Below are 115343 nucleotides of genomic sequence, written 5' to 3'. Positions count from 1 at the left end.
CCCCACCCTGAGCCCCGCCAAGCCATAGGCTTTAGAAAAGGTACGGGTGATGATCAGATTATGGAAGTCCTGTAACCAGGGTACTGAATTTTCTTCCATGTTGAGGTATTCAACATAGGCTTCATCCAGAACAACTAAGACCTTTTCAGGGACTTTTTCTAAAAATAATTTAATTTTCTCTGGTTCTAACCAAGTACCCGTCGGATTATTCGGATTAGCAATAAAAATGATTTTTGTACGCGAGCTAATCGCTTTATGAATGGCATCAAGATCATAACCATAGTCTTTCGCCTGCGTCACAACAGGGCTCGCGCCGATGGCTTGCGTCACTATCCCATACACAGCAAAAGCATGTTCTGAAAAAATAATTTCATCCCCTGCCCCGGCAAAAGCACGTGCTACCATTTCCAGTACATCATTCGAACCATTACCCAGGGTAATCTGCTCAGGTGCTACCTGATGTTTTTCAGCTAATGCCAATTTTAATGCGTAGCCGTTGCCATCCGGGTAGCGTGCCATTTCTTTAGCGGCCATTGCCACTGCGGCCACTGCGGCTTTAGGAGGACCAAGCGGATTTTCATTGGAGGCCAGCTTAATAACATTACGAACACCATACTGACGTTGTAACTCTTCAATGGGTTTACCCGGGACATAAGGTTGCAGGTTAGCAACCCCACTTACAGCAAGATCACAAAAACTCATTTCTGCTCCGTTTTGTTTCTGAAGCTATCGAAAATCAATAGAATGGCACCTATACAAATCGCTGAGTCAGCCACATTAAATGCCGGCCAATGGTAGGTTCCGTAATAGACATCCAGAAAATCGATGACATAACCATGTATGAAGCGATCAATCACATTACCCAATGCCCCACCCAGAATTAATGCTAAAGAGGCTGCTTCGAATTTTGCATCTGGTTTTAGTCGTTTCATCCAAAACAGTAAGATGATACTTACCAGAACGGCTAAACCACTAAAAAACCAACGTTGCCAGCCACTTTCTGCCGCAAGAAAACTAAATGCAGCACCATGGTTATACGCCAGAGTAATATTAAAAAAGGGCAAAACGGCTATAGACTGATAAAGCTCTAATGTACTATTCGCCCACCATTTGCTGAGTTGATCGAACACAATCACCAAAGCAGAGAGATTCAACCATTTCAGCATGTTATTTATTTAAGCGAACTGTCTTAGTTCGCCATCTCCTTCGATATTATCAATACAACGATCACACAACTCAGGGTGATGGCTATTCTGTCCAACAGATTCAACCTGATGCCAGCAGCGGTCACAGCGTGAATATTCAGCCGCTTTAATTGCAACAATTACGCCTGACAAGCTTGTCTGTACAGCTTGTTTAGCTGCATCACTATCCATACTGAAAAGATTGACCTTTGAGGTAATCAAAACAAACTTTAACTCATCGCCCAGCTTGTTCAATGAAGCCAACATTTTTTCATCTACAAACAGACTAATTTCGGCAGTTAATCCACCTTTAATCTGGCCTGCATTTCGTTGATTTTCGAGTTCTTTAGCAACCACCTCTCTGACACTAAAGACCTGATTCCAGAATGCTAGATCAAAGTCGGTGTTTTGAGGCAATGGCGCTAATTCATCACTCCAGAGATTGAGTAATACAGATTCGTTACGTTCACCCGGTAAGTAGCCCCATAATTCATCTGCAGTGAAACTCAGAATAGGCGACATCCAACGCACCATTGCTTCCAGAATATGGTACATCGCTGTTTGTGATGAGCGTCTGCCCAAACTATCTGTCTGCATCGTGTACTGGCGATCTTTAGTGATATCCAGATACAGGCTGCCCATTTCATTTGCACAGAAATTATGTAACTTCTGATAAATCACATGGAACTGATAACTCTCATAGGCTGCCAGAATATCTTGCTGTAAATAGTAAGCGCGATCCAAAGCCCAACGATCCAAAGGTAATAAATCGTCGACAGCAACCCTATTGTTGGCTGGGTCAAAATCATTCAGGTTTGATAATAAATAACGAGCAGTATTACGGATACGACGATAAGAATCGGCAGTGCGTTTGAGAATTTCATCAGACACTGTCATCTCACCACTGTAATCAGTGGAAGCCACCCACAGACGAATAATATCGGCCCCCAGGCTGTTCATCACTTTTTGTGGTGAAACCGTGTTACCCAAGGACTTAGACATTTTTTTGCCATTCGCATCAACAGTGAAGCCGTGAGTTAATGCTGCTTTGTATGGGGCTTCTCCAGTGGTTGCCACAGAGGTCAACAAAGATGACTGGAACCAGCCACGATGTTGATCACTACCTTCCAGATATAAATCTGCAGGACGATTTAAATACGCACGACGAGCCAATACACACGCATGAGACACACCAGAATCAAACCATACGTCCAGGGTATCAGTTACTTTTTCATAGTCGGCCGCTTGTTCGCCTAATAACGATTCTGGCTCTAAATCAAACCATGCATCGATGCCCTCTTGCTCAACCTTCTGGGCGACGGTTTCCATCAACTGTTCAGTGTCAGGATGCAACTCACCTGTTTGTTGGTGAACAAATAACGGAATTGGCACACCCCAGGTACGCTGACGAGAAATACACCAGTCAGGGCGTCCTTCTACCATATTTTCAATACGTTTTTGACCCCAAGCTGGCATCCAGCCTGTATCAGCAATGGCTTTCATCGCAGCACTTCGCAAACCATTTTGATCCATGCTAACGAACCATTGTGGCGTCGCGCGGAAAATAATCGGGCTCTTATGACGCCAGCAATGCGGGTAGCTATGTTGAATATCGATGTGCGCGAGTAATGCGCCTTTTTCTTTTAAAAGCGCGATAACATCCGGATTCGCTTTAAACACAGATTTGCCAGCAAAAATCGGCGTGTCCGGTAAAAACACTCCATTACCACCCACTGGATTATCCACTTTTAAGTCATATTTCAGACCGACAACAAAGTCGTCCTGACCATGTCCAGGAGCCGTATGCACCGCACCAGTACCGGCATCAGCTGTGACGTGGTCACCTAAAATAACAGGCACTTGTCGATCGTAAAATGGATGCTGAAGCAATAAACCTTCCAGTGTTTCGCCTTTAAAGCGTGTCACTACTTCAGCTTCAATGCCATAGCGCTGGAGAGCCGCTTCATATAATGACTCAGCTAAAACCAGTTGCTCATTATCCGCTTGCAATAAAACATAAGTGAATTCAGGATTGACCGAAACAGCCTGATTGGCAGGTAGTGTCCAAGGAGTCGTTGTCCAGATAGGCAAACTCACTACACCTTTACCTGAATGACCTACAGCATTTTCAAAAGCAGTTTTGTCAACGATGCTAAAACGCACATCAATAGCGGGTGACGTTTTATCTTCGTATTCTACTTCGGCTTCTGCTAATGCCGAACCGCAGTCCACACACCAGTGCACAGGTTTCACACCTTTGTGTAAATGACCTTGCTTGGTGATTTGCCCTAAGGTACGGATGATATCGGCTTCAAAGCTGAAATCCATGGTCAGATAAGGGTTATCCCACTCACCCAATACACCCAGACGTTTGAAGTCTTCCCGCTGGCCATCAACCTGTTTGGCAGCATAATCACGGCAAGCCTGACGAAACTCTTTAGCAGTCACTTTTACACCGGGTTTACCCACTTTCTTCTCAACATTCAGTTCGATGGGTAAACCATGGCAATCCCAGCCGGGTACATAAGGCGCATCAAAGCCACTCAAGGTTTTAGACTTGATAATGATATCTTTTAAAATCTTGTTAACGGCGTGACCAATATGGATATCCCCATTTGCATAGGGAGGACCATCATGCAAAATAAACTGTGGTCTACCTTTGGCCTGTTCACGAATTTTTTCGTAAAGATTAATATCTTGCCAATGTTGAAGCGTTTGTGGTTCACGATTAGGTAAACCAGCTTTCATCGGAAATTCTGTTGCAGGTAAATTTAGCGTTTGTTTGTAGTCAGCCACAAGATTCTCGTAGAGTAGGAAAACTAAAAGCGGTGATTATACGGATTTTTATTGCCGACCTAAATCATTGAAAGCACTTTTATTTACACTCTGTGCTTATGCAAACATGATTATTTACAGTAGAATGCCGATTTTAACCCATCACAATTGAGCTGACGCTTTATGTCCATATCGAAAAAGGTGATCATCCGCGGACTGACTTTAGACGGTGGAAAGTTTCGTCCCAGTGACTGGGCTGAACGCTTATGCGGGGCAGTTGCCTCATATGGTCCTGGTCGACGCATTATTTTTCATCCCAGTGTCAGACTTGCGACATTAGAAGGCGTCAAATGCGTGGTGATTGACGCAGACTTAGAACAAAGAGACGAGATGCTTTTCGACTTTCTGTTAGATTTTGCCAAAGACAACAAACTGCAAATCGATCACATCGATAACTTCGATGCTGAACAACATTAAATTTCCTGCTCGGCGTCCGGCCAGTTCTGAATATAATTTTTTAGCAATTTATTCTCAAACTTGGCTTTTTTCAGCAATTCTTCCACGATATCAGTAATAGATAACATACCTTCCAACTTACCTTTATAAACAACAGGTAAGTGACGGATATTATGCTCCACCATTTTATTCATCACTTCCTCAAGCGTATTATCGGGCTCACAGGTATAAGGATTAGGTGTCATGGCATCGTTGACCAGCATTTGATTCCACTGATCTGGATGGGTATCAAGAATTTTCAAAATATCCCGCTCAGATAAAATCCCCACCATCGTCCCATTGGCTTCGGTGATAATTAATGAGCCTATCCGGTGTTCCATCAACATGGCAACCGCTTTATCCAGACTGTCTTTTGGCGATAAGCCAATGACAGGTTTACCTTTATTTTTGGTAATCGATCTGACTTTCATGGTCCTGCCCCTCTTCTCTGAGTGCTGAGGCTTATTCTGCTTGAGTCAGTAAGTGTTTGGCAACAAATAAGAAAAAAGGGCTGCATGATTTATCATGCAACCCTTGGTAGAACTACCAGTTGTAAGTCGCTGAGGCGATGACTCGACGGCCGTCACCGTAATAACAGACCAGATCCGTACATGTGGTGGTGTACTCACGATCAAATAAATTACTGACGTTCAGCGCCAGTCTCACATCATCAAAGTCATAACGGATACTAGCGTCAGTTAATGTGTAACCACCGGTTTCAATATCGACACTCTGATTACCGCTGAGCGCACTCAAATTATCCTTGCCAATATAAGTGCTTTCACCAATATAACGTAAGCCTGCCCCTACGCCTAAACCTTTCAGTACACCGCTTGTTTGTGTGTAATCAAGCCATAAGCTTGCTGTTTGACGGGGTTGGTTAGGAATCAGACTATCTTTTTCCCAGCTATTTGGACTTTCAGTAATACGCGCATCAACATAACTGTAAGCGGCTGTGAGTTTGACTTGTTCGGATATATCTAAACCGGCTTCAATTTCCACACCGGTAGAGTTCACCTCACCCACCTGACGTGATACACCATTAACATTCACGGCATCGTACTCGGTGATGACATAGTCCTCTTTCGTCAAATCAAACACAGCCATACTGATAAAACCATCAATATTTTTCGGTTCATACTTCACACCGACTTCATATTGCTTGGCTTTTTCAGGATCAAATAAATTGCCATTCGTATCGGTTTTTGTGACTAAATTAAATGATTCGCTATAACTCATATAAGGCGAAAGGCCATTATCAAATTTATAGACCAAACCAATACGCCCTGAAAAATCTTCCGCTGATTTATCTGCATCAACATCGCTACTGTTTGTATAATTCACATCAACATCATTTTTAACCCAGTCGTAACGTCCGCCAATCAGTAAACGCCAATTTTCATAAGCGAGTTGGTCCTGCATATACAACCCTGTTTGACGCGAGTAAATATCTCTATCTTGACTAAGCGAGAGATCACCTACTGCTGAACCATACACAGGATTTAAATAATTAATCGCTGTGGCTGTTCCACTAAAAGTCTTTTCTGTAGCATCAGAATAGCGCCAATCCAGACCAATAAGCACATCATGAGTTAGTTTTCCAGCATCAAAATGCGCTAACAACTGATTATCTACAGCAAAAGCATTTAATTCTTCTTTCTTTCTGGAAGCTACTCTACCTTGTATACCTGAAGTTAAATCAGATGCAAATAGATCACCGCTAATACCAAGAGCTTTAAAGTCTAGATCAACTTGATCATATCGGGTGTTTTGTCTGAAAGACCATGTATCATTAAAAGTATGAGAAAACTCATATCCCACTGCTCGATAATCACGCTCAAAGTTATTAAAATCCTCTTCACCATCAAAAAAACCGAATTCTCGATCGTAGACCTTCGCTCCACCTCGAAAAGCACTAAAAGTTTTCAACAATGCTGGTGAGAAATGACTATTAAAACTATAAGTTTGATCATCATGCTGCTCAACAGCTAGTACCGTTAACTGAGTATCATCACTGATATTCCAGGTTAATGAGGGTGCCACCATCTTACGTCTGGAGTCGTTATAATCGACTTCTGAATTACTATCGTTACCCACAAAGGTCAGGCGATATAGTAATTTGCCTTCCTCATCAACTTTGCCACTGAAATCACCGGCTAACTCAAAAAAGTCATTACTGCCAGCTGACAGACGTAATTCATGCAAAGGCTCCTCCGTAGGGCGTTTGCTGACCAAATTCACCAAACCACCGGGTTGAGCTTGCCCATAAGTCACTGAACTCGGACCTCGAATCACTTCTACTCGCTCTAATGCATAACTATCCGCTCTGGGTAGACCATAGGTACTGGTTGGAATCAGCAGACCATCACGATAGACCTGTGTTTTGGCATCAAAGCCACGCAAACTAAACCAGTCATAGCGTGTATCGTACACCATAAGGCACACTCAGACTCGGCGTGTATTGCAATGCCTCTGTGACCGTTTTTGCACCACGAATAGTTAATTGCTGTTGGGTAACCACTGAAATTGACTGCGGTGTATCAAAAATTGAGGCGTTGTTTTTAGTCGCTGATGCACTGCGCTGTGCAGCATAACTATCAATCGGTGTATAAGGCGATAATGATGATTTTTCCCCCGTGACCGTCACCACAGGTAAATCAGCAGACTGTTCGTTACTTTGTGTCAGACGATAACTATTTTCTGATTGTTTAACCACGGACAAAGAGGTGCCTTGCAATAGTTTTTGCAAGCCCATGCTAATGCTGTATTCACCCCTCAGCCCTGCGGTTTTATATGGACTGGCTAATTCAGGCGAATAACTTAATAAAATACCTGCTTGTTGACCAAACTGATTTAATGCGGTGGTTAACTGACCTGCTGCCACATTAAAATTAACTTTTTGTTTTGTGCTACTGATCTCTTGATCTGCTGCTAATACCAGCGTCGGTGATATCAGGACCAAACCTGTGGTGGTCAGTAAAGCAGTTGCGAGCGTCATGGCGCTCAATAACGTTGGCTTGTATAACATGCGATGTCTCACTTCCATTAACAAATAGTGTCTATTTGTTCTGTCACGTGAGAATGAAAAAAAGACCAAAAAAATTAAACGGTCTGTTTTGGTCTGAGCATAATCCAGTAACGCGTTCTATAAACTAACTCAATCTGCAATGTTGCAGATAACGCTCGTAATACTTGCTCAACATCGATTAATGGATAAGTCCCCGAGACTCGGCGGGTGGCTATTGTCGGGTCACAACGTAACCATCCATGGTGATAATTTTCCAATTCTGTTAATACGTCAGCCAGAGCCATGTTATCTGCTATTAACATATGCTGTTGCCATGCCAATGCCTCTTCTCTGGCAGGAACAACCGAAGCCGACTGGTCAGCAGCAAAGCTGATTTGATGACCTGCTTTAATCAGTAACGTCGGAAATCTATCCTGTCTGATGATATTAACAGCACCTTCATACACAGCAAGTAATGCCAGATTTTCACGCTGTTTCACATAAAAACGTGTGCCCAACGGCTGCATATCAGCCCACGGTGTTTTTAATAAAAAGGGTCTATTATCTTTTGCCGTGGTGATGAGTACATCACCCGCCAGCAATGTGAGGTAACGCTGTTGCTCTGAATAATCTACTGATAATGCCGTATTGGCATTCATATAAACTTGGGTGCCATCTACCAGTGTCACCTGTCGAGTCTCAGCAATCCCTGTATGGTAGTCAGCCATTAAGGGTGCAAGAAACGTATCATTCTTTAAAAATGCCCAGGAACCACCACTGATAATGGCTACACCGGCCAATGACTGTAAAAAATGACGACGACTTTTAGCCGCTTTATTTAATGATTGGTGAGTCACCACGCGTGAAAGCGGTGAGCTTAAAGAACTCAGCTCGTTATTGACCTGTTCGATTCTTGACCAGGCGATTTGATGACTGCTGTCAGCCTCAAGCCACTCCTGCCATTGCTGTCTGAGCACATGGTCATCATCACGTTCGCTCAAGCTCAGATACCATTCAATCGCCTCTAAGGCGATCTTTTGTTCTATTTGAATGGCTTCAGTCATTTTTTATTTCACGCTGATCGCAAAATAGCATTGAGCAGCAGCACGACCCAGGTAGCGTTTAACGGTAGAGACCGAAACAGACAATTTCTCAGCAATTTCCTGCTGTTTCATTCCATCCAGTTGCGCATAAAGAAATGCCCGCTTCACATCCAGTGGCAAACCTTGTAATCGCTGATTAATCGCTACTATCGACTCTATAATAATAGCCTGCTCTTCTTCAGAGGGATGTAAATCTTCAGGTATGTCAGAAATCGCTTCTAGATAGGCTTTTTCAACATATTGACGGCGTCAGTGATTAGCCACACTGCGCTTGGCCAGCGTGGTGAGAAATGCACGCGGCTCTTCTAATAAGAGCTGCTCCTCACGCGACAATAAGGTCACAAAAATATCATGAGAAATATCAGCAGCTGATTCCGTTGACTCGACTTTGCTACGAAGCCAGCGAAATAACCAAGAATGGTGCTGTCGGTAAAGACTAGCTATGGTTTGTTGCTCTGACTCCTGATAAACGGACATACATTGCCTGACGAGTTAAATAAATGAGAATCATTATCATATAATACATAACCGCAATCAAGCAATACTCATTCAATCATCAGAGATGTTCGCGTGTTGCCCGGAAATCGATATCAGGCCAGCGTTCCATCGTCAGGTCAAGATTCACTCGGGTAGGAGCGATATAGGTCAGATTACCCGCACCATCCAATGCCAGGTTTTGTGATGCTTTCTTTTTAAACTCTTCCAGTTTCCGCACATCATCACAATAGACCCAGCGTGCGGTATACACCTGAACCGCTTCATAAGCACATTCGACGTTATATTCACCTTTCAAACGATGGATTACTACATCGAACTGAAGCACACCCACCGCACCCAAGATCAAGTCGTTATTATCCAAAGGTCGGAATAACTGAGTTGCACCTTCTTCACTCAATTGCTGTAAGCCTTTTAGTAAGGCTTTATTCTTGAGTGGATCTTTCAGTCTGACCCGACGGAATAACTCAGGCGCAAAATAGGGAATACCGGTGAACTGAAGATCTTCACCTTGAGTGAAGGTATCACCTATCTGAATGGTGCCGTGATTGTGCAGCCCCAGAATATCGCCTGGATAGGCTTCTTCTGCCTGCTCACGTTCAGCCGCCATAAAAGTCACTGCATTTGCGATTGTTACATCCTTGCCAATACGCGCCTGATGCAGCTTCATCCCTTTTGTGTATTTGCCTGAACACACACGTAAAAACGCAATACGGTCACGATGTTTCGGATCCATATTGGCCTGAATCTTAAACACAAAACCACTGAAGGCTTCTTCAGCGGCATCCACTTCACGTGTTTTGGTTTCACGCGGCTGTGGCGGTGGTGCATATTCGACGAAAGAATCCATTAATTCGGTAATACCAAAGTTATTCATCGCTGAACCGAAAAACACTGGCGTCAAACGCCCGGCCAGAAATTCATCCAAATCAAATTCATGACTGGCACCACGAACTAACTCAATTTCTTCACGTAAATCTTCGGCCATACTGCCAAACAGTTCATCCAGTCTTGGATTGTCCAACCCTTCAATAATTTCTCCGGCTTCTTTACTGTGTGGTTCGAATATATGCACACTGTCATTCAGTAAATGGAAAATACCTTTAAAACCTTTCCCCATACCAATTGGCCAGGTAATCGGTGCACATTGAATATTCAGAATCGTTTCGACTTCATCAAGTAGTTCAATCGGTTCACGACCTTCGCGGTCGAGTTTATTAACGAAAGTGAGAATCGGCGTGTCACGCAGGCGACACACTTCCATTAATTTAATGGTCCGTTCTTCAACACCTTTCGCGCTATCAATCACCATCAGGGCCGAGTCAACCGCCGTTAATGTCCGGTACGTATCTTCTGAGAAATCAGCATGGCCCGGTGTGTCCAGTAAGTTGACTATACGGTCACGGTAAGGAAACTGCATCACAGATGAAGTGACCGAGATCCCACGCTCTTTCTCCATTTCCATCCAGTCAGACGTGGCATGACGATCAGTTTTCCGGGATTTGACACTACCGGCCATCTGAATCGCACCACCGAAATAGAGCAGCTTTTCAGTTAATGTCGTTTTACCGGCATCGGGATGCGAGATGATAGCAAAGGTCCTTCGCTTATTGATTTCATTGAGAAAATCTTGGTTTGCCATGTATAAATTCTTTTAGTTTGTACACGGATTTGTACACACTTTTGGAAGTACTCTCTTTTCAGTTCTTCGCTTGTCAAATCCGTCGTGTTAATCGTAATTGGCCGCTATTTTCGCTGATCTTGACTTTATAAACAATCAATGGTTATCTAATCGGTTACCATTTACTCTCAGCGTGCGCCAATGCTCAGTTGTAGCTGTTTGCAATCGTTGCTTCTTCAGCTCATGAACAACTGTGGCTAAACCACAAAATCCTTCGCTACCAGAAATCGATGATAGCTTGTCGTACTACACCGATGATGGTGCAGTTGCCGTTGATCGGTATTGCAGGGTATTGCGGGTTCAAAGGTTTTAGATACTTCTGTTCACCATCAATAACCAACTGCTTAAAGGTTGCTTCTTTCGAATCATCCAAACGCGCAACAACCAATGAACCTGAAGAGTAAGGTAACTCAGGATCAACAACGATCACTGCTCCCTCAGGTATGGATTTTTTTCCGCTTGGATTTTCCATACTGTCGCCTTTTACGCGAAGTGCGAAACAACCCTCATGTGCTTTCCCAGTGACTTCACGCCACTCCTCAGCATCTTCATGGGCAAATCCCTCCGCTATTTCAGTCCAATCACCAGCCTGAACCCAGTTAATGAGAGGAATTCTTCCCTTAATATCAGGCCCGACTTCTACATTACCGACCCCCAAGCCAATCTCGCCATCACCTGTGGCGAGCCAATGAGCATTCACGCGAAGCGCCTCCGCGATCTGCATGGTGTAACGAGACCTAGCCGATTTACCAGAGCAAATCTGGCTGATCGACTGCTGTTTGATACCAATGCGACGAGCCAACTCAGACTGAGTCACCCCAGTAAGCTGCAAGGCATGGTTTAGTCGTTCGGATAAAGTTTTCATAAGCCCGTATTCTACAAATAAAACTGTAGCCTTTCAACAATTTTAACTGTTGACTTAACTACAGTTTAAACTGTAACATTCAATCTTGTAACAGTTTTTATTGTAACAGGAGACGGTATGGAAGTGTTCAACACGACACAAAAACATCTCCGCCGTGCCATTGACTTGGTAGGCGGGCAATCAGCATTAGCACGAGCCATCAACTCAAAACAGCAAAACGTCTGGTTTTGGTTGAATAAATCAGGGCGTGTTCCCGCTGAATTCGTTTTACCCATCGAACAAGCTACGCAAGGACAGGTAACCCGATCCCAGTTAAGACCGGACATCTATCCCGAATGCCCAAGCGAGCTGAAAGCCAGTAACCAGTAGGATTAAGGGCAAATAATGGTCAGCATTTTACGTAAACACAAAAGCGAGTTCCTCCATGCGTGATTATGGCAAGGTCTATACCCGCTTTTGGCTAAAGCAAAACGTTTTGTCCTGGAGTGACTCTGCGAAGTTGCTAGGACTGTATTTGCTTACATGCCCACATTGTAATTTGCTTGGCTGCTTTCGACTGCCGATTGGTTACGTTGCTTCTGACTTGAACTGGGATGAGCAACAGGTTGCCAAGGCGTTAAGTGAGTTAGAACAAGATCAGTTCCTCATTCGTTGCGAGGAATCCGGTTGGACTTTGATTCGAAGCTTTCTGAAGCACAACCCAATCGAAAACCCAAACCAAGGTAAGGCAGCCTTTCGGTTGCTTAAAGATGTACCTGCCGACTTCGTTGGTATGGCATCGCTTTTGAAATCTCTTGCCGCTTTTCAAGCTCGGCTACCAGAAGAATTTTCATCATTGTTTATGCCTGATGGCAACCCGGTAAGGGACTCTCAACGGTCGGATGACTCTGAGAGAAGCAATAAACCAACAGTTAAAACTGTTGACCACATACAGTTTGAAGACTTCTGGGATGTACAAATACGCAAAGAAAAAAAAGCGAAAGCCAAAGAAGAATGGCTACGCATGGGCCTCAATGAAGACCATGAACTCGCCTTGGAAGTGCTAACACGCTGGAAAGAGCAACGAGACAACCGATTGCAGTATCAAGATCGGACTAAGACCCCTATGCCACATAACTGGCTTTTAAACCGGCAATGGGAAGACGAGTACGTTCGCATTGATGAAGTACAGCAATCATCGACGAGCCTAAAGGGCAGCAATCACCAATTGAATATTGAAGAAAGCAATCGTCGCATCGCTGAAAGCTGGGCCGGACCAGGTATTCGGGAGGTTCGTTCAAGTGCAGGAGGTTGATAAACGCGAGTTTGCTGAAGTTTGGGGAGCAGCTTGGGCCATGTATGGCAAAAGCGTATCACCGCAATTGCTATCCATCGCATTTGAAGCCCTTCGTGCTTATAGCATTGAAGAAGTGCGAATCGGTCTGACTCGGCATATTCAATCACCGGATACTGGGCAATTTTTTCCAAAGCCCGCTGACGTCATCAAGCATATCGATGGCAACTCGGGTTCAAGAGCCATGGTTGCTTGGAACAAAGTTGACAAGGCTGTTCGTCAGGTTGGCGCTTGGACATCCGTGATGTTTGACGATGCACTTATCCACCGCGTGATTTCAGACATGGGGGGATGGGTTGAACTCTGCAAGGTTGACGACAGGGAATACCCCTTTAAGCAAAAAGAGTTTTTAACACGCTACCAGGCTTACTTACTGCGGGACGAAGTGGGTGAATACCCAAGGCTATTACAGGGTATTGCAGACCATCAGAACCAGCAAAAAGGATTTGATATGCAAGCGCCGGTTGCCGTGGGCGACTGGTCAAAAGCAGCACAAGTTTATACAAGAGGCATCGCTGACTTTAGCGCAGTGCCTTTGAAAAGAATAAGTCCGAAAGCCATTCAGGCGCTTCTCGGAAATCAATTAGAGGACAAAAATGAAAACGATTAAAGCAAAAACCATTGCCCTAGTGATAGCCATGTCTGCAAGCACTTCAGTCTATGCGTTTCCGGGCTATCAGTGGGAAAAAGCAGCACAAAGCGTTGGTATTGATCCAGTCATGCTCTACGCCGTTGCCTTAGCTGAGTCGGCCTCACATCGTGGTCTTAACATGACCAGTCCATGGCCATACGCAATTCGCAATGGTTCAAATGCAACCTACGCGAAATCTATGACAGAAGCTGAGCAACTGTTAAACCAGGCACTTCAAGAGAGTGAAAAATACCAGCTCGATATTGGGCTAATGCAAATCAATTTGCATTGGCATGGGCATCGGGTGAGCTCAGCGACGGAACTGCTAGACCCCATCACCAACCTTACCGTCGGCTCAAGTATTTTGGCCGAAGCAATCAAGTCTTCACCAAACGATTTAGAGCTTGGCATAGGCCGCTATCACAGTTGGAACGAAGAGCGTGCACGCTGGTATGGGCAAAGAGTACTTTCTATCTATCGCAATATTTTACATGAACTGGAGGTCCGTCAATGACAACCAATCAACAAGACTTCTATCAATTAAATTTGGCGTACCTACACGCAGCACGAGAATTAGCGCGAATTGATCCGCAAGAGGCGGTCTTGCGCTTTGGACTTACACGCGATGTGGTTGATGCTCTGATTAATGCTGGTGTTGACGACCTGCAACGAGTGGCGACCTCATCATTCATGCTGTTTCAACCAAGGGGTAACCAAAGCCAACTGATTGAGATGGTGAAGAGCAAAGGCACAGGTATCCCAAGAATCGCTTATTTATTATCAACCTTAAACAACAAGGGGGATGCATGATTGATAACCTGTCCAAAAGTGAGCTGTTTACCCGAGCCTCGCTGCTTATTAAATACGGATTTCGAACAACCATTATCGCGCTCGATACAGGTTTGCCAATCCACATTATCAGAAGGCTTCACAAAGAAGTGACTGGCAAGTCACCTTGTCCTGGTCAATTGCCAGAATCTGATGCCATCGTTAAAAGCAGAAGAGCATTAGTTGAAGGCTCTCTGCTGATGGCGCTTTATGTCAATATTGGTGGTGATAATGTCTACAAGCAATTAAATATCGATGCTTTGATGAAGGCTTACGATGCGTATTTGGTTGCAAGAGAAGAAGCAGATCTTCCAGCTGAGATCCCCTGGAAAAAACTGACCATCAATGAAGGTTGGGTTCTAGCTCGTGATTTAAGATCACAGCTTGCATCCTTACACCGGTGTCGATGCGGCAGTCTGTATTTGACGGTATCACAACAGCGCATTCAGCTTAAATGCCCTGTGTGTGAGATTATGGCCGAGCAAACCACTAGAGCACTTTTTGAGAACTAACATGCTGATGCATGATTTGATTGTGCACCGCCCGTGCACTTTGAGAGTACGAAGAAGATGACAAACTTACTTAAATCTTTACCAGCACGCTGCTGGTTTATATCACTGGGGCTTTTTCTGGCGACTTTGGCTGCGGCTCATTTCTTTCCATCAGAAATATTAACGGCATCTGCCAAGTTAGCGGCTTTGCCATTTCTGTTCTGCACCGTCGTTTTTTTCAGCTACTTGGGATTCAAAGCAACTGCTAGTCCTATCGGCCTTATAACCATCACCACTATGTTTTTAGCAATCGCATATTGGCAAGCGAGTTGGGCAATTTTATGTGTCGGTTTAGCTTTCTTAGGCTTAAGCGGACTAATCCATTTATTTCAAAGACAACTGAAAGATACCGGGCGAGAACTAAGCCTGAGCGAAAAAAAATATTGGTACTGGGTAAACGAATTTGCAGACGGTCGCTCATCTATCCTCCCCAAAAGGCCAAAAAAATAGCCAGCCCATCACAAGCTGGCTACCTTCTGTTTTTAGTTCCTTCCTGAAGCCTGGTTATAGGCCCTAATATCGATCAAGTTGTTCTGAGCATAATCTCCCGCAAGGGATGCATTTGAGATCACTGCAATCTGCTTATCCACAAATGCTTTATCTTCTTCGGACACACTGTCGGGGATGTAAGCACCGCTCTCATCTTTTTGACGATACTCATTTAGCATTTGCTCCCTTAGACCAAGCATTTCAGGCGACCAACTCGATGAATCTTCAGAGTTGAAAACGCGCCCCGCCAAACCTTCATTGAAAGCTTGAGCGAACACTTGACTTTGAATCGGGGTCAATCCCATTCTCTGCCCTTCGCTGTATGCTTCCTGTTTAAAATCATCGGCATACTGTTCTAAGAACTCACCATATCGATTGTTAACTGCCGCACCGAATGCCCCAGCCAACATGGCTTCAGACTTAGTACCCCAGTTTACTTCGGAGGCATACTGCGAACTCGATCCACTGAATGCATCATTAAACGCCGTCAATGGATTTTCCAAAGAGGTTCCGGCGTCAACGGCTGCTTTTAAGCCATCCCAGGTTGATTTACTGGCCACCGTTGCATTGTGCAAGAAACCTCGTGAGCCAGGATCTTCAAGCGCTTGTTCTTTGTAACTCTCATAGTCTTCGCCAAAGTGATTCAAGGTATGCAGTGCTGCATCAGTATGCTTGCCACTGAAATCACCAATAGCACTGGCGCTGTTGAAGAACATTTCAGCACCAGAAACTCCGCTATCATCAGCCATAATGCGTGCTCGCCACTGAGACCCAGCTTCACTGTTTAGTCCAGATTGATAGGTACTTGTGTCAGAAACTACGGCCTGTTGGGCTTGTTGTTGATGCGCATTTAGTTGTCCATCAACACCAGACAAATTAGTTTGGTAAGCTGATTGAGCTGCGTTGAACTGAGTTTGAACAGTTGCAGCATCCTCGTAGCCGCCCAATACACCCGATTCCACTTGGCTTTGAGTGCCACCAAAAGTAGGTGCAGCTGATGACAAGCCTTCATTAGAGCGCGGTTGAATTGATCGTAAATCGGCTCCGGTAGCCATGGCCATAACAGTCATTGCTGCTTGATAATCATTGTCGCGTTCAGCGGGCGTCGATGAGTTGCTATAGGTTAAAGACTCCATAGCTGCGGCCACATACGCCTGATTATCATCAGGTAGCAAGCGCTGATACATTGGAAGGTTTTCACGTAATCGGTTACCTGCTTCAACATGCTGGTTCATATAGCGACCTAAATAATCCATGACATCAGGATTATCCGCTGCTAATCGAGTTAACGTTGCACCATCCGTGTTCCTTTGTCCTGATAGACTGTAGCTGGCCTGATCAAGCTCACTAAAGCGGTTTGATGCCGTGATAACGTCTTGTGCTGAACTCTGAAGTGACTGATAGTCTTGGTTAGACAACGACATTTCAACGCCAGAACGTCTTGAATCTGAAAGGTCCTTAACCATGGCATCGCGAAACTCAGCACGTCGTGAATCACTCGATGCCAAGCTTTGCATCTCCCCAGTGAGCGTATTTGCGGTCGTAGACCGAGAACTGCCTTCTGACGACTCAACTTGGCCACTAAAGTTACCACCTAGATCCAACCCAGCTCGTACCCTTGATAGTTTTGGTACACGAGATGAATCTGGCTTATCCATTCCTGGTAGGTTGCCTTGTGGGGAGTCATTCCCCCCTGTACCAAGTAATCTTCCCAAGAACCCTTTATCTGCTACTTCTTTATCACCGGTATTTGTAATGGTTCCATCTCCACCGACCCTAAGGCCTCCCGATAACACGCCCGATACCAAGCCACGTACAGCATCTTTTTTATCGTCTCCAAAACCATACCGAGTTTGCAGGTCATCAGTAACCTGATTAACAACGGCGCTAGATGCGGAATTAGAAGAACCGATCTGACGTCCAACCGAAGAAAGGTTGTCGTAACTTAGCTTTTCACCAAAAGTTCGACTCATGGTATTGCCAACTTGACGGCTAAAGGCTTGAGTTGCCTGAGTCATGGATTCTTTTGCAGAACCGACCATTGAACCCACCGCATTTCCGACAGAGAAACTGCTTAGTAGGTTTGACGCGCCGGTCATAGCAGAACCTGTGAGGGCTGAATTTTGGAACATTGACTGTGATTGCATCACCGGGGCATTTTTCGCGACATCTGGACTTGCCATCTTTTCATCAATGGCATCACCGTTTTGAAGACGTCCAGCCAAGTGGGTAGCGGTTATTGCTGAGCCATACACGAGCATGAGCGAAATCGCCGGAACACTCGACGCCAACATGCCGCCAGTAGCTATCCAGGTTTGCAGCACTGAATCCATCTGCATCATCCCAGCAAAAGATGGCACTTCTGTACCTGCAAAGGCATCAAGAGCCGACATTTTCCCAGCAACGGTTAAATGGATATATAGGTTAATGATGGCCATGACAGGCATCCAAAGTTGAATCCAAAGCAGGATTAACAAGTACTTCCCGGCCATTCGCATCCCGATTTGGCCAAGGGCAATCACAAAGGCCATCAATGGGGTGATGGCGTAAATGAAACCCTCAAAAAACGTCATCATCGGACGAACGATACTTTGGAACAGGGTCTGCTCCGCCGCCCATTGTGTATTGCGCTGCTCAATCGCTTGGTTAACCATGACGGCTGCGGTGAAAGCTTGATCATCCATATACTTGCCCGTCACGCTTTGCTCATAAATAGGCAAAAGCACCGACGCGGTCATGTACTCTTGGGTGTTTACTGAAGCCAAACCAAGGTTATTCAGTGCATTTCGGATAACGTCATCAGTATCCGTTGCTGACGAAGTCCCCAATGAGGCTGACAGAACCTGTTTAAGCCTTGGAATGAAGGTTGATTCTGTCATGAGTTTCAGTTGGCTATAGGCATCGGTGCAGTCCAGATCGCTACTGCTACCACTGAGCATGATTCGAGTGCCATAAATGCGCGAATCAAACCTAATCGCAGTCATCGGGTTAGGATCACTCAGCACCTGATCGAGGTTCTTTTGGCCAATGTCGATACCAATCAAGGTGCACTCTTTGATGTAGTTAAACCACGATTGCTCGATGTCCGAACCGGCGACACGATTTGCATCACCCAAACCAGAGCGATCCATCACCTGTTTTCTCACTTTAATCAGTGACTGTAAACTGGATGCAAAGCCGTATTCCGTCATGGCGGGAGTTGAGAACGCCGTTTCAAACAATCGTGTGATTTGAAAGCCAACAGTCGAAATCGTACTGCCTGCGGCAGCAACACCGATGGGCACATTATCAACCACTCGAACTTGTCCCGTGTACGCATCCTCAATGCTCACTCGGGTACTGGGTCCAAACATGGTTGCAAAGACTAGCCATGAGACTAAAACGTGTTGAAAGTTAATCCCACGGCCACCTTGCATTAAGGCCTGAACAGAGACCATCAATACCCCAATGAGCAAGCCAATCCGAACCATTGAAGTAAAGTCGCCTGTACCAGTGATCATCGCGACAGCATTCAGGACCTGCTCTAAAAAAGCCGAATCCCCGATAGAATAGATTTCCCACATTATCTATTCCCCCAGCGCCGTAGATTTAACGGTGTAATAACGCTGTTTGCGAATGGTCTGAATCACCTGATTAAAATGTGCCAGTAATTCTTGCTCTGAACCGTATCTTCGCTGTAACGCGGCGTACTCCTCATTGATTTGGCGACGTGCACGTTCAAGGTCTTCGGTTAACAACTTCGCATAGGCATGATCTTCCACACCAGAGGTGCTTCTAGCTGCGTTGAGCATGTCTTCAACCAATGCCCGGGCCATCTCAACAGCAATAAATGGTGCTGCCCGTGAAGCAAACGACCTAGCGGCACCTTCATTTAATGCAGAAAGTGTTCGAATCATGCCGCCAATGCTCGCGGGAGCCGAGGTCATAAAAGCCTTTTCGGTGGTGCTAGCAGCCCCTGTATTTCGAGCAAACTTAAAAATAATGCCGTTACTAGAACCTGTACCTAGAAGTAAATTTTCTACCTGGGTTGATAACCCGGTTAGGGTCACGTTAGTGATTGTCGGATTCAGACAGCCGTCTTGTGTCACTGTGTCACATCGGTACATAGCGACGTTACCGCCATGAATTAGATGCTCAATAGTCACTTTATTGCCATTCAGTCTGGTCAGTTTTGGGGCTTTACCTTGACCATCAGCCGCATTAGCCAAATCACCAACGATGATCGAACCAGTCACCGACATAACCGCTTCAAGAAAACGATCATCCCCCGATGCAAACCAGCTTGATGCCGAGTGACGTTTCAGTGCTCGCCAGACCAAGTTACCTTTAATTGTTTTGTTCACATCAGATGCCGCGACACTTGAAGCGTTCTCATAAGGGTTCTTACCATTGGACTCACTCCAACTGGTAAAAATGTCTCCAGCCCCTTTAAGTGAGCTCAACATGCTGGCTTCTGTTTGCCCCTTTTTACCAAAAGCAGCCAGGGTATCGTTCACGACTCCCTGAGCCATTTGACAGGAATTGCCAAAATACTCGTTCAACTGCTGGATTTTCTTTTGCAGTGTCTCCATGTGCTGAGAGCATTTCTCACACATAGCACTGAGCGCTAATTGGAATGCGTATCCCTTGGCATTTGCCGCTACAGAGCGAAGTAATTGAACAAACTGATCTGCATTAACAAATGACAAACTTCCAGCGAACATATCAATGCCGCCACAACCTGCTTGGAATGACGGAGGCACCATTGAGACGAGGTTCTCGTTCATGATCCTGTTACGGACAACAACGCTTCCACCAGATATAACGCCACGCCGCTGACTCTCGAATACACCAGGCGCAGTGGTGTTGGTCATTGAACCAAACAACTGATTCATCTCCTGTTGCAAGCTTGCTTGGCTCATAGATGAAAAACCAATCGCACAGGCGATTAGCGATACTCGGAATACTTTTTTCATTGTTATAACCCTCCTTGTGCACGCAGATAGCGAACAAGGAACTCAGGGTCCTGTAATATCTTCTCGTTAAGCTCTTGGGCTGACATCGCGAGTGACACGCCGGGCTGAACAGGTCTGGTGGCATAGTAAGTTTGATCGTCAATCCAACCGGCTTGATGGGCTGCGAGAATGATTCGATTATTGAGCTCATCAAGGCTCATTGCACCTTGGCCAATTGGAGTAATAACATTAGGCGGGTCTACTAAGAACACAGCTGGAACAGTCGTAACGGACAGGGATTGAGCTTGTCCTGAATCGACTTTGTAGTTTGGAAATTCTCCACCAGGTAAAGGCAAGCCATCGACAGCAATAGCAAACACCTCGAAACCGTAGTTCAAAGCCATGGACTCAATAATTGGTGCTTGAGCATGGCAGTAAGGGCAATCCGAACGATAAAAGAAGAACAAGCCTGCTCGCTTTGCTACTTCACCTAAAGCTACATCACGTTGAGCGCCAGCTTCTCGATCCATCCGATTGGCGGCATAAGTCGCCAATGGTCTACGACTGATTTCATCCAAAACAGGATCGCCCATGACCACCTGCTGACTAACATCAGCAAACTGTGAACCCTTATCCATCATGACGCGCTGAAGATACAGATAAGCCCTGACATTCTCATTCGTCGGCTCATCAATTGCCTTGTCCATGAACGACTGCATGTGCTCACGAAACCAGGCAGCACTGAAAGGCGTTAGCCCGCTCTGACTCGACTCTGCCGCACCAGATTCCGGCTTTATAAGCTCTTCATCCTCCGCTGGCTCAGGAATGACCTGATACCAAAACCAGCCTTCCTGACCACGCTGATAGAATTGCCCATCACTAGCATGGGCGGGCAAGATGAATAGAAAGAAAATAATGATTGGGATGGTCACCCATAGGATAAACCAAGGTAACAAAGGCGTTCTCATTGTCAGCTCCAGAAAATTTCATAGAGCTAACATGCTAAAGATCCACGTTAGAGCGATTGAACAGATAGATGAAGGAATTGTGAGTGTTTCTGACTATCCTGTGTGTTCGACAAAAATAGGTAAAACCTTTAAATTACTTTAATTTGAATCATGGATGAAATTGATGATGATTTTTCTGTGAGGAGCAAATTTCGGACGTTTACCTCAAAAAATCGAATGTAGGCATCACCTGAGTACCAACATTCGATTTTAAACATCAGTCTATCAAAATTATACCCTTGCTAAACAACAGAGTTTTCGTAAGTTAAGGTATTGATAGAGTAACTTTTCCTTTTACATGAGTTATCGACAGCTTAGCCCTCATTTCGTCGCCATCGAAGTCATATACAAGAAGTGCAGGCTGATAGAGATCGAAGGCTTGCCCAACGAATACGCAAGCAGCGTTAGACGCGCAGATCAGCAAGTGAACACGCTTAACAGCAAATTGGTCATGAAGTTTTTGTAGTATTGCGTGAAGCTCGCTCTTTAATTCCAACCCGTTTTCCGGATGTGGGATCGCGGCATTACCCATTTGCTTGGCTATGATTTCTATCTCAGGGTAACCGAGAGCTGTTGCAGTGCCTTTCATTGCTCCAGGAAATTGAGTTAATGCAATAGAGATCGTCACCTCTGATGATTGTCCTATTTCGTTCTTCCAGTTTACCTCGTAAGGTCTTTCAGACCGAGAATCCTGAGGCCAAATCCAGCAGTTTCCATCTCGATATCTGAGCATTGGGGTTATTTCAGATTTATTCCCCAGACTCGCTCCTAATCCTACCAAAGCAGGCATTGGCCCAAATGCGAATAGCGCCGCTCGATATCCATAATTTTTTATTTGATTGATTATGGTTTCTGCTTCCTCTGTGACAATTTCATCCATTTCTTTGGCAAACCGTTCAGGTTTGGCTCTGTATCGGCGTTCATTGTCACTAAGATTATTCAATGACCCTCTAATACGAGTTCTCAACCTGGATAAGCTTCCTGCAATGTCTCTTGATTCAGGGGGAGAAACAACCTGACCACCTACCGGCCAAAGAACTGAAAATACAGGTATAGGCAGGAAACTCAGTCCTTCGAGTAATTTCTCAACATTGATTGAAAATTCAGATCGCATGTGAGTAAGTCTGGATGCAGGGTAATCAGCACGCGCAACTCGATCTATTAATCGGTGATGTTTGTCGCACAGAAGCAGGATGTTAGCTGGCTCATTAGAAAGTTCTTCGGATAGATAAGGTATACCTCTTGGGCCACTCTCGGAGGACGCAACATTGTGAGCTAAATATGAATAGTTACCAGATTCCCCCGTCAGATCATCAATATCCAACCTATCACCGCAGCCTTCAAACATACAGTAACCATGACTATCACGAATCACTTGATTAATTGTGGGCTGCGTGAATTCTTTACCACGACCTTTATTAAGTCGCTGTTCGATATTCCTGGAGATATAGTCGGCAACGTCATTGACCGACAAGTTTATAGATTGGCCAATACAGGAGTTCCATATCTCGAGTAGTGACTCTATTGTTCCATATTCATCTTGAGTAAGGTTTCGGCCCTGGAGGTGACGAACTTCAATATTGTCCCCACAACCTATTAACGTTAGAGCATTCTTAATCTCTTCATCAGATAGGTTAAGCCGGAAACTGGCTTGGAACTCCTGTGATGACAGTATATATATCTGATTTTTCACACGCTCGTCGGTAAGTAATCCAACATGCTCCCACGCAAAAGAAGTCTTAATACCAGATAAAAACTCTTTGAGCTTGTCTAATGACTCTATGGGATAAAAACATGCTTGATGGAAATGTAATCGCTCGTCAGTCATCAATTTTTTCCTTAAAAATCCGTTTAAATGACCCGTTAATTTCCCGAAAGATACAGACATCTTTTTGACCAACAATCACAAAGATTAACTGTCTGTCAGGGTTACGTTTTATGCATTTCTTCCAATCAGTAATATCAATATTCGATGGAGTAGGTGTTGGTTCGGGATGTGTGTGCCATGTGCCCAAGTAGCCTAGCTTGCCATGCGAACTTTCATAATAAGAATCAACTGATTTTTGGTGGTGAGGGGCACGCATATTAAAGTTAACTCTGGTAGCTGAATCTTCTTTCTGTGGGGTAGTACAGTGTTCCAGCCAAAACTCGTTAGCATCAGCGGACTGAGAGCCAATTAGTGCTCCAAAAGCTTCACTTCTATCACGCGACACCTGTCTGTATGAATACCAAAGAGCAATTAGCTGTTCTGAAAGGTAAATTTTCGTATCTTTGATGCCAGTGTCTTGTTCAATGAGTGCAGACATCGCAGTCCTCATCAACTAAAGGTAAGTATTCAAGCGAACTGCTGAAATTGTAGTAGCGATGAGTCAGCCTGATGCCCTCTGCCATTGCATCTTCATCTAAACCTTTCCAACTGACTTTGCAGGATTTAGTTTGTTTGCCTTCCAAATACCGAATGGCCAAATTTGCTGCCATGACACCAGTTTGAGCCGAACTTGCTGCGCCATATGAAATAAATTGTTCTCCACAGCCAGCAACGCTTTTCATGGTTACCTGGTCAGGTTCGATAAAATTCATATTCGACACCAGACCTCTGCAACCTGTTTCCTGGCAAACGTAAGAGCACAATAGGCAACCCTTAGCATTGGAAATATCCAATGTTGCATGGCCACCGACACCATAACCTTCCAACCAACTGTTAATTACTGCAACTTTTGAGTTGGTATCCAAAAGGTATTGTTTAAACAATCGTTCCTGGGTCGGATTGCCTATAGCAATAACGATCAGGTCAAAATCATTCATACGGCTACTTCGAGCAAACTCCATCAGTTTATCTAGTTTCCATTGTGCACAAGACCAGGGAAATTGTCGTTGAAGAGCTACACTTAAGGCTACGGTTTTAGGTGCTCCCACCCAATGCTGTTCTAAAATATGGCGATATAGATTATTGATTTCATATAAGTCAGGATCTACTAATGTTAAATGCCTAATACCGGCAGCAGACAACTTATGCGCAATTTCACTGCCTACTGAACCAACACCTATCACAGCTACCTTTTTGCCTGCTAACGTCAGAATACCACCACCACGTTCCACAGTATTTTCTTGATTGAAGAGCCGTATAGGTAAAGCTTCTAATTTCCAGTTTTTTAGCTTTTCATCTGATAGTGGTAGCGCTTTTTTGGCTTTACCGCTAAGTTTCAGTGCGAACCAAGTACGTTCATCATTAACAGTCTTGGCGGTAAATACGACCCAATAAGCAGTTTCACGCCATTGACCGTATTTTTGTTGTAATTCAGTTCTAACCTTTATCGGTAGCGAAGATATTGTATGTAAATACCATTCATCGAGAGCATCTGAATATTTAGGTGCAGGAGTAAGTGTCTCGATTGGAATCACAACCGCTTTTCCTGCTATGCGTCGATTATCTTTCTGTATAGACAGCTGAATATCACTGATACCCGAAAGCGAATCATCAGCCGGGTGAACCATATAGTGGCTTTCGATGCCAAATTGTTTGCCATTTACCGGGCTATATACCGATAACGTTTGTAGGACTGGTCTTGCGATATTTGCCAACAAGGGTTTAAAGCTATCTGGATCACAGATTCGCAACCAGTCACTGTAGAACTCACGAAGCAATTCACTATGGTTCCAATCTGGATTCGTTATGCACTTCTCTAACAATGAGATATGTCTGCGAAGCGATTCCTCTACAACTAATAGTGGTTGTTCGAAATTGACTGATAGGGACTCTGGTGCATTAACACAAACAGCGCCAATCTGAATCCCCGCATATTCATGAACAGATACATGAGCCAGCCTGCCTAAGAAATCAGGGTTAATTAAGAAAAATCCGGGTAGGCTATAGTAAGGAGGATCTTCTACCATCATCAATTGTATGGAGTGATTAAGGATCGTTGTTTCCACTACGATCCTCTCTCCTGCACCTGCTTCAATGGTTGTGCAGTTAAAGCCCTGCTTGATAAGGTGCTGTTTTATTTCGCTTAGCAAATTATGCTCCCTGTGACGTTCCAACTACCCCAGCACTGCTATATGCCACTTTCTTGGCATTACTGTCTTGCTCCTTATCTGGCACTTCAAAATCGCCACCGAAAAGCCCCTGCAAAATTTCACATTGTTTACGCAAAGAGTCCTCGTTCAATGCCTGATCAAGTTTAGTCAGCATCGCATTCAGCTTATTATAGAGCTGTGTTCCAGTGTCAATGCTACTGTTTTCAAACACATTTCTGTATGGTTGAACCGGTAACCGCACATTGACTTTGTACTTAGCATCTTCAACCCACTGGAAATAATTGGCATTCAAAATTGCTGAAACAGTGTCGCGCAGCGATTGCAAGTCACTGACTTTGCCGTCATCGCTGATAGATGGACAAAACTTGTCTTTCAGCATTAGTGTAAGTCCAATTGAAAACACTTTTTTGCCAACATTTTGGCCGAACTTTTCGTCGCGCCAGCGTTTTACGTATCTGACCAAGCGTTTAACCTGTCTGATTTTCAGGTCTGCTGATCCAATGTACTGGCTGCTGTCATTAACATGTTGTATCAGTTTTTTTGGCTCGGAAGGAGACCACACGCGGTTTTCTGCATTTGAGTTTAATTTACCCACTGCCAGTTCATACCGCTCATCTCGTTTCCGGTATATGACAATGTCGATATGCAGGTTTAAATTCATGTAGTCAGCAGTGACACAAGGCTTTTTGATTTTTGCATTTTTAAAGCCGCGCTTTTCCAAAACTTTTAGCACAAGCTTTTTAACTTCAACTGGATCATCAGGAGCACTGTCTGCATCAATAACCACTGCTCTATCGATATCAAAGTCAGCTTCAGGGTGCTTTATGCCTGTATACATGCTTAAAGAACCCTGAATAAATGTTTCTATTATTGGATAACCCGCGTTTTTAAATTCGGTTTTGAGTTCGTCCAAGATACTATTATCCTTGGCTCTGGCTTCCCGATAGGCTTCATCCTCTCTGCCGAGTTTTATCTTATCATGAAATTTTATGAACTTGTTTTGCACAGACATACTTAGATATCTCCAGTTGAAACATTCTAAAGCTTGCCGAAAACTGGCAGACTTCTCGGTGTCGTAGCATCTAGCATCAGGTGGCTTAAATATCCCACAGCAGCGCATAGTGCTAACAGACGGATAGCTTTTTCAGTTCGGTCTTCCGGCTTCCAGTCATATACTTTCTTCAGGCCATACCCAACTAAACCCACAAAGGCCAGACTATGAAAGAACTGCCTGTGATTTGGATTTTTAAATGCAGGCTCGACAATGTCTGGCAGTTTCCCGAACAACGAACCAGCCACCGGGGCGGCCAAAAGTAGTTCGGGCTTATCTTTTATCGCTTCTTTTTCCAATAGCGCGATTGCTAATCCAGATGTAGCGCCTGTTAATGCATGTGCAAAACCATTCAATTTACTTCTCCTTTCTTACACCTTTGAACGGGCGCTTATCAGATGTTTTAACATCCATAAATTGGCCGGTGTCAGCGTCTCGTTTTACCCAATGGCCACTATGGGTTTGAGTTTGCGAGCGACTTTTCACCGCACCTATGCGACGGCCATCACCAACAGGGGCATTTTTTGCCATTAGACACCTCATTAACTCTGGTTTAGATTTCAACAACTGTTAATATGCTACATCTTATAGCGAAACAGATCAACAGCTGTTAATATATAAATCAACGGAGGGATATTTTATGGCTGACAAAATTCAACAAGCCGCACTTATCAGTAAAAACATAAAACACATGCGAGAGTTACTTGGTTGGACACAGTCAAGGCTGGCTAGCGAGGCTGGGATAACAGCAGCAGCACTGAGCAAAATAGAAAAAGACGAAGGCCGAATGCCAACTATTGTTGTGCTAAGAAAGATCGCTTCGGCACTAGGTGTAAAACCCTATGAAATAACCGGAGAAGATGCTCCGGAAGATTCAGGAGATAAAACCACTGAATTCTATCGAAAGTGGGGAGAACTTGATAAGCTGCCAGAACAGGATCAGCGTATATTACGAGAAATGATGGAACGCTTCACCAAGAAGTAAGGAGTTGGTATGGAAGAACAAAAAGGAGCAAAGGAGGCCGAATCTTTACTTGAAGATCTGGGTTTTGATCATTTACCTATAAATGTAAATCAATTTATTAATGCTATTTCGGACGAAAGCTTCCCTGTTAGCATAGAATTCTTTGCTTTTGAATCTGATCAGTTTTTAGGTAAGGCTGTAGGCAATGAAAATGGGGCAGGCATTATTATCAATAGTAATATTCCTGATTCTCGACGACTAAACTTCACTGCGGCACATGAAATAGGACATGTCTGCATGCACATCATGCAAGGCTCTTCTCAGAATTTTGCGTGTGGCAACTCTGAGATGGGTGATTACTTTAAAGATCCACTCGAACGCCAAGCGAATGGCTTTGCATCTGGATTATTAATGCCTAGGCGGTTAGTTAAGCCTTTGACTGATGGCGAAGTAAATTGGCATAACATCAAGCAAATATCTGATTTCTGCAACACATCTTTGGAAGCTGTATTTAGAAGACTAGCATGGCTTGAGAAAGCGCCAGTAGCAATGGTAATCCACCAAAACAAGCAGTTTAAGCGTTTTGTTCCTACTGCGCATTTTGATTTTTATATTCAAAAGACCATCCTATCTACCGATCAATTAGTTTCTTGTGTAGATGTAAATTACCAAGCTTATCCAAATGAATATGATGTTGTAGATCCTATAGATTGGGTCGTACCTAAGCGTAATGGAATTCTATTAACCGAGTTATACGCCAGCTCAATTCTGTTGAAGGATGGGTTTATTTATACTTTATTAAGCTACGATGATGACTGCTTGGAAGAAGTTGAAGATTTAGATAATCTGGAAATGGAGCACTCTCAACATTTTGGTCGAAAATGAATGAAATAGATCTTTTTAAGTTTTTGGCATATAGAGAACATTTTCTATCTGCTAGTTCCAAATATTCTCACTTAGCTACGAAGACAGTAACCAACGTTTTTATTAAACCATTTGGCACAACAACGAAGTGCATATTGCTACCAACATGCTGCCAGAACTCGGCCTCTTGTGCATATTTTTTTGATTTTTGGATAGCGACGCGTCCTGGTAACTGTGCTTTAGTTAGCCCTGAGCATAGCAGCTTTGTGCACAAAGCCTTCCAAGGATGCTTAGGTACACCGTCTGAAAGCCTTTCCACGAATCTTTCTAGCGCGTGACGAGTCACCACGACAGGTCCAATGTTCGGAACGTTGATGACCTCATCGATTTCTCTCACTGAAACATTATCGACGCTGTATTCTTCGAAGGAATGTGAGAGCCAATCTTCCCGTTTTTCTACCGAGATCTGTGCTTCTTGGTAACGGGTGAGCAAAAACCTAGTCAGGCTGTAAAGTGAATGCTGAGTTGAGCGTTGTTTCTGTAACTTTTTGATGGCTCCTTTACTGACTCGGATTTGAAGCCCATTGCCGCTTCGGTTAATGCCCATCACCTCTTTCACTGACAGTAGGTGGTGAATTGCATAGAGCTCAGCGGCAATTGGCTTTTGCTGCTCAGGTAGCATGTCGTATTGCTCACCTAAATCGACCTTTAGCTCACCACCTCTTCGAAGGCCGGTCTTCCAGTAAACCGTAAACTCACCATCAGTCTGCTTTGTTAACAGGGTTAATACCATCATGTTTGTTACTCCTATTGGTTATCTATTTTTCATTCTCCATGTTTTTTCAAATATGCAAGGCGCAAAAAAAGGGGCCGAAGCCCCTTGGATCAGATATGAACTTTCGGAAAGCCCATGGCACCGTAAACATTCAGCACATCATTCCAATCCCAACTTTTCACGCCAAGTGACGTTGGTATCGGGGGGATCAACACTTGCGTCAGAATGCCTTTCTGCCAGGCTTTTTTCTTGAGTTCATTCGCTGCATTCAGGCCGCTCTCAGAGAGATCGTGGTCTGCCCAGATGTACAGCATTTTCACATTACTTGGTGGTTCAAACCTAGCCAGTAGGGTTGCATTCACAACCGACCAACATGTTTGCCCCGTTGCTCTGCTTACCGCTAGGGCCGTTTCTATACCTTCAGAAACGCCTAGTACTTCACCAGGCTTACCTATAGGAATGGCACCACCAGTGATTGTTCTGTCACTTGGTATCGGCATCATCTTTTTAGGCTTTTCAACCGGCGCTTTGAATCCATCTTCACTTAGGTAGATCCGATGAAACGTGGCCGAACGCCCTTGTCGAGTAACGATTTTACCTAGCAGCGCTGGGTAGCTATCGATAAACAGACCATCTTCATCATGGTAAGGCAAGTTTGGATGAAACCTCAGCACCGAATCCCATTCAGGACGAAGCCGCGTAACAATGCCACGACGATGCAAGTAGTTCCAAACAGGTTGCGAACGAGTATCTGCAAGGGATAACGTTTCTCCCCAGGTTTGATTCAAGCGATGGATAATCGCTTTGTCCTCTTCCTGCTTTTTAGTCTTCCAGTCAACAGCGTTACTCGGTATTACCCGAGTTGGTACTTGTCCGGGTTGAATACCTAGAACTTGACCGATTGCTTCAACAGACTGAGCAAAGTTCCATCCATTAATCCAGGACAACAGTTCAAAGCCATCATGAAAGATACCGCAGGAGTTACAAACGCCACCTCCGGTATATTCAGCATCTTTGAATAGCCTAAAGCCATCACGACCCCCATGAACAGGACAAGCCACATGACGGCCTTTTCGAGCAATAGCGGCATCAAGTTCTGGCACCAATGCCGCCAAGACTTGAAGCCATTGGCCATTGAGATATGGCCTTACTGTGTCAATTTGTAAAGGTAACGCCATATATCCTCCTTAAGTAAAATGCCGACTCCTACCACAGGTGGTAAAAGTCAGCTTAGGTCCTGCATTGAGCCGTTTGGTTAATGCAGGAACGTTAGTCAAGCTGGATACCATGTCGTCTTAATAGCCACATGATGGAATCACGAAGCACATCAGGATCGACAACCGCAGCCATTGCGCAAACACGAAAGCAAAATGGCGCAATTTCGTCATTTTGAATCCACGACAACACATCCTTGCGCAACCGAGTGCTGACACGACCGTCCAGCAATACTCGGATCGCATCCAATAGAATGCCTTCGCGTAACTGCCAGATTTCCGTGTCAGACCAAGTGACTGGGGCATCATCAAACTCAAATAGAAATTCGAGCTGTGATGACGTGTGTTGATGGGACTGCTTTTGTGATGTAGGAGAATGGGCAATGCGCCCATTCATTAAAGATAACCGCGTTCGGCAAGCGAAACGCAGCCCTCGGATGCGACCACAACATGGTCAAGCGTTCGAATATCAACAAGTGACAAGGCGTCACGGAGTCGATGAGTAATGCGTTTATCAGCTTCACTGGGTTCAGGATCACCCGATGGATGGTTATGAACCAGTATCACTGCTGCCGCATTAAGCTCTAGCGCACGCTTTGTTACTTCCCTTGGATACACGCTCGCCGCATCTAAAGTGCCTTTGAACAGCTCTTCAAATCGAATGACGCGATGCTTTGTATCAAGAAACAGCACACCAAAAACCTCGTGCTCATACTCGTGCATCAGTGTTTGCAGGTATGAGAACGCCGATGATGGCTGTTCAATTTTGCGACCTTTACTCAATCGACCACGGGCAAGCTTGAGCGCCATATCTAAGATATCTGCTTCAGTCACTTGCTCAGGAACGATGTAAGTACCGGCTTCTTCGCCAGCTAAGAACTTTTTGTTTTTCATAGGAGTCTCCCAAAAAAAGCGGAGACGAACCCATGCCCAGACGGGGACGGAATCGTCCCCGCAGGGTGGTAAAATGGATGTGGTTACTGAATTAACAGTTGTTGTGTTACTTCGAATAACTCACGCTTTAGATCTTTGACGTCGTTAATCACGATGCTTTGTGGAAAGAATTTCTCAACACTGCGTGTTTGAATCCCTATTCCCAGTAGCTCAAAGCCACTTCGTCTGCACCGGTCAACAATGTCATGCGTGGCAGCCCAATCATCTGGGTCACCATCCGTTAGCACTATCATTAGCTTTCGCTTCTGTTTTTGTGCTAACAAACTGTTTGCCGCAAACCACATTGCTTGTGCCATAGGCGTACAACCTCGTGGTTTTTGGTCAAAACAGGCGGCCCGATGTCGAACCGATTGCTTGGGCAATAACGCGATAGAAACTTCCTGATGAATACCAGGAAAATAACTGACCGCAGGTACAACACCCGGTATGTCTTCCAGTGCCATGGCTAAAGCCAATGCGGCTTCATTGGCAACATGAAAGTACTTTCGATTACCCTCGCCAATGGGCTTACCCATTGAGCCCGATATATCGACAAGCAAGTGCACAGCAGCATTGGGCGCAATGCGAGGTTGCCTTTGAATAAACAATCTCGACTCACCTGCTTGTGAAGCGGCAAGACGATGGGTTGCAACTCGAAGACCTTGCCGTTTGGCATGATTCCGATTGTCCTGACTGGACTGAACCATGCCCCTAAGTCGGGCTCGGATTTGAGCCGACTCAGACGCCGATAAGGTCAAGATAGCCTCATCACCCAACATAGCTTGCTCTGCTTGGGGCAAACTGAGAGGTGTGACGCCCTGATGTCCTTCAGCTTGTTCCGACAACACTTCTGCCACTTGGGCAAAGGTATCGGGTTCAAACTGAGCGGCACTGGCCTCTAAGGCTTGTCGCAAATTGTCAGCTTGATCAGAGTTATCTGAATCACCCGTTTCAGCGGCATCCCCCATTGCAGACGATGCTGCTTCTGGGGTTTGACTGTCACTACTGTTATTGCTGTCATTACTCGCATCTTGTTCAATGTCATTACCGCTATCAGCATCCGACTCATCCTGTGGTGGACGAGATTCTTCTTTCAACATGGCAACGATGGCATCGACAAGTTTTAGCACTTCACCTGTAGACGCCAGGCTAGGTACTGCTGTCAGCATGGCGCTTAACCGGCTCATCGCTGCGGCAGGAAAGAGTTGTCTCACTCTTTCATCAACTGCTTGATACAAAGGCGTCATCGCTTTCTGGCCCAGAAAATGGCATCTCAAGCGGAACAACAACCAGGCTTGCAAGTTAGATGCAGGCTCAAGCTGTTCAGGTACACTCATTTGCTGAGTGTCCACCATGTACTCAATCACTTGCGAAATACTGCGCCGGGTTCCGGGGTAATCCTTTGCCAATTCGTTTTCAATGCGAACGTCCTCAATGATATTGAGAAGTGCCTTACGGATCGGCTTGGACGACGCCTTCTGCACCATGTCAAAATTGGTATGCCGAATATGCGCCGCTTCATGAGCCAGATAACCCCAAGCTATCTGTTGATAGTGTGGGTCGTCTGGGTTTGCTGTTGGGATCACAATCCGCTCACCATCGGTAAACGCATCTTGTCCTTGAATAAGCACCTTCACACCAAACTTTTCGCCATAAGCGGCGGCAACGATTGGCAGTGCGTTTTTTAATGGATGATTCATGGGAGTCTCCTAATCATTAGGGGGAATACTCCCTCAGCGGGAGCGTTTCCCCGCTGGGAATGTGGATGTTTAAACCTGTGCTTTTAGCTTATCCAGGTCGTATTTTTGACCTAACCAAGCCACCAATTGAGCTGGACTCTCGTGCTGTTCAAATGACGTTTTAAGCTGGTCTAAACTCAGGATGTCATCCAATGTCAGACCGTACTGGTCTTGTAACTGAGTAGACACCTCGTGTTGATATTGCAGCCAGTCCCGCTCAAAAGCGGCTTGCTGCAATGCCATGTTTGGAACAAATACCATGGCTGATAACCAAACACCTTGTGCGTCCGCATCTGCGATCAGCACAGGGTTCTTAGGGATCACGACACTATGTGTTGAGTACGACCGTTGTACTAACGTTCGACAACACGCCACTTCTGGTATCGATTCACTTTCAACAGCATCAGTCACACCACGAAAATGCGGTTCAAACTGGTTCAGTTGGCTGGGGTTATGGATGGTTGATTGCATAATTTCCTCTTACATAGTTCAGAGGACATGCGCCCTTCAGGGCAACATGCCCTCAAGGACGTTAGAAATAAAATGAGTTTGGTACAGTCGAACCAAGGTTTGGTCTGACGGTTGGTTGTGGTATTGCACGTAAGTTATCTGCCTGAGCAGATACTGGCTGTGCGGGTTTAGGTTCAGGTTTGGGCATCAGTTGTCTGATATCCAATTGACCTTCACCGTGCATTCTCATCTTGTCTGGATCAGACAAAATTAAAATGGTCGCCATCAGTTCGTGATAGAGATTGTCTGTCACAGGGCCGGTCTTCGGCAGACGAACAAATAAATTGTCCATCGCTTCAACCATCGGCTGAACTCGATGATCCAGGAATGACAAACCATCCAACTTGTCTCTTAATCGCTTGAGAGGATTAAGGGCTCGCTGGCTGATTTGATTCTTACCTGCAACGGAACGCTCAAACAGTTCATTGGCATCACGAGCCACCTCCCTAAAGAGGGTGTGTCCCATGCCATTGACCTTGTCATCTAAGCCACCAGCTTGTTCAGCCGGTTGCATTCGATAGATGGCATAATCGAACTGAAGCCGTTGTTCCACGTCTTCGATGGGTGACAGCGCACGCCGGATTGCATCTGCAAATTCCGGGTGTTTTGCAACCCAGTCAAACGTCACCTGATCATAGTTGTCCAAGAACAACTGCTTGCACTGCGCAAACTCCTGACCGATCCGGTCAAGCTCTGGAACAATCTGATCAATTCGGTCTTCAGGGACGGCATAGCCACCTAAAAACCGCACACCGACTTGCTCACACAAGCGTTGCGCTTCTTTCTTAAGCCTTTCAAAGTTCGCCAATGCCTCAGGGTCGCAAATTTTTTTACTCCCTAAGCTGGCAACATCCTTCGGTGGAAGTTGGCTGCCATTGGCTAGTCTGAAATCTTCAGGCCTTAGTTTTTTTCTACCGCTCCAGATGGAACAGTCGATGTGACAAATCAAGAGTTTGTCGAGGGTTTGAATACTCATAGTGCATCCTCATGCGAGATGGGGACGCACCACTCCCAACAGGAGCAATGGCCCCCGTTTGGGTGGTAGTAGTTGACGCGCTAATGGCAACATCACTATCAAAAATAGTAATTTTGCGAATCAGGCGACGATTGGTTGAGATCGATTTTCGCAGGCATTAAGTCCAGTGCTTCAGCAATCGGGCGAACCCGCTCTAAATCACTGCCTAGCAACCGCAATACATCTTTTTCCAACTTCAGTTGGTCGGATACTTCTATCCCTTCAGGACTCGCTACTGTGAGCGAACACAGTGGTGGTAATTGACGCTTAAAGGCCAGTAACAGCAACAATGGCCACGGGCCATCATCAGTGTTAACAATGCCAGCGCCTTCACCTGACACCATGCTGATTTGATTGGTACTAGGTAATTCGCTTTTGCAAAACCCTAATGACCATTCTCCAATCCTGACCTGGTTATCATCAATAACAGCCAAGCCATAGGCTTCAAGCAGCTTTGCCATATCGAACAACGCTTTTTGCGCCAGCGAGACTTGGCCATTGACGTCCTTGCGAGTACGAAACTCCCAACTGACGTTATTGGCGCACGCGACGCTATCTAGCGCATTTGAGAGTTCAAATGGCCTCCCTTGATGATCAATGCCGACTTGTCCAACCAATCGATAACCCTTGTTGATTTTCTCATTGATTCTTCGGTCTGCTTCTGCGTTAGGATCAGTCGAATCAATCAATCGCTGCTGCGACAATTGACCAGCTTTTCCAAACCGAACTTCAATCTCCTGGTTATCTGCTCCAACGTAAATGGCCCATTCTTTGGCTGTCCCATCAGAATGACTGTAACGGTAAAGAGCAAAGCACTTTTCCATCATCAATCCTCCCAATGGTCACCGAATACATCAGCAGCAATACGGTGAATGGCTTCACGTTGCTCCAACTCAGCACGAGCCGTCAAAGACCGAACCAGTGCATACTCCACTGCGTTAGGAGCGCCTTTAAAAGCAAGTGTTAACTTTGCCCAGCGCACCAAGGTCCGAGTGGACATGGTGATACTAAGCTCAGCACCGCCATCCGCGCCCCCAATAAAAAGACGGCGAATGTCACCAGCCACTTTCACCATTTTTTGGCGAAAGACTTCTGGCAAGCCTGGCGCAACGTTCTCCAGAATGGCTTCCTCTACAGAAGGCTCTGCATAGGTCGCTTCGATGATTCTAAAGCGATCAAGAAAAGCCAAATTTTGTTGAAGCACACCTTGATACAAGCCCGTCTGGTCACCGCTGCCCGCACTGTTGCCGGTAGCGATAAAACGAAAATTGTTATGTGGCATGATGATCTCACCGCCATTTTGTGCGATAACCAACGGGGCACCTTCCAAAATGTCATTGAGTCCAGCCAGTTCAGCAGGCTCAGCAAGATCCATTTCATTAATGATCAGCAAATGGCCATGCTTTACAGCCAGCGATAGCGGTCCATACACAAAGGTCATGTTGCCATTAACCAGCGTGTGGTGACCGATAAGATCGGACAACTCCAATCGACCGTGCGCAGTAATTTGCTGAACAGGCCAATTCAATCGAGAAGCAACTTGGCAAATTAGCGAGGTCTTACCGCATCCCGTGGGGCCTGTAATATACAAACCGTCACCGTCTGGGTGAGACAAGAACGCCAATACGTCACGTAAGTCTTCTTTTCTAAAAACATACTCGTCCTTGCGAACGGGAATGTTTGGATGGGTAGTGTCGGCACTAAATCCTTCCAGAACGAAAGCATCAGGAGCCGGGACATTAAACGCTTGATTCACTTGAACCAAAAATGGGGATTGTTCAGTCATGGTAAACCTCATCAGTTTTGACGAGGCCCCATGCCCCAACAGGGAATGAAGTCCCCGTCGGGTGGTGTGTTGATTGTGGTATGGCTGTGTATGTAAGAGTTCAGCTCGCTCTATCATTCGTACCCAGCATTGGCTACGAGTGAAACTGCTTTCTGATGCACTCGATATAAGCGCATGAGAAAGGAGCCGAAATCGGCTCCAAGTGAACGTTAAAAGTAAAATGAGCTCGGCGAGTCACCTGGCAGAACCAAGTTCTCTTGCTCAAGGCTGATTTTGATTGGTGTTTCAACGGGCTGCTCTGGCTTATTGCTGCTGATACGCAACCGTTCTTGTGGCGCTTTTCGGTAAGCGGCTAAAACCTGTTCGTCCAGTTCGCCTAATTTATCGGTGACCAATTGCTTATAGTCCACCGTGCCCGCCATCATGTAGCGGCAGAGTTTGACCCCAGCATAATCCGCATGAGCGTAGTTACCCATCATGGCGACCAATTTTGACTGAGCGTCTCGCATTTCCTCTTTCAAAGATTTAATGTGATTTTCCAGTCGGACCACTTCGGCATGTGCTGAGCAATACTGGCGAGACAGCGATGCCCAGCGGTATTGAGCTTCCCCCTTGGGAACAAAACAATCTTGCTCAGGGCATTTTGACGGTTCTTTTTTAGTTTGAACTAACTTCCAAAAATGAAGCGCCGTTTCTTGCAATTCAGTTAAGAACGCCGCGTCTCGTTGTATTTCAAACTCAATCAGTTGATCCTCAAAATAGAATACCAACCAACCACGCGTACTATTGGCGACCAGTATTTGATGCTGTACTTGTACCCAATACAACTGGTACGCCTCGCTTTGTTCTCGGTGAGCTTGCACATCCTCAAAAACTGACTGGCAAGGACATTTCAGTTCAACGGGTTCGCCCGCATCGTTGATGCCATCAAAGCTGGCTCGAAAGATTGCGTTATGATCGGCTTCTGCACATAACGGCAGAAGAAAGTCATTATGCGCATTCTCAAATGCTCGCCTTGCTTGAGGCTCCAACCGTATACCGCGAAGCACATTTGGATTATTCGACAGGTCTTCCGGTAATACGAATCCCGTTTTTTCTGCCCATAATCGCCAAGGTGTTTTGTAGGGTGAACGCCCCATAATAATTGGGGCTTCAGATGCCGTAACCCCTGCAATGCGCCACTGGTGCCATGCAGGAGTACGTTGTGATAGGTCGATAACCTTCATATTGCCTCCTTTGAAGGGAGACTCCCCCGAAGGAGAGAACTCCCCTTCAGGGTTAAGTGGTTACTTTGCAGCTTGTGCTAACGCTGTTTGGTGCTGAACAACACTTGCTTGAACCGAATCAATTGCCGCTTTACCGGCTTGAATCGAACCTACGACAAGGGCAACAACCAATACCAAGCGAAAAAGTGAGGCTGATTTAGTCATGGAAGATCTCCAAAAAAAGACGAGACCTTCCCCCTGACGGGAGAATAATCCCGCCAGGGTTAGTAAAATGAATGCGTGGCGCTAAGAAGCTAAAGGCTGTGTGAGCGCTTTGGCTGCTTGTTGCTGTGCATTAAAGATTTCTTGTTTCGCAAACGTCAATTCAACACCTTGAAAATGTTCATTGGCATATTCCAATGCACTATTCCAAGCGTTTGAAGCTTCCGCCCGCTCGATAAGCTTGTAAACAAGCCCTCGGGTTCGATCATCAACTTGCTCGGGTGTAATCACCGATGGCTCAACAACGTGTGTTGCTTGGCCTTCGATAATTCGCTCCGCTTCGTCTTGATCGAAAATTCCCACAAAGCCAAACGCAATGCGGGAACACTGGATCATGGATTTATGTCTTAGCATTCGCTTAGTGTGCGTCTGCCATGGACCATCTACCCGGTAAGGGCCATTTTTGCCGTTACCTTCAAAAGGCGGTCGATAGACTTCATCCAGATACTCAGTGATTTTGACTGGGTGCGAACGGTCGCGCCGATAGATGATGCATTCCATCCATTCAGGGCATTCTTTCGCGCCATCCAGTGAGACTTTGTTTTCTGAAGTCTTAAACTCCATGCCATCAAACTGGTCGTGTTGATTGATGATGCGAGACCATCCATCGACACCTACCACTGGAATAATTCCAGCTTGTTTATCAGGGAACGCAAAAATCTCTTTGGTGAAAGGGTTCAAGCCGTACTGATCTGCAACCACCAAGAGCGCCATCATCTGCTCATTGGTCGGTGCACTACCGTCACGTTGCTTGAATGCTGTTGCTTTTAGGGTATCGAACAATTTGTTTGGATCGACACTAAAGCGCTCAGCAAAGCGTTGGATTAGCTTTGGTTTTTCCATTGTGGACTCCGACAATCAAAGTGGGAGTCTGCCCCTGACGGGAAAGTACTCCCGGCTGGGTTAAAGCGTTTTCGCTCGGTTAAAAATCTGGTTCAGGATAAGTTTGTGCCCAATTAGCTTGGGAGCCCGCATCATCCGCCGGTGATGGCTCAGATGCTTTGTTCACACTATCAAGAAGCAGAAACTCGTCCGCGTCCACTTCGGTCAATCGATGCTTAATGCCATCTTTCTCCCATGAGCGCGTGCGCTGAGGCCCTTGAACAAAAAGCTTCGCTCCTTTTTGGATTAAATCTTTTGCCCTTAGCCCTAACTTAAATCCACCACGATCTCGAAAAACGACCCGATGCCATTCCGTATGCTCTTTGAGCTCATTGGATTGACGGTCGCGCCATTTCTCAGAAGTGGCCAGTGAAATACTGGTCACTAAATCACCTGATGGATAGGCTCGCGTCTCTGGCTCAGAGCCAACGTAGCCTATGAGTGTTACTTGGTTTTTCATGATGTTCTCCTCGTCTTAGTTGAATTCTGTGCACACAGTTGCTTCTACCCGGCTTGGCAACGAAGACTGACGGCGCAGATAGGTTGGTATTTCGAGTAAAGCCATGTCGTACTGATGTGGCTCTTTGTAAAACGCAGATGTCAAACGGGGCATACCAGGAGCTTTAGGCACTGCCATTGGACGACGTTTTGGTTTTGGTGTGAGCAATCGCTTGATTTGAGTAAGTACAAATCGAAACGGGCGCACGCTTTGACGAGCAAGCAATCGCAAAAGCGACCAGCTCAGTTTTGCAAGCAACATAATGCCTGCGATTTGGATAATAAATCCGAAGATATATTCCATTGGTGACTCCTTATGTTGGTTTTGAAGGAGTCACCCCCAACTGGGGAAAACTCCCCCAGTTGGGTGGTGAAAAGGCGAACCGTAAGGAACGCATGGTTGAGCATGTAAAAACATGCAGGCTATTTGTTTAAGGAGGCTAGCTACCTCTTAGTACCACTGAGAATACTCAGCGGCGGGCTTCCTTTGAGCTCATGCTCTCAGGCGCAGATATCACTGAAACAGATCAGCAATAATTGATAGTCAGTGTAACCGTCTTATCCAGACAGGGTAGTTAGAAAGATGCTCAATTCTTCCACCTAGCTGAAAGGCCATTACCTCACAGAGGATTAGGCTAGGGACTGATTATTGTCATATCAGGAGCAAACTTATGGCCCAAGCAAAACCCAATTACTCAAAACCCATCTTTGAACAATCATTCACAATTAATAGCTTACAGGCGCAACGTGTCGTTGACCGTGTTTTTAGACGGACGGTCAGTGCGCTCTACGGAATCGATGTCATCCTGCGCATCATTGGCGATGAGAACGAAATTGATGAAGTGGAACAGATCATTAGCCAGTTGATCGAGGATTGCGCTAAGGCGGTAGACAACGAACAAGCTCGTTTGGACAAACTGATGGAGTCCAACGGCATCGATGAAGTACCTGACTACACCGATCCAATTACCTTCAACGCCAAAATAAGCTCGCCCCAAGTTGGCCAGTTTGTCGGCTTAGTTCGCAAACTCGATGCGTTGATGATCTCAATGGACACACTCTGGTTATCAAGCGTGCTAAGCAACAAGCAACGTGTTGATGGCAACTACGCATGGCAACAGCGCATTATCAAACTTGCACGACGCATTATTGATATCGAAATTCGAGCACGAAAATCAGCCCAAGCTAAGGGTAAAGAAGCAGAAGTTGAGCAAGCGGTGCCTTCAACCGATGACGATATCACTGAAGAGGAAACAGATACCCAAGCCAACTAGCCAACTAAGGCTCCCATCAACCAGCCCCTCTTGAAGGGGCTTAGTACCTACCGACACAAAGAATTCAACTTTCTCTGGGATTACTGTTGCACAAATAGCATAACAAATTTGTTATGGAGCGTGTTATGAAGGTACTCTTCCTATGCACTGAAAATTCGGCCAGATCTATAATGGCTGAGGCATTGTTAAAACATCATGGTAAAGGTGACTACGAAGTCTACAGCGCGGGGACTGAGCCACATAGTGTTGATAGTAGAACTCTGTCCGCTATTGAACACTTTGGATTACGTACTGATGGTTTACGTTCAAAACACCTTGATGAAGTTAGCAATATCCATTTCGATTTTGTTATTACTCTGTGTGATAAAGCGGCAAAAGAATGCGATAGCCGAGTTAACGGCACCAATTGCCTTGCTTGGGACTTCCCTGAACCTCGTTCTCGTAGAGATGCAAACCCGTTTGAAAAAACGCTACAAGAGCTAAATGAACGGATCAAAATGTTTTTGCTAATACAAGAAAAGCAAAAACCTGCGCCTATAACACCTACTACTTTTTACAAAGCTCTGGCTGATGATATTCGCTTGAAAACACTTTTAATCATTGCCGTTGAGGGTGAAGCGTGTGTCTGTGAGTTAATGACTGCGCTAGATGAAGAGAGTCAGCCTAAAGTATCCCGTCACTTAGCACAGCTTAGAAAAACTGGGATCTTATCTGACAGAAAGCATCAGCAATGGGTGTTTTATTCAATTAATCCAACACTACCAGAGTGGATGAAGCAAACCATCACTTCAACGGTGGTAAATGAACCTATTTTTATCGAACAAGAGCTAGCCAGATTAAATGCAATGGGTGATCGCCCTACGCGTGTGGCAAGCTGCTGTAATTAAGGAATATGACTATGGGGATTTTTGAACGTTATTTATCTGTTTGGGTTGCGATATCAATTGCTGCTGGTGTGGCACTTGGGGTTGTTTACCCACCTCTTTTTGAAGCTATTGCAAAGCTTGAAGTCGCCCATGTCAATGTTGTTGTTGCAGTTTTCATTTGGGTAATGATCTATCCAATGATGGTGCAAGTGGATTTTTCAACCATTAAAGAAGTAGGGAAGAATCCGCAAGGCTTGGTATTAACTTTAGTGGTCAACTGGCTTATTAAACCATTTTCAATGGCTGCTTGAATCATGCAAATCAGTATTTTAGTAAAACTGTTGCTTTGACCATTTAAATCTACAGCTGCGTTTTTTGCCCAAGCGGAGCTCGACCGCAAACCGAAGAAATAGTCCAGTTCATTGATTCGCACCGAGCGTTGCATGGTGTCGAGCCGATTTGTAGTGTGCTGCAAATCGCGCCATCAACGTATTTCCGGTGCAAGTCACTTGCAGCCCAGCCACAGCTGCGCTGTCAGCGTTATCACCAGGATGAGGCGTTAAAGCCAGAGATTCTGCGCGTATGGCAGGACAATCGGCAATGCTATGGCATCAGGAAGGTCTGGAAGCAACTGAAGCGAGAAGACTTTACAGTAGCCCGCTGTACTGTTGCCAGACTGATGAGCACTCTTGGGATCCAGGGCGTGCGACGAGGACGTCGTTGTGTCACAACGATCCCTGATGAGAGTGCTGCTAAGCCGCTGGATCTGGTTAACCGGGAGTTTACGGCAAGTCGGCCAAACCAGCTTTGGGTGGCAGATATTACCTATGTGGCCACTTGGTCAGGCTTCGTTTACGTCGCCTTCGTCACCGACGTGTTCTCCCGTAAAGTTGTGGGCTGGAGGGTAATGAAGTCGATGCAGACGCAGTTAATTCTGGATGCACTGGAACAGGCTTTATGGGCCAGGGGCAAGCCTAAAGGCGTCATTCATCACAGTGACAGAGGAAGCCAGTATGTCTCGATACAATACTCAGAACGATTATCAGAAGCAGGCTTTACCGCGTCTGTCGGCAGCGTTGGTGACTCGTATGACAATGCATTAGCCGAGACGATAAATGGCCTGTACAAAGCCGAGGTCATTTATAAAGACGGCCCTTGGCGAGGGTTGGAGCAGGTCGAGCTTGCAACGCTGGATTGGGTTGACTGGTTTAACAACAGAAGATTACTGAGCTCGATTGGCGATATCCCGCCAGCTGAATATGAGGAAAACTATTATCGACAATTAAGGCAAGATACGGCAGCATGACTCAAACAAATCCGCCTCCGAATTTACCGGTTCGATTCACAGGTTCACCGTGCTTCTTGAACTCCTCAAGCTCTTTTGAGTCTTTTTTGAACACCCACAGGCGCCCATCTTCAATTTCAGTGACAAATCCGGGTAGGTTGTAGTCGCTGGCAACGCTCAGTGCGCTGCAAGCCATCAAGGTGAGTCCTAAAATCATGCGTTTCACGTTGGTATCTCCGTAGATAATCAGGTCGATTAATTGGAGAGCTCAGGATAAATATACTTTATTTCATATATATTACAAACCACATATATGAAAAATTACATATGCCGCACCTACTAAAAGTAAACACTCATTTGCAGCCTCCTACCCGGCGCCAGGAACAGGGAGGTCGCCGGTTAGAGCAACTGAAGTTGATGTACACGACCACTTCAGCTTCAGGGGCAAGGAACCGTAATTTCCGTAATCGCCACTTTGAGCAATTCACAAAAATAAAACTCTCGACCTTGCCAGGGGATACTTACAGCTTACTGTAGTCACCGCCAATATCCTTCAACAGCAATATTGCCCGGATCTCGCCTCCGGTTCCGTTTAAACCCTCTTCCACACAATTTACTAGTTACATCAGAAATCATCTGCGGATTTCCGCAAAGCATTACCTGGGTATTTTCTGGCTGCAACGTCAGGCCAGAAATCCGCTCGAGCGCCCCTGAATCAATCAGATCAGGAATCCTCCCATATAACAAGCCTGCCTGCTGATCTCTGCTAAGTACAGGTACATAAATTAATTTTTTAGGAAACATTTTTTGAAGCATCTCAATGCGATCTCGGTAAGCCAGCTCCTCTGCTGTTCGAACACCATGCACCAACACGACTTTTTTGAAACGCTGCCAAACGTCTGTCGAACCAAGAATCGATAAGTAAGGTCCTATACCGGTACCTGTTGCCATCATCCATAGTGAATCTGCATCGGACATCTCCCTTAGCGTAAAAAAACCATTCGCTTTACGAGAAACCTGGAAACCATCCCCAACTCGTAAATCAGCCAATAATGGGGAGAGCTGCCCAGCGGCTATTAACACCACATAGATTTCTAATGGGGTTTTATCGGGAGGATTAACGTAAGAGTAAGCACGGGAAATGTAAGTGCCATTTTTATAGATCGCAGCTGTCACAAACTGCCCTGCTTCGAAGACATCCACTGAGGCTTCAAATTGAAGTGAAAACAACGTATTTGTCCAGGCAATTTTACCCGTTACTATAGCGTCTACCCATTCTGTCATTTTCTCCTCCTTGTTCAGGGACAATTGCTAAAAATACACCGCAGTACGGGAGGTGAAACACGAATGTTCATTAAACACTTTCAATACATCTGCAACGACACTGGAGCTATCGTAGTTACTTACCCGCCTGTAATAGGAGAGAAGCTTCCACCTCCTGACCACGCCGCCATAGGCGTAGTGTCACCCGATCTCCAATCCGCAGCGTATCAAGAATCGAAAACAGCTCTTTAACTGTTTCCATTGGCTGGTCATTGATAGCCAAAATGATATCACCAGGAATAATAGCTCCGTTCGATGCGACCCTGGTGGGCTGCAAACCAGCTTTTTCCGCCACTGAGCCTGGATTAATCCCCAGAATGACGACACCACGAATTCCCAGTTGCTCGGTTAGGGTTTCATTCAGCCTGTGATCAACAATAATACCCAGCCCCGGACGAATATACTTTCCACGAGCAATCAATTGCGGCACCACGCGGTTTACGGTATCCACCGGCACCGCAAAACCGATACCAGCATAGGCGCCGGATGGACTATAAATGGCCGTGTTAATTCCAATTAAGCGCCCGGCACTATCCAACAGAGGGCCACCTGAATTCCCAGGATTAATGGCGGCATCAGTTTGTATCAAGTGTTCGATGGTGGCCCCGTTGCCCTCCGACAGAGAACGATCAAGAGCAGAGACCAAACCACTCGTCAGGGTATAATCCAAGCCGAAAGGATTGCCAATTGCAAACACTTTCTGCCCGACTTTCAAATCGTGGCTGCTGCCGATCGGTACGGGCGGCGGGCGATCAAATGCCACGTTGATACGCAGCACTGCCAGATCATGTGCCGGACTGGTACCAACCAACACGGCATTGTAACTACGGCCATCATTCAGACGCACAATCGCTTCGGCAGCCCCTTCTATAACATGATTGTTGGTCACCACGTGACCGAGATCATCCCAGACAAATCCAGAACCGGTTCCCCGCGGAACACTGAAGACATTACGCGTCCAAAAATCGCGCACACGCTGGCGGGTTGTTATAAACACAACCGAAGGACTGGCATGTTCAAACAAGGCGATGGTAGACTTTTCGTCTTCCGCGAGGTCACCACGTGCCGTAACCACTCGAGGCTCGGTAGAAACCCCGATCAATACCCGTTCAAACCAAGGCAGCGCCTGGTACATGAGCAGCAGGATCACCATACCCCAAAGGGTCAGACGAATACGCGCCAACATTGGATCCGACTCATAATTCATCACTTGTTACCAAACCCACTGGTTGATTGAGAGTTAATTTGATACATTACAATGTGCTGTAATCCGATCAACATCGTCTTTTGTTAGCGTTTCTCGCTCTTCCAGCTCCGTTGTTAGCGCATCCAGCACTGGCCGACAACGACTAATAATGTTTTTGGCACGTTCACGCCCTTCTTCCACCAATGCCTTCACTTCGGCGTCGATGGCCTGCGCGGTTGCTTCACTGAAATTGCGCTCTTCAACACTTTGCGAGGAACTCAAATATTGAAGTTGTTGTGTCCGGCCATAGACAACGGGTCCCAGGCTATCGCTCATACCCAACCTAGTCACCATGGTGCGAGCGATTTCAGTGGCGCGCTCCAGATCATTGGATGCTCCCGAAGAGATGCTGCCCAGCACCAAGTCTTCAGCAACTCGGCCACCCAGTAGAATGGCAATCTGGTCTTTCATTTCCTCGGTAGTGGACAAATACTTTTCCTCAACCGGCAATTGCAGCGTAAAGCCTAGCGCGCCCACCGCCCGCGGAATAATCGTTATTCTATGCACCGGCTCGCCCGTTGGAACATTGACCGCCACCAGGGCATGCCCACTTTCGTGTACAGCCACACGTTGTTTTTCATCAGGGCTTAGCGTCTTTTGCTTGGCCTCTGGGCCTGCAATCACGCGATCAATGGCCGCCTCAAAATCAACCATCGCAACTTCGTGTTTGTTTTCACGCAGGGCATGAATGGCGGCTTCATTGCAGATATTTTCGATATCCGCCCCTACAAAACCTGGCGTACGTTGCGCGATAACGTGCAGCTCCACATCGGGCGCCAATTTCATTTTACCGGCGTAAAGCTTCAGAATACCTTCCCGAGCAATCAGATCGGGCTTATCCACTAAAATACGACGATCAAATCGGCCCGCACGCAACAATGCCTGATCAAGTATTTCTGGTCTATTGGTAGCCGCCATAACCACGACGCCGGTAGAAGAATCAAAGCCATCCATTTCAGTTAATAGTTGATTCAGCGTCTGCTCACGCTCATCGTGCCCGCCCATTACCGGCCCACCGCTACGCGACCGACCAATAGCGTCAATTTCATCGATAAAAATAATACAGGGTGATTTCTGTCGTGCCTGGTCAAACATCTCACGCACACGGGCAGCACCAACTCCCACAAACATTTCTATAAATTCCGGCCCACTAATATTGAAAAAGGGCACATTGGCTTCGCCCGCAACTGCACGAGCAAACAGCGTTTTTCCTGTTCCCGGTGGGCCAACGAGCAGAACCCCTTTCGGGCTTCGAGCACCGAGATCTTTAATGCGACTGGGATCCTTTAAAAATTCAACCGTTTCGCGCAGCTCTTGCTTGACATCCTCATAGCCTGCCACATCATCGAAACACACTCCAGGACGCTGATCCGGGTGCACTCGCACGCGATTGCCAATATTAAGAAAGCCTTTGCCCATGCCCCCCATTCTCTTCACCATCCAATGCCAGAACAAAAACAAAAGGCCGAATGGTAAAATCCAGTTAAACAAAAAGTTACCCAACCAGCTTTCCTGTGGGAGGCGGACCGTATAATTAATACCATTATCCGCGAGCTTATCAGCCATTTCCTGATTCCAAAGCGGAACGGTAATAAAACGTTTCGGTTCCCCAGTCGCCATATCTGATTCTTTAAACGTGCCGAGGATTGCCTTATCCGTCACTATTGCCTCAGCGACCCTTTTGTTTTCAACATAATCCAAAAATTGGCTATAAGGGATTTCAAGCTGCTTATTTTCAGCATTTTTCTGCCAAAACTGAAAAGACAGCACTATAAACAACAAGTACAAAAAGAGTGTAAATTGAGGATTTTGCCAAAATGATGGCTTGCTCGTTTTATTAATTTCGATGTCCGGATCGTCCCGCCGCTTATTTCCCTGATAATTGTTTTGACCCATCGCTCTAATACTCTTAAAGTTAAATAGTTAATCTGATAAGCACCTGCAGCAATTGTGACGCGAACACAATAAAGCTAATCTTTCCCTTAAGGCATTTTTTCCTTAGTTGATTGAACTGAGCAAAAAATCCAGTATTGAAAAGGTTTCATTCATGCAAACATCTAATCACATTCTCGTCTTGCTCAATAACATCCCTGCGCCTGAAGTCTGGGTTACAGAAGTACTGAAAAATAGTGGATTCCCATTCACCATAGAGTCGGATCTATCCGACCCGATAGACATCAACAACTATGGAAGTATCGTTTCTTTAAGCTCCGCCAGCGCACCTTCTAACAACCTTCTTGACCTTAATTTAAACCTCGCATCTTACGAGAGCGCCGAATTTTATTTAGGCGAAAACGACGAGCTATTTTGCGAGTGGATTCTCACTGATCATGCATCTATAGAACTTGAGGTATATATCCGTTCACTCTGGTCACTACTGTACATCGCCTGATTGCAATTTATGATTCCTTAAAAATCAACAATTAACTCACCCCAAACACACTCAAGATCTAACTTAACGCGCTTACATGAGCAACCTCAGGCACATAATGGCTACCCCTGAATCGGTTCAGCCGCACTTCTCGGCTAATAGTGCTGTGGCTTACTCCTAACCGTTGTGCGATTTAGCGGTAACTGAAACCCTCGCGCAGATAGGCGTCAATCTAATATCGTTGGCCTTCGGTCAACTGCTTGTAACTCATGGTAATACTCTATTAGTTTGGCGACTTTAGAACACCACCTACAGGCAGTTGATCGTCTGTCACCTATTAACCATGAGTGGTGCACTTATTATCTGAATTTGCGGAAAGCACAACATATAAATTTATATAATTTCGCTATTTTTCATAACCATTTTATTTATATCTAGCTTACCATAACCTAAATCCTGAACGCTGTCCGAACCCAACATATCCTCACGCAGGCGTACTGATAAAGACGCAAGTGCTTGATGGAATTCATAAGCATCACCTAGAAAACTATGATCATCACAAAGAGTTTTTATACGTTTTAAAAAATCATTGTACTCTTCTAATACTGGACCTGATGCTATTACCGTTAATTTGTGAGTAATGAATCTAAGCCTAACAATATCGGAGTCATTCACCCTATCTGCCATCATCATATCTTCGAGTAAGTCAAATAAATTGTGAAAAGTGTTTGATTTAAGCTCAAATAAACGAATGCTTTGCTCTTTTTCAATCTCTACTGCTGTCTGCCTATTCAACAACAATGAAGTGATAAATATTGTTGCTATTGTGCCTAAAATAATAAGAACTATCTCTTGAGTAAAAGGAAAACTGTCTGTAGCACTGAAAGCTATACGAACAAATCCATATCCTACAACTAAAACAATTAGTGTCAGCAAACTATAAGTTAAGTTTCGTTTTTCAATAACCGAGCTAAACATGGGACCTCCCTACATTATCTTTGAACATCAACTGGACATCACCAATAAGCAATCAATCATGAAAAATATGAAAAGGTGGTGCACTGCCATCTTTAAGCTGACCTGCATACAACGTCAAATGAGGGTATGGTATTTCGATAGCAGACTTGTCAAACGCATATTTGAGCTGCCGCAAATATGCGCGACGCACACCCCACTGTTTTCCTGCCTTCACTTTTACTCGCCCCCTCAAGACAACACTCGAATCGGCCCAATCATTGACCCCCATAATCTCCATATCATCCAGGATAACCTCCTTGAAATCTGGGTCTGACTGCATTGCTTGCGACGTCTCCCTCATAATTCGTAACACTTCATCGACATCCTCCCTATATGCGATACCAACATCAATTAAAGCAAACGAAAATTGGAGGGATTTATTTGTTACATTTGTAATATTGCCATTCGGTACAAATATGACATCGCCACTTAGATTGCGCAGACGCACATACCGTAGCGTCATTTCCTCCACCTCGCCGATCGCCCCACCCAGCTCAACAATGTCCCCAACACGTATCTGACCTTCGAGCAAAATAATAAAACCGGAAAAGTAATCTTTAACCAGATTTTGCGTTGCAAGCCCAATAGCGATACCTGACACACCTGCTGTGGTTAAGATGGGAGCAATCGAAAACCCCAAGGACGCCAGCGCTATCGTGCCCGCGACAAGCCAAATAAAGATGGAAATGGCAGATTGGCAAACTCGTGTCAGTGTATCGACACGCTTAACCTTTTCGGAGCCTTTCTGGCGAGACTTGTACCGTTCGGCAGATGTGCTAATAACCCGCCTCACTGACATATTTAAGACCATTGCTGTTACTGTGATCAAAAGTACTTTATACACCGGAGGTAACGTAGCAATATGCAAAGACTCAAAAGTTGTCATCGCTTCAGATAACCATTCATTCATAAAAATATCAACCTGAGTTTCGAGAGCACTTAACGTAAGCGGGAATTTAATTGATCAATCAGCTCCGCCCAATCTGCATCAAGCGCAATCTGCTGCTTAAGAAACTCCTTCTGCGAGCCATTCCAAAACGAGGCCTCATGCAAAGGTATTTCTTTCGCCAATGGCCGATGCTTCTCTATAAAATGCTCAACTTCCTCAGCAGCTTTTGGCAAGCCAAGCTGACTGAACAACTCGCTTAACGTATGAATAGGGGGTTCCATAACTTATCCTTTAAAATGAGTGAGAACAGGGAGGCGTGGCTAATTAAACTTCCCATCCGCGCTGTATCTGCTGAACCATTTGTCTGAGTTCAGATTCTTCTGAGTCCTTTAATAATTGCAGTATTTCCAGCTCTTCTGGAATCGATGCTCGACCGATAAGATATTCGAGAACTGCGAGAATGCTATTATGCGTATCGACAACGAACTTAGATAGTTGATCGCACGCCGTGAGACCATTACCAATTTTCGTATTAATGCCATGAAGCAAACGGTCATCGAAGTCATAAACCATAGTCTCAAGCGCTTTAGGGTCAGATTGACTTTCGATTTTTCCTACAATTTTTTCCAAACGCTTTTCATGTTGATAGAGATAGGAATAAAGCCCTTGAATACGTGGGTCGGAGGCCGCTTTCATACCTTTACGGCAATCATTAGCTAAAGTTTTATGACAGCTTTTTATCTCGTCGATAAAGGACTGAATGGTTTTTATTTTCATAGTTGGCTCCGTCTGGGTATCACTCTGCTTTTTATCAATACCAAAGCCCACTTATGTGCCAGCGAGGAGGTTCTTTCAATTCGGGTTTTGTCATGGCGCTGTCAACCAGTACAGAAGGTAAAAAAGTGACTTTAGAAGAAAACGCATGTTTTAAACTTTTCAACTTATCGATTCTCTCATTTACAGGGGGATGAGTCCTAAGCAAAGAGGGTTCAGGAATACCCTTACCAGGAAAAAAAACACGCTCAAACCATCTTCCTTGAATATATTCTATTTTAGCAAGCGCCCGGGCTAGTGCTTCTGGGTTTCCGGTTAAACGCACTGCATTAAGATCAGCATCAAACTCTCGAGTCCGCGACAGGGCAAGTTGTGTTAGCGCACTAATACTCGGTGCAAACACTAATAACGCTATCACCCACCAATTTATGGTGGCAGCCTGATAAACCAATAAAGGAATATTAATGAGCAATAACACTTGCCCCAATAGCGATAACACTCGGGTAACCCGGCTAAACAAATCTGCAATACCCATTACCCCAATGTCATTGCTGCGAATATGGCTTACTTCATGGGCCAGCACCCCGGTTAACTCATCCTGATCCAGTGTTTTTAATAACCCATCAGTAACACCAATAGCAGAATGAGCCTGCGAACCAACAGCAAAAGCATTCAACATGCGGCTTGGTATGTAATACAAATCAGGTTTGTTTTCCAAGCCCGCACGTTTGGCAAGAATGTTAATTCTATCATGCAAGCCAGGGGCTTGATGAGGCAATAATTTAACCGCCCGATACAGACGCATCGTTAAACCAGGAGAAACAGACGGGGTAAGGCTTAATGCCAACGCGGTAAAAACCAAAATGGCAAAAAAACCGTGCCCGCCCAATATTAAAAGCCCCAATAAGCCTGCATAAATAAACAATAGCCCCAGTAACATGAGAGACTGCAAACGGTTTCTCCACGCATGTATCTGCCATATTTCCTGATCGATAGGCGTATTCACAATCGACTAAACTCTCAACTTGACTCATAGCGACGTAGACGCTGCCGAAGCTCTTGCATCTCATCCAACAGGTCAAGCGCCAGTGCAACGCCTGCCGTATTCAGACCCAGATCGCGCTGCAGACGCGATGCACGCATCACTCGCTTTAGACTGACACCTGTAAAACGCCAAGCACTGAGCTTCAGGCCCTCGGGTTCGAGAATGCCATAATCGACCCACTCTATTATCTGGTCAGCAGGCAAATTACATGCCCGGCATAAATCGGCAAGTGTGATCTGTTGAATATCGTCCAGGATATCGCCTTCAGATAGGGTAATCAGTGATCTCGCCATTGTTATACTCCCATAGATGCGCGTGGGTTAAAGTCGCAGGCTTTTTGAAAAGCTTCATAGGCTTCTCTGGACTTTTCGGTATCCGCTTTAGGTAATGCGACTTTTACGATCACATAGAGGTCGCCGGGGGCTTTGGCCGGAATGCCACGCCCCTTTAGTCGCAGTTTCTTACCACTGTCAGATCCCGGTGGAATTTTCAGATTGACTGAGCCCGCAGGGGTCGGGGCGCTCACCGTTGCTCCTAAAGCAGCTTCCCATGGAGCAACCGGTAAATCCACATAGATATCCTTGCCTTCAACCCTGTAATAAGGATGCGGTTTGAACTGCACTTCAAGGTAAAGATCCCCGGCCTTACCGTCGCCAACGCCTGGCTCACCTTGTCCTGACAAGCGAATACTCTGCCCCTGACGAACCCCCTTGGGGATTTTTACATTTAAGGTTCGTTCTTTTACATAGGGGCGACCATCGGGGCCAAGCTCAGAATGTTTAAGCGTCAAGCTGCGAGAGGCACCATGAAAGGCATCTTCTAAATCAATTAGGATTTTTGCGTGGGTATCATTACCATGGGCGTGAAAGCCCCCTCGGCGTCCCCCAAACCCTCTCGAAAAACCACCTTGCCCAAACAAGTTTTCAAAAAAATCACTAAACTCTGCGGCATCGGCATTGGTAAAGCCTCCACCATGAAACTCGAAGCCCTGATCCCAATCTGGCGGTGGCCGAAAATCCTGCCCCGCCTTCCAGTTGGCACCCAACTGATCATAAGCCGCGCGTTTTTCAGGATCTTTTAACACTTCATGGGCTTCATTAATCTCTTTGAAACGTTCTTCAGCATCCGGCTCTTTGCTTACATCCGGATGATATTTGCGGGCCATTTTTCGATAGGCCCGCTTTATATCATCCAGAGAAGCGTCACGCTTAACGCCCAGCACTTCATAATAATCTTTAAATTCCATAACAACTCATTCTACATACGGTCAGGAAATCAAATAGGCGCAATCAGCGGATTACGCCTCCTCAACAACACCAGCCTAGACAATAACATGAAACTCCACATCATCACCCTGACGAGTGACCCTGACGGTATCACCCGGCTTACACTGTCCAGCCAATATCTGTTTTGCCAAAGCCCGTTCCAGACGGCTCTTGATAACGCGCTTTAAGGGCCTCGCACCAAAGACTGGATCAAATCCTGCCTCCGCTATTAAATCGAGTACGTTATCATCCACCTCAAGTGTTAAATCGTTTTCAGCCATACGCTGCCGCAGATAATCCACCTGTATCCGTGTGATATCGCGGATCTGATCCTGCTTAAGCGGGTGAAACACAACCGTTTCATCCAGGCGATTGATGAATTCCGGGCGAAAATGTTGGCCGACCACCTCCATGACCTGGTCTTTCATGGCATCATAGTTTTCGTCGCCCGCTAACTCCTGAATTAACTGACTACCCAAATTGGACGTCATAACAATAACGGTGTTGCGGAAATCAACCGTTCTTCCCTGCCCGTCGGTAAGGCGACCATCATCCATTACCTGTAACAGGATATTAAACACATCAGGATGTGCTTTCTCCACCTCATCCAGAAGAACAACCGCGTAGGGTCGGCGGCGAACGGCTTCTGTCAAATAGCCGCCTTCTTCGTAGCCCACATAACCAGGAGGAGCACCAATTAAACGTGCAACGGAATGCTTTTCCATAAACTCTGACATATCGATACGCACCATGGACTCTTCAGTATCAAATAAAAACTCAGCTAACGCTTTGGTTAACTCAGTTTTACCCACACCGGTAGGCCCCAAAAACAAAAAGCAACCATTGGGCCGTTTTGGATCGGACAAGCCAGCACGGGCACTCCGAATGGCGTCGGCCACTGCTTCGATGGCCTCTTCCTGGCCGATAACACGTTTGCGTAGAGCCTCCTCCATATGCAGTAGCTTTTCACGCTCCCCTTCTAACATCTTGGAAACCGGAATACCCGTCCACCGGGAAACCACTTCGGCGATTTCTTCTTCAGTGACATTATTCCGTAAGAGTGTCATTTCCTGAGTTTCGGCTTGTTGTGCGGCTGCAAGCTGCTTTTCAAGCTCGGGAATACGACCATACTGAAGCTCTGACATGCGACTGAGATCACCGGCACGCCGTGCCGCGTCGAGGTCGATTCTCGCTCGATCCAACTCCTCCTTAATACCGGTTGTCCCCTGCAATGCAGCTTTTTCAGCCTTCCAGATTTCCTGAAGATCAGAAAAGGCTTTCTCCAGTTTTTCAATGTCATCTTCCAGAATCTCCAGCCGTTTTTTCGAAGCCTGATCGGTTTCTTTTTTCAGGGCTTCTCTTTCCATTTTGAGCTGAATCAAGCGTCGATCCAGCTTATCCATTTCTTCAGGCATGGAGTCAATTTCCATCCGAATGCGCGAAGCCGCTTCATCAATAAGGTCAATCGCCTTGTCAGGTAATTGTCGATCCGTAATGTAGCGGGTGGACAAATTGACCGCCGCAACGATCGCTGAATCGGTAATGTCGACACCATGATGAAGCTCATATTTCTCTTTCAGACCACGCAAAATAGCAATGGTATCTTCCTGAGAGGGTTCATCCACCAACACCTTTTGGAACCGCCGCTCCAGGGCGGCATCTTTTTCGATGTATTGCCGATATTCATCCAGGGTCGTGGCCCCAACACAGTGCAATTCACCACGCGCCAGCGCGGGTTTCAACATATTGCCTGCATCCATCGCACCATCTGTTTTTCCGGCGCCAACCATGGTATGGATTTCATCAATAAAGAGGATGATAGAGCCCTCCTGTTTAGCCACGTCATGGAGCACCGCCTTTAAACGCTCTTCAAACTCACCCCGGTACTTAGCACCGGCGATAAGTGCGGCCATATCCAGAGACAGAAGTCGCTTTTTCTTTAAGCCCTCGGGTACTTCGCCATTAACAATCCGTTGCGCCAGACCCTCCACAAGTGCAGTCTTACCAACGCCTGGCTCACCAATCAGCACCGGATTGTTTTTTGTGCGTCGTTGCAAAACCTGAATCACGCGGCGTATTTCATCATCGCGGCCAATGACCGGGTCCAGCTTGCCTTGTTCTGCTCGCTCGGTGAGATCAAGGGTATATTTCTCTAATGCCTGGCGCTGCTCTTCTGCATTAGGATCATCCACCGTTTGTCCGCCTCGCACTTCTTCAATGGCCTTTTCAATCGCTGCCTTGGTGGCCCCGACTTCTCTGAGAAGCTCACCAGTCGTACCCTTATCCTCAACGGCAGCCAATAGAAACAGTTCGCTGGAGATATACTGATCTTTACGTTTTTGCGCCAATTTATCCGTTTGGTTCAGCAAACGAGTAAGATCATTCGACACATGCACATCGCCAGCATCACCGCTGACTTTGGGCAAGCGCTCTATGGCGGCACTAAGCTTAGAGCGCAACTGATCGGTATTGGCACCTACCTTCGCAAGCAAAGGCCTGATAGCACCGCCGTCCTGATTCAAAAGTGCCAGTAGCAGATGAAGTGGCTCGATATATTGATTGTCATGGCCAAGTGCTAGGCTTTGCGCATCAGCCAGGGCCAGTTGGAACTTACTGGTTAATTTATCCATTCTCATTGAATGCTACTCCACGGTATTAAATTAATCGAAATCTCATCAGTTAAATCTTGGCTGATGGTGCAATCTTTCATTGCACACATTCGCCACAACATTTCATACCCCTTACCAACTCAGCGCGACGAAGCGTGACATTTCACCGCTTTTAATCAACAGCAATACTCTCTTTTCCTTCTCGCTGGATTTAACAGCCTGTTTAAACTCAGCTACGCTGTTTACCGGTTTACGGTTGACTTGGGAAATCACTTGTCCTGATTTTATGCCAGCACGTGCCGCAACCGAACCAGGCTTAACTTCTGAGATCAGCACTCCCTCTCCTGGGCTAACATTAAACTGATCAGCAAGTTCTTTTGTTAGACTCTGTACAGTAATACCAATCTCACCTGCACTCTTTGTCTCACCCGTGGCCAACAATTTGTCTTCAGTCAAGTGGCCGATGGTAACTTTAATGACTTTTTGTTTACCATCTCTCAGTATCCTTAAACTAGCTTCCGTATCGGGGCCTGTTAATGCAACGCGATTACGAAAATCTCCGACATCAGACACCTCTTTTCCTTGAAAATGGGTAATGATATCACCTTCTTTTAAACCGGCTTTTTCAGCGGGAGAGTCTTCGCTAACCTGAGCAATCAAAATGCCTTTCCCATGCTCGATATCAAAAGCCTCAGCCAGATCGGCGGTCAATGCTTGAATCACCACGCCTAAATAGCCACGGGTTACTTCACCATGCTCTATTAATTGCTCCGCCACGTTAATTGCAAGATTGCTGGGAATGGCAAAACCGATGCCCATATAGCCACCGCTGCGGGTAAAAATAGCGGTATTGATTCCCACTACCTCCCCTTCAAGATTAACCAGCGGGCCACCGGAGTTGCCAGGATTTATAGCAGCATCCGTCTGAATAAAGTCTTCGTAGTCATTAATACCAACACTAGTACGCCCCTTGGCACTGACCACACCAACGGTCAAGGTGTGACTGAGACCAAATGGATTACCGATAGCAACCACCCATTCTCCCACCTCGACTTGGGAAGAGTCTGCAATTCTAAGCGGTGGCAAATCACTGGCTTTGATCTCGATCACTGCTATATCTGATTGCGGGTCACGCCCAGTAATCTTCCCCTTATATTCTTGTCCATTATTAAAGGTAACTTTGATATCATCAGCGTTTTCCACTACGTGATTATTGGTGAGTATGTAGGTTTTATCTGTCAACAAGCCCTTATCTGTCTTAAAGACGAACCCTGATCCCTGTCCCATAACTTTTCGCTCACTCTCCGGCTGCCCATGACGGGGTTGCATTTGAAAGCCAGGAAAATCCTCACCAAAAAAACGCTTGAAAAATTCATCACCGAAAGGTGACTGATTGCCAAAAGGAAGCGTTAAAGGGGTGTTTTCACTTTTAGCCGTTCCCTCTACTCGAATAAAAACAACAGCAGGAGAGACTTTTTTTGCAACATTCGCAAATGCTTTACTCGTCTGCTTCAGATTATCGAATCCTGAATCTTCTGCGAAAGCAGATACGGAAGAGAATATTAAATAAAAGATTACTAATAATATCCTTGGAGACCGTTTGTTCATTTACATTTCCTTTTATTTTATGTGCTATTAATACGTAATATTACCGGAGTCTTTGCAGGACGACTGCGTTGTCACCGCATCGCCATTTTCATGCAATGGGAGAATGCCCTGACTTGTTGCTGGCACAGCCACAAAGTGCGATTTTTCTAATATCAGTACCGACGGCTCCATTAATTTCAGGGTTTGTATTGAAACAACACCGAATCCTAACAACAACGAGATGGAAACAAACAGTGCAGATTCTCCAAGGTAGCTATATACTGTGCCAGTAATCAATGGTCCCAGTATGGCGCCCACTCCGTACACAAGAACCAGTGAACTCGACAAGGCAATCACCTCGTCTTGCTCAGCATTGTCGTTGGCCATCGCTACCAAGATTGAATAACAGGGAAGCACCAAACCAGCTGACAGGCCTACAGTCAGTATCGCAAAAATCAGATCGTTGGGAGGCATCATTGTTGCCAATAGTGTCAACAATGATGCCAATGAAAAAGAAGCTATCACAACTGTTGATCGCGGCATCCGATCAGAGAGGTATCCTAGTGGCCACTGTATAAGAATAGCCATGACCAGCGAGGTGCTGAAAAGCAAAGAAATACTGCCGGTATCAAATCCTACACCGGCCGCCCAGATAGGCAATACTCCCCAGGTAGAAGCCACTATCGCACCGAGGACTCCAATACCTATTATACCGGCAGGTGATATAGCAAATATGCGCCTAATGTTTAAGCGCACTTCATTGGCGCTCACAGGGCCGTCAGCCCGCGACAAGGCGACAGGTACCAGCGCCATCGAGAAAAGTATCGAAACTACCACAAAAGGTGTCAATCCATTAGACGGTGTAGCGGTCAACAACCATTGACTGGATGCCCAACTTACCAGAACGACGATATTGTATATTGCCAATGTTTTTGCGCGCAGTTCTTTGCTGGTTGCAGCGTTAATCCAACTTTCAACAATCACAACCATACCAGCAAAGCAAGCTCCGCAAAGTAGCCGAAAAAAAATCCACATTGTCTCCGATTGGGTGAGAACAAAAGCAAGCGATGCACCACTCACAATAGACGCAAGAACCGCATAGCTTCGAATATGGCCCACACGAGTAACGAGGCGTACAGCCAGCAAGGTGCCGATAAAATACCCCAAATAAAACGCTGAGGACATCATACTGACGGCCAGATGATTCATACCGAAGTCCCCTGCGCTGACCGGCACAAGAATGCCCTGAAAGCCGTTGGCGGTTACGCCAATCGCAACCGCCAAGAACAACAAGAAAAAACGAGGCCAGCGAATAGAGTTGACTCGAATCAAACGCGCATTTTTATTCTCAGACATCAGCTCTTTATATCCTGTCGACTGCCACCCTCACGGTTTACAACGATTTTGTAAAAGATGTTTTTTTACACTTTGGGCAGGGTGGAACACGTGCCGTTCTTTCGAAATGCAATGTTTCTCCACATGCCTCACAAGTCAGGGTACCTGCCGAGGTGATTTCACCGGTGTGACACACTATCGCCTTTTTGGCTTTTTTCCCTATCTCTTGTAACGCGCTACCTGTATTTTCGAGAACTGAGGCGATAGATCTAAGCGCGCCAGCCTCTAATTTTTTAAAGTTGAGTCTGTTTCTGGCGTCTTCACTTAACTGGTGGAAGTCATTGAGTGTTTGCTCTAGATCCCGTTGCAAAAAGCTCTTTAATTCCTCACTTTGCTGAACAGTAAACTCTTTTGCTGAAACGATTTCTTCCCTGGCTTTTTCCATTGCCTTTTTCATTGACTCCATTGTACGCTCTTTTGAAGCAAGATAATGCGCACTAAATCGCTTTGCCAATTCGTCGTATTTTTTTAACCAAGTTTTCTCATCTGCATTGAGATTACTCATTATTAACACTCCTTAAGGTCGACGTTTTACTTAACAAAAACGTTTTTTAAAAACTTAAATAGCCGATCGGCCCACTAAAGGCCAGACAGGCCCATCGGCTACAGCTAAAGACATAGCGCAAAGTGGTTAGCTCACCTTAACATTAATAATTTTTCGCCTTTCTTTATGCACTTTTGGTAATTCGATACGCAGCACGCCTTTCTTGTAATTTGCATCCGCTTTAGTAACATCCACTTCTTGCTGCAGCGGAATAGCTCGGGAAAACTGACCATAAGCACACTCAGATACACGATAGCTGCCTTCAGTTCTCTCTCGTTCAAAGCGCTTTTCACCTCGCACTATCAAATGATTTTCGACAACCTGAATATCGAAATCTTCTTTATCCATTCCGGGGGCTTCCAGTTTTACGACCAGCTTATCTCCATCATCAAAAACCTCTGATGCCATCACTCCCCATCCACTGCTTTGGGTGGCAAGCTCCTGTTTTTTTTCCGGTGAATCGTTTTTGCCTGCCTGAAAACGCGTTATCGCGCCAGAGGCCTTTCTAGATAGCTTTTGCCACCCCTCTACAATAGAATCCCAAGTTTCATGCAGCCCTTCGCGAAAGTTTTGTAGCGTTGCCATATATATCTCCTAACTATGTTTGTTAACGTTTAAATTGCCATTTTTGAGTCAATGCTATCTTCTTCGATTTCAGTTTGCTCAGATTGTGCTTTTCGCAGTCGCAAACCCAGCATAATCATGAAAACACCTACTAATGCGGCATAGGTACCTACGACCCACCCTGCTGCCAGAAATGATTCGATCGGGCGAGTTGCGAACAGCCATATAGCTAAAAAACCTAACGCAACGGACAACATACCACTTAAACCTAGCCAAATCTCGCCGCTAATTTCCTTACGTAGACGCCATGCAGTGAGGATTTCTAAAAACCCTATGCTAAGCGACAAAACAGCAATACTCATCCACAAGAAGGTTGCCAATACCCAGGTGGCAATTAAGGGCAATACCAGAACCGCCAATCCTGCGACGATACCAATAACGCCCCTAATGGCCAGCCAGCCCCAGCGCCTGCCACGTTTTATTTTCCGTACCGCAGCGACAAGGCTGAGCACCCCGTCGACCAAAGAGAAGGCCCCATAAACTAACGTCAGCGCCAACAAGGATTCAGCAGGCATCAAAAAAGCGAAAACAGACAACACTAACGCCAGCAAGCCACGGAACAAAAATAGGCGCCAGTTATCTGCCAAACTGCAATACGTCACCATCACTAACCTCCTGTTTTAATCAAACAGCGCTTTAAATTTTGCCGTGAGCTCATCGAAAAAGCCTGTTCCTGATTTGCCCGCTTTTGCCTTTTTGTCGATTTCCTTGATTTGCTCATAAAGATCTTCGAAATCTTTTTTATGGCCATATCCAAGCAGTTGAGCCATTTCAAGTTGCCGCTTTGCTTCCGCTATGTTGTTGAGGATTTGCGTAGATTCCTCGTCTGTTCTTTCTGGTTTTTTCATAAGTTCCTCAGCTTTTTTAAGCAAAGCCCTTGCACGCTCGACAGGCAGTGGAATAACCTGTTTGGATACAACTAATGTGCCGAGTAAAGTATGCAGAGCCGTTTTCGCTGCCTCAGCCTTCCCTTCGTCTAGAAGCGGTGCAATGGCTTTGATAGCATCGGGAAAGGTGGCTAAAGGAATACTGGTCGTTTCAACAATGATTTCACTGGCCAGGCCCGATAATAAATGACGTGCTTTTTGCACCTCGCCATGTTTTAGCGCTTGTTCTGCTTCCTCCAATAAGGTTTCGATTGTTTTTGTACTGGAAAAAACATCATGCACAATGGGTTTGACGTCCACTGGGGCCAGCGCGAGGTCTGGTTGCCGTGCTAATACCAGCTCCAACTTTCCTGTGACCTGTTCGAGCGCCTGGATGGCCTTTTCAGTATCATTATCATCAAGTGCTGACAGCGCATTTTTGGTCTCGGACAACGCCTCCATAGCTTCTACAATGGTTTTTTTGCGCTTATCTACCGATTTGGTTTCCACCACCTGGTCAACCTCTTGTTGAACCGCTTTCACCATGTCGTTTTTTTCTTCCGGAGTCGGCATTACGCCGTCGTTGTTGTCCGTATTTATCTCTTTTTCTGTAGTGTTGGTCATCATATTGCCTCTCAGCGTCGTAAAGTTATTCATCGGCGTTGCCCGCCTGCGAATACAAGCGCGCAACGCCACATGAGGATCTAAAACAAGTCAGAAACCTGATTTTTTATTTTGTCATACCAGCCCTCGCCTGATTTTTGGCCTGCAGATTTTGTTTTGATTTTCTTTAATTCTTCGTTAATGGCTTTCATGTCCTTTTTATTGGCATAGCCTAGTAACTCAGCCATCTCTAATTGGGTTTGGATTTCAGTAAAGAGTTCCTCCAGTTTTTTATTGTCTTCCTCAGTGCGGTCTTTTTTCTCAGACAGCTCTTCAGCATCTTTTAGCAAAGTCTCTGCACGAAGCACTGGCAACGGAATTATTTTGTCTGTAATGACTAACGTATTCAAAGCCAATTGCAACTCCTTTTTCGCTTCGTCGATTTTTCCTTCATCAATAAGCGGTGCTATTGCTTTAATGGCTTTAGGGTAAGTCGCCAGCGGAATACTGGTTGTACTGATAACAATCTCACTTACCAAATTCTCAAGCAATTTACGGGCAGCCTGAACCTCATAGTCCTCAAGATGGTTTTCAGCCTGCTTTACCATTGCTTTCACCGTTGCTGGCAAAGCGATCAAATCGTAAGTGCTCACAGCAACATCAATGGGCGCAAGAGACAGCTTGGGATCTCTGGCAACGATTAACTCAAGCTTTCCTGTCACCTTTTCCAGTGCCGCCAAAGCCTCATCCACTTTCTTTTCATCGAGAAGTTTCAAGGCGTTTTTGGTTTCTTGCACAGCAGCGATAGCATCTTCGGTAATTTTCTTTCTTCTTTCTTCTGCCTGTTTGGCACTTTCTCTATTCACCTCATCCTGAACGGCTTGCGCGGTTTTGCTTTGCTCCTCGGCCTTTTTCTGCTCTGCCCATGTAGGCATCGAAATAGCCATGCCAAGACCTAGCACAATGGTTACTAATTTTTTAGAAACTATATTTTTCATCGTCGTTTTCTCCTTGGGTTGGTTTGCATTTGGTGCAGTTAAATAAAAACTTGGCTAGTTCTTAGATACATCCTCGAACTCAGCATCTATTGCATCATCACTTTGTCGGCTGTTATCCGATGCTGAAGCAGCACCTTCATTTTTTGACTGCTCTGCTTCCTTCAATTTAGCCGACGCGTCAATCAGTGCTTTGGACTTGTCCTCAATATGTTTTTTATCACTCCCTTTTATCGCCTCCTCCAATGCGTTAATGGCGGCTTCAACAAGTGTTTGATCCTCTTCGGCCACCTTATCCCCCAAATCCCTTAATGCACTTTGGGTAGAATGGATCAAGGCATCTGCCTGGTTACGGGCCTGAACTAGCTCGTGAAACTGTCGATCTTCCTCTGCGTGGGCCTCCGCATCTTTAATCATCCGCTGCACCTCATCTTCGCTAAGCCCGCTGGATGCTTTGATCACAATAGACTGCTCTTTACCCGAGGCTTTGTCTTTTGCTGACACGTTAAGAATGCCGTTCGCATCAATATCAAAGGTGACTTCAATTTGAGGGGTGCCTCGCGGAGCTGCGGGGATACCCTCCAGGTTAAATTGACCAAGCGATTTGTTGTCCGCCGCTTTTTCACGTTCGCCTTGAAGCACGTGTACCGTTACTGCCGATTGGTTGTCATCAGCGGTAGAAAACACTTCTGTCGCTTTGGTAGGTATCGTGGTGTTTTTTTCGATCAGTTTCGTCATGACGCCACCGAGCGTTTCAATACCTAACGACAGTGGTGTTACATCCAGCAATAGCACATCTTCAACATCACCACTCAGTACGGCCCCTTGAATTGCAGCGCCCATGGCAACAGCCTCATCGGGATTCACATCTTTACGTGGTTCCTTATTGAAAAACGCTTTTACTTTCTCCTGTACCTTTGGCATACGGGTTTGACCACCGACAAGAATAACCTCATCAATATCCGACACGGTCAAACCTGCATCTTTCAGCGCGACTTTGCAGGGTTCAATGCTGCGCGTGATGAGATCTTCCACTAATGCCTCAAATTTAGCGCGAGTAATTTTAGTGGTGAGGTGCTTAGGCCCGCTGGCATCTGCCGTTATGTAGGGCAAGTTCACCTCTGTTTGCTGGGATGAAGACAGCTCGATCTTGGCTTTTTCGGCGGCCTCTTTTAATCGTTGCATAGCCAGAGGGTCACCGCGAAGATCCATACCCTGAGACTTTTTAAAATCGTCAGCCAAAAAGTCAATTAAGCGTTTATCGAAATCCTCTCCTCCCAGGAAGGTATCGCCGTTAGTCGCATGTACCTCAAACTGATGCTCACCATCCACTTCGGCGATCTCGATGATTGATATATCAAAGGTGCCACCACCTAAATCGTAAACCGCTATTTTCTGGTCGCCGCGTTTTTTATCCATGCCATAAGCCAGCGCTGCAGCGGTAGGCTCGTTGATAATACGCTTGACTTCAAGGCCGGCAATGCGCCCCGCATCTTTTGTGGCCTGACGCTGGGCATCGTTAAAGTAAGCTGGCACGGTGATCACCGCATCGGTGACTTTCTCTCCCAGATATTCCTCAGCGGTCTGTTTCATTTTCTGTAATACTTTGGCCGATATTTCAGGGGGAGACATTTTCTTGCCGTTCGCCTCTACCCAGGCATCACCGTTGTCCGCTTTAATGATTTTGTATGGCACCATATCAATGTCTTTTTGCACCATGGGATCATCAAAGCGACGACCAATTAATCGCTTAACCGCAAACAGGGTGTTCTCGGGATTTGACACCGCCTGACGCTTTGCGGGTTGACCGACAAGTAACTCTCCTTCAGAGGAAAACGCCACGATCGAAGGGGTGGTTCGACCACCTTCCGCATTTTCAATGACTTTTGGTCGATCACCTTCCATCACTGCGACACAGGAATTGGTTGTTCCTAAATCAATACCAATGGTTTTGGCCATAACAAACGCTCCTAGTTTTTATTTCAATTGAGATATTAATTACCCGCTTCTGGCTCAGGTAACTTCGAAACACCGACCCGCGCCGGCCTGATAACTCGATCATGCAGAAGGTAACCTTTTTGGTGAACTTCACAGACCGTGTTAGGCGGCACGTCTTTACAACTTACGACACGCATCGCTTCATGTTGCTCCGGATTGAAGGGCTGTCCAATCGGATCGATAAGCTCGACGCCGAATGTTTTTAACACTGTGTCTAATTGCTCCCGTGTTAAGGCCATACCCTCCAAAACGGTCTGCAGCGACGCGTTTTTCTGTCCGGATTCCAGTCCTAATTCGAGGCTATCTTTTATCGGAAGTAACGCCTCCAACAACTGTGAAACGGCATATTTTCTGGCCTTTTCCACTTCTCTGGTTGAGCGCTTAGCCACGTTGTCCATTTCAGCTCGCAGGCGTAATAGCTTATCTTCACACTCCGCACACTTTTTCTCACACTCTGATAACTCATCACCGTTAAGATGCTCTGTGCCAGATTCGTGGGTTGCGTCAGGCTCATTGCGCGCAAGGTCTTCGTCTATTGACTTCTTAGCATCTTGATCTTTCATTCCGTCCTGTCCTCTAAGTTATCTACGAACTTTTCGTCCTGCTCTTCTATCCTATCTCTCTCACGCAGCAACCAGTGCGCTATGGCCAAAACAAGAACCACAAACCCCAACGAAAACACTTCCATTGCACTGGTTGTTTTAAAGTCGAGAATAATAAATTTTCTGGCCAGGGCGAGTTGAGCAATCATTAACACCGTTTTCACTTGAATAATGTGTACTTTGCGATGAATCACTCGAATAATTGAATGCTTAAACTCCATTGCGATCAGCAATGTCATAATCATGCCAAAGAGCCCCTGAAACACGTCGAACTGCAATGGGTTCAATCCGCTACTCATCAATAGCACAATCACTTCATGCATTAGACGAAACAAGGCAACCACAATGATGATTGCAATCACAAAACTCAGCATTAGCGCAACAATTTGTTCAAAGCGCTCATAGAAATTCATGACTTTCCAATATCTGGCCGTTTCAGATATGGGTTTTTCTACACGTCTATTTAGGTATTCAGTTTCACTCATCAGGAGCCCTCTATTAACCTGGCCATTGCTGCATCCAGCAGATCCTGCTGCCCGCTGAGTACAACGACATCCCCATCTTTTAACTTGCTATCCAACAATCGCCCAGGCACGGTAATGGCACCGCGGCGCACATCAACGACCTCAACACCAAGTACTGGCATCTGTAGCTCTTCAAGCGTTTTACCAGCAGCGTGATGTTCTGCATGGATAATCACAGATCGCAATAACGTTGGATAATCAAGTTGTTGACGCTCCGCACGATGCGCAACTGATGCGTGAAAAAACTGGCGCAGTACGGCGTAATCTTCAGCCCTAATTTGGTTTAAGTGTTTTTCCACCTTAGAAGCCGGTACTTCCAGCATAATCATTAATTGCCCGGCAAATGATAGACTCGTCTCCAAGCCTTCCGGAAAGACTGCAACATTTTCTTCAGAAAGCCCTTCTTCATCACGCCCACGAGGGCTACGAACTAAAATAGGCCCATTAAATCCGATCGACTTCGCTAAGGTGATGACTCGCTTGGCTGTCAAAGTATCGCTTAGCGTAATGGCCAGCGCCTTAGCACGCTCTAAGCCCACCGCTCGCAATATTCCAGGGTGGGTCGCATTTCCATACATCACCGGCTCCCCCGCAGCGAACGCTTCGTGTACCTTTTCGGGGTCCAGATCCAGAGCCAACACATTAATGCCTTCTGCCTGCAAAATTTGATTGACGTTTTGCCCCAGGCGCCCATAACCGCAGACAACCACATGCTCCTGCAGGTTCTCACTATACCTTGCGATTTCGGCTTCGGTGCTCAGCGGCCCCTTCACACAATTTTTCTTATTGATAAACTTCGCAAGCGGAGCACTTATGCGCATCATTAATGGCGCTAATAACATACTGACAATAATGGCAGCGAGCGCAGGCTGTACTAAGGACGCTTCTAATAAGCCAATGGCTAAGGCACTGCTAGCCAGCAACAGGCCGAATTCACCACCATGCGCCAGGGTAATGGCAGAATGCCACGCCTCTTCCGCTCGATGCTTAAAGGCGAGCACTACGGGAACAAAGATGAGCGCTTTAACGAACAGCAAACCCATTAAGATTAAGAGGATGACGTCGAACCGGGAAACAAATACCGACGGATCGAGCTGCATGCCTATCGAGAGGAAAAATATACCTAACATCAAATCCCGAAAAGGGCGAATATCAGCTTCTATCTGATGCTTAAATCGGGTTTCCCCCAGCAGCGTTCCAGCCATAAATGCCCCTAAAGTAGGGGATAGCCCCGCCAGGTGAGAAATAGCAGCGGCAATAAAAGCCATCAAAAGCGCCGTTAACATAAACAATTCTAACGAACGTGCTTTCGCCACTCCGTTAAGTACCTGTGGTAACAGATAACGCCCTGCAATCACCAAACCAACAAATACCAGTACCACCTTCAACAAGGCTATACCTAAAGCAGGCCCCAACTGCACGCTGTCTGCAGCCAGCACGGGGAGACACACCAATATAGGTACGGCCGCAATATCCTGAAACAACAGCACACCCGCACTGATACGGCCATGCGGAGAAGCTAATTCATTTTGTTCACCCAACTGTTTCAGAACGATGGCCGTTGAAGACATTGCCAGCGCCACCGCCAACACAAAGGCCTCTACGAATGTCGCCCCCAGCCAAGCTGCAAGACCGCCAAGAATCAGCGAGGTCATTATCATTTGACCGCCACCGATACCCAGTACCAGTTGCTTAGCCGACAGGAAACGTGACAGAGAAAATTCCAAACCGATGGTGAACATTAATAGAACGACACCCAGCTCGGCCAAAAAGCGCAGCGAAGGGCCGTCTTCCAGTACCCCAATAGCAGATGGGCCCACCAGCAATCCGGTAGCCAGATAACCCAGTATGGGGGACAACCTGAGCCACTGAAACAAGGCCACCAAGCCTGTAGCTGCAGCGAGGATGACACACCAATTTATTAGTATGGAATGATCCATTAACACTCCCTCACGAGAGATGAACAAATAAATAACTTAAAACGACCGGAAAGGCGGTACAGCTCAAGGCTGCACCGCTAAAGTAATCAACCGGCTTTTATTTCAATCTTGCGTGGCTGCACTTCTTCTCGCTTGGGGATGGTCAGCGTCAATTCACCATTTTTCATTTCGGCATTAATGTTTCCCGTTTCCAACTCACTGCTGAGAGCAAAGCTGCGTACATAACGAGTTCCGTTCACATCTGCATAAAGCGCCGTCATACTTTCCGGCATATCAATATCCAGCGTGGCCTCTATAGTCAGTGTTTCGCCGTCGAGCTCGATACCAAGCCCCTCTTTTGATACACCCGGAAGATCTGCTTTTAGGGTGATACCCTTAGCGTCTTCATAGATGTCTACTGATGGACGCAATATCACTTCGTTCTTAACTTCAGCAGCTGACTCTGCTGGCTGCACAGTTTTGCTGTCGCTCATTTTTCTTACTCCTTCAATACCTGATTATTAATACTGGTATGTTTGTAGAATTTATTTGACTTCAATCTTGCGTGGCTGAACTTCCTCTTTGCGCTGCACAACAATATGCAAAACGCCGTCTCGATAGGTGGCTTCAACCGCATCAGGGTTGACATCCTCAGGCAACGCAAGTGTGCGCTTAAAAGCACCACTGAATCGCTCTCGCCGATAGGCTTGTACGCCCTCTGCCAACTGGAGCTTGCGTTCCCCTGCTATTGTCAGCAGGTTTTGTTGCAATGAAATCTGCAGTTGCTCGGGGTCAAGGCCAGCAGCAAACACATAAACATCTACCTGCTTAGTTGATGCGCCAACGTTGATTGCCGGGTATGTGCCCGCTGCAACCGAACGAATCCCGGCAGCCCCCGCAGACTCACCGAATAGCCGATTCATTTGTCGGCGCAATTGATCAAATTGACTGAAAAAATCGTTGTCGAAGCCTGTTAGATAACCAGCCATATTCCTCTCCTTCTACTAAAAAGTGATCAGTAAACCACGCCCTGCGAGACAAGGCAGGACTTATACAGCAACCACCATGCCAACACTATACTATTGTTTTTAAAGGATTATTTTTCAAGCGACGATTATTGCAAGGCCAATATGGCCGATATGGCCACCCCGGCAGCGGCCATGTTGGCCGCAGGCTATTCTTCTGAACTGAAAATGGAGGCTGTCGCCAAATGCGACTTGTTAAAGTAGCGGACTAAGGAGGTGAGCCAGGCTGATGACCATGCGATCTCCATAGCCAACACGATCAAGGTCTGATCTAAAAACACGGTCACTGGAAGCAAGCAAACCTTCGTACCAAGCTTGCAGCTGGCGGCATAAGCTTTCTGAGGAAAGGACAGCGCTCAACTCAAAGTTCAGCTTAAAGCTACGGGAGTCCAGGTTGGCACTACCGATGAGCACTCCCTGATTATCAATCAGTGTCGCTTTGGCATGCAGCATGCCACGGTATTCGTTAATTAGAACGCCAGCCTCCAACAATTCCGTGTAATAAGCACGCGAAGCCCGTTGACACAAGCGTGAGTCACTGTCCCTAGGTACGAGAATTCTGACATCCACCCCACGATAAACGGCTGTTCGCAGTGCTAATAGTAAGGCTTCATCGGGGATAAAGTAGGGTGTTGCTATCCAGAGTCGTGAACGCGCCTGAGTGATGGTCAAAAATACCATCTCACGTGTGGCATTGAAATGTTGGTCTGGCCCACTTGCTATCACCGAACAGGTCGCAGTATCGCTAACAGTGTGGTGGAGATCATAACGACAGAAATAGTCGGCGTCCGTTAACTCTTCACCGGTACAATAAAACCAGTCTTCCACAAATACCTCTTGCAACTGATTCACTCCCGCCCCGGACAACGTTATGCCAATATCCTGCCACGCCAGGTATTCGTCACCCACATTGATTCCACCGGTATAGGCGGCATGACCATCAGCAATCAGTAGTTTTCGATGATTACGAAAGTTGAGCAAAGGGGCGCGAAGAAGTGTTACAGGTAGAAATTTCGCAACTTTCCCGCCAGCGTGGATTAACGCCTCAAAAAAATCATTCGGGAGATCGAATGATCCCACCGCATCATAGAGCACTCGAACCGAAACGCCCTGTTGCGCTTTCACGATCAATTGATCGCGTAGCGTCCGGCCTACCTTGTCATCACACCAAATGTAAAATAATAAATGAAGATGATAATTTGCTTGCTCTACCAGCTCATACCATGCCTGATGGGCATTTTTCGCTCCCTCCAAAAGCACGACGTTATTGCCTGTAGTAGGAGGAAACACGCCCTCCTGAAGCGCCAAAGGCAGTTGGCTAACTGGAAGAGCAGACATGGAGGCAAGGAACGATTCGCCGGAAAGCTGATCAAGCCGGTTTCGAGTTTCACGTAACCCCTTTGAAGTTAACTGCCCAGCTTCTCGCTTCCGTTTGCTTCGTCGCTGCAAATGGGTACGACCGAAACACCACCAGACAAGTGTAGAAAGAAACGGCAGGGCAAACAGCGCCAGAAGCCAGCTTAAGGCAGCTATTGGACGACCGGCACGATGAAACAGAACACTGGGCACTGTGAAGCAAGCGGCAAGCCAGGAGCTTACCCACAATATCTCTCCCACTGACCAATCAACAGCATCCATTACTTTTAAACACAAGCTAACCTTTTCAGGCTAATTACCATTCAGCTTACGGCGAAGTGTACGCTCCCCAATGCCTAATAACTCTGCTGCTTTACTACGATTAAAGTTCGCCTGTTTCAACGCCGCATCAATGAGTAGCCATTCCGCATCGGCTAGTGTTGTACCCTTAGGAATAAATACGCCTTCATCCACGGGGCCAGCCCGCTGGCTACTACTTTTAGGCAATAGCCGCCGAATGAGTTCAGCACTGATCTCCCGAACACCGGTTGGCAAGCGAACCGATAGCCTCGTCATCATGTTGCGTAACTCACGCACATTACCAGGCCAATGATAGGCTTTCAGAGCAGCCAACGCTTCGTCGGAAAATACCGGAGTAATAACCGGGCCACCTTCATTCTTTATATCTTGCTCAAGCTGCTTCTTCAAAAAAGCGCTGGCCAACATTTCGATATCCGCTGAACGGTCGCGCAAACGGGGAATAAACAGTGGCAACACATTCAAGCGAAACAATAAATCTTCTCGAAACTGACCCGCAGCAGCACTTTCTTCCAGGTTTCTGTGGGTAGCGGCAATGATACGTACATCGACAACGATTTCTTTTTCTCCACCCGCTGGTAAATCCCCTGGAAATGACTCTCCAGATTGCGTGTCGTACGCATGGCGAAGAGAGTTATTAACACGGCCAGGGCGATACTGACAGCGCCCGCCAGAGCAAACAATAATATGGCATGGTTGATTGCTGACAATTGCCGATCCAGATCATCCAGCAGGGTTTGACGGTCAAAGGAGAACTCCAAGCGCGTCAAAGACTGGCCTGGCGCACTCACATCAAAGCTGTATTTAAATAACTCCCCTGTCTCTTCCTGAAAGCGCTTGCTGCTATCAACCTGTGACTCCTGCCTTGCTGCGGTGGCATCTTCCGCAAGCGCGTTTACAGCGTCCCCCTTCATGTTAGGGAGAAGTTGGTACCCCTGCTCTTTATCCCTCACCGTAATATTGCGTAAGGAATCCAGCTTATTATATAGCTTGTTTACATCATCAATCAGCCATGACTGGCTCTCACGAGCGGCGCTGATCGCGTCAGTCTCACGTAAACGTTCTGCCAAAGGCTGGATATTCACCATCAGCTTGTTAATAAGAATCGCCGTTTCAGCGGACTTTACCTCCCCATAAAGCCAAAAACTGCCTCCCCCAACTACCAGCAAATAGAGCAAAAGCAGTAAGGTATAGGGTAAAGCAATGAGACGTGTGATGGCGAGTTTGGATCGGATCATAGGCGGCAATAGTCCAGTTCTGTTCCCTTCAACTGCTTACTCCTTTTCTGAATTATGGGTGTTTGACGGATCGATAATGCGCACGGGGCTAGGCACATCGTCATCCCAATTCTCACGTAGCGTTTTTAAGTTGTTACGCCAGGCGTCTGCATCCCCATAGTCGAAGAAGCGAGCCGTTCGTTGATGACTATCGCGTAGCTTACGAGCATGTTTAATAGGGCACCAGAATTGCTCGGTCCGCGCCGTAATTTCACGCGCATAGGACATTAAACCATTGCCATACCCACAATACACACAATTGAGTTTTTCTACCATATTCAGGTAACTGAGATAATGGCGGTCAATGGCGATATAATCGCTGCGCTTTACACGAGGGATACCATAAACCCGAAAACAAACCTGTTGATAAAAGGTAATGGTTAAGTCCAGCAAAACGAGAGGAACGATCATGCCATATATCACCGGAGCAGATAAAATCACTTTCCACGGTGCATTTTTAATGTAGCGCCAAGAGCCTAATCGCTGCTTTCGCTGCAAATTTCGTACGTTTTTTTCGAAGATAATACGGCCGTGACGAAGCGTATAATGGAATTGCTTGCGCTTCTCCGCGACCAAGCGATCCAGTTCTTGCGCCAGATCATCTTCGGCTTTACGTAAGCGCTGTAGAATTTCGTCCAGTTTGGAATGATTAGTCATTGGTGATGGCTACTGTATTAATTTTACTTCTTGACATTATCATGGTGTCAATTATTTGTCATTTAATCAGCTTTGCTGAAGTATGAGGCTTTTCGATATATGCCTGAATTATAACGCCTATTCGCTACTGTATCTCACTGAACCCAAATATGGTGACGGCGACGGTCGTCGGGAGCGGGCTGAATTTCCCGTACACACAAACAAAATGGATCGCTTCATGTTGTACCGCCTTGAATCTGATAAGGGGGCTTTTAAAGCTCCGCGGTTTACTGGTTTTTATACGCTTTCAAGTACGCGTCCAGCGTGGCCTGATCGGCTGACTTGACGGTCATACCATTGGGGCCTGCGCCAATATTGCTAAATTGTTTAGCAGGTTCACCGTGCTTCTTGAACTCCTCAAGCTCTTTTGAGTCTTTTTTGAACACCCACAGGCGCCCATCTTCAATTTCAGTGACAAATCCGGGTAGGTTGTAGTCGCTGGCAACGCTCAGTGCGCTGCAAGCCATCAAGGTGAGTCCTAAAATCATGCGTTTCACGTTGGTATCTCCGTAGATAATCAGGTCAATCAGTTGGAGAGGCCAGCATACATATCTACTATGACATATATGTCGTAACGTATATACTGATAAGTGTATATGAATTGGTTTTATCTCAAATTCACCGTTAGGTTCTATGTTGAAGTCGCTTCTTCACGGGCAGTCAGCAGCAAGACCCATTACCGTGATTATCTGAGGCGCATTGAATGGGTGGGCATGGTACGGAGCCATAGGAGCAATACACACAACAGTCACCTGGCAATGGCTTCAGTAGGCTATGGCAGTGTTCGCACTCATAGAACCACTGGCAGGCATCCGTTGGCATGGTTTCGATCTTCTTATGGCCACATTCCGGACAGGTCAGTTCCGATTGTAAAATCACATTTGAGGTCATGGTGTTTCTGTTTCCACAAGGGTTGATGGATAACCGGCTTGGGTTGTCGCTTCCATGAGCTTCCCTGCGCTGGTCTGAGTATCCTCAAAAGTGACCACAGCCTGCTTGTGTTCGTAGCTGACCTCGGCTTCCGTAACGCCACTTACTTTGTTAAGGGCTTTCTTGACTGTGATCGGACACATCGCGCAGTTCATGGTTGGCAGGCTCAACGTAACGGTCTGAGGTTTAGCCCAGGCTGACGAGCTGGCAAGGGTGAGTAAAAGGGCTATTGCGATTTTGTGCATGATTCACTCCAGTGTTATCCAATGTCTTGGGCAACCGATTTTTAAACCATCAGGGGAATCCAGTAGCTGCTGGTGACAAGAATCAGCGCGATGATGGTCGTGATCCAGAAAATTACCCGCCGGCGCTTGTGCGTTTGCGGTACGGCGCAGGCGGTGCCCGGCTCGCAGGCCTCAACGGGACGGTGGATCTGCCAGCCCGCCCAACCAAACAGCAACACCACGATCACAATAAAGACGGGACGATACGGCTCCAGCTGGGTCAAGTTTCCGATCCAGGCACCACTGATCCCCAGTGTGAGTAAAACGAACGGGCCAACGCAGCAAAGACTGGCGCCAACCGCAGCCAGCACACCGCCTATCAGGGGTAAATTATTTTTGGTGAATTCGTCTTTTGCGGGCATGGCGGACTCCATGAAATGCATTCAATGAAGTCAGTGTAAACGCCGTACTCTGGTACGGAGTCAAGTCCGACTTAGGAAAGGTCTGAATCAGGTTGCAACGACTCCACAATCGGACAGGCGGTGTTGTCGGGATTGGTGCGGCACTGGATGATTAGATCCTCTAAAACGCGCTCCAGTCGGCACAGGTCGTTGATTTTTGCCCGCACGCTGACCAGTTTACCTTCCGCCAGTTCCTGGACCTCCGAGCAATGAGATTCACCCAGTGCCAGCAGGTTGGTGATTTCCTCCAGAGAGAACCCCAGCTCCTGGGCGCGTTTAATAAAACGAATCCGGTTCAACGTGGTTTCTGGATAGCGGCGGTAACCTTCTGCTGGCTTATCAGGTTGTTCAATAAGACCACGGCGTTCGTAGTAGCGGATGGTTTCGACATTGACGCCCGCAGACTTGGCAAGCTGGCTGATGGTATACATAATGCTCCACTAATACCGTACCTAAGTACGGAGCATTATAGCCTGAAGCCACGACCAGCAATAGGGGGCATTTAACCGCGGTCATCGTACCAAGCGTGGCAAATAAATTGACCGCGTTGGCGTTTTGACGAAGATCGCTCGGTTCGAGTATACTGAACGAATCGAACGATTCATAATGTGGAGCCAGGCAATGGATACACTTTCGGCCAATGAAGCCAAAACCCAGTTTGGCAACCTGCTGCTAAAAGCGCAACGCGCGCCAATCCAGATCAATAAAAACGGCAAGCCCGTTGCCGTGGTTATCTCAATGGATGAGTACGAGAGCATTGAAGCGCTCAAGTTGAGGTTGCTGCAATCAAGGGTTGCGCAGGCAAAAGCCGATATCGCGGCAGGCAACCTGGTCGATGGTGAAGCATTTTTTAATGCATTGGAATCAGGCCATCACGACTAGGAACGATACAATTTCTCGGGGAAGCAAAATGTCTGCTGTCGAACTTAATGCAGAACAACTCCAGATGGTGGAAATCATCCATAACCACGCGCGCCGGTTTCCCTGCAACGAAACCGGCGATGCGCAATTATTACAAACTTGCTATGACTATATGGATGCTTTCAAGCGGGTGATGGACAGCACCTCACGCATCCAAATGGATGACATCTGCCAGCGGTACGATGGCTTTTATCGGTTCGCCAAACTTATGGAAATGCTGGCTCGGGGTATCGCCGATGGCATTGTCGATGTTCCCAAGGATCATTAGCCCGGCCAAATGACTGTATCAAATTACCGCTTAACCCCAGATGCTCAATCTGACCTCATCGACATTCGCCGCTTTACCCTAAAACAATGGGGGGAGGCACAATCGATAAAGTACCTGTCCGAACTCCGGCAAACTCTTCGCCTACTGACGGAAACACCTTCCTTGGGAAAACCCAGGCCGGACGTGGGCGCGGAGGTGTTGAGCTTTCCCCATGTCAGTCATGTCATCTATTACGTGGTGCATGAGCAGCAGTTGGTGGTTTTTGGTGTCCTGCACAAGCGGATGGTACCAATGAATCACCTGGACGGGCGCGAGCTGTTTTGATGATCTGGCCGCATTGAAGCCGCACTCGTGATGGAGAGTATCGAACGTATTCAGCTGTTATCCAGCACGGGAGTCGAAGAGTTATATACTCGCCCAGATTTCAATGCCCATGAACAATGCCTCTATTTTTCATTAAGCACGGCAGAACGCACTGCACTTGAGCAATTTCGCAATACCCAGACCCGTATTCACTTCATTCTGCAATTGGGTTATTTCAAAGCCAAGCAGCAGTTTTTTAACTATTCACTCGATGAAGTCAGTGCCGATGTTGAATATATTGTTGCCACCTACTACAGCGGAACAGATGCGGCGCAGTTCACCGGAAGCCTCTCTCGTGAATATTCACGTAAGCAACGCCAGGCGATACTGTCGCTTTTCGACTACCGAAGCTGGTCACCTCAGTTTACGGCTGTAATAGAATCCCACATCGGTCTGTTATTACGCTACTACCCAAAAGGACACAGTGCCTTCCGGCAGTTACTCACTTTTTTCGATCACCAGAATATAATCATTCCATCCTACCGAACGTTCCAGGACATGTTCAGCCGCGCCTTTGCCACCGAGGAACAGCGGCTAAATAACGCCATCTCTTCCATACCGTCATCCATCAGTGGCCAGCTTATGGCTCTGGTGCGACGAGATGATGGCATCACTGCACTCAACATCATCCGCGCCGATCAAAAAGATTTTCAGTATACGGCGGTCAAATCGGAAGTGGACAAAGCCCTGCGGATTGAGGAGCTGTACGAATTTGCGAAGGGTTTTATTCCGTCCCTGGGCCTGTCAAAGAATGCGGTTCGCTACTACGCCGATATTGCCGAACAGTATGCCGCGTCCCGCTTACGTCGGCTGGGTAAACAGCAACAATGGCTTTATGCGCTGTGCTTTGTTTTCCATCGCTACCAACAGATCATGGATAATCTGATCGTCAGTTTTTGCTATCACACGCGCGCAATCATGGATGCCGGCAAGACCTACGCCTCAATGGCTCACATGGAGCACAGCTCCAAGGTGGTGACCGATTTCCCCAAGTTGGCCAAGTTTTTGAAGTGGTTTCCAAACCGAAGCCCCAACATGAGCCAGGATGAACTGAATGAAGCAGCCTACAGCTTGTTACCCAAAGAACAGTTTTCAGCCATGGCAGAGTTTCTGGAAGGAAAATCTTTTGATAAGAAAGCCGCTTTGTGGGAGTACTATGGTAAATCTTCACGCATATTTGCTTTGTATCTTCGTCCGATATTTACAACAGTCAATTTAGAGTACTACAAGGAAAACAGCTACATCGGTGAACTGATTAATCTATTGAAAGCGCATTATGCCAGTGGAAAGAGCAACAAGGCATGAGTTTCAGATAGTTCTATTCTAAAGCAATCAGGTTACACTTCATGAACTCATGGAACTTAAGTCACTGGCAATACAGAGTGCCAATTTGGTTACTTTAATTCTGTAAATCATTATTAAAGTAACCAATATAGAACATTATGACGAGAGTCATTGGTACTGAACTTTTATCCTCAAGCGTTCTGACAGGACGCTCAATTATTCCCCGAAATTTCTTCCGTCGCCTCCTGGCGTAATTTCTGAGCATCCATTCCGTTTAGCCTTTCAATAGCTCTGTCTGCGGCACTTTGACGGTTTCCATCCACGTTTAGCGTACTTCCTGAGCCTGTGAGTCGTTCCAAATCCAGTGACGGAACTTCAGGTAGGTTGCCCGTGATCGATAAGATACCTATCCATTCATCCAGATTGACTTGGCTCCAATCTACCTGGTTTAACTGACTCGCGGTCAAACCTTCGCAGTTTGGTGACTTTGCACTGCCCCAGCCAAGGCCCAACTGCAGACGAACTTGTTCTTGAATGATCCGTGAAAGCGGCGAAGTAAAGCAGCAATATGACTGCCGTTTCTCAACACAGGCACCTAAGAACTTAGACTTGCAGTAAGAGCCTACATAATGGCAACTCTTCAATACCCGCTTAGCGTTCATTTCAAATTCACTCTGCTCACATTTCCAGATAAGTTGAATGAGGATCATGGTGACTGAATAAATCATGTAGGCCGTCATAACCGTACTCAGAACCGCGCCCGCAGCGCCCCCCAGGGCAAAGTTACCGCCCGAAACAACACCATCGGCTCCAACCGCGCCACCAACGTTACTAAACAGTGCCGATTGCGCCCCCGAACCAAAGGTCGTACCTACCCATTCAGCCGTCTTGTTGGTCAACACCTGCATAAAGCCAGTCGCAGCTTGCTCCGCTCCCGCACCAGCAGCCGTTGATGGCCCAGCCCCCATGAGAGAGTCCCATGCAGACACAAAAGGCTCTTTAACCGCACTCCAGGTACTCGTTATTGGTTCCCTAAGCGTATTCCACGAACCATAGATTGCCGAAGACGGATTCATGGCCATGACTGCCGTATCAAGCTTGTTAACCGCCACTATCATCGTGATGTAGTCCGATAGCGACACGCCAACTGGCTTTTCACAGCAATCCACTATACCGCCAACGGCTTTTTTGCACTGGCCAGCATTACCTTTAAAGACCGTACACTCGACGTTATCTTGGCCATCAGCTCCCGTGCATGACATATCATTGGTCATAAACTGCGCCGCATTAAGCATCGCGGCGGCCTCTGCAAAGTTAGCCTGCTTGATTGACTCTGGCTCTAAACAATCTGTGCCCATACAGCGAACTGGCCCCTCACAGTTGTATTGAGTTTCCATTCGAGCATTTTGCACTTCAACGCTTTGTCCGCAGTCATACACCAAACTTTGGACATAACAGAAGCCTTCATGACCAGCCCCGCCCTCAGTACATTCGGTTCTGACGTACTGGCAGGCCGGATTTTGCTCTAGCGCGGCACACGTATTGGTGGTCGTGTTTTGTCCGTTATTGACGATGGTTTGTGTATTACCATTGGCATCTACCCAGCTATCTGAGCTGCCCATGTTGAACTCTGGATGAGCAGTCGAAGCATTGTAGGTCGCTCTTGCCCTCCAGCATGAGAGCCCCAGTCCATCAGAACTGCCGCGACTGGTTAAATGAGCAGGAGACGAAACTACCGCCGGATAAAGGCTTCCAAGATTGGCCAACTCGCCACTACCAACCGTTAACCCGTCGATTCGTTTTGTGCCCGTATCCAAACACTGCCACTGCACCGCAGTAAACTGATCCGTTTGCATCAAGCATTGGTCTATGCCCGGATCACTTGATTGATGAACAACGTCTTGCTCTAAGTATTTGCCAGAGAAGGCCAATGAAGCGCTCAGTTTCGCAGGAGCCAAGCACTTCTGAACTTCTCGGCTGCAAGTATCGAAATCGACTTTGTTCCAGCCGGATTCACATCTGGAACGAGTGACTTCCTGAGGTTCATGCCACGAAATAATCGACCCATTAACGACCTTACACAATGAACCAACCAAAGTTCCTTTTGGACAGGTCATTTCAGGGTACTTAATCGACGGGTTCGTCTCAGCCACCGTTTCCTTATTGCCCGTCAGTGAGAGTGTCGTTTTCCAGCCATTTGCCTTAGTTGGCGACTCGGTGATTTTTATCTCAGTATTTTGATTATCAAAAACTCTCAGCGTCGCGTTTCCAGTTTGCATGGTGTTGCTGTGCTGTGGAACAAAGCTGAGCGTTTCAGAGCTAAAGCAACCGCGCTCAATGGACCAGCTTTGTTGATGGGTTTCAGCGGATACACGTCGCTCTAACTGACACTGAGTAAGCGTGCTGATCTTTTCGCACACCTGGTAATCCGGTACATGCTTGATTTCAGTGAATGGCGTAATCGTCTGAGTAGGCTCACAGGCCTCAAAACTACTCGGCATAAGATTGGATACCACGCACTTTGGATCGCTGGTTTGCAATCCACAGTCATAGGTATCGGTAAAACGAATGCATTCACCTTTATCATTGGTCTCGGCACATTTTGACGACATGAATCCACAGGAAGGATTTGCTTCAAGCACTTGGCAGACCTGATTTTCAATCCCCTTATAGCTTTCATCATCCACACTGACTTGAACACGCCGACACAAAGGCGATATGCCAGCCACAGGGCTTGGGGCAAAATAGGATTCACAAACTGAAACACCATTGACCACCGTACATCCGTTGGTTGAAGACGGCTGATCCGTGCATTGAATGCTGTAGTCTGAAAACTTAGCCGGGATATCCGCTGCTTGTTCGATACAGGATTGTGGCGACCAACTATCATTCATCACCACCTTGGTTGGATCAAAGCGCACCTTGATGCGTGCATACCCCTCACCACTACCCGTAACCGATACGCGAATTTTTACCGGCACTTCTAAACCTGACTCTACCGCTTTTAGCTTGGCCGTTAGATCGGTATTAGGATTGCGCTCCCAACTGGTACTAAGCTCGCAGCGACCAGCCGTTTCTGGAGGAAAGTTATTATTGGGCCCAGACCAGACTTTCTGATCGCCAAGCCACACCTGCATGTAGTCATCCCATTTGGCGTACTCAAGAACGGCTGAGGTAATCGCATCGGGGTTCACGACTTTGAGTGTGATGGCCTGTTCAAACACTTTACAACGGCCACTCCAGTAGTTGTCGCCAATACGTCCTATCCAAACTTCAAGACACCCCTCACCACAAGAGCGAAGGTTCATCGGCCCTGAAACATGCTCAATAATGCCTGCCGTGTAATCGTGAGTAATAGTGCAGCTGTTAACCGCTGTATTGAGCCTGTCACATTGCTGGTAATTTGGGCTGCCTTCACCTTGAGACTCACAGCCGGGGAAGCTTTGAGTTAATAGATTGGGGTCAGTTTGAACCGCGTCAGTTAATGCCCAAAGCGGATCATTGACCATATCTGGCCGAGACCTGTCTTTGATTTGCTGTAGCGAGCGAAATGCTTCACCCGTAGCGCCACTTTCGGATGCCATGCTCTCTTGGCGCTGCGTCCCCAATTGATTCATACTGGCATCAGAGCCATAAACGCCCATTAAGACATCCAATGAGCCCTGATCCATACCAGGGAAAAGCTCTTGCAAGTTAATCGTCTCATTACCACTGCCATTCGGCACCGACAATGTATTGCCATTGACTGCGGGCATCGTCCAGTTTTGCAGCAATTGCTTACCTTCTTGTTGTCCGCTTAAGCCGGATTGGCGCTGCACATCAGCGGCGACACCATGTAGGGGCAAGCACGCCATAGTGATTGATAAAATACCCGCTAAAACTCGGGTAAAAAGTGTTGGTTTCATAGTTAACCTCCCGAGTTACAGCAGTCTTGCCAGCGCCACAAAATGTAGAGCGCATCTTCTCCGGCACCGGGGATCGTTCGCCACTCTCCCCATTTCATAGTGCTTTCACCAATGACATGCGCACTTTCAGTTTCCGGTACTGGGAAGAACATACTCATCTTGTATTGGGATTTCGGCAGCATGGGTTCGATAACAGGTCGGCATAGCGCACTGTTCCCCATTGTTCGCCTAGCAAGACCACGCCTGTGTTGAGCCGCGATTGCACGCGCCGCTAAATGGCTGGTGTTTTCTGCTAATGAGCCAAAGGCTAAGGTGTGGCCAGATAACGGGTAGAGATGGCCCCAACTGCCAGCACACCAAAACAACTGGTCGATGGGTTTACCAAGCGTTGATGAAGCAGCGTCAGCGGTACAAGCAGATATAGCCAATGGATTGGCAACGGCAGCCGCTTCAGGCTGAGTAAAAAAGGCCAGTTCATCGTTCAGCCATGTTGGGTCCAATTCCGACAAATACATCAAGTCAAAGTCCATGTAACCATCGGCATTGCAATTGCCATCCATGAACAAATCGAGCATGACCAAAAGCGGAAAGGCGTAATAATGGTAATGGTAGAAAGCAAGATCACCGGTATCGTATTCACCTTCACCATGACCACCTTGCAATCGCCTATCACCTAACGGTAAACGAATCCCTCCCAGTGAAGGCGAACAACCTGGCGTTCTGACCAGTTCAATCAAACGCGCTGGCTCCCACATGCTGGTAACAATACCTGGCCTTGGCACACCTAAGTTGTCTTCACATAAGCAAAATGACTTGTTTGATGCGCCGCTTGGGACACTGCCAGAGCCAAGAGGAAGACCGGCAACCCGGATAGGAAAAATGCATGACCAGCAAACATCCGTCAGCAACTTACCCGACAATAAACCCGCGTCTGGGCAGGTCAGTTCGGCTTTTGCAGGAATAGATGCGCCCAGGACAAGCATGACAACGAGAGTCCGCATCAGACGATACGTATTATTGAGCTTTTTCATGAACAAGCTCCTTTGCTGGAATTTCTTCTATTTCAAACGCGAGTCCCTTTGCTTGAACAAACGATGGAGTGACTTGCAGATCAAACCGCTGCTTTAGCGAGGCATTGAGAAGGTAAACCGGACTGTCCAATGTCTTTTCGAGCGCATTGAGGCGATTCCAGCCTTGTGCACGGTCGAGCTGCGTGGTGATAAGCGTAATGCGGCGCAGCGTCCTATCTTGCGTCTCAAGCCAATGCGCTACTGCGTCCACTTCTTCAGCGTTCGACGCATTAAACACCACGAGCTGCTGAGTAAATGGCAAGGCTTTGAGCGGGTTAACACGCGTTCCTGCTGGGATCAATGTTCGACCATTGGCATCCAATAGTGGCCGCTGCATGACGATGGTTGGATCAACCGTTCTTATCCGATACTGCGTGGCTTTGGGTAAGTCAGTGAAAGTTTGGCGAGACCAGAATCGCTCAATGGCTTTTTTCTTTAACGCGCCCAGGTCAAGCGACTGTAAACGCTGCATCGCCACTTGCATCAAATCCGGTTCTAAAATGGAATGAATAGGACCGCGTTGACCCAATGAACCGGTATTGCCTGTTTCAATTTGACGCTGCAACCAGTCCTTGCTGTAAACCCCTAGTGCACTTGCAGTCACCTTGTTATCTTCTATGCGGAAAATGGCAGGCACGCTAGTCACCCGCCAGTGCACAAAGGCTTTCGGATCGATTCGAACCTGAGGAACAGGATCTAGCCCTGTCATCAGCATATGCCAATCACGGATAGCCGCCCCCAAGGTCTTTCCTTCAGGAATTCCCCGAAACAACACAATAGCGCCCGTAGCACTGGCCTCTTTAAAAAGCTGCTTTAGTGAGGAATCCCCCAGTGAGGACGACGCAAATATCAACCATTCATCGTTGTGTTTACGCGACTTAGGTTGTTCAATCGGTGAAAAAGGCTCGATAAATTCAGATGAACCATCCACAGCACTTTGTAAAATGCTGCGGCTCATTTCGACGATCTTTTTGTCCTCATCAGACAACGGATAAGGCTCTTGTGCCCAGGACACTTGAACCCAAGCCAATGGAGCAACCAACAAAAATAAGAGGCATAGTCTTCTCATCTTCCACCTCCTACAAAAGCGGCCAAGCGCGACCGACAATCTGCTCGCGCTTAACGGCATTCCAATAACGGGAGTCGAAACTCGTTGCAGCCTCGCCGGAAAACCAATATTCGTTTTCTTGCAGCGTCAATGAGCGGCTAAATTGTGATTCCGCCACACCAAGACGCTGGGCTAATGCCATGCCGGTAGAGACTTCAGCACCGTTCACCAGCACATGCTCAGGCGTCACATTGACTTCATCCCCAGGCATCCCTGTTAGGCGTTTAAGCATCCGAGTACCGTCGTTATATAACGGAGCGAGTCCTTTTGAGTGGAAGGCATACAAACCATCCTTAACGGGCTCTTTATTCCATAGGTCAATCAGATACACCGTGGTATCAGGCAGGCAGCGCTCTTGCTGGGTATCAATACCTATTCGGTAGCGCATCATGGCGTAGGTGCCTACCAAGGCCATGATTAACGCAAGAACAGTCAACCGGATGAGGTATGGCCGCCAATGCATTCTTTTACGGAGTATCTGCATGAGACACCTCCTTTGAGCCTACTGGCACAAATACGGAATCATCAGCACCCACCACCGCTTGGGCATCCAGCACGATAAAACCGGCTGTTTTTAACTTTTCAATTTGCTGATTGGTCTGAAGCAACCTGGATTCGATGTCTTGTTCGCTGGCATTGGGGCCCAGTGACAACACCGCCTCCCCAAAATCTACGACTGCAATGGGCGTACTTAACGCCAACTGGCTGTGGATGGGTTCGAGTGTTTTCATTAAGAGCCAGCTGGTCATTAAACCGCTACCAGCAATAGACAAAGTAATAGAGGCCATAAATGGCCAAAGCGTGGTCTTATTCATAGCCTCGCTCCTTCAACAACTGAGAGATGGCATCAGCAACAGAAAGGCCTTTGCGCGTTAACTGTTTAATCGCGTTTACATCTTCTGCACGGGACGAGTACAACAGCTTGTGAAACGGATCGACGATGAGGCGGCCAATCCCGGTGCCCATTTCGGTAATAAAGAAAATTTCGGAATAGACACCCGTGACGGTATGAACAGTTTTTAGGTACTCATAACCGCCTTCACCTAGTGGCAAGCGGCCTTCTTTTTTGAGCGCGTTGATGGTTTCGGCTTTTTGGCCAAGCAGGTACATATTGGCCGAGTTTTCAGCGATGGCTTTACCTGTTGGGCTGTCGTACAAATCGTTGACCGACTGCGTTACCGTTACAGCACTGCCGCCATATTTTCGAAATCGACGGTAACCGGTTTCGATGAACTTACCGACATCACCTTGAGTCAGCAGATCCCAGGCTTCGTCGATGAACACAATCTTGCGACGATCCCGCTCACCTAAGTACATCTCTTGTTGGATTTGGTAGATAAGCTGAAGCAACACCACTTGTTGCAAGTGCTTACGCCCCTTGAGCTCTTCTAACTCCAAAACGGTGAAACGGTTTTTGAAGCGAATATTGTTGTGGCCATTAAAGAAGCGGCCATATTCGCCCTGTGTCGTAAACGGATAGAGCTGCTCACCCACGTCTTGCACACGTCGGTCTTCGTGATTTTTTAAAGCCTCTGCCACATCATCAACTAACATGGCACGACCTTTTTTCTCCCACAGTTCACGGGTCTGACGTTTTAAGTTGGCCATCTGAAAATCGGTTAATGACTGCGTAGGTGCGGCCATTGCGGCCAATAACCCAACCAGTACATCCGCTTCTTCGTCATAGTCCTCAACGATTTCAAACGGATTTAAGCAAATGCCACTGTCCCGCCCGAACTGTAAGAACTCACCGTCATAGACTTCACACAGCTTTTCATAAGACCGGCCAACATCAATCACCCAGCATTGCCCGCCTTCTGATAAGTAGGAGGAGATGATTTCGTTCACTAGGAATGACTTACCCGACCCCGATTGCGCCGCGATGCAACAGTTGTAATTACTGCCCGAGTCATAAAGGGACACACTCATGATCTGACCATTACGGGAAACAAAGTTAATCACCGGCGTGCCAGTGCCTTTCCAATCCGCAAACAAAGGCAACAGAGGGATGACATGCCGTGTCGCCATGGTCTTGAATCGAAACAAGTCGTTCATCGCCTGGCGGTCAGCACCAAATGGCAAGGCATTCAGGAAAATGGGCAAACAGAAGTACTTGTCTTCCATCAGCTCAAATCCGAGCTCTTTGAAATAGGTTCGAGCATTTGAAACAGAGCTGATGGACGCTTCTTCCGTTGGTGAAAACAGCGTCAAAGTCATATTTGCACGAATAGGACGATCACCTTCTTGCAAGGCTTCAAAAAGAACATCAAATCCCTTTTTCTTGGCTGCAAGCACCGGCACAAACTTGAGCATCGGGCCATAGGCCTGATTGACCGCCCATTGACGCTTCGTCTCTAAACGAGATCGCATGGCCTCAGCTGAAGGAAAGTGAATGGTGACATTCAGCAAAAAGCTGCCGCGTAAACCTCGACTGCCCGTCATCATATCGCCCGCAAAACTTGCGGCATGACCAAACCAGATCCGCTCAGGCAAGCGCTTAAATGATAAGGTTTTAACTCGGTAATCACCCAGCATCAGACCTTGGCTGTCCACCTTGATAGCTCGGTCATAATCCAACACTTGCTCTCGAAGTGGTTTATCTGCCTCACTGCGGATTGGTGATGGATTGCGCCAAGAAGCATCTTTTCCCCAGTTAAGCTGCGCACTTAATGCCGCGAGCCAGTTTCGGTCAGTCATCTCAGTGACGCGAAAACCAACCGTTGCCAGCGCTTGCGAGAAAGAAGCCCGAAGCGCAGATGCTCGACTCAACTCACGCTCCGTCGGTATAGGACTTTCCAAAGGCAATTTGCAGGTGACGATCAGTTGAAAGTTGCGTACCTGAGTCTGGGTCGATTCTTCTATCGGTTGAACCGTGCCGCCATCGAGGAAATCCGCACGTTTGCGTATCGACGCCCTGAGCAATGGATCGGATTGACGATGCCGTAAACCCATCATGCGCTGAAGGTCGGTTTGAATATCAGGGGATGCGTACAGGCCAAATTGCAGCAAAGTGTCTTTTGGCCAGTCGTTGTTGAGTAGAACATTAACCCTGTCTGCAACAGACTCATCACCACCAGGCAATGGGTCACATAGAAAACCAAAGCCAACACTCTGGTCTTCCATGAAAAACAGTTGCTCATCGTCTGAATAGGCCAATACTGGCAAGAGCTCTGAAGCGCGTTGCCCTGAATACAGAGAGGCTTTCATTAACGCCCCTCCAACCAAGCAGAAAGATCATAAGGACGGCCTCGACTGATGCGACCATCATTGGCGACGATGAAAGGCACACCTTGAATGCCCAGAATTTGAGCGGTCACCAAGGTACGCTGCATTGGCTCTAAGTTGCAGGCATCATCCTGATCTAGGTTACCAATCCGGCCACTGAGCAATGCATCGGTGGCCGCTTTCCTGTCACGCGCACAGCCAAGCTGGCGAACCTGACGCTCTGAATCAGGACCAAGCACTGGCACAGGGAGAATTTGGAAGGTGTATTCTTTGGTTAACGGTAAGGCTTGTTTCAAAAGCTCATGGCAATGCGGACACCGGGGATCAACAAAGACCACCACTTTCTTTTTGCCTTCACCCAGCGTCAGTGGATTCAAATCATCCATTTTTAAGCCAAGACGACTTAAGTCCAGCGTGTTACCCGCTTCACGAATTTCTTCAAGGCTGGTAAGCGGCTTTTTCGACCAGGCATCATAGAGCGTGCCATCAATGACGAACCGGCCACTGTCTGACATGAAAACAATACGGCCATTGCTTTCGACCGCTTTCATACCCGTGACAGGTAAAGAAACCATGCCGTCAATTTTGCCAACGGGCGACACTTCAGACACAGGTTCAGCTTGAACCAAAGGAGACAGCGCAAGCGCCAGAATGATTGGAGATAGTTTTCGCATGAGGAGTCCTCGTTAATGTATATCGAGGCTCCAGTCTATGCAGTTGTCCTATGTGGACTCGGTTAGATAGATTGAAGAAATCGCAATCTAACTAGGGGGCTTATAGCTCGTTGAGGTTTGTTATAAACGAATTACTCGGCGTTTGCGTTAACAAGCCAATCATCAAGCACTTGCTTCAATTTATCTAATTGCTCTTGATGTTTTGCTTGATTCTTTGCCAATTTGTTAATGTTCTGCAACTTCCAACGAATCGCTGGCAAGTCTGCTGCATTAGGATAGTCAAACAATGCCCAGTCAGGTTGCCCTCTTTTGAATGACATAAGGAAAGCATGATCCCTTTCTGTGAAATGTTTTTGCAGTTCAATTAACATCATGGGCCTAACAGAGGCTAAGTCTTCGCATTCAACTTTTTCAAAAGTCATTCCGTCAAATTCTGCCTGAAATTTCTCATTTAGAGGCTGCCAGTTTGGCGACATGACTTCATTAATAGGCCGAGGGTGACTTAATGTATAGGTTAAAAAACCCACCAAAATCTCTCTCGAAATCCCTTCACTGCCAAGTAACATACGCACATCAAATAAGTCGCGAGGATGTTGGCGATCCATTGCAGCACACAATTTTCCACCATACAGATCTGGAAGACTGGCTACCTGAATCTCAGCATAACCAAACTCGTCTTCAACAGACTCTTGAACTGGCATTATTTCTGCACTATGCAATGTACCTCTGGCGACGGGCGACACTTCAATTTTGATCGTCGCAACCGGACTTGATACAACGATTCTCAGTTCATCAGCTTTATTATCCTGAAATGCCGCTCGGATATCTGGTTGAGTATTGATTCTGTCTGTAATCCGTTGCAATGCAGCCCTGACATTAATCAAAGCCTCATCTCTTGGTTCAAGTGGAAGATAAGCAAGATCAATATCTACAGATAACCGAGGAAAATCTCTCACAAATAAATTAATGGCGGTGCCACCTTTAAGTGCAAAAACCGTCTCTGTTGCTACCACAGGAAGCATTCTTATGAGCAAGGAAACCTGTTTGTAATATGGGCTATCTTTATCCATTATGTTGTTCACCTTTTTTGACGCTTAATATCTCTGGCACTGTGATTTGATATCGCTCATCAAAACGTCCTTTTTCGACAACCTGCCGCTTTCCTGCACCCAATTTAATTCTTGTTTCATCTATGCGATTGACCCACTGGTGATCGTAGTATCGACCCAGAAATAGAAATATTCGGTTTGCCTGAACAGAGCTGCTTCGTTCAAGAATATCTTGTACTTTTCTAGGGCTAAGATTGACTAAACCCTGAAATAATTCTGCGACATGCTCAAATGAAATCAGCTTCCCAATCCCGTCTACCACTTCATAGGCAGCAAGTTCTGCACAGCTGACAGTGAGTTCTTTCTCTTTAACAGTGATCCTTTTCAAATCTTTCTCGGGATTCACTTCAAGCTTATGGTTTCCACAGTAAAACCAATTCTGATAAGGGAATTCACGAAACCATTTTGGTAAGGACGACTTGTTTTTAACGCAAATCCAAACTTGCTCTTTGTTCAGCTGTAAATAGTGACTCAGTCCCTGGTGAGTTAAGCTGCTCAATCCAGCCAAATGAACTGAAACGCCCAATTGCACATCTAATGCTTGAATGGCATCAACCCAAGTTGGCTTTATATCGCCCTGCGCATCTGGACGATAATACACGCCAGAACATAGCTTCTTTAGCCAACCGTTCTGCGCGTACTTTTGAGCCAACGAGTAGCTCACACCGTTTTCAGTCAGCCATTGCTGAAGTACTAGCGCACCAGGAGAAGTATGAGCAACAAGCCAGTTTATCTTAGATGACATTTTAACACCCAAAGTATGAATATCACGAACAGTATAAACCATATAGTTTATTGTGACAGTGATTTTAACACTTTAGGTATTAATACACCAAATACTGTAAACCAAACCCGCTAATGCGGCGTTGTTGAAATGAAAAGGTCTACACAACATCACCAATAACCCGATGTTGTGTAGACCTAGTTTGATTACCTTAAGTGAACTGCCTACTGTGGCTCACATTCAGGTGCCCAGTAAAACCTTGCCTGAATGCATGGAAGCAGTAGCGGAAATCTAATAGCAAATACACTTGCTATATCACATAAAAAAAGGCACTGATCATCAGTGCCTTTTTTATTTCTTGCCTGGTCTAACTTAGGCTACAGATGCTGTCACCGCTTCATTGGCATTAGCTGCACTGGCCACCACTTTAATTGCAATGAATTTAGAAGTCGGTGTAAAAGTCTTATCACCATAACTTTCCAGTGGCACTAATGGATTCGTTTCCGGATAATATGCTGCCGCCTGACCTTGCGGGATGTCATAACTCAACAAGGTGAAGTTAGACACTTTTCTTTCTTTGCCATCTTCCCAAACGGTAATCATGTCAACTTTCTGGCCATGCTCGAGGCCAAGACGTTTAATATCCGCTTCATTTGCAAAGACCACATCACGCATGCCATACACACCACGGTAACGGTCATTCATACTGTAAACCGTTGTATTGTATTGGTCGTGTGAACGCATGGTTTGCAAAATCAGATCTGGCGTTTGCCCTTTCATGGTGACCTGATCCTGTAACAAGGTTTTAGGTAATGGATTGGCAACAAAGTTAGCTTTGCCTGTTGAAGTGTTCCATTGATGTTCCGCCGCCGCATTACCTAAGTAGAAGCCACCCGGATGTTGTATTTTCTCACTGAAACCTTCAAAACCAGGAATGACTTCAGCGATTAAGTCACGGATGCGATCATAGTCTTCTACCAGCCATTCCCAATCCACGGGCTTATTACCTAATGTGGCTTTGGCGATACCAGCAATAATAGAAGCTTCAGAACGTAATAAAGGTGAAAACGGTTTCAACTGGCCATAGGAGATATGAACCATGCTGAAGGTATCTTCAACCGTCACACCCTGCAAACCTGATTTCTGGAAGTCTTTTTCCGTACGCCCCAGACAAGGCAGGATCAAGGCTTCTTTTCCAGTAACAAGATGACTACGGTTCAATTTGGTTGAAATCTGCACAGTCAGATCACAATTTCGCATGGCCTGATGTGAGCGTACTGTATCTGGTGTAGCCTGAACAAAGTTACCACCGAGTCCGAAGAACACTTTCGCCTGACCTTTTTCCATCGCATCAATGGCCTGAACCGTTGTATGTCCATGATCGCGCGGGACTTTAAAATCAAAGCGTTTTTCAATCGCATCCAATAACCATTCCGGTGGTTGCTCATCAATCCCCATCGTACGATCACCCTGCACATTGCTGTGACCACGTACAGGCGATAATCCCGCCCCAGGACGACCGATATTGCCACGCAGTAATTGCAGATTCACAATTTCCTGTACTGTCGGTACTGAATGCACATGCTGTGTGATCCCCATAGCCCAACACATAATGACACGCTCAGCTTTACTATAAATTCTGGCAGCCATTTCAATTTCAGCCAGGCTCAAACCCGACTGAGATTCGATTAACTCCCAAGGGGTGTTATCGATTTCGGCAAAATAATCGTCCATACCGTGTGTATGTTGCTGGATAAACTCATGGTCTAATACGGCAGGTTTGCCTTTTTGCTGCGCTTCACGATCCCATTGTAATAAGAATTTGGCCATACCACGGATAGCTGCCATATCACCACCTAATGCGGGTCTGAAATAGGCGCTATTCGTAGGCTCTGACTCATTGGTCAGCATTTCAAGTGGGCTTTGTGGGTGTTGGAACCGTTCCAGGCCACGTTCTTTTAGTGGGTTAAAGCACACCACATGCGCGCCACGTTTTACCGCTTCACTTAACGGTTCCAACATGCGTGGATGATTGGTGCCTGGATTTTGACCGATGACAAAAATCGCATCCGCTTCAGCAAAGTCTTCAAAGGTAACCGTTCCTTTTCCCACGCCAATTGCTTCAGACATGCCTATACCACTGGCTTCATGGCACATATTGGAGCAGTCAGGAAAATTATTGGTACCAAAGGCACGAACAAAAAGCTGATACAAAAATGCCGCTTCGTTACTGGCGCGACCAGAGGTGTAGAATTCTGCCTGATGAGGAGAATCAAGTTGGTTAAGATGTTTTGCTACTGTATCAAACGCTTCTTGCCAGGTAATGGTCTCGTAATGATCTGTGTCTGCGTTGTAACGCATCGGATGGGTAATACGGCCTTGTGACTCCAACCAGAAATCACTCTCTTTGAGTAATTCAGTATTACTGTACTTAGCGAAAAAGGCTGGGGTGACCTTACGGCCAGTGGCTTCCCAGTTAACTGCTTTAGCGCCATTTTCACAAAATTTAATCATGCCTTTTTCAGGCGTTTCCCCCCAGGCACACCCTGGGCAGTCAAGACCGTGATCCTGATTTGTTTTCAGCATCGCACGGATGTTGGATATAGCATTTTTGCTACCCAACCAGTTACGAGTAACACTGATAAGTGCACCCCAACCAGCAGCTGGACCATTGTAGGGCTTGTAATGACTCACTAGGACATCTCTCCGGACAAGATAATAAAAACAGCTAACAACGGTTCATGAAAAACAAAGCATTACGCTTGTTATGACAGGCATCTCATCGTTGTAGCCGAATACGGTAAGTGAGATCAGAACGGCATGTTCTGCATGATGAAACAGGATCTGATAGTTAATGATAAATCCTGTCATCCTTCTGATCATTGCGATCACGAATATTATAATTTGCTTCTATAGTCAGCATCAATATTACATTCAATTTCAGGAAAAACTTCCTCTAGCGGCTATTAAATATTTGCTTTTAAAAACTGTGAAATAAAATTAACTTAACGTTAACTATCTCTATGTTAAGATAAATAAATTTCAGTTAATCAGGTAAGTCATGTCGCCACAAAATATGGATGATTTGGATGTCATCATGCAGCAATGGAAACACGTGGGTCTAGAGACCGATGCAGATGCCATCAAAGTCGTCGGCCGAATTTTGCGCATAGCAAAGACTATTGAACAGCAACTGGCCGAGCTACACCGGACCTTTGATCTCAAGCCGGGTGAGTTTGATGTACTCGCCACGCTAAAACGTGAAAACAAATGCTATTTGACCCCATCAGAACTTTATCAGAGCATGCTGCTCACCTCTGGTGCCATGACAAGCCGGCTGGACAGACTGGAACAGAAAATGTTCATTCAGCGCAAACATTGTCAACAGGATCGTCGAAAAGTGTTGGTCTCTTTAACCAGCAGTGGTAAAAAGATTATCAACACGGCCTATCCAGCTCACTTTGTATTACTTGAAAAGCTCCTTTCTTCGATAGAAAACAAAGATAAAGCCTTACTAGCGAACTTACTCAAGTCGACACTTGCCTCTATTGACTCATCAACCATTGATACCTTATGAACCAAACGACAACGCCAACGAAGGCACTTATTTTATTACTGGCAGCGTTGACCGCGCTGACGCCGTTAGCGATTGATGCCTACTTACCAGCCATCCCTCAAATGGCTAACGATTTAATCACCAGTATTCATGACACCGAAATATCCTTGAGCCTCTACTTGGCTGGTTTTGCACTAGGTCAGATATTGGGTGGACCATTCTCCGATCATTTTGGCCGACGCACAGCAACGGGCAGTGGTTTGACGATTTTCTGTCTAGGTACGATTGGCATTATTTTCAGCCAGGATATCCACAGTGTTTGGGGCTTTAGAGTTATTCAAGCCATTGGCGGAGGCGTTGCCGTTGTCAATGCTGCCGCTGTTATTCGAGATTTAAGTCATGGCAAAGACAGTGCCAGACACCTTTCCAACATGGCTGTCATCATGATGCTTGCACCTTTATTGGCGCCACTTATCGGCATGCTGATCCTGCATATCAGTGGCTGGCGGCTTATCTTTGTTTTCTTACTTGTCTATGGTTTAACTATCGGCATAGCACTGTTTTTTCGACTGCCAGAAACCCGTAAAAAGACAACCGAACGCACTAGTATGCTCAAGCGCTATGGCATGGTATTGAGTCATCGCTGTGCTCTGGGCTTTATTTTTTCTCAATGCTTTGCCCTCGCAGGAATGTTTGCCTTTATTACAGGCTCACCTTCCGTGTACATGGGATATTTTGAAATCAGCGAAACCATCTATCCGTTTCTATTTGGTTTGAATGTGATCGGTATGATGCTGGCGAACCGCCTCAATATTCGTTTGTTGCACTATTACAAACCACATTTTTTATTAAGTTTAGGGCAAGCCGCACAAATTCTGACCAGCTTAATTTTATTAAGCTATGTCAGTGTCATCGCACAGCCTCAACTCTGGTTTGTGGTGAGTTTATTGATTTTATTTATTGCTGCAATGGGATTGATTGTCTCAAATGCCACGTCTGGGACGGTGGAGTTTTTCCCCCACAACAGTGCAACGGCAACCGCATTGTTGGGCTCCATTGGCTTTGCTGCCGGTGCGCTCAGCGGTTCGCTGGTTGGTTTACTCGGCGATGGGACACCGTGGCCGATGGTTCTCATCATGTTTATCTGTTCCTTCCTAGGTCCCATCCTCAGGACATTACTGCAATACGGCCAACAACAGCCGCAAACGCAGCCGTAATTTTTAACCCCGTCTTAACTGACAGCCATCTATGCTGTGCAGGTAAACGTTGATAGAGGTATTCATGAAGTTAGCTTGTGTCAGACAAAGCAAAGTAATCACACTGTTGAGTACTACATTGTTGCTATCAGCATGTATTTCCATGCCTGCGAGTCCTGATTACACACAACAAATTGAGCAACAACAAGCGCTGCCTGCCTGGTCACAATCTGCTGATGCTATTGCTGTTGTTTCGCTTAATAGTCTGATTGATTCAGAGCAGCTCAATCAGCTGGTAGAAACAGCTGTCGCTAACAATCCCACATTGCAGCAGACCTGGTTAACGCTACAAATTCGTCAAACACAGTTACAACAAACCGATGCGGCACGTAAACCACAAGTCAGTGCGGATGCCAGTGCCACCCGCAGTGAAAATGCTTCGGATAGCTTTACTAGTAATATTGATATCAGCTGGCAGGCTGACCTATGGGGTAAGTTAAAAAACAATAGTCAGGCAGCCAGTAAAGACGTTATAGAACAAGCCCTGCTTTATCAGGCGGCCCGAGATAGTTTGAGCGCCGAAGTAATGAAAGCCTGGTTAAATCTCACTGCTACGTCACATGCCATTGATATAGAACAGCAGCGCTTGAATACCCTAGAGCAAAATGAAACCTATATTCTGCAACGCTACAGAAATGGCATTGGTACGTTAGAAGATCTGGATAATGCTCGCAGTGCCAGTGCACAATCCAGGGCAAGTCTGGCTTCCTATCAAGAAGATTACCGTCAACAACAGCGTGACTTGAAGCAATTAGTGGGACTGAGCAATGCTCAGGACGTCGCTGCTCCGGAAAGCTACCCTCAAGTCAAACTGGCACTAGCTGACTTACCACAACAAACTCTGGCACGTCGGCCCGATTTACAAGCCGCTTATACTGCAATAGAAGCCAATCAGTTACGAACCAAAGTAGCGTATAAACAACTACTGCCTAATTTGGATCTCGGCGCTGCAATCAAAGATGCGGCCTCTTCACCTCACCAGGCATTAATGACTTCACCTTTGTGGTCATTACTGGCGCAACTGACAGCCCCGATTTATCAAGGCGGAGAACTACGTGCTGCTGCCAAAGAAGCTGAGTTAAATGAAGCTTATAGCTACCAGAGCTACCGAGAAACACTATTAACCGCTATTAATGAAGTGGAACGATACCTGAGTCTGGAACAAAATCTGATGACTCGTCAGCAACATATTTCCGCTGCATTAAAAAGTGCCCAGAACAGTCTGAAACAATATCAAACAAGTTATCGAACCGGCCTAGTCGATATTCTGGATTTATTAACTGTTCAACAACAAACCTACAATCTGGAAGCCTCTCTGGACAACCTGATTTATCAACGTTTAATCAACCGCATTAATCTTGGCTTAGCACTGGGCCTGGGAACAGCATCATGAAACGCCACCTACCAAAAATCATTTTATTCTTTATTGCTTGCTGCATTTTGATTATCACTGTCGTGGTGGTAAAGCACCTGTCTGCAGCACAGGCCAATCGCCCTATTCCGACGAAAAAAGAGCAAGCACCGAGCCCGGATGTGTCTGTGATTAAAGTGGTAGCAGGTAGCTATGCATCTGAAGTCAAAGCCTACGGTGCGGCCAAACCGCACTTTGATATCTCTTTAACTGCGCAGGTGGCCGGACAGATTGATTCCATATCAGATCAGTTTGAAACCGGTAAACGGCTCAAAAAAAATACCATAATGGCAAGGCTGGAAAACAGTGAATATCAAGCTGCTGTTGAAAGTGCACGCCAGGCATTAAGTTCAGCTAAAGTCAGTTTACTTGAAGAGGAACGACAAGGTTTACAGGCTTTAAGTGAATGGAAATCATCGGGATTAGAAGGCGAACCTGATTCCGATTTAGTATTACGAAAACCCCAACTAGCTGCAGCAAAAGCAACGGTAAAACAGGCAGAGGCCAGCTTAAAAGCAGCTGAAAAAGATCTGTCTCAATCCGCTATAAAAGCGCCTTTTGATGCGTTAGTGATCAACCGTGCCGTATCCCCTGGCGGTTATGTACAAACAGGCTCTGAAGTGGCGACCTTATACAGTACTGATCGTGTTGAAATCAGTGTGGCGCTGTCCGCTCAAGAGTGGAATAACTTACCCAGCCTGGCAATACTCAACAGTGGGAAGTGGCCCGTTGAAGTTGAAAGTGTCGAAGATCATCATATATGGCAGGGACGTGTTTTAAGGGCTGAGCAAAATCTGAATGTCGAAACCCGCCAGCGCAGTCTCATTATTGCAGTAGATGAACCTCTGGATCTCGAACCCGCCCTATTCCCTGGTACCTTTGTCAGCGCCCATATCACAGGTAGAAATGTCGCTGGTGTCTGGAAACTGCCTAACAGCGCCTTAAGTCAACGCGGTGAAGTCTGGTATGTTTCTGCGGATAACACTCTGCAAAAATTCAGTGCCTCGCCATTATTTTCCAGCAGCGGTTATATCTATATACAACCACCTGAATCTTTAAATAATACGCCCGTTATGATCCTCGTTAGCCCCTTAAACAGCTATCTTGAAGGCATGGCTGTTAACCCGGTTGAGGTAGCGCTTTAATGATGAAAAAATCATTCTCAAGTGGGATTATAGGCTGGTTTGCCGCTAATCCGGTGGCCGCTAACTTACTCATGATTCTGGTCATTGTGCTGGGTGTGCTGGAGTCAGGTCAATTACGCAAAGAAGCCTTCCCAAGCCAGGATCCAAGCTCTTTAACTATCTCCGTATCGTATGACAGCGGTTCTGCCAAACAGTCAGAAGAAGGACTGGCGATAAAGATAGAAGAACAGCTTGAGGACGTGATTGGTATAAAACGTATTACCAGTACTTCGACCGGTACAGGCGTCACTGTCAATGTTGAGAAACAAAGTGAATATGACCTCGACACTTTATTACGTGATGTCAAAACCAAAGTTGATGCGATATCTACCTTTCCGGCTGATGCCAAAAAACCGGTTATTGAAAAAGCACAACGTGAAGAACACTCACTGTGGTTGCAGTTGTATGGAGATACCGACAGACATAGCCTGCAACAACTTGCTTACAATTTAAAAACTGACCTAATCGCCAATCCCAATATCAGCTCAGTCAATATTTCTGGTTGGCTGGATCCGATGATGGCCATAGAAATTGATGATGGCAAATTACAATCCTACGGCCTGTCTTTATCTGATGTAGAAGAAGCAATTAACGCCGGTTCATCCAATACCATGACGGCAGTATTACGCAATAAAACGGTTTACTTGCAGCTAAAAGCATCAGAGCAGGCTTATCTGAAGCAGGACTTTGCCTCTATTCCGCTACTCACACTGGCGAATGGTAACCAACTAATGTTGGGTGAAGTCGCCAAAATAAATGATACCTATGATGACAGTACTTCGGTCTTATCTCGCTTTCAAGGCCATGACAGTATTGCATTACAAGTCATCACCACCGGTCAGGATGACATCACCAATACGGTTAATGCTGCAAAAAAAGTAGCTGAGGAATGGCAGCAGGATGGAAAGCTGCCTGACAACGTTCAGCTCGAAGCCTGGTATGACCGTAGCGAATCCATTAAACAGCGTCTGGAATTATTGGTTAAAAATGCCTTTACCGGCATCGTTATGGTTTTCATTCTGCTTGCTTTGTTCCTGAACCTGACCGTCGCTTTCTGGGTTGCCATGGGACTGCCGTTCATCTTTTTCGGCACACTTTATTTTATGGGCGACAGCTTTATGGGGCTATCACTCAATGAATTCACTACCTTTGGCTTTCTGTTGGCATTAGGTATTGTGGTTGATGATGCCGTCGTTGTGGGTGAATCGGTTTACGATGTCAGATCGAAAGAAGGCGATACTATTGAAAATACTATCAAAGGCACCATGATCGTTGCGATTCCTACTCTATTCGGTGTCTTCACTACAGTCGCTGCATTCTACGCCTTATCGCAACTCGAAGGTGGCCTGGGCAGGCTGTATTCACAATTTGCCGCCGTGGTCACAATCTGTCTGATTTTATCCATTATAGAATCAAAATTAATCCTGCCTGCGCATCTCGCCCATCTGAACACCCGGCGTCAAATCAGCGAGCGTGGATTGTTAAAAGTCTGGCATACCATTCAGCACATGATGGATAGTGGTCTGCAATGGTTTAATCAATCCTGTTACCGCCCAACAATTAATTTCGCATTAAACCAACGCTATGCGGTCACCGTTTTGTTTATTGCTTTATTTATTTTTGTGATGACTATGCCGATGACCGGCATGGTTAGACTGAGCTTTTTCCCTTCTATTCCAGGCGATACCGTCCGTGCTCAGCTCACGATGCAAAACGATGTGAGCTATGGCTTGACACATAATGACCTGGCTTTGATGGAAAAACTGGCTTATCAGACAGACAAAGAGTTAGGTGGTAACGATGATATTGCTAATCTGCAAATTTTGTCATCGAGTGATCAGGCAGGTACGGTCACGGTCGAACTAAAGTCTAGTGCACCTTATGACATTACTACCTTCAGCCATCACTGGCGTCAGTTAGTCGGCATACCTGAAGGGGCAAAAACCGTCAGTGTCAGATCACGACATGGATCAGTGGAAGATCTTCGTATTGAATTACGTGCCAATGATGATCAGATTCTTGAACTGGCGGGTAACGATATTAAAAATACCTTGACGGCTATCCCTGCTATCAGTGGTATTGACGATAATCTTGAGCCGGGTCAGCCGCAATTACATTTATCACTGAACCCTCAAGGCCGGGCATTGGGGATGACCACAAACGATTTGGCAGTACAAATATTACAGGGCTTTAGTGGTCAAGTCGTTCAACGCTATCAACGCAATAGTGATGAAATTGAAGTCAAGGTACGTTATCCGGAAGAACAACGTCAAAATGCCGCCGACGTACTCAACTCACGTGTCAGAACGCCGAATGGCGATGTCGTGCCATTATCGAGTGTGGCGAATGTCAGTTTCGGTTTTACCCGCGATTCAATCACCCGAATAGATAAAAAACGGGCGGTATATATTTCTGCGGATGTGAACAAAGATATCTTATCCACTACTGAACTGGTATCACAGTTACAGACGAATATTGTGCCTAATTTAATGCGAAAATATCCGGGGCTGGATATTCACTTCGCCGGTGAAGCTGAAGAACAAGCTGAAACAGAGTCTTCGATGGTGCATGTCTCATTAATCGCCATCCTGATAATTTATATGCTGTTGGCGATTCCGTTGCGTTCCTACATTCAGCCGGTATTGATTATGACCGCTATTCCCTTCGGCATTGTCGGTGCCATACTGGGTCACTGGGTCAACGATCTGACCTTAGGTATTTTATCGTTGAATGGCATCATTGCTTTAAGTGGTGTGGTGGTCAACGACAGTCTACTGCTAGTCTCACGCTTCAATGATATTCGCCATGAATATGACGATATTAAACAAGCCATCAGCATCGCCTGCCGAAGTCGTTTACGCCCGGTATTGTTGACCTCTGTCACCACATTTGCCGGTCTGATGCCTTTATTAAGTGAAACCTCCCGGCAGGCCCAGTTTTTAATTCCGGCAGCAGTTTCTCTGGGCTACGGCATTATGTTTGCCACTATCATCACTTTGATTTTAATTCCAAGCTTATTACTGATTCAAAATGATGTTTTAGCCTTATTTAAACGAAAATCCATCACACACCGTGCTGAGGTAAATTAACCATGTTCCATGTGTTATTAATCGAAGATGACCTCGACCTGGCTGAAACGGTCATTGATTATCTCAGTTTAGAAAATATCGAATGTGATCATGCCAGTAATGGGATTGCCGGCCTACAGTTAAGTCAGGACAATCACTATGATGTATTGTTACTGGACTTAAATCTGCCCAGAATGGATGGTCTGACAGTGTGTGAGCGATTACGCGGACAAGGTTATGATATCCCTATTCTGATGCTGACAGCACGTGACCAAATCAGTGACAAAATTACCGGTTTTAACACTGGAACAGATGACTACTTGGTCAAACCGTTTGATCTGGATGAACTGGTTGTACGTATTCAGGCACTGGCACGTCGTCGTAGTGGTCAGGTGCAACGCTTGCAATGCGATGATTTAATTATGGATCTTCAGACAAAAACTGTCACTCGCCGAGGACTGAACTTAAAACTTTCACCAACCAGTTGGCAGTTATTAGAAGTCTTAATGCGTGCTTACCCCGATGTGGTAAGCAAACAAAAACTGGAAGCCGCTATCTGGGGCGATTCACCACCTGATAGCGACAGTCTCAAAGTACACATGTTTCATCTAAGAAAAGCCGTTGATGCGCCATTTGATAAAAATTTAATTCACACCATTTCCGGCCATGGGTTTGCACTAAGAAATGAAACTTAAACTCAGCCTCAAACTCTGGATCGCTCTGTCTTTTTTGATACTCGGAATAACCATTGTTACGGGTTACTCTATGCTCAGTATTCATTTCTTTTTCCGTGGCATGGATAGCATTATTTCAGCCAATATGGAGAACGCAGCGGAAGATTATCTTAGTGGCATAAAAGAGGGAAAGGCAAATCCAGGCAATGTTGATAATTACACTGTCACGCAAACTTGGGAAGCGCAGACCGAACAGATAAAAACCTACTTTAGAGAACCCAAACGGTTTGGTGTGTTACATAAGCAACGTAAACAGGCTGAACCTGGAAAACGTCCTTATCTAATGTATTTTCTGATCAAATTGAAAGTAGAAGGTCAGACTTATTTTGTCAGTCGTGCTTTTACCAGGGCGGATGCTTCACCCTTAGTTGGTCAAAATGCCAGACAGAGTCGCCAGCTTATTATCAGCCTGAGTATGGGTATTACCCTGCTCCTCGCGCTGGTGACCTGGTTATTGATGAAACGTTTATCGCAGCCGGTCTCAAAACTTACAAAATGGACACATGAACTTCGCCCAGAAACACTAAAACAATCACCGCCTGATTTTGCCTATCCAGAGCTTAATGAGATGGCGGAGCTGATTAAGGGTTCTTTATCATCCGTCAATGAATCGATGGAACGCGAACAAAAATTCTTACGCTTTACCAGTCATGAATTACGCACACCTATCAGTGTGATCAGAAATAATGTGGAATTAATGCATAAAATTCAGCAAAAACAGTCCAGCGCTTTACCCGATAAGCAGCAGGAAATTTTTGAACGAATTGAACGCGCCAGCCTGACGATGCAGAATCTGTGCGAAACATTATTGTGGCTAAATCGTGATGAGACTGACTCATTGGTCAAACAGCATTTTCGTCTGGATGAATTAATCGATAACTTAGTCGATGAATTACGTTATTTGCTCAAAAGCAAACCCGTTACTATCCAAGTTGAAACACAAGCATGTGAGTTGCATGAGTCTTCCGTGGCAGCAAGAATCATCATTGGCAACCTGATAAGAAATGCCTTTCAGCATACCTGGAATGGCCATGTCAGTATTCAACAGCATGGTGCGCAGATCAGCATTCGTAATCATTCCACTCAAGCGGATAAAGGTAATAGCAGCGAAGATCAGGGCTTTGGTTTAGGCCTGCAACTCACCGAACAACTTTGTCGTAAATTGCAGTGGCAGTATCAAAATCAAGTAAATAGTGACGGCCACACTGCGACGTTATCGATTATCCCGGCTCATTCAGCTGAACAGGAATAACCAGTATGAAGGAAGTGCCTTTACCAGGCTGTGAGCTTACGCTAATTGAGCCGTGTAACAACTGTGTGATCCACTGATGGCAAAGGTGTAATCCCAGCCCTGTGTGTCCTTCTCCCCTCGCGTTAGTTTCAAACGGATCAAAGATTTTTTTCAATCGATCCGCCTCAATACCGTTGCCATTATCAGAGATTGTTACCGTCACATGATCTAGTGTTTCCTGAAAAACGTCTATCTGAACTTGCCCGCCAGCACGTCCAGCGAAACCATGTGCAATCGCATTATCAATCATGTTCTGGAATAACTGCGAAATAATGCCAGCGTAACTCTGTATCACTAGCTCTTCAGGCCCAGATATATCCACACGAATATCCAACCCCTTCAGTCTGGGTAAAGACGTTGTGGTGACATCTTTAATCACCAGCATTAAATCAAATTCTGTTGCCTCATCAGTATGTCGGTCAACCGCCAGACGTTTAAAACTGGTGACTAAATCAATGCCTCTTCGTAGATTTTTTTGAGCAAGTTCAATCGTATCGGCCGTCTGTGTTAAATAATCCTGAAGATCACTTTTTCTCAACCCCTCCGTGACCGCTAAAGCTAGTTGTCTACGGGATGAATCAAGGCTCGATAATGTCAGTGAAGCACCGCCTAACGGCGTATTTAATTCATGAGCTAAACCTGCCACCATCATCCCCATTGAAGACAGCTTACGCAGTTCGACCATGGAGTCCTGCATTTGCTGTTGTTGTTCATAGGCAATCTTTAATTGTTGATTAGAGAGAGATAATGCCTCTTTCTCTATAGCCAGTTCTCTGAACAAGTCATACTGTTTTCGTCCATCGTGAAGAAAACGCCAAATCAAAAACAAGACAATCAGCAAAATCGATATAGCCGGACTAAAGACAATTAAAGCAACTTTTTGCTCGACATCATTTAATAAATCCGGTTCGGAGCTATCAATAAAAAACAGGCGGTGACGACTCTCGGCCGTATTATCACCAAGATCTATAACACTGTAACTGATCAGCCTGTTGTCTTTTATGAAGTTATGTAATGGCTGTTGCTTAAGTATAGTTCTGATGACATCAGCTTGTAGTAAGGTGTTCGTTCTGACGAGGTAGTCTGTATACGAACGAAAATCAAGCGAAGCATTAGGATGCATAATCCAATAACCTTTATTATCAATTATGCGTAATTTATTGCTTTGCCCCTGGTTGAGGGACTCAAGCATATCATTTAACACAAAATTGATGATTAACACCCCATCCTGTAAACCATCCTCCGGCGCAGTATGCATCACTGCCCGGATAGTTTTTTCCAGAGGGATGATGACTTTCCCATTTTCAATATTGGGGTTTATTGCTGAAATAAATACGTCATCTCCCCGAAGCTTCATCCCTGCCTGAAAATAGTCGCGTTTAGATTTATCTTGTAATTGTTTTTGCTCAACAACGATGATGTCATCGCCATTGATATTGACTCGGACTTTTTCCATCCCATGCTTATCCAGCCACCGCACCTGACTGATATAAGATGAAACGTTTGAGAAATCAGTAAACATCTTTTCTATTGAAGAAAAATCCGGCGGCTGGCCAAACGGCAATGATTGTTCAAACTGTTGATTGTAACGAAGCAGACGAATTAACTGTTGGATATGTCCCAGTTCTCTTGAAAAAGTATTCATAGCATTATCGAGCCGATTTTGCTGTGCTTCAAAATACGGCTGATAATTTGATTCAAGTATTTGAAGATAAATGTGATAACTGAGAAAGCTGATAACAAAGAAAATGGGCAGATAGAGAATAACCAGGCTTTGCCATACATTTCTGAATATTAATGGCAGATCAAATCCCTTGGTTTCAGAGGCTGTTACTGGTGTTTTAGTGCCCACACAACCGCCTCATCAATAGGCATTGGTCTGGCATAAAAATAGCCCTGCCCTAAAGTACATCCAAGTTCAATCAACTTATCCCTTTGCAGTGTGGTTTCGACACCTTCAGCAATCACTTTGAGTCCGAACCGTGTCGCTACCCGTATGATCATATCTACCACATGTTCAGACGATTCTCTTTCACCAAGATACTGCACGAACGATTTATCAATTTTTAAGGTAGTTGCAGCCAGTTCTGTCACATGTGATAAAGAAGAGAAACCAGTACCAAAGTCATCAATACTCACATCCATTCCAAGAGCAATCAGCTTTCTCAATGTTGCTGATACCTGCTCATAATCAATCATGGCTAAGGTTTCAGTTATTTCCATATCGACCTGATGCGGCGAAATAGCTTCTGCCTCAAGTAATGACAGAATAGTAGAGGAAAAATCACTGAGTAATAATTCATGGCAGGAGACATTAAAAGAAATAGGTACACTTATCCCAGCAGCCTGTAATTGTTTGATGGCCGCACAGCATTGCAATAATATGGCTTTATCTAACTGCTCCACTAAGCCTGATGCTTCAGCAATAGGGATAAAAATATCTGGCGGTACCATTTCACCATCTGATTTAAACCAGCGTGCCAGTGCCTCAAAACCAATCAATCTCCCGCTCACCATATCGACTTTGGGTTGAAGGTAGGCGTGTATTTCATTTTTTGTCAGACCAATATTGAAATCATTCAACATTTCCAAATGCTTAGAAAACATGGCTTCGTTGTCTAACGAAACGTGGTGAAAATGGCTGCTACTGACGGCTCTGAGACGATATAGGTGACTCTCCATTTGTCCAAGTAAACGCTCGGGACTTCGGTTCAATGATGGATCTAACTGAGCTGAAACTGCTTTCGCAATAATCTTATGCTCACGACGCTGGATCTGGTTTTTCTTACCTAATATCTCATCAAATCTTGAAGCAGATAGTACATGTGACTTATCCAATAAAATTGCAAATGCGTCCCGACTGATGATGGCTATCGCTTGTATTCCTTCAACTTGTGATAACTCGTCGTGCACTGTCTTTAATAATTGAACGGCAAACTTCTCACCAAAAGTCACCGTAATATCACTGAATCTATCAATCGAAATTAAAACAATTTGTGCCTGCTCAACCCAATACTCATCAGCAACCAGTTGTTGACAAAACCAGTTCCGATTATATATCCCGGTTTGCCAATGTTTGAATGCCAGTTCGTTTAAATATTCTGTGAGTGCAATATTGGCAAAACCATTGTAGATATTCTCGCCAAAGACCTTTAGTAAGTGAATATCTGACTCAGTTAATGCTGTGGCGGACTTGACGACAATTAGATAATAAACCGGATTAGGCTGTTTAAATGAAAAATACAATAACGAATAGCGTCCTACAAACATGTGCTGTTTTTGCTGTATCGTTTTTTTTATTCTTTTTAACAGGATTTCATTTTCCAGAATAGTAATTGATTGACCTACATAAGGTTGATATTGGCCTGTTGCCGCTAAAACGGCGGAGCCTTTTTCTAAATCAAGCGACTCCGTCATTTTCAAACTCATAATACCGCCGTCGGTGATCCCGATAATCCGGTCGATTTCTTCAAGCACAGTTTGCGAAAAATGGGGTAAGTCGTTCTGTCTTGAAATGGCTTGTGAAGCAGTGACGACTCTTTCTAATCCCTGACGGGCACTTTTTAACTCGTTCATGCGACGCCAGGTTTTCAGATTACCATTCATCACATTGAATAAGTGCTCTTCACCCAAGTCGGTTTTAGACCAGTAATCGTCAATATCATACTGCTCCATCACATCACGATTGGGGGCGACTCCGGGCTGCCCGGTTAGTAAAATAATTCGAATAATAGGATTATTGAGCGTACTGCGGATGTAATCAACTAAGCGTAAGCCAGCATCATCCGATTCCATAACAACATCGAGGAGTATCAAATTAATATCTGGACGCTTTTCCAGGATAAGTCGAGCCTCTTTTGCTGAAGAGGCTGTGAGCACTTCCATGGTATGCCCTTGTACAATCATTCTTGATAAGGCATTGACTAATGATTGTTGAAAAGTGTCATTATCCTCTACACTGAGGACTAACCAACGCGGCTTTTTCGACGTTGAGGAAATAGTATTCTCGGCGTCAAACTCGAAAAAAGAATTGTCTCGATTCATTTCGATAATCCTTTATGAAATTACAGCCACGCTACTCTATATCAATGAATAAAAGTAAGTATTTAGATGCTAGACATCATCATTCATTGTTTAATTTCATTTAGCCAAACAGATGATCAATAATCAACCAAGCATTCGTGTGGTTATAGCTAAAACTGAGCACGATAATATTGATAAAACTGTTTTGCCGTTCTACCACTGTGGCTCCCCCTTCCCATCGCGTAAAGGCGGGCAGCCTCATGTAATTGACTCTTATCAGTACTGATATCGGCAAATAATTTTTCAACTATAGCAAAATAATTTTCCCAGTTAGCTGGGTAGAAAGATAAGGTCAGTCCGAACCTATCCGATAGGGCTAATTTGTCTTCCAGGCTATCAGCATAATGCACTTCACCATCGACTAATCCACTTAGCTGATTTTCAGACTGCTTTTCTGGCAATAGATGACGTCGGTTTGATGTAGCATAAAGTCTGACATGTTCAGGGGGCAGTTCCAATCCACCTTCCAGTAAGGTTTTTAATGGTTTATAACTGGATTCACCGGCTTCAAACGATAGATCATCACAAAAAATGATAAAGCGAAATTGCTCACTTTCTTCTTCCAACTCATCAAGGATTTCAGGCAGAAAACTCAGATCATCTTTATCAATTTGAATGATACGTAAGCCTTGAGGTGCCATTTCATTCAGGAGCGCCTTAATCAGAGAAGATTTACCTGTACCTCTCGCTCCCCATAACAAGGCATGATTGCTGGTTTTGCCTTCCAGAAAATGCTGTGTGTTTTCAATAATAGCTTGTTTTTGTCTATCGATTCCCTGCAGTTCATCCATTCGAACAGCGTCAAGGCGAACCACCGGCTTTAACTTTTGACTCCGGCTTCGCCAAATGGCGGCATAAACCTGATGCCAATCAATACGCATAATATCTCCTTCATTTATTCAAATGAAGCTAGCATAGCATTATCTATGTTAGTGGAGAGAAGAAGACATACTCAGCGCTTGATTGATTCGGGTAGAGACTCTGGCACGGCGTTTTTTTGCCCAGATAATAATACCGGTGACGCTGAAAATCGCTATCATCAGTCCCATGATAGAAACCATCACTCTCCCTGGTAGACCTATGATGCGGCCAGAGTGTAATGGGAATTGGGCTTGAATAAAAATATCTCCGGCAGTTCCTTGTCCCGGCAATTTACCACCAAGGTATTCACCACTTTTACCATCAAAATACAGCCATGGATTACCTAAACCACCATCACCATGATCATTCTCTGGTCTATAAAAACCAACCCCGTAAACATCGTAGTGAGATGCATAAAAAATACCGCCGGCTGGATCTGTAATCCCCATTTTATCGGCCTGCTCACGCGCAAGGGGTAAAATTTGTTCGCGTGTCAGTTCAGCATTCACCGGCTCATCCAATGCTGTGGGCGTACGCTGATCAAATGGTGTTGGTGTCAGTTCAGAAAAAACAGATATCACTGGTCGCATCACTTCGTTATTCAGATTCATCGAAATCGATGTAACAGCCAATATCACTACAAATCCCCAGAGCCAAACGCCTCCAGAACGGTGCAAATCAAAGTTTAATTTGTAACCGCCTTTTTTCCAGCGAAACCGGAATGACTTTTTCCAACTTTTGGCTTTTGGGAAGCTAATCCATAATGCAATAAAGCTATCTATCGTCCAGACAATAGCAATAATTCCCATAAAGAGAATACCTAGCTCTATACCAAAACCATCTGGAATATGCATGCTGTAATGTAGCTTGTATAAAAAAGGAAGAATATTCTCTCGACTCAGTGATATCTGGCCCCACATTCTGTTTGCCTGGACTTCTGACGTCGCAGGATCAATCGCAACTTGATTGAAATCAACAGGTGCTGCCTTACCTGTTTCAGGTAAAGGTCTCGGCATCACTGTCATCAATAAACTATGATCAGCTTCAATATTGAGTGGCATAAAGCTGACCATTAACTGTGGGTTTTCCGCTTCGAATTTGTTTGCAAGTGTTAACGGACTCACCAAATCGTTATCTAGGCTTTGTGTTTTTGCTTTATAAAGCTGAGGGTTTAACCACTCATCGACCTCATGATCCCATGAAATGATCGCCCCGGTCAGTCCAGCAATAAACAGAAAAACTGCCGTAGCCAGACCAAACCAGCGGTGAGCGACGACCCAGATTGAACGCATATTAACCACCATTAGCAATTATCAAATCAATATCAGCTTATGAATTTAACTGGAAAGCAATAGGCACATTAACTTCGAGCTGAGACTGCGTCATATCATCAGGAAACGATGGCAGTGGCTGTGCTTTTTTTAACATGCTAATTACAGCTTCATCCAAACGTGCTGAACCTGAACTTTTTGTAATACGAAACTCCAGCACCTTGCCGGTACGATCGACAATAAAAAAGAGTTTAACAATCCCTTCTTCACCACGACGCCTGGATGCCATAGGGTAGCGCTTATGCTTAGCAAGCGTAGCAGCGAGTTCACTGTAATACGATTTCTGTGCAGCAATTTGACCACCACTCAATTGAGTACTAGCTTGGCCGGTAGTCTTTTTCTGTGATGTTTGTTTATTATCACTTGTGCTTGTTGTGCTACTGGCTACAGTGTGCTGTTTAACTGGCTTAACCGGCTCTACTTCTTTCTCAATTACCTCTTCAACCACTTTTTGTGGTTTAGGCTTCGGTTGTGCTTTTACTTTTGTTTCTGTTTTTTGTTTTGCTTCCACTTTTTTCGGCTCAATCACCGGCTCAGGCTCAACAACAGGTTCAGGTTCCACTACGGGCTGAGGTTCAGGTTCTGGCTCTTTCTGTGGCTCCGGCTCTGGTTCGGTTTCAGTCGATTGTTCTTCCGTTTTCTCTACTTCACCAAGATCACCCAGCATACCGAGATCAATTTCTACTCCCTGCAATCCCTCAAGTTCAGCTCCATCATCGTCTTCAGCATGATAAGTAAAGAAAGCAAAGCCTGCGGCGTGAATAGCAACCGCTATAAACAGCGCAAATATCCAATAACGATGTTTTGTCATGACACTTCCGCTTGTTTTTGTGTGGCTAGTGAAACACGTTTAATACCTGACTGTTTGATAATCGATAATACGTACTGTAAGCGTTCGACAGGCAAACTGCCATCCACTTTGACTAAAATACGAAACTTGTCTTTATCTGCTGCAGCCTCAAATTGCTTGTTAATAACGGGTAATAATGCATTATCGTCCACAATGTCCTGCTCAATCGCTACTTGACCATTGTCAGATACCACAATAACCAGAGGCTGCTCTATCTGTTTTGTCTCACTAGACGATAAAGGCGGTTGGACTTTAATTGGATCGGATTGACTGATATGGCCTGCTACCATAAAAAAGATAAGCATTAAAAAAACAATATTTATCAGTGGTACCAGACTATCATCCTGATCTGGTTTTTTATGTTGAATTGTTTGCGCGACTTTCATCAGTTCACTCCAGCCAGACTGACTGATTTGGCACCAGCTTGTTTAAATGCATCCAGTAAATCAATCATTGTTTGCGTTTCAATACCTGATTTCACATCAATGACATACACGGCTTCAGGATCCTGTTTAACGACTGTCATAACAGAATCCATATCTTTAAGAGATAAGGTCATATTGCCGATTTTATATTTGCCGTCGTTAGATATCAGCGTTACCACACGCTGATCACGTGATTCAGACTGTGATTCACTCGGGGCCGATACGTCAATTTGGCGCCACTGAATAAAGGTGGACGAGAGCATAAAAAATAATAGCAGAATGAACACAACATCAATCAGTGGTGTCAGACTAATCGCCCTTTTATGTCTTGGCTGTTCAGTATTAAGCAGCATGGCGGATGGTTTTATTATCTGCAGAAACAGGCTGAGCACGTTCAACAGTAAAGATTTGTGTGACGGTGTCGTTCATTAATGCAGCGACACGTTCAACCTTACGTTCCATCCAGTTATGTACAGTCACCACAGGAATAGCGACAGCAAGACCGACAGCAGTGGTCAACAATGCCTGCCAGATACCACCTGATAACACAGAAGGATCAACCTGATTTCCCGCTGCTTCCATTTGCTGAAAAGCTACGATCATTCCTAGTACAGTACCTAACAAACCTAATAATGGACTTAATGTGGCAATCACTTCCAATGGTCGTAAATACGCACGTAATTGATTGAGACGAAGCGTTGCAACACGATCCAGCTCTTCTTTTAACGTGGCCAAATCCATTTTATGTTGTGTTAAACCACGAATAGAGATTAAGACTAACTCATCTACCGGACGTTTTGGATTGAGTCTCACCATGGCTTCAGCCGCATCACCTTTTTGCCAGTCACGAATCACAGACTTGAGGTGTTTTGCAGACTCTGGACGCGTAGACATAAACTGCCAAAGTTTGATTAACACAATCGCTAAAGCGATAACCGAAAATCCCGTTAGAATCCAGACAACCGGACCGCCAACATGCATGAATTCAGCAAATTGAGACATAAGCGCATCAGGTTGCTGCTGAGTTAAGGTACTGACATCCGTACCATTCAATGCATCAGTTATCCCTGTAGTAACTGCACTTGGATCAGCATTGGCAGCAGAATCTACATTCGTTGCTGTGTCTGCACTATTGCCAATATTCTCTGCTGCACTTACTGCGTCATTTTCTTGAGCCATAAATCCCCCTTTTCAATTTATCAATGATAATCGTTATCATTTAGCTTATCAAGAGGAACTCTTTCCTATTTATATAAGGTCTGCTCAGGTCTGTGATTGTCTGAATGGTGATAAAAATTTATATTTATTTTGATAAAAAAAAGCCCCGCATTGCGGGGCTTTTTCAGAACACATTAAAGAAAAATTTATTCTTCTTCTTTTGTTTCTTCATTAACCGCTTTCATACTTAAACGAATACGGCCTTGGCGATCAACTTCCAGAACTTTCACCTGGATTAAATCCCCTTCAGAGAGTTTATCCGACACATTTTCAACTCGTTCTTCAGAAATTTGAGAAATGTGTACCAGACCATCTTTACCAGGCAGAATGGTGACAAACGCACCAAAGTCCATTAATTTAGCGACGCGACCTTCATAGATCTTGCCAACTTCAACTTCAGCGGTAATATCTTCTACTCGGCGTAATGCCTGTTGTCCGGCATTGTAATCAGAAGAGAAGATCATCACGGTACCGTCGTCCTGGATATCGATTGTAGCGCCTGTTTCTTCGGTAATTGCACGGATAGTAGCACCACCTTTACCAATAACATCGCGAATTTTATCTGCATTGATTTTAATGGTGATGATGCGAGGTGCAAACTCAGACATTTCAGTACGATGTGAAGAAATGACCGCATTCATTTTTGTCAGGATATGCATACGACCATCACGTGCCTGTGCTAATGCAGTGCGCATGATTTCTTCATTGATACCTTCGATCTTGATATCCATTTGCAGCGCTGTAACACCTTTTTCAGTACCAGCCACTTTAAAGTCCATATCGCCCAAGTGATCTTCATCACCCAAGATATCTGTCAGAACAGCATAACCATTTTCTTCTTTGATTAACCCCATCGCGATACCAGCAACAGGCGCTTTGATAGGTACACCAGCATCCATCAATGCCAAGCTAGTACCACAAACAGAGGCCATTGAGCTTGAACCGTTTGATTCAGTGATTTCAGAGACCACACGAACCACATAGGGGAACTCAGCTGCAGTTGGCATAACCGCTTGCACGCCACGTTTCGCCAATTTACCGTGACCAATTTCACGACGTTTTGGCGAACCCACCATACCGGTTTCACCTACACAGTAAGGAGGAAAGTTGTAATGCAACATAAAGCGATCACGGTATTCACCTTCAACCGCATCAATCGTTTGAGCATCACGCTCTGCACCTAATGTCGCGATGACAATAGCCTGCGTTTCACCACGAGTGAATAATGCAGAACCATGAACACGTGGAACCAGGCCTGTTTCGACAAAGATAGGACGAACGCTGGCAGTATCACGGCCATCAATACGTGGTTCACCAGCAATAATTCTGCCGCGAACTAATTCTTTTTCAAGCTTGGAGAAAACACCTTTCACCTCTTCTTCATCATATTCAGACTCATCAGAGACCAGTGCTTCAACAGCCGCGTTTCTAACTTTGCTCAGTTCATCCAGACGAGCCAGTTTGTCGCTAATCGCGTATGCCGCTTGAATACCAGCATAGGCTTGTTCTTTAACCATGTTGTACAAGGTTTCGTCTTTCTCTGGTGCCGTCCAGTCCCATGCAGGTTTGCCCGCTTCAGCTTGCAATGCTTTAATCAAGTCCATCGCTGTTTGCATTTGCTGATGACCGAACATAACTGAACCCAGCATCACTTCTTCAGGCAGTTCAGAGGCTTCAGATTCAACCATTAATACGGCTGACTCAGTACCCGCAACAACCAAATCCAACGCGCTGTTATCAAGTTGTGATTTATTTGGATTTAAAACATAAGCGCCATCAATATAACCTACGCGCGCAGCACCTAATGGACCGTTAAATGGGATACCAGAAATAGCTAAGGCAGCAGATGCACCAATCATTGCAGGAATATCAGGATCAATTTCTGGATCCAGACCAATCACTGTGGCTACAACCTGAACTTCATTGATAAAGCCATTTGGGAATAATGGGCGAAGAGGACGGTCAATCAGACGTGAAGTCAGTGTTTCTTTTTCTGTTGGACGTCCTTCACGTTTGAAAAAGCCACCAGGGATTTTACCAGCTGAATAAGCACGTTCTTGATAATTAACTGTTAATGGAAAAAAGTCCTGGCCTGGTTTAACCTCTTTTTTACCGACAACGGTGACTAAAACTGCTGTTTCACCAAGACTTGCGATAACTGCACCACCCGCTTGGCGTGCAATTTTCCCCGTTTCTAAACTTAATGTGTGCTGGCCGTATTGAACTGTCTTTTTTACTGAGTTCACTCTTTTTTCCTTCTCTTCTCTGTTGTCAGTTATGGACCCGTTCCACAACTGATATGAATTCATAAATCTAAAAATGAATATGCCCCTGAAACCGTTATAGCTTCAGGGGCATATTTTATATATCCTGCCTTGAGGTCGCCGAATTGACCGGCCACATTGGCTGCATATTCTGAGTCACCAAAATCAACTTAGCGACGTAAACCTAATTCAGCAATCAGTGCACGGTAACGTTCGATATCTGTCTTTTTCAGATAGTCCAACATTTTACGACGGCTGCTAACCATTTTTAACAGACCTTGACGTGAATGATGATCGTGAATGTTTGTTTTAAAATGTTCTGACAAGTTTGTAATACGTGCTGTTAATAAAGCAACTTGTACTTCAGCAGAACCAGTATCACCTTCTGAACGAGCAAATTTAGTGATAAGTTCTTTCTTTTGTTGTGCAGAAATAGACATTAAATACTCCAACTTTATATAGCTTTCGCTACTAGTTAAATTCTGAACTGCCCCAGCTACTTCACACCAGAACAGCCAACCTTTTTGAAGGTAGGAATTCTACCGACTTTCTTAATACGAAACAAGGCGTAAGTTAAGACACCGCATTCGCGAATAATCTCTTCGGTGCTACTACTCCCTCTGCTGACATCTCACCTAGGCCAAGAAATTGATTATTCATATTAAATAATCTGACATTTGCGCTTTTAAAGGGTGTTTGCACAGTGACCGATTGCCCAAAACCGATACTTTTTGTGCCCTCTTCATCAAGCACAATTGCAGGCCAGTCAGGTAAAGCATCTTCAGCCTGCTGCAAGCTGGCATCTAATGTTACAAAACCATCTTTGTCGGCCATTTCCTGCAAGGTTTCAACGGTTATCGCTTCTGATAAATCATAGCCTGCTACCGCTGTTCTTCTTAACATGATGACATGCCCACCGGTTCCTAAAGCATGGCTAATATCTTCAACTAAGGTACGAATATAAGTACCTTTGCTACAGCGTACGGATAAGGTGAAGCGATCAGACTGGCAATCGATTATATCGATAGCATAGATAAAAATGCGGCGCGCTTTTCGCTCAACATCAATACCTTGTCTTGCCAACTTGTATAACGGCTGGCCCTGATGTTTTAGAGCAGAAAACATGGGCGGAACCTGTTCGATTTCGCCTAGAAATTGCTGGGTGACCTGGCTTAATGTATCTTCGTTAAATTCTGGCACAGGCATTTCATTGATGACATTGCCATCCGAATCACCACTGTCAGTGACAATGCCTAATTGGCAAGTCACCAGATACTGTTTATCAGCATCCAATAAATAACTGGATAATTTGGTAGCATCGCCCAGGCAGACCGGCAAAACACCTGTTGCTAGCGGATCAAGACTCCCTGTATGACCTGCTTTTTTTGCATCAAACAGTCGTTTAACGCGTTGAAGAATATGATTTGAACTGTGACCAGTAGGTTTATCAATGATCACAATACCGGTGATATCCCGGCCTTTTTTATGTCGTCTTGCCATTGCTGAATAAATTAGTCTTCGTCATCCCGACGAATATCAGCATTCGCTTTGGCAATGAGATCATCCATATGAAAACCATGTTCTAAGGTTTTATCATAGAAGAACTGGAGTTCAGGCATATTCCTGAGTTTAACGCGACCCGCCAGACCTCTGCGCAGATAACCAGAGGCACTATTTAATCCGGCCAGACATTCTTTAATATCTTGCTCGTCTTCGAAACCATTAAAACGCGTTACATAGACTTTGGCATATTTCAGATCTGAAGTGACATCGACATGTGAGACGGTGACCATACCCACACGTGGATCAGAAATCTCGCGTTGAAGCATCAACGCGAGTTCTCTCATTATGACTTCGCTAAAGCGATTTGTACGACTAAATTCTCTTGCCATTACAGGGTCGGTTTCATCAATACACGTTCATAGACTTCAATCTGGTCGCCAGGTTTAACGTCTTTGTAGTTTTTCACACCAATACCACATTCGGTACCCGCATTCACTTCGTTAACATCATCCTTGAAACGACGTAATGATTCGAGTTCACCTTCGTAAACAACGACATTGTCACGTAGTACACGAATTGGGTTATTACGTTTAACCGTACCTTCAACAACCAAACAACCGGCAATGTCACCAAACTTAGGCGATCTGAATACATCATCAACTCGAGCCAGACCAATTATCTCATCTCTATATACAGGTTCAAGCATACCTGTCATTGCTTTAGTCACGACATCAAGCAAGTCGTAAATAATGCTGAAGTACTGAACGTCCAGACCTTTTTCAGCAATCACTTTTCGCGCTGCATTATCGGCACGAACGTTAAAGCCAATCAGAATCGCATCAGATGCGGCCGCAAGTTGAGCATCGGTTTCATTAATACCACCAACACCTGAGCCAACCACTCTGACTTTAACCATATCTGTAGACAGTTTTTGTAGTCCCTGACTAACCGCTTCAACAGAACCGTGAACGTCGCCTTTAATAACCACATTAAGTGTTTTAACGTCACCTTCTTCCATTTTATTGAACATTTCGTCCAATTTAGCCGCTTGCTGTTGAGCCATTTTTTGCTCTCTGGCTTTGGTTTGACGGAAGTTAGCAATTTCGCGTGCGGTACGATCATCTGGTGCAGCCTGAAGCTCATCACCTGCTGCTGGAGTACCGGATAAACCAAGTAACTCTACTGGTGTTGATGGACCAGCATGATTCAGCTGTTCACCTGTTTCATTAAACATAGCCCGGACACGACCATACTCCTGACCTACGACAACGATATCGCCTTTATTTAGCGTACCTTGCTGTACCAGAACAGTTACGACCGTACCACGACCTTTATCCAGACGAGCCTCAATAACCGTACCGTGTGCAGGACCTTCTTCAGGTGCTTTCAGTTCCATTACTTCAGCCTGAATAGAAATTGCTTCCAGTAGGTCTTCAATTCCCTGGCCTGTCAATGCAGAGACAGGAATAAATTGCACATCACCACCCCAGTCTTCAGGAATGACTTCATGATTAGCCAGCTCCTGTTTAACACGTTCTGGATTAGCGTCTTGCTTATCGATCTTATTCACAGCAACAATGATCATTGATTCAGCCGCTTTCGCATGCTGAATAGCTTCAATTGTTTGCGGCATAACACCATCATCAGCGGCAACAACCAAGATAACGATATCCGTCACTTTAGCACCGCGAGAACGCATTTCAGTGAAAGCAGCATGGCCAGGCGTGTCAAGGAAAGCAATTTGTCCACGGCTGGTTTCGACTTTATAAGCACCGATATGTTGTGTAATACCACCGGCTTCGCCAGAAGTTACTTTAGTGCGACGAATATAGTCCAGCAATGATGTTTTACCATGGTCAACATGACCCATAACGGTAACAACCGGTGCTCTTGGAACAGCTTCGCCCTGATTCTCATCGGAAACTTGAAGCGCTTGTTCAACTTCATTTTCCAGAATCGGTTTCGCAATATGGCCCATTTCTTCAACAACGATAATCGCCGTATCCTGATCCAGGACCTGATTAATCGTCGCCATCGTACCAAGCCCCATAAGGGTTTTAATCACTTCAGCGGCTTTAACTGACATTCGTAGAGCCAAGTCAGAAACACTAATCGTTTCAGGTACATTCACTTCACGAACAACAGGCGCCGTTGGTTTAGAAAAACCATGTTCCTGATCTTTACTTACAGAAACTTTAGATGCACCGCCGCCTTTTTTCTTCTTACGACGACCACCTTTACCTTCGGTCACATGGAGCTCTTTACGCTCGAAATCATCATCGTTACGACCACCTTTACGGCCAGACTTATCACGATTATGTTTCGCTTCGGCATCTTTAGTTTTACGCACACCGGCTTTCTGCTCTTTGGCTTGAGCTTCAGCGGCTGCGGCTCGAGCTTTTTCTTTTTCTTTTTCTAAAGCCTCTTCTTCTTCGCGCGCTTTTTTCTTGGCTTCAAGTGCCTTTTCAGCTTCTATTCGAGCTAGGTTAGCAGCACGGCGTTTCGCATCGGCTTCTTCAAGCTTTTTATGAGCGAGCTGTGAGGCCGATAACGTTTTTTCTGTTGTTTGCTTTGGTTTAGGATTCACTTTTTCTTCAATTGCTTTTTCAGCTTTC

General features: G+C 45.7%; 117 protein-coding genes, 1 pseudogene and 1 other annotated feature (2 of these 119 running past the window's edge). Of the genes and pseudogenes, 26 read left to right on the top strand and 92 right to left on the bottom strand.

Annotation, left to right across the window (positions count from 1 at the left end; all coding sequences use genetic code 11):
- The 3 genes in view from hisC to ileS are tightly spaced (at most 9 nt apart) and all read right to left on the bottom strand, a layout consistent with a single transcriptional unit that may run on beyond the window.
- A protein-coding gene (gene hisC, locus QQL60_RS02095; protein ID WP_284722256.1) for a histidinol-phosphate transaminase crosses the window boundary here: on the bottom strand, positions 1 to 702 show its 5' portion. Its footprint begins 393 nt before the window's first position; only the first 702 of its 1095 coding nucleotides appear in the window; it begins with the start codon at positions 700 to 702; its stop codon lies off the left edge, out of view.
- Complete coding sequence (gene lspA, locus QQL60_RS02090) at positions 699 to 1166, bottom strand: signal peptidase II (RefSeq protein WP_273182233.1); 468 nt, start codon at positions 1164 to 1166, stop codon at positions 699 to 701. Before lspA ends, hisC begins: the two co-directional genes overlap by 4 nt.
- 9 nt (positions 1167 to 1175) lie before the next feature.
- Complete coding sequence (gene ileS, locus QQL60_RS02085) at positions 1176 to 3980, bottom strand: isoleucine--tRNA ligase (RefSeq protein ID WP_284722255.1); 2805 nt, start codon at positions 3978 to 3980, stop codon at positions 1176 to 1178.
- Positions 3981 to 4142: 162 nt separating this feature from the next.
- On the opposite strand from ileS, the gene QQL60_RS02080 reads away from it, so the two are divergent.
- Positions 4143 to 4436, top strand: a complete 294-nt coding sequence (locus QQL60_RS02080; protein WP_007145738.1) for a DUF3579 domain-containing protein — start codon at positions 4143 to 4145, stop codon at positions 4434 to 4436.
- Here the strand turns inward: QQL60_RS02080 and QQL60_RS02075 are convergent.
- The 8 genes from QQL60_RS02075 to QQL60_RS02040 form a co-directional block, all read right to left on the bottom strand.
- Entirely contained in the window at positions 4433 to 4885 is a 453-nt protein-coding gene (locus tag QQL60_RS02075; RefSeq protein ID WP_273182241.1) for a CBS domain-containing protein, read from the bottom strand. The two genes, QQL60_RS02080 and QQL60_RS02075, sit on opposite strands and share 4 nt — an antisense overlap.
- Positions 4886 to 4997: 112 nt before the next feature.
- Positions 4998 to 6890 (bottom strand): TonB-dependent siderophore receptor, encoded by a 1893-nt coding sequence (locus tag QQL60_RS02070; RefSeq protein ID WP_284722254.1) that lies wholly within the window; start codon positions 6888 to 6890, stop codon positions 4998 to 5000.
- On the bottom strand, positions 6868 to 7452 hold the full coding sequence (locus QQL60_RS02065; protein WP_284722253.1) for an STN domain-containing protein: 585 nt from the start codon (positions 7450 to 7452) through the stop codon (positions 6868 to 6870). The genes QQL60_RS02070 and QQL60_RS02065 overlap by 23 nt, the downstream gene beginning before the upstream one ends.
- A 104-nt stretch (positions 7453 to 7556) precedes the next feature.
- On the bottom strand, positions 7557 to 8525 hold the full coding sequence (locus QQL60_RS02060) for a FecR domain-containing protein (RefSeq protein WP_284722252.1): 969 nt from the start codon (positions 8523 to 8525) through the stop codon (positions 7557 to 7559).
- Positions 8526 to 8528: 3 nt separating this feature from the next.
- The gene (locus tag QQL60_RS02055) at positions 8529 to 8705 is read right to left on the bottom strand and encodes a sigma factor-like helix-turn-helix DNA-binding protein (RefSeq protein ID WP_284722603.1); all 177 of its coding nucleotides are present in this window, start codon (positions 8703 to 8705) and stop codon (positions 8529 to 8531) included.
- Between the two features lie 108 nt (positions 8706 to 8813).
- Positions 8814 to 9041: a sigma factor gene (locus tag QQL60_RS02050; protein WP_284722251.1), complete on the bottom strand. Its 228-nt coding sequence runs from the start codon at positions 9039 to 9041 to the stop codon at positions 8814 to 8816.
- A 79-nt stretch (positions 9042 to 9120) separates the two neighbouring features.
- Positions 9121 to 10701 (bottom strand): peptide chain release factor 3, encoded by a 1581-nt coding sequence (locus tag QQL60_RS02045; protein WP_284722250.1) that lies wholly within the window; start codon positions 10699 to 10701, stop codon positions 9121 to 9123.
- Positions 10702 to 10957: 256 nt separating this feature from the next.
- On the bottom strand, positions 10958 to 11605 hold the full coding sequence (locus QQL60_RS02040) for a LexA family protein (RefSeq protein WP_000854920.1): 648 nt from the start codon (positions 11603 to 11605) through the stop codon (positions 10958 to 10960).
- 117 nt (positions 11606 to 11722) lie between these two features.
- Here QQL60_RS02040 and QQL60_RS02035 point away from each other — a divergent pair, with 117 nt between their 5' ends.
- The 7 genes from QQL60_RS02035 to eexR are packed head-to-tail and all read left to right on the top strand — an operon-like array spanning position 11723 to position 15398.
- On the top strand, positions 11723 to 11974 hold the full coding sequence (locus QQL60_RS02035) for a helix-turn-helix domain-containing protein (RefSeq protein WP_000451746.1): 252 nt from the start codon (positions 11723 to 11725) through the stop codon (positions 11972 to 11974).
- 55 nt (positions 11975 to 12029) lie between these two features.
- Positions 12030 to 12899, top strand: a complete 870-nt coding sequence (locus tag QQL60_RS02030; RefSeq protein WP_031500537.1) for a hypothetical protein — start codon at positions 12030 to 12032, stop codon at positions 12897 to 12899.
- Positions 12886 to 13548: a DUF6475 domain-containing protein gene (locus QQL60_RS02025; RefSeq protein ID WP_007105460.1), complete on the top strand. Its 663-nt coding sequence runs from the start codon at positions 12886 to 12888 to the stop codon at positions 13546 to 13548. Before QQL60_RS02030 ends, QQL60_RS02025 begins: the two co-directional genes overlap by 14 nt.
- Positions 13535 to 14083, top strand: coding sequence for a lytic transglycosylase domain-containing protein (locus QQL60_RS02020; RefSeq protein ID WP_284722249.1), 549 nt, complete (start codon positions 13535 to 13537; stop codon positions 14081 to 14083). Before QQL60_RS02025 ends, QQL60_RS02020 begins: the two co-directional genes overlap by 14 nt.
- A complete protein-coding gene (locus tag QQL60_RS02015) occupies positions 14080 to 14379 on the top strand; it encodes a flagellar transcriptional regulator FlhD (RefSeq protein ID WP_000210563.1) in 300 nt (99 codons plus the stop codon). Before QQL60_RS02020 ends, QQL60_RS02015 begins: the two co-directional genes overlap by 4 nt.
- Positions 14376 to 14909: a FlhC family transcriptional regulator gene (locus QQL60_RS02010; protein WP_000566753.1), complete on the top strand. Its 534-nt coding sequence runs from the start codon at positions 14376 to 14378 to the stop codon at positions 14907 to 14909. The genes QQL60_RS02015 and QQL60_RS02010 overlap by 4 nt, the downstream gene beginning before the upstream one ends.
- Before the next feature lie 57 nt (positions 14910 to 14966).
- A complete protein-coding gene (gene eexR / locus QQL60_RS02005; protein WP_108945891.1) occupies positions 14967 to 15398 on the top strand; it encodes an entry exclusion protein EexR in 432 nt (143 codons plus the stop codon).
- 32 nt (positions 15399 to 15430) lie between these two features.
- Here the strand turns inward: eexR and QQL60_RS02000 are convergent, their stop codons facing one another.
- The 9 genes from QQL60_RS02000 to QQL60_RS01960 all read right to left on the bottom strand — a co-directional run bounded on the left by QQL60_RS02000 (position 15431) and on the right by QQL60_RS01960 (position 26998).
- A complete protein-coding gene (locus tag QQL60_RS02000) occupies positions 15431 to 19000 on the bottom strand; it encodes a conjugal transfer protein TraG N-terminal domain-containing protein (protein ID WP_284722248.1) in 3570 nt (1189 codons plus the stop codon).
- Between the two features lie 3 nt (positions 19001 to 19003).
- Positions 19004 to 20392: a conjugal transfer protein TraH gene (locus QQL60_RS01995; RefSeq protein WP_025610843.1), complete on the bottom strand. Its 1389-nt coding sequence runs from the start codon at positions 20390 to 20392 to the stop codon at positions 19004 to 19006.
- Positions 20393 to 20394: 2 nt separating this feature from the next.
- Complete coding sequence (locus tag QQL60_RS01990) at positions 20395 to 21339, bottom strand: thioredoxin family protein (RefSeq protein WP_284722247.1); 945 nt, start codon at positions 21337 to 21339, stop codon at positions 20395 to 20397.
- Between the two features lie 304 nt (positions 21340 to 21643).
- The gene (locus tag QQL60_RS01985; protein ID WP_284722246.1) at positions 21644 to 23206 is read right to left on the bottom strand and encodes an SAVED domain-containing protein; all 1563 of its coding nucleotides are present in this window, start codon (positions 23204 to 23206) and stop codon (positions 21644 to 21646) included.
- Positions 23199 to 23684, bottom strand: coding sequence for a Mov34/MPN/PAD-1 family protein (locus QQL60_RS01980; RefSeq protein WP_050503333.1), 486 nt, complete (start codon positions 23682 to 23684; stop codon positions 23199 to 23201). The genes QQL60_RS01985 and QQL60_RS01980 overlap by 8 nt, the downstream gene beginning before the upstream one ends.
- Complete coding sequence (locus QQL60_RS01975; RefSeq protein WP_284722245.1) at positions 23668 to 25395, bottom strand: ThiF family adenylyltransferase; 1728 nt, start codon at positions 25393 to 25395, stop codon at positions 23668 to 23670. Before QQL60_RS01975 ends, QQL60_RS01980 begins: the two co-directional genes overlap by 17 nt.
- A 1-nt stretch (position 25396) precedes the next feature.
- Positions 25397 to 26428: a nucleotidyltransferase domain-containing protein gene (locus tag QQL60_RS01970; protein ID WP_284722244.1), complete on the bottom strand. Its 1032-nt coding sequence runs from the start codon at positions 26426 to 26428 to the stop codon at positions 25397 to 25399.
- 26 nt (positions 26429 to 26454) lie between these two features.
- Positions 26455 to 26823 carry a metal-dependent hydrolase gene (locus QQL60_RS01965; RefSeq protein ID WP_119908940.1) on the bottom strand — a complete coding sequence of 123 codons (369 nt, stop codon included), beginning with the start codon at positions 26821 to 26823 and terminating at the stop codon, positions 26455 to 26457.
- Position 26824: 1 nt separating this feature from the next.
- A complete protein-coding gene (locus tag QQL60_RS01960) occupies positions 26825 to 26998 on the bottom strand; it encodes a hypothetical protein (protein ID WP_193239125.1) in 174 nt (57 codons plus the stop codon).
- A gap of 109 nt (positions 26999 to 27107) precedes the next feature.
- On the opposite strand from QQL60_RS01960, the gene QQL60_RS01955 reads away from it, so the two are divergent.
- Both QQL60_RS01955 and QQL60_RS01950 read left to right on the top strand, forming a co-directional pair.
- On the top strand, positions 27108 to 27452 hold the full coding sequence (locus QQL60_RS01955) for a helix-turn-helix domain-containing protein (protein WP_119908941.1): 345 nt from the start codon (positions 27108 to 27110) through the stop codon (positions 27450 to 27452).
- A 9-nt stretch (positions 27453 to 27461) separates the two neighbouring features.
- Complete coding sequence (locus tag QQL60_RS01950) at positions 27462 to 28316, top strand: ImmA/IrrE family metallo-endopeptidase (protein WP_284722243.1); 855 nt, start codon at positions 27462 to 27464, stop codon at positions 28314 to 28316.
- A gap of 67 nt (positions 28317 to 28383) precedes the next feature.
- Here QQL60_RS01950 and QQL60_RS01945 read toward each other — a convergent pair whose 3' ends face one another.
- From QQL60_RS01945 to QQL60_RS01880, 14 genes are all read right to left on the bottom strand, one after another.
- Positions 28384 to 29091, bottom strand: a complete 708-nt coding sequence (locus QQL60_RS01945; RefSeq protein WP_119908943.1) for a hypothetical protein — start codon at positions 29089 to 29091, stop codon at positions 28384 to 28386.
- Positions 29092 to 29180: 89 nt separating this feature from the next.
- Positions 29181 to 30248: a DUF7146 domain-containing protein gene (locus tag QQL60_RS01940; protein WP_284722242.1), complete on the bottom strand. Its 1068-nt coding sequence runs from the start codon at positions 30246 to 30248 to the stop codon at positions 29181 to 29183.
- Positions 30249 to 30339: 91 nt separating this feature from the next.
- Positions 30340 to 30681, bottom strand: coding sequence for a hypothetical protein (locus QQL60_RS01935; protein ID WP_007104984.1), 342 nt, complete (start codon positions 30679 to 30681; stop codon positions 30340 to 30342).
- On the bottom strand, positions 30681 to 31178 hold the full coding sequence (gene radC, locus QQL60_RS01930; protein WP_000791199.1) for a RadC family protein: 498 nt from the start codon (positions 31176 to 31178) through the stop codon (positions 30681 to 30683). Before radC ends, QQL60_RS01935 begins: the two co-directional genes overlap by 1 nt.
- An 83-nt stretch (positions 31179 to 31261) precedes the next feature.
- Positions 31262 to 32917, bottom strand: coding sequence for a VWA domain-containing protein (locus tag QQL60_RS01925; protein ID WP_284722241.1), 1656 nt, complete (start codon positions 32915 to 32917; stop codon positions 31262 to 31264).
- A 69-nt stretch (positions 32918 to 32986) separates the two neighbouring features.
- Positions 32987 to 33427 (bottom strand): hypothetical protein, encoded by a 441-nt coding sequence (locus QQL60_RS01920; RefSeq protein WP_032081049.1) that lies wholly within the window; start codon positions 33425 to 33427, stop codon positions 32987 to 32989.
- Between the two features lie 61 nt (positions 33428 to 33488).
- Complete coding sequence (locus QQL60_RS01915; protein ID WP_000027441.1) at positions 33489 to 34442, bottom strand: DUF3150 domain-containing protein; 954 nt, start codon at positions 34440 to 34442, stop codon at positions 33489 to 33491.
- A 98-nt stretch (positions 34443 to 34540) separates the two neighbouring features.
- Complete coding sequence (locus QQL60_RS01910) at positions 34541 to 35308, bottom strand: hypothetical protein (RefSeq protein WP_284722240.1); 768 nt, start codon at positions 35306 to 35308, stop codon at positions 34541 to 34543.
- Positions 35308 to 36267 carry an AAA family ATPase gene (locus tag QQL60_RS01905; protein WP_284722239.1) on the bottom strand — a complete coding sequence of 320 codons (960 nt, stop codon included), beginning with the start codon at positions 36265 to 36267 and terminating at the stop codon, positions 35308 to 35310. Before QQL60_RS01905 ends, QQL60_RS01910 begins: the two co-directional genes overlap by 1 nt.
- Before the next feature lie 209 nt (positions 36268 to 36476).
- The gene (locus QQL60_RS01900; RefSeq protein ID WP_284722238.1) at positions 36477 to 37493 is read right to left on the bottom strand and encodes a YqaJ viral recombinase family nuclease; all 1017 of its coding nucleotides are present in this window, start codon (positions 37491 to 37493) and stop codon (positions 36477 to 36479) included.
- Between the two features lie 60 nt (positions 37494 to 37553).
- Positions 37554 to 37697 (bottom strand): hypothetical protein, encoded by a 144-nt coding sequence (locus QQL60_RS01895; protein ID WP_000167275.1) that lies wholly within the window; start codon positions 37695 to 37697, stop codon positions 37554 to 37556.
- A gap of 81 nt (positions 37698 to 37778) precedes the next feature.
- Complete coding sequence (gene bet, locus QQL60_RS01890; RefSeq protein WP_284722237.1) at positions 37779 to 38597, bottom strand: phage recombination protein Bet; 819 nt, start codon at positions 38595 to 38597, stop codon at positions 37779 to 37781.
- A gap of 79 nt (positions 38598 to 38676) precedes the next feature.
- Positions 38677 to 39096 (bottom strand): single-stranded DNA-binding protein, encoded by a 420-nt coding sequence (locus QQL60_RS01885; protein ID WP_064663805.1) that lies wholly within the window; start codon positions 39094 to 39096, stop codon positions 38677 to 38679.
- 15 nt (positions 39097 to 39111) lie between these two features.
- Positions 39112 to 39438 (bottom strand): hypothetical protein, encoded by a 327-nt coding sequence (locus QQL60_RS01880; protein ID WP_012368369.1) that lies wholly within the window; start codon positions 39436 to 39438, stop codon positions 39112 to 39114.
- 367 nt (positions 39439 to 39805) lie between these two features.
- Between QQL60_RS01880 and QQL60_RS01875 the strand changes: the two genes are divergently transcribed.
- The 4 genes and pseudogenes from QQL60_RS01875 to QQL60_RS01860 form a co-directional block, all read left to right on the top strand.
- Complete coding sequence (locus QQL60_RS01875; protein ID WP_284722236.1) at positions 39806 to 40408, top strand: hypothetical protein; 603 nt, start codon at positions 39806 to 39808, stop codon at positions 40406 to 40408.
- Between the two features lie 113 nt (positions 40409 to 40521).
- Positions 40522 to 41295 carry a metalloregulator ArsR/SmtB family transcription factor gene (locus QQL60_RS01870; protein WP_348530017.1) on the top strand — a complete coding sequence of 258 codons (774 nt, stop codon included), beginning with the start codon at positions 40522 to 40524 and terminating at the stop codon, positions 41293 to 41295.
- 11 nt (positions 41296 to 41306) lie between these two features.
- Entirely contained in the window at positions 41307 to 41585 is a 279-nt protein-coding gene (locus tag QQL60_RS01865) for an arsenic resistance protein (RefSeq protein ID WP_284722234.1), read from the top strand.
- A gap of 53 nt (positions 41586 to 41638) precedes the next feature.
- Positions 41639 to 42580, top strand: a pseudogene (locus QQL60_RS01860) (IS3 family transposase); the annotation flags it as partial.
- Positions 41642 to 41758 (top strand) — a sequence feature (AL1L pseudoknot). (Overlaps the previous pseudogene by 117 nt.)
- A 1-nt stretch (position 42581) precedes the next feature.
- Here QQL60_RS01860 and QQL60_RS01855 read toward each other — a convergent pair.
- From QQL60_RS01855 to ftsH, 4 genes are all read right to left on the bottom strand, one after another.
- Positions 42582 to 42785 carry a hypothetical protein gene (locus QQL60_RS01855; RefSeq protein WP_284722233.1) on the bottom strand — a complete coding sequence of 68 codons (204 nt, stop codon included), beginning with the start codon at positions 42783 to 42785 and terminating at the stop codon, positions 42582 to 42584.
- Positions 42786 to 43096: 311 nt separating this feature from the next.
- Positions 43097 to 43843 (bottom strand): ferredoxin--NADP reductase, encoded by a 747-nt coding sequence (locus QQL60_RS01850; RefSeq protein WP_284722232.1) that lies wholly within the window; start codon positions 43841 to 43843, stop codon positions 43097 to 43099.
- A gap of 115 nt (positions 43844 to 43958) precedes the next feature.
- A complete protein-coding gene (locus tag QQL60_RS01845; protein ID WP_284722231.1) occupies positions 43959 to 45068 on the bottom strand; it encodes a S1C family serine protease in 1110 nt (369 codons plus the stop codon).
- A gap of 54 nt (positions 45069 to 45122) precedes the next feature.
- A complete protein-coding gene (ftsH, locus tag QQL60_RS01840; RefSeq protein WP_284722230.1) occupies positions 45123 to 47024 on the bottom strand; it encodes an ATP-dependent zinc metalloprotease FtsH in 1902 nt (633 codons plus the stop codon).
- Between the two features lie 151 nt (positions 47025 to 47175).
- Here ftsH and QQL60_RS01835 point away from each other — a divergent pair, with 151 nt between their 5' ends.
- The gene (locus tag QQL60_RS01835; protein WP_284722229.1) at positions 47176 to 47520 is read left to right on the top strand and encodes a hypothetical protein; all 345 of its coding nucleotides are present in this window, start codon (positions 47176 to 47178) and stop codon (positions 47518 to 47520) included.
- A 58-nt stretch (positions 47521 to 47578) separates the two neighbouring features.
- Here QQL60_RS01835 and QQL60_RS15245 read toward each other — a convergent pair whose 3' ends face one another.
- The 31 genes from QQL60_RS15245 to merR form a co-directional block, all read right to left on the bottom strand.
- Positions 47579 to 47692 carry a helix-turn-helix domain-containing protein gene (locus QQL60_RS15245; RefSeq protein ID WP_348530021.1) on the bottom strand — a complete coding sequence of 38 codons (114 nt, stop codon included), beginning with the start codon at positions 47690 to 47692 and terminating at the stop codon, positions 47579 to 47581.
- 200 nt (positions 47693 to 47892) lie between these two features.
- Complete coding sequence (locus QQL60_RS01830) at positions 47893 to 48477, bottom strand: hypothetical protein (protein ID WP_284722228.1); 585 nt, start codon at positions 48475 to 48477, stop codon at positions 47893 to 47895.
- 52 nt (positions 48478 to 48529) lie between these two features.
- On the bottom strand, positions 48530 to 49426 hold the full coding sequence (locus QQL60_RS01825; protein WP_284722227.1) for a mechanosensitive ion channel family protein: 897 nt from the start codon (positions 49424 to 49426) through the stop codon (positions 48530 to 48532).
- A 29-nt stretch (positions 49427 to 49455) separates the two neighbouring features.
- Positions 49456 to 49686, bottom strand: a complete 231-nt coding sequence (locus QQL60_RS01820; protein ID WP_284722226.1) for a DUF2789 domain-containing protein — start codon at positions 49684 to 49686, stop codon at positions 49456 to 49458.
- A gap of 43 nt (positions 49687 to 49729) precedes the next feature.
- A complete protein-coding gene (locus QQL60_RS01815) occupies positions 49730 to 50182 on the bottom strand; it encodes a hypothetical protein (RefSeq protein ID WP_284722225.1) in 453 nt (150 codons plus the stop codon).
- A 34-nt stretch (positions 50183 to 50216) separates the two neighbouring features.
- Complete coding sequence (locus QQL60_RS01810; RefSeq protein WP_284722224.1) at positions 50217 to 51185, bottom strand: zinc metalloprotease HtpX; 969 nt, start codon at positions 51183 to 51185, stop codon at positions 50217 to 50219.
- Between the two features lie 14 nt (positions 51186 to 51199).
- Positions 51200 to 51517: a chaperone modulator CbpM gene (locus tag QQL60_RS01805; protein ID WP_284722223.1), complete on the bottom strand. Its 318-nt coding sequence runs from the start codon at positions 51515 to 51517 to the stop codon at positions 51200 to 51202.
- 2 nt (positions 51518 to 51519) lie between these two features.
- A complete protein-coding gene (locus tag QQL60_RS01800; protein ID WP_284722222.1) occupies positions 51520 to 52470 on the bottom strand; it encodes a DnaJ C-terminal domain-containing protein in 951 nt (316 codons plus the stop codon).
- A 75-nt stretch (positions 52471 to 52545) separates the two neighbouring features.
- Positions 52546 to 55125 (bottom strand): ATP-dependent chaperone ClpB, encoded by a 2580-nt coding sequence (gene clpB / locus QQL60_RS01795; RefSeq protein WP_284722221.1) that lies wholly within the window; start codon positions 55123 to 55125, stop codon positions 52546 to 52548.
- 105 nt (positions 55126 to 55230) lie between these two features.
- Positions 55231 to 56706, bottom strand: a complete 1476-nt coding sequence (locus QQL60_RS01790; RefSeq protein WP_284722220.1) for a DegQ family serine endoprotease — start codon at positions 56704 to 56706, stop codon at positions 55231 to 55233.
- Between the two features lie 27 nt (positions 56707 to 56733).
- The gene (locus QQL60_RS01785) at positions 56734 to 58041 is read right to left on the bottom strand and encodes an MFS transporter (RefSeq protein ID WP_284722219.1); all 1308 of its coding nucleotides are present in this window, start codon (positions 58039 to 58041) and stop codon (positions 56734 to 56736) included.
- Between the two features lie 37 nt (positions 58042 to 58078).
- Positions 58079 to 58585, bottom strand: coding sequence for a zinc ribbon-containing protein (locus QQL60_RS01780; RefSeq protein ID WP_284722218.1), 507 nt, complete (start codon positions 58583 to 58585; stop codon positions 58079 to 58081).
- A 126-nt stretch (positions 58586 to 58711) separates the two neighbouring features.
- Positions 58712 to 59209 carry an Hsp20/alpha crystallin family protein gene (locus tag QQL60_RS01775; protein ID WP_284722217.1) on the bottom strand — a complete coding sequence of 166 codons (498 nt, stop codon included), beginning with the start codon at positions 59207 to 59209 and terminating at the stop codon, positions 58712 to 58714.
- A 29-nt stretch (positions 59210 to 59238) separates the two neighbouring features.
- Positions 59239 to 59853 (bottom strand): HdeD family acid-resistance protein, encoded by a 615-nt coding sequence (locus QQL60_RS01770; protein WP_284722216.1) that lies wholly within the window; start codon positions 59851 to 59853, stop codon positions 59239 to 59241.
- A 15-nt stretch (positions 59854 to 59868) separates the two neighbouring features.
- Complete coding sequence (locus tag QQL60_RS01765; protein WP_284722215.1) at positions 59869 to 60741, bottom strand: YfdX family protein; 873 nt, start codon at positions 60739 to 60741, stop codon at positions 59869 to 59871.
- 77 nt (positions 60742 to 60818) lie between these two features.
- Entirely contained in the window at positions 60819 to 61715 is an 897-nt protein-coding gene (locus tag QQL60_RS01760; RefSeq protein WP_284722214.1) for a YfdX family protein, read from the bottom strand.
- A gap of 54 nt (positions 61716 to 61769) precedes the next feature.
- Positions 61770 to 63671: a molecular chaperone DnaK gene (dnaK, locus tag QQL60_RS01755; RefSeq protein WP_284722213.1), complete on the bottom strand. Its 1902-nt coding sequence runs from the start codon at positions 63669 to 63671 to the stop codon at positions 61770 to 61772.
- Between the two features lie 35 nt (positions 63672 to 63706).
- The gene (grpE, locus tag QQL60_RS01750; protein WP_284722212.1) at positions 63707 to 64273 is read right to left on the bottom strand and encodes a nucleotide exchange factor GrpE; all 567 of its coding nucleotides are present in this window, start codon (positions 64271 to 64273) and stop codon (positions 63707 to 63709) included.
- Positions 64270 to 64797, bottom strand: coding sequence for a phosphate-starvation-inducible PsiE family protein (locus QQL60_RS01745; RefSeq protein ID WP_431356879.1), 528 nt, complete (start codon positions 64795 to 64797; stop codon positions 64270 to 64272). Before QQL60_RS01745 ends, grpE begins: the two co-directional genes overlap by 4 nt.
- On the bottom strand, positions 64797 to 66776 hold the full coding sequence (locus QQL60_RS01740) for a cation:proton antiporter (protein ID WP_284722211.1): 1980 nt from the start codon (positions 66774 to 66776) through the stop codon (positions 64797 to 64799). The genes QQL60_RS01745 and QQL60_RS01740 overlap by 1 nt, the downstream gene beginning before the upstream one ends.
- A gap of 86 nt (positions 66777 to 66862) precedes the next feature.
- Entirely contained in the window at positions 66863 to 67249 is a 387-nt protein-coding gene (locus QQL60_RS01735) for an Hsp20/alpha crystallin family protein (protein ID WP_284722210.1), read from the bottom strand.
- A 51-nt stretch (positions 67250 to 67300) separates the two neighbouring features.
- Positions 67301 to 67744 carry an Hsp20/alpha crystallin family protein gene (locus tag QQL60_RS01730; RefSeq protein WP_284722209.1) on the bottom strand — a complete coding sequence of 148 codons (444 nt, stop codon included), beginning with the start codon at positions 67742 to 67744 and terminating at the stop codon, positions 67301 to 67303.
- Between the two features lie 231 nt (positions 67745 to 67975).
- Entirely contained in the window at positions 67976 to 69418 is a 1443-nt protein-coding gene (gene cls / locus QQL60_RS01725) for a cardiolipin synthase (RefSeq protein ID WP_284722208.1), read from the bottom strand.
- Positions 69419 to 69448: 30 nt separating this feature from the next.
- Positions 69449 to 69970 (bottom strand): AAA-type ATPase lid domain-containing protein, encoded by a 522-nt coding sequence (locus tag QQL60_RS01720; RefSeq protein ID WP_284722601.1) that lies wholly within the window; start codon positions 69968 to 69970, stop codon positions 69449 to 69451.
- Complete coding sequence (locus QQL60_RS01715) at positions 69916 to 70692, bottom strand: hypothetical protein (RefSeq protein WP_284722207.1); 777 nt, start codon at positions 70690 to 70692, stop codon at positions 69916 to 69918. The genes QQL60_RS01720 and QQL60_RS01715 overlap by 55 nt, the downstream gene beginning before the upstream one ends.
- Positions 70693 to 70728: 36 nt before the next feature.
- A complete protein-coding gene (locus tag QQL60_RS01710) occupies positions 70729 to 71388 on the bottom strand; it encodes a hypothetical protein (RefSeq protein ID WP_284722206.1) in 660 nt (219 codons plus the stop codon).
- 266 nt (positions 71389 to 71654) lie between these two features.
- Entirely contained in the window at positions 71655 to 71924 is a 270-nt protein-coding gene (locus QQL60_RS01705; protein WP_284722205.1) for a hypothetical protein, read from the bottom strand.
- A 163-nt stretch (positions 71925 to 72087) separates the two neighbouring features.
- Positions 72088 to 72318 carry a GDCCVxC domain-containing (seleno)protein gene (locus QQL60_RS01700; RefSeq protein WP_284722204.1) on the bottom strand — a complete coding sequence of 77 codons (231 nt, stop codon included), beginning with the start codon at positions 72316 to 72318 and terminating at the stop codon, positions 72088 to 72090.
- Positions 72315 to 72602 (bottom strand): mercury resistance system periplasmic binding protein MerP, encoded by a 288-nt coding sequence (gene merP, locus QQL60_RS01695; protein ID WP_284722203.1) that lies wholly within the window; start codon positions 72600 to 72602, stop codon positions 72315 to 72317. Before merP ends, QQL60_RS01700 begins: the two co-directional genes overlap by 4 nt.
- 41 nt (positions 72603 to 72643) lie before the next feature.
- The gene (locus tag QQL60_RS01690) at positions 72644 to 73003 is read right to left on the bottom strand and encodes a mercuric transporter MerT family protein (protein WP_284722202.1); all 360 of its coding nucleotides are present in this window, start codon (positions 73001 to 73003) and stop codon (positions 72644 to 72646) included.
- A 71-nt stretch (positions 73004 to 73074) separates the two neighbouring features.
- Positions 73075 to 73473 (bottom strand): mercury resistance transcriptional regulator MerR, encoded by a 399-nt coding sequence (merR, locus tag QQL60_RS01685; protein ID WP_284722201.1) that lies wholly within the window; start codon positions 73471 to 73473, stop codon positions 73075 to 73077.
- Between the two features lie 190 nt (positions 73474 to 73663).
- Between merR and QQL60_RS01680 the strand changes: the two genes are divergently transcribed.
- The 4 genes from QQL60_RS01680 to QQL60_RS01665 are packed head-to-tail and all read left to right on the top strand — an operon-like array spanning position 73664 to position 75899.
- On the top strand, positions 73664 to 73924 hold the full coding sequence (locus tag QQL60_RS01680; RefSeq protein WP_284722200.1) for a type II toxin-antitoxin system Phd/YefM family antitoxin: 261 nt from the start codon (positions 73664 to 73666) through the stop codon (positions 73922 to 73924).
- Positions 73925 to 73952: 28 nt separating this feature from the next.
- Positions 73953 to 74231 (top strand): arylsulfatase regulator, encoded by a 279-nt coding sequence (locus QQL60_RS01675; protein WP_284722199.1) that lies wholly within the window; start codon positions 73953 to 73955, stop codon positions 74229 to 74231.
- 9 nt (positions 74232 to 74240) lie between these two features.
- Positions 74241 to 74555, top strand: coding sequence for a type II toxin-antitoxin system RelE/ParE family toxin (locus QQL60_RS01670; protein WP_069945631.1), 315 nt, complete (start codon positions 74241 to 74243; stop codon positions 74553 to 74555).
- 30 nt (positions 74556 to 74585) lie between these two features.
- Positions 74586 to 75899 (top strand): DUF4158 domain-containing protein, encoded by a 1314-nt coding sequence (locus QQL60_RS01665; RefSeq protein ID WP_284722198.1) that lies wholly within the window; start codon positions 74586 to 74588, stop codon positions 75897 to 75899.
- Between the two features lie 191 nt (positions 75900 to 76090).
- On the opposite strand, the gene traN is transcribed toward QQL60_RS01665, so the two are convergent.
- The 10 genes from traN to QQL60_RS01615 all read right to left on the bottom strand — a co-directional run bounded on the left by traN (position 76091) and on the right by QQL60_RS01615 (position 90387).
- Positions 76091 to 79783 (bottom strand): conjugal transfer protein TraN, encoded by a 3693-nt coding sequence (gene traN, locus QQL60_RS01660; RefSeq protein WP_284722197.1) that lies wholly within the window; start codon positions 79781 to 79783, stop codon positions 76091 to 76093.
- Positions 79784 to 79785: 2 nt separating this feature from the next.
- The gene (locus tag QQL60_RS01655) at positions 79786 to 80814 is read right to left on the bottom strand and encodes a TraU family protein (RefSeq protein WP_064663792.1); all 1029 of its coding nucleotides are present in this window, start codon (positions 80812 to 80814) and stop codon (positions 79786 to 79788) included.
- Positions 80798 to 81922 (bottom strand): TrbC family F-type conjugative pilus assembly protein, encoded by a 1125-nt coding sequence (locus QQL60_RS01650; protein ID WP_284722196.1) that lies wholly within the window; start codon positions 81920 to 81922, stop codon positions 80798 to 80800. Before QQL60_RS01650 ends, QQL60_RS01655 begins: the two co-directional genes overlap by 17 nt.
- Positions 81923 to 81932: 10 nt before the next feature.
- Positions 81933 to 82445 carry a S26 family signal peptidase gene (locus QQL60_RS01645; protein ID WP_284722195.1) on the bottom strand — a complete coding sequence of 171 codons (513 nt, stop codon included), beginning with the start codon at positions 82443 to 82445 and terminating at the stop codon, positions 81933 to 81935.
- On the bottom strand, positions 82429 to 82776 hold the full coding sequence (locus tag QQL60_RS01640; RefSeq protein WP_015066569.1) for a hypothetical protein: 348 nt from the start codon (positions 82774 to 82776) through the stop codon (positions 82429 to 82431). Before QQL60_RS01640 ends, QQL60_RS01645 begins: the two co-directional genes overlap by 17 nt.
- Complete coding sequence (traC, locus tag QQL60_RS01635; protein WP_024008831.1) at positions 82769 to 85168, bottom strand: type IV secretion system protein TraC; 2400 nt, start codon at positions 85166 to 85168, stop codon at positions 82769 to 82771. The genes QQL60_RS01640 and traC overlap by 8 nt, the downstream gene beginning before the upstream one ends.
- Entirely contained in the window at positions 85168 to 85860 is a 693-nt protein-coding gene (locus tag QQL60_RS01630) for a DsbC family protein (protein WP_045611031.1), read from the bottom strand. The genes traC and QQL60_RS01630 overlap by 1 nt, the downstream gene beginning before the upstream one ends.
- Before the next feature lie 131 nt (positions 85861 to 85991).
- Positions 85992 to 86930: a nucleotidyl transferase AbiEii/AbiGii toxin family protein gene (locus QQL60_RS01625; protein ID WP_284722194.1), complete on the bottom strand. Its 939-nt coding sequence runs from the start codon at positions 86928 to 86930 to the stop codon at positions 85992 to 85994.
- The gene (locus tag QQL60_RS01620; RefSeq protein ID WP_431356877.1) at positions 86923 to 87756 is read right to left on the bottom strand and encodes a type IV toxin-antitoxin system AbiEi family antitoxin; all 834 of its coding nucleotides are present in this window, start codon (positions 87754 to 87756) and stop codon (positions 86923 to 86925) included. The genes QQL60_RS01625 and QQL60_RS01620 overlap by 8 nt, the downstream gene beginning before the upstream one ends.
- A gap of 309 nt (positions 87757 to 88065) precedes the next feature.
- Positions 88066 to 90387, bottom strand: a complete 2322-nt coding sequence (locus QQL60_RS01615; RefSeq protein WP_284451751.1) for an FdhF/YdeP family oxidoreductase — start codon at positions 90385 to 90387, stop codon at positions 88066 to 88068.
- Positions 90388 to 90754: 367 nt separating this feature from the next.
- On the opposite strand from QQL60_RS01615, the gene QQL60_RS01610 reads away from it, so the two are divergent.
- From QQL60_RS01610 to QQL60_RS01580, 7 genes are all read left to right on the top strand, one after another.
- The gene (locus QQL60_RS01610) at positions 90755 to 91270 is read left to right on the top strand and encodes a MarR family winged helix-turn-helix transcriptional regulator (protein ID WP_284722193.1); all 516 of its coding nucleotides are present in this window, start codon (positions 90755 to 90757) and stop codon (positions 91268 to 91270) included.
- Positions 91267 to 92466 (top strand): multidrug effflux MFS transporter, encoded by a 1200-nt coding sequence (locus tag QQL60_RS01605; protein ID WP_284722192.1) that lies wholly within the window; start codon positions 91267 to 91269, stop codon positions 92464 to 92466. The genes QQL60_RS01610 and QQL60_RS01605 overlap by 4 nt, the downstream gene beginning before the upstream one ends.
- A gap of 64 nt (positions 92467 to 92530) precedes the next feature.
- Positions 92531 to 93898 (top strand): TolC family protein, encoded by a 1368-nt coding sequence (locus tag QQL60_RS01600; protein WP_050797528.1) that lies wholly within the window; start codon positions 92531 to 92533, stop codon positions 93896 to 93898.
- A complete protein-coding gene (locus tag QQL60_RS01595) occupies positions 93895 to 95061 on the top strand; it encodes an efflux RND transporter periplasmic adaptor subunit (RefSeq protein WP_284451754.1) in 1167 nt (388 codons plus the stop codon). The genes QQL60_RS01600 and QQL60_RS01595 overlap by 4 nt, the downstream gene beginning before the upstream one ends.
- A complete protein-coding gene (locus tag QQL60_RS01590) occupies positions 95061 to 98189 on the top strand; it encodes an efflux RND transporter permease subunit (protein WP_007145754.1) in 3129 nt (1042 codons plus the stop codon). The genes QQL60_RS01595 and QQL60_RS01590 overlap by 1 nt, the downstream gene beginning before the upstream one ends.
- A 2-nt stretch (positions 98190 to 98191) precedes the next feature.
- Entirely contained in the window at positions 98192 to 98863 is a 672-nt protein-coding gene (locus QQL60_RS01585; protein ID WP_007145755.1) for a response regulator transcription factor, read from the top strand.
- Positions 98853 to 100154, top strand: coding sequence for a sensor histidine kinase (locus QQL60_RS01580; protein ID WP_284722191.1), 1302 nt, complete (start codon positions 98853 to 98855; stop codon positions 100152 to 100154). Before QQL60_RS01585 ends, QQL60_RS01580 begins: the two co-directional genes overlap by 11 nt.
- Here the strand turns inward: QQL60_RS01580 and QQL60_RS01575 are convergent.
- From QQL60_RS01575 to infB, 13 genes are all read right to left on the bottom strand, one after another.
- The gene (locus tag QQL60_RS01575; RefSeq protein WP_284722190.1) at positions 100123 to 102045 is read right to left on the bottom strand and encodes a sensor histidine kinase; all 1923 of its coding nucleotides are present in this window, start codon (positions 102043 to 102045) and stop codon (positions 100123 to 100125) included. The two genes, QQL60_RS01580 and QQL60_RS01575, sit on opposite strands and share 32 nt — an antisense overlap.
- Positions 102024 to 104237, bottom strand: a complete 2214-nt coding sequence (locus QQL60_RS01570; protein WP_284722189.1) for a bifunctional diguanylate cyclase/phosphodiesterase — start codon at positions 104235 to 104237, stop codon at positions 102024 to 102026. The genes QQL60_RS01575 and QQL60_RS01570 overlap by 22 nt, the downstream gene beginning before the upstream one ends.
- Positions 104238 to 104386: 149 nt before the next feature.
- Positions 104387 to 105157, bottom strand: coding sequence for an ATP-binding protein (locus QQL60_RS01565; protein ID WP_007145759.1), 771 nt, complete (start codon positions 105155 to 105157; stop codon positions 104387 to 104389).
- A 48-nt stretch (positions 105158 to 105205) separates the two neighbouring features.
- Positions 105206 to 106429, bottom strand: coding sequence for a PepSY-associated TM helix domain-containing protein (locus QQL60_RS01560; protein WP_007145760.1), 1224 nt, complete (start codon positions 106427 to 106429; stop codon positions 105206 to 105208).
- A 37-nt stretch (positions 106430 to 106466) separates the two neighbouring features.
- Positions 106467 to 107279: an energy transducer TonB gene (locus QQL60_RS01555; protein WP_007145761.1), complete on the bottom strand. Its 813-nt coding sequence runs from the start codon at positions 107277 to 107279 to the stop codon at positions 106467 to 106469.
- Positions 107276 to 107704: an ExbD/TolR family protein gene (locus tag QQL60_RS01550; protein ID WP_284722188.1), complete on the bottom strand. Its 429-nt coding sequence runs from the start codon at positions 107702 to 107704 to the stop codon at positions 107276 to 107278. Before QQL60_RS01550 ends, QQL60_RS01555 begins: the two co-directional genes overlap by 4 nt.
- Complete coding sequence (locus QQL60_RS01545; protein WP_007145763.1) at positions 107704 to 108096, bottom strand: ExbD/TolR family protein; 393 nt, start codon at positions 108094 to 108096, stop codon at positions 107704 to 107706. The genes QQL60_RS01550 and QQL60_RS01545 overlap by 1 nt, the downstream gene beginning before the upstream one ends.
- Entirely contained in the window at positions 108086 to 108922 is an 837-nt protein-coding gene (locus QQL60_RS01540) for a MotA/TolQ/ExbB proton channel family protein (RefSeq protein WP_284722187.1), read from the bottom strand. The genes QQL60_RS01545 and QQL60_RS01540 overlap by 11 nt, the downstream gene beginning before the upstream one ends.
- A gap of 185 nt (positions 108923 to 109107) precedes the next feature.
- Positions 109108 to 111207 carry a polyribonucleotide nucleotidyltransferase gene (gene pnp, locus QQL60_RS01535; RefSeq protein ID WP_007145765.1) on the bottom strand — a complete coding sequence of 700 codons (2100 nt, stop codon included), beginning with the start codon at positions 111205 to 111207 and terminating at the stop codon, positions 109108 to 109110.
- A 188-nt stretch (positions 111208 to 111395) separates the two neighbouring features.
- Entirely contained in the window at positions 111396 to 111665 is a 270-nt protein-coding gene (gene rpsO / locus QQL60_RS01530) for a 30S ribosomal protein S15 (protein ID WP_007145766.1), read from the bottom strand.
- A gap of 133 nt (positions 111666 to 111798) precedes the next feature.
- Positions 111799 to 112725, bottom strand: a complete 927-nt coding sequence (gene truB / locus QQL60_RS01525) for a tRNA pseudouridine(55) synthase TruB (protein WP_007145767.1) — start codon at positions 112723 to 112725, stop codon at positions 111799 to 111801.
- Between the two features lie 11 nt (positions 112726 to 112736).
- A complete protein-coding gene (gene rbfA, locus QQL60_RS01520; RefSeq protein ID WP_007145768.1) occupies positions 112737 to 113117 on the bottom strand; it encodes a 30S ribosome-binding factor RbfA in 381 nt (126 codons plus the stop codon).
- Positions 113117 to 115343, bottom strand: partial view of a translation initiation factor IF-2 gene (gene infB / locus QQL60_RS01515; protein WP_273182292.1) — the 3' portion only. It continues 581 nt past the right edge of the window; only the last 2227 of its 2808 coding nucleotides appear in the window; its start codon lies beyond the right edge, outside the window; it ends in the stop codon at positions 113117 to 113119. The genes rbfA and infB overlap by 1 nt, the downstream gene beginning before the upstream one ends.

Source organism: Methylophaga thalassica, from assembly GCF_030159795.1.
Taxonomy (GTDB): Bacteria; Pseudomonadota; Gammaproteobacteria; order Nitrosococcales; family Methylophagaceae; genus Methylophaga; species Methylophaga thalassica.
Note: the sequence above shows the minus strand (reverse complement) of the source record. Positions and strands in the feature narration are given on the sequence as shown.

Bases quoted from the DNA above. Each gene is read 5' to 3' on its own strand.
- lspA (WP_273182233.1), bottom strand. From the start codon at position 1,166: ATGCTGAAATGGTTGAATCTCTCTGCTTTGGTGATTGTGTTCGATCAA.
- QQL60_RS02080 (WP_007145738.1), top strand. From the start codon at position 4,143: ATGTCCATATCGAAAAAGGTGATCATCCGCGGACTGACTTTAGACGGT.
- QQL60_RS02075 (WP_273182241.1), bottom strand. From the start codon at position 4,885: ATGAAAGTCAGATCGATTACCAAAAATAAAGGTAAACCTGTCATTGGC.
- QQL60_RS02070 (WP_284722254.1), bottom strand. From the start codon at position 6,890: ATGGTGTACGATACACGCTATGACTGGTTTAGTTTGCGTGGCTTTGAT.
- QQL60_RS02065 (WP_284722253.1), bottom strand. From the start codon at position 7,452: ATGACGCTCGCAACTGCTTTACTGACCACCACAGGTTTGGTCCTGATA.
- QQL60_RS02060 (WP_284722252.1), bottom strand. From the start codon at position 8,525: ATGACTGAAGCCATTCAAATAGAACAAAAGATCGCCTTAGAGGCGATT.
- QQL60_RS02050 (WP_284722251.1), bottom strand. From the start codon at position 9,041: ATGTCCGTTTATCAGGAGTCAGAGCAACAAACCATAGCTAGTCTTTAC.
- QQL60_RS02045 (WP_284722250.1), bottom strand. From the start codon at position 10,701: ATGGCAAACCAAGATTTTCTCAATGAAATCAATAAGCGAAGGACCTTT.
- QQL60_RS02040 (WP_000854920.1), bottom strand. From the start codon at position 11,605: ATGAAAACTTTATCCGAACGACTAAACCATGCCTTGCAGCTTACTGGG.
- QQL60_RS02035 (WP_000451746.1), top strand. From the start codon at position 11,723: ATGGAAGTGTTCAACACGACACAAAAACATCTCCGCCGTGCCATTGAC.
- QQL60_RS02030 (WP_031500537.1), top strand. From the start codon at position 12,030: ATGCGTGATTATGGCAAGGTCTATACCCGCTTTTGGCTAAAGCAAAAC.
- QQL60_RS02020 (WP_284722249.1), top strand. From the start codon at position 13,535: ATGAAAACGATTAAAGCAAAAACCATTGCCCTAGTGATAGCCATGTCT.
- QQL60_RS02015 (WP_000210563.1), top strand. From the start codon at position 14,080: ATGACAACCAATCAACAAGACTTCTATCAATTAAATTTGGCGTACCTA.
- QQL60_RS02010 (WP_000566753.1), top strand. From the start codon at position 14,376: ATGATTGATAACCTGTCCAAAAGTGAGCTGTTTACCCGAGCCTCGCTG.
- eexR (WP_108945891.1), top strand. From the start codon at position 14,967: ATGACAAACTTACTTAAATCTTTACCAGCACGCTGCTGGTTTATATCA.
- QQL60_RS02000 (WP_284722248.1), bottom strand. From the start codon at position 19,000: ATGTGGGAAATCTATTCTATCGGGGATTCGGCTTTTTTAGAGCAGGTC.
- QQL60_RS01995 (WP_025610843.1), bottom strand. From the start codon at position 20,392: ATGAAAAAAGTATTCCGAGTATCGCTAATCGCCTGTGCGATTGGTTTT.
- QQL60_RS01990 (WP_284722247.1), bottom strand. From the start codon at position 21,339: ATGAGAACGCCTTTGTTACCTTGGTTTATCCTATGGGTGACCATCCCA.
- QQL60_RS01985 (WP_284722246.1), bottom strand. From the start codon at position 23,206: ATGACTGACGAGCGATTACATTTCCATCAAGCATGTTTTTATCCCATA.
- QQL60_RS01980 (WP_050503333.1), bottom strand. From the start codon at position 23,684: ATGTCTGCACTCATTGAACAAGACACTGGCATCAAAGATACGAAAATT.
- QQL60_RS01970 (WP_284722244.1), bottom strand. From the start codon at position 26,428: ATGTCTGTGCAAAACAAGTTCATAAAATTTCATGATAAGATAAAACTC.
- QQL60_RS01960 (WP_193239125.1), bottom strand. From the start codon at position 26,998: ATGGCAAAAAATGCCCCTGTTGGTGATGGCCGTCGCATAGGTGCGGTG.
- QQL60_RS01955 (WP_119908941.1), top strand. From the start codon at position 27,108: ATGGCTGACAAAATTCAACAAGCCGCACTTATCAGTAAAAACATAAAA.
- QQL60_RS01950 (WP_284722243.1), top strand. From the start codon at position 27,462: ATGGAAGAACAAAAAGGAGCAAAGGAGGCCGAATCTTTACTTGAAGAT.
- QQL60_RS01945 (WP_119908943.1), bottom strand. From the start codon at position 29,091: ATGATGGTATTAACCCTGTTAACAAAGCAGACTGATGGTGAGTTTACG.
- QQL60_RS01940 (WP_284722242.1), bottom strand. From the start codon at position 30,248: ATGGCGTTACCTTTACAAATTGACACAGTAAGGCCATATCTCAATGGC.
- QQL60_RS01935 (WP_007104984.1), bottom strand. From the start codon at position 30,681: ATGAATGGGCGCATTGCCCATTCTCCTACATCACAAAAGCAGTCCCAT.
- radC (WP_000791199.1), bottom strand. From the start codon at position 31,178: ATGAAAAACAAAAAGTTCTTAGCTGGCGAAGAAGCCGGTACTTACATC.
- QQL60_RS01925 (WP_284722241.1), bottom strand. From the start codon at position 32,917: ATGAATCATCCATTAAAAAACGCACTGCCAATCGTTGCCGCCGCTTAT.
- QQL60_RS01920 (WP_032081049.1), bottom strand. From the start codon at position 33,427: ATGCAATCAACCATCCATAACCCCAGCCAACTGAACCAGTTTGAACCG.
- QQL60_RS01915 (WP_000027441.1), bottom strand. From the start codon at position 34,442: ATGAGTATTCAAACCCTCGACAAACTCTTGATTTGTCACATCGACTGT.
- QQL60_RS01910 (WP_284722240.1), bottom strand. From the start codon at position 35,308: ATGATGGAAAAGTGCTTTGCTCTTTACCGTTACAGTCATTCTGATGGG.
- QQL60_RS01905 (WP_284722239.1), bottom strand. From the start codon at position 36,267: ATGACTGAACAATCCCCATTTTTGGTTCAAGTGAATCAAGCGTTTAAT.
- QQL60_RS01900 (WP_284722238.1), bottom strand. From the start codon at position 37,493: ATGAAGGTTATCGACCTATCACAACGTACTCCTGCATGGCACCAGTGG.
- QQL60_RS01895 (WP_000167275.1), bottom strand. From the start codon at position 37,697: ATGACTAAATCAGCCTCACTTTTTCGCTTGGTATTGGTTGTTGCCCTT.
- bet (WP_284722237.1), bottom strand. From the start codon at position 38,597: ATGGAAAAACCAAAGCTAATCCAACGCTTTGCTGAGCGCTTTAGTGTC.
- QQL60_RS01885 (WP_064663805.1), bottom strand. From the start codon at position 39,096: ATGAAAAACCAAGTAACACTCATAGGCTACGTTGGCTCTGAGCCAGAG.
- QQL60_RS01880 (WP_012368369.1), bottom strand. From the start codon at position 39,438: ATGGAATATATCTTCGGATTTATTATCCAAATCGCAGGCATTATGTTG.
- QQL60_RS01875 (WP_284722236.1), top strand. From the start codon at position 39,806: ATGGCCCAAGCAAAACCCAATTACTCAAAACCCATCTTTGAACAATCA.
- QQL60_RS01870 (WP_348530017.1), top strand. From the start codon at position 40,522: ATGGAGCGTGTTATGAAGGTACTCTTCCTATGCACTGAAAATTCGGCC.
- QQL60_RS01865 (WP_284722234.1), top strand. From the start codon at position 41,307: ATGGGGATTTTTGAACGTTATTTATCTGTTTGGGTTGCGATATCAATT.
- QQL60_RS01850 (WP_284722232.1), bottom strand. From the start codon at position 43,843: ATGACAGAATGGGTAGACGCTATAGTAACGGGTAAAATTGCCTGGACA.
- QQL60_RS01845 (WP_284722231.1), bottom strand. From the start codon at position 45,068: ATGTTGGCGCGTATTCGTCTGACCCTTTGGGGTATGGTGATCCTGCTG.
- ftsH (WP_284722230.1), bottom strand. From the start codon at position 47,024: ATGGGTCAAAACAATTATCAGGGAAATAAGCGGCGGGACGATCCGGAC.
- QQL60_RS01835 (WP_284722229.1), top strand. From the start codon at position 47,176: ATGCAAACATCTAATCACATTCTCGTCTTGCTCAATAACATCCCTGCG.
- QQL60_RS01830 (WP_284722228.1), bottom strand. From the start codon at position 48,477: ATGTTTAGCTCGGTTATTGAAAAACGAAACTTAACTTATAGTTTGCTG.
- QQL60_RS01825 (WP_284722227.1), bottom strand. From the start codon at position 49,426: ATGAATGAATGGTTATCTGAAGCGATGACAACTTTTGAGTCTTTGCAT.
- QQL60_RS01820 (WP_284722226.1), bottom strand. From the start codon at position 49,686: ATGGAACCCCCTATTCATACGTTAAGCGAGTTGTTCAGTCAGCTTGGC.
- QQL60_RS01815 (WP_284722225.1), bottom strand. From the start codon at position 50,182: ATGAAAATAAAAACCATTCAGTCCTTTATCGACGAGATAAAAAGCTGT.
- QQL60_RS01805 (WP_284722223.1), bottom strand. From the start codon at position 51,517: ATGGCGAGATCACTGATTACCCTATCTGAAGGCGATATCCTGGACGAT.
- QQL60_RS01800 (WP_284722222.1), bottom strand. From the start codon at position 52,470: ATGGAATTTAAAGATTATTATGAAGTGCTGGGCGTTAAGCGTGACGCT.
- clpB (WP_284722221.1), bottom strand. From the start codon at position 55,125: ATGAGAATGGATAAATTAACCAGTAAGTTCCAACTGGCCCTGGCTGAT.
- QQL60_RS01790 (WP_284722220.1), bottom strand. From the start codon at position 56,706: ATGAACAAACGGTCTCCAAGGATATTATTAGTAATCTTTTATTTAATA.
- QQL60_RS01785 (WP_284722219.1), bottom strand. From the start codon at position 58,041: ATGTCTGAGAATAAAAATGCGCGTTTGATTCGAGTCAACTCTATTCGC.
- QQL60_RS01780 (WP_284722218.1), bottom strand. From the start codon at position 58,585: ATGAGTAATCTCAATGCAGATGAGAAAACTTGGTTAAAAAAATACGAC.
- QQL60_RS01775 (WP_284722217.1), bottom strand. From the start codon at position 59,209: ATGGCAACGCTACAAAACTTTCGCGAAGGGCTGCATGAAACTTGGGAT.
- QQL60_RS01770 (WP_284722216.1), bottom strand. From the start codon at position 59,853: ATGGTGACGTATTGCAGTTTGGCAGATAACTGGCGCCTATTTTTGTTC.
- QQL60_RS01765 (WP_284722215.1), bottom strand. From the start codon at position 60,741: ATGATGACCAACACTACAGAAAAAGAGATAAATACGGACAACAACGAC.
- QQL60_RS01760 (WP_284722214.1), bottom strand. From the start codon at position 61,715: ATGAAAAATATAGTTTCTAAAAAATTAGTAACCATTGTGCTAGGTCTT.
- dnaK (WP_284722213.1), bottom strand. From the start codon at position 63,671: ATGGCCAAAACCATTGGTATTGATTTAGGAACAACCAATTCCTGTGTC.
- grpE (WP_284722212.1), bottom strand. From the start codon at position 64,273: ATGAAAGATCAAGATGCTAAGAAGTCAATAGACGAAGACCTTGCGCGC.
- QQL60_RS01745 (WP_431356879.1), bottom strand. From the start codon at position 64,797: ATGAGTGAAACTGAATACCTAAATAGACGTGTAGAAAAACCCATATCT.
- QQL60_RS01740 (WP_284722211.1), bottom strand. From the start codon at position 66,776: ATGGATCATTCCATACTAATAAATTGGTGTGTCATCCTCGCTGCAGCT.
- QQL60_RS01735 (WP_284722210.1), bottom strand. From the start codon at position 67,249: ATGAGCGACAGCAAAACTGTGCAGCCAGCAGAGTCAGCTGCTGAAGTT.
- QQL60_RS01730 (WP_284722209.1), bottom strand. From the start codon at position 67,744: ATGGCTGGTTATCTAACAGGCTTCGACAACGATTTTTTCAGTCAATTT.
- cls (WP_284722208.1), bottom strand. From the start codon at position 69,418: ATGGATGCTGTTGATTGGTCAGTGGGAGAGATATTGTGGGTAAGCTCC.
- QQL60_RS01715 (WP_284722207.1), bottom strand. From the start codon at position 70,692: ATGATCCGATCCAAACTCGCCATCACACGTCTCATTGCTTTACCCTAT.
- QQL60_RS01710 (WP_284722206.1), bottom strand. From the start codon at position 71,388: ATGACTAATCATTCCAAACTGGACGAAATTCTACAGCGCTTACGTAAA.
- QQL60_RS01700 (WP_284722204.1), bottom strand. From the start codon at position 72,318: ATGACCTCAAATGTGATTTTACAATCGGAACTGACCTGTCCGGAATGT.
- merP (WP_284722203.1), bottom strand. From the start codon at position 72,602: ATGCACAAAATCGCAATAGCCCTTTTACTCACCCTTGCCAGCTCGTCA.
- QQL60_RS01690 (WP_284722202.1), bottom strand. From the start codon at position 73,003: ATGCCCGCAAAAGACGAATTCACCAAAAATAATTTACCCCTGATAGGC.
- merR (WP_284722201.1), bottom strand. From the start codon at position 73,473: ATGTATACCATCAGCCAGCTTGCCAAGTCTGCGGGCGTCAATGTCGAA.
- QQL60_RS01680 (WP_284722200.1), top strand. From the start codon at position 73,664: ATGGATACACTTTCGGCCAATGAAGCCAAAACCCAGTTTGGCAACCTG.
- QQL60_RS01675 (WP_284722199.1), top strand. From the start codon at position 73,953: ATGTCTGCTGTCGAACTTAATGCAGAACAACTCCAGATGGTGGAAATC.
- QQL60_RS01670 (WP_069945631.1), top strand. From the start codon at position 74,241: ATGACTGTATCAAATTACCGCTTAACCCCAGATGCTCAATCTGACCTC.
- QQL60_RS01665 (WP_284722198.1), top strand. From the start codon at position 74,586: ATGGAGAGTATCGAACGTATTCAGCTGTTATCCAGCACGGGAGTCGAA.
- traN (WP_284722197.1), bottom strand. From the start codon at position 79,783: ATGAAACCAACACTTTTTACCCGAGTTTTAGCGGGTATTTTATCAATC.
- QQL60_RS01655 (WP_064663792.1), bottom strand. From the start codon at position 80,814: ATGAAAAAGCTCAATAATACGTATCGTCTGATGCGGACTCTCGTTGTC.
- QQL60_RS01650 (WP_284722196.1), bottom strand. From the start codon at position 81,922: ATGAGAAGACTATGCCTCTTATTTTTGTTGGTTGCTCCATTGGCTTGG.
- QQL60_RS01645 (WP_284722195.1), bottom strand. From the start codon at position 82,445: ATGCAGATACTCCGTAAAAGAATGCATTGGCGGCCATACCTCATCCGG.
- QQL60_RS01640 (WP_015066569.1), bottom strand. From the start codon at position 82,776: ATGAATAAGACCACGCTTTGGCCATTTATGGCCTCTATTACTTTGTCT.
- traC (WP_024008831.1), bottom strand. From the start codon at position 85,168: ATGAAAGCCTCTCTGTATTCAGGGCAACGCGCTTCAGAGCTCTTGCCA.
- QQL60_RS01630 (WP_045611031.1), bottom strand. From the start codon at position 85,860: ATGCGAAAACTATCTCCAATCATTCTGGCGCTTGCGCTGTCTCCTTTG.
- QQL60_RS01625 (WP_284722194.1), bottom strand. From the start codon at position 86,930: ATGGATAAAGATAGCCCATATTACAAACAGGTTTCCTTGCTCATAAGA.
- QQL60_RS01620 (WP_431356877.1), bottom strand. From the start codon at position 87,756: ATGGTTTATACTGTTCGTGATATTCATACTTTGGGTGTTAAAATGTCA.
- QQL60_RS01610 (WP_284722193.1), top strand. From the start codon at position 90,755: ATGTCGCCACAAAATATGGATGATTTGGATGTCATCATGCAGCAATGG.
- QQL60_RS01605 (WP_284722192.1), top strand. From the start codon at position 91,267: ATGAACCAAACGACAACGCCAACGAAGGCACTTATTTTATTACTGGCA.
- QQL60_RS01600 (WP_050797528.1), top strand. From the start codon at position 92,531: ATGAAGTTAGCTTGTGTCAGACAAAGCAAAGTAATCACACTGTTGAGT.
- QQL60_RS01595 (WP_284451754.1), top strand. From the start codon at position 93,895: ATGAAACGCCACCTACCAAAAATCATTTTATTCTTTATTGCTTGCTGC.
- QQL60_RS01590 (WP_007145754.1), top strand. From the start codon at position 95,061: ATGATGAAAAAATCATTCTCAAGTGGGATTATAGGCTGGTTTGCCGCT.
- QQL60_RS01585 (WP_007145755.1), top strand. From the start codon at position 98,192: ATGTTCCATGTGTTATTAATCGAAGATGACCTCGACCTGGCTGAAACG.
- QQL60_RS01580 (WP_284722191.1), top strand. From the start codon at position 98,853: ATGAAACTTAAACTCAGCCTCAAACTCTGGATCGCTCTGTCTTTTTTG.
- QQL60_RS01570 (WP_284722189.1), bottom strand. From the start codon at position 104,237: ATGAATCGAGACAATTCTTTTTTCGAGTTTGACGCCGAGAATACTATT.
- QQL60_RS01565 (WP_007145759.1), bottom strand. From the start codon at position 105,157: ATGCGTATTGATTGGCATCAGGTTTATGCCGCCATTTGGCGAAGCCGG.
- QQL60_RS01560 (WP_007145760.1), bottom strand. From the start codon at position 106,429: ATGCGTTCAATCTGGGTCGTCGCTCACCGCTGGTTTGGTCTGGCTACG.
- QQL60_RS01555 (WP_007145761.1), bottom strand. From the start codon at position 107,279: ATGACAAAACATCGTTATTGGATATTTGCGCTGTTTATAGCGGTTGCT.
- QQL60_RS01550 (WP_284722188.1), bottom strand. From the start codon at position 107,704: ATGAAAGTCGCGCAAACAATTCAACATAAAAAACCAGATCAGGATGAT.
- QQL60_RS01545 (WP_007145763.1), bottom strand. From the start codon at position 108,096: ATGCTGCTTAATACTGAACAGCCAAGACATAAAAGGGCGATTAGTCTG.
- QQL60_RS01540 (WP_284722187.1), bottom strand. From the start codon at position 108,922: ATGGCTCAAGAAAATGACGCAGTAAGTGCAGCAGAGAATATTGGCAAT.
- rpsO (WP_007145766.1), bottom strand. From the start codon at position 111,665: ATGTCTATTTCTGCACAACAAAAGAAAGAACTTATCACTAAATTTGCT.
- truB (WP_007145767.1), bottom strand. From the start codon at position 112,725: ATGGCAAGACGACATAAAAAAGGCCGGGATATCACCGGTATTGTGATC.
- rbfA (WP_007145768.1), bottom strand. From the start codon at position 113,117: ATGGCAAGAGAATTTAGTCGTACAAATCGCTTTAGCGAAGTCATAATG.